Annotated in this window: 109 protein-coding genes, 5 tRNA genes and 4 pseudogenes (1 of these 118 running past the window's edge); 44 read left to right on the top strand and 74 right to left on the bottom strand. The window is 61.7% G+C overall.

What is annotated here, in order from left to right; translation table 11 throughout:
- Positions 1-43 precede the first annotated feature (43 nt).
- From B5E65_RS04720 to bilS, 11 genes are all read left to right on the top strand, one after another.
- Positions 44-119 (top strand) — tRNA-Gly (locus B5E65_RS04720).
- 127 nt (positions 120-246) lie between these two features.
- The gene (locus B5E65_RS04725; RefSeq protein ID WP_087170624.1) at positions 247-723 is read left to right on the top strand and encodes a DUF6548 family protein; all 477 of its coding nucleotides are present in this window, start codon (positions 247-249) and stop codon (positions 721-723) included.
- A gap of 11 nt (positions 724-734) precedes the next feature.
- Positions 735-818, top strand: a tRNA-Leu gene (locus tag B5E65_RS04730).
- Between the two features lie 190 nt (positions 819-1008).
- The gene (locus tag B5E65_RS04735) at positions 1009-2127 is read left to right on the top strand and encodes an ABC transporter ATP-binding protein (RefSeq protein ID WP_087170625.1); all 1119 of its coding nucleotides are present in this window, start codon (positions 1009-1011) and stop codon (positions 2125-2127) included.
- Positions 2124-3014 (top strand): carbohydrate ABC transporter permease, encoded by an 891-nt coding sequence (locus tag B5E65_RS04740; protein WP_087170626.1) that lies wholly within the window; start codon positions 2124-2126, stop codon positions 3012-3014. The genes B5E65_RS04735 and B5E65_RS04740 overlap by 4 nt, the downstream gene beginning before the upstream one ends.
- Positions 3015-3024: 10 nt before the next feature.
- On the top strand, positions 3025-3900 hold the full coding sequence (locus B5E65_RS04745) for a carbohydrate ABC transporter permease (protein WP_087170627.1): 876 nt from the start codon (positions 3025-3027) through the stop codon (positions 3898-3900).
- Positions 3897-5498, top strand: coding sequence for an ABC transporter substrate-binding protein (locus B5E65_RS04750; protein WP_087170628.1), 1602 nt, complete (start codon positions 3897-3899; stop codon positions 5496-5498). The genes B5E65_RS04745 and B5E65_RS04750 overlap by 4 nt, the downstream gene beginning before the upstream one ends.
- Before the next feature lie 102 nt (positions 5499-5600).
- Complete coding sequence (locus tag B5E65_RS04755) at positions 5601-6416, top strand: hypothetical protein (RefSeq protein WP_087170629.1); 816 nt, start codon at positions 5601-5603, stop codon at positions 6414-6416.
- 153 nt (positions 6417-6569) lie between these two features.
- Entirely contained in the window at positions 6570-7001 is a 432-nt protein-coding gene (gene bilQ / locus B5E65_RS04760) for a bilirubin utilization transcriptional regulator BilQ (protein ID WP_087170630.1), read from the top strand.
- Positions 6986-8092, top strand: coding sequence for a bilirubin reductase (bilR, locus tag B5E65_RS04765; RefSeq protein WP_087170631.1), 1107 nt, complete (start codon positions 6986-6988; stop codon positions 8090-8092). Before bilQ ends, bilR begins: the two co-directional genes overlap by 16 nt.
- A 2-nt stretch (positions 8093-8094) precedes the next feature.
- The gene (gene bilS / locus B5E65_RS04770) at positions 8095-8571 is read left to right on the top strand and encodes a flavodoxin family protein BilS (protein ID WP_087170632.1); all 477 of its coding nucleotides are present in this window, start codon (positions 8095-8097) and stop codon (positions 8569-8571) included.
- Positions 8572-8635: 64 nt separating this feature from the next.
- Here the strand turns inward: bilS and B5E65_RS04775 are convergent, their stop codons facing one another.
- The 20 genes from B5E65_RS04775 to ylxM form a co-directional block, all read right to left on the bottom strand.
- Positions 8636-9829, bottom strand: coding sequence for an MFS transporter (locus B5E65_RS04775; RefSeq protein WP_087170633.1), 1194 nt, complete (start codon positions 9827-9829; stop codon positions 8636-8638).
- Between the two features lie 58 nt (positions 9830-9887).
- Entirely contained in the window at positions 9888-11027 is a 1140-nt protein-coding gene (locus B5E65_RS04780) for a cell division protein FtsQ/DivIB (protein ID WP_087170634.1), read from the bottom strand.
- A gap of 63 nt (positions 11028-11090) precedes the next feature.
- A complete protein-coding gene (gene murG / locus B5E65_RS04785) occupies positions 11091-12218 on the bottom strand; it encodes an undecaprenyldiphospho-muramoylpentapeptide beta-N-acetylglucosaminyltransferase (protein WP_087170635.1) in 1128 nt (375 codons plus the stop codon).
- A 36-nt stretch (positions 12219-12254) separates the two neighbouring features.
- Complete coding sequence (locus B5E65_RS04790) at positions 12255-13532, bottom strand: FtsW/RodA/SpoVE family cell cycle protein (RefSeq protein WP_242957481.1); 1278 nt, start codon at positions 13530-13532, stop codon at positions 12255-12257.
- 38 nt (positions 13533-13570) lie between these two features.
- Positions 13571-14575 (bottom strand): phospho-N-acetylmuramoyl-pentapeptide-transferase, encoded by a 1005-nt coding sequence (mraY, locus tag B5E65_RS04795; RefSeq protein ID WP_087170636.1) that lies wholly within the window; start codon positions 14573-14575, stop codon positions 13571-13573.
- Between the two features lie 5 nt (positions 14576-14580).
- The gene (locus B5E65_RS04800) at positions 14581-15951 is read right to left on the bottom strand and encodes a UDP-N-acetylmuramoyl-tripeptide--D-alanyl-D-alanine ligase (protein ID WP_087170637.1); all 1371 of its coding nucleotides are present in this window, start codon (positions 15949-15951) and stop codon (positions 14581-14583) included.
- 63 nt (positions 15952-16014) lie between these two features.
- Entirely contained in the window at positions 16015-18270 is a 2256-nt protein-coding gene (locus B5E65_RS04805) for a penicillin-binding transpeptidase domain-containing protein (protein WP_158098521.1), read from the bottom strand.
- Positions 18271-18378: 108 nt separating this feature from the next.
- A complete protein-coding gene (locus B5E65_RS04810) occupies positions 18379-18849 on the bottom strand; it encodes a hypothetical protein (protein WP_087170639.1) in 471 nt (156 codons plus the stop codon).
- 35 nt (positions 18850-18884) lie between these two features.
- Complete coding sequence (gene rsmH / locus B5E65_RS04815; protein ID WP_087170640.1) at positions 18885-19808, bottom strand: 16S rRNA (cytosine(1402)-N(4))-methyltransferase RsmH; 924 nt, start codon at positions 19806-19808, stop codon at positions 18885-18887.
- Between the two features lie 30 nt (positions 19809-19838).
- Positions 19839-20264, bottom strand: coding sequence for a division/cell wall cluster transcriptional repressor MraZ (gene mraZ, locus B5E65_RS04820; RefSeq protein ID WP_087170641.1), 426 nt, complete (start codon positions 20262-20264; stop codon positions 19839-19841).
- A 315-nt stretch (positions 20265-20579) separates the two neighbouring features.
- The gene (locus B5E65_RS04825) at positions 20580-21038 is read right to left on the bottom strand and encodes an ATPase (protein ID WP_087170642.1); all 459 of its coding nucleotides are present in this window, start codon (positions 21036-21038) and stop codon (positions 20580-20582) included.
- Positions 21035-21586 carry a 16S rRNA (guanine(966)-N(2))-methyltransferase RsmD gene (gene rsmD, locus B5E65_RS04830; protein WP_087170643.1) on the bottom strand — a complete coding sequence of 184 codons (552 nt, stop codon included), beginning with the start codon at positions 21584-21586 and terminating at the stop codon, positions 21035-21037. Before rsmD ends, B5E65_RS04825 begins: the two co-directional genes overlap by 4 nt.
- 3 nt (positions 21587-21589) lie before the next feature.
- A complete protein-coding gene (uvrC, locus tag B5E65_RS04835; protein WP_087170644.1) occupies positions 21590-23488 on the bottom strand; it encodes an excinuclease ABC subunit UvrC in 1899 nt (632 codons plus the stop codon).
- Between the two features lie 84 nt (positions 23489-23572).
- On the bottom strand, positions 23573-23836 hold the full coding sequence (locus tag B5E65_RS04840; RefSeq protein WP_087170645.1) for an HPr family phosphocarrier protein: 264 nt from the start codon (positions 23834-23836) through the stop codon (positions 23573-23575).
- Between the two features lie 235 nt (positions 23837-24071).
- Positions 24072-24791, bottom strand: coding sequence for a tRNA (guanosine(37)-N1)-methyltransferase TrmD (trmD, locus tag B5E65_RS04845; protein WP_242957482.1), 720 nt, complete (start codon positions 24789-24791; stop codon positions 24072-24074).
- Positions 24788-25321, bottom strand: coding sequence for a ribosome maturation factor RimM (gene rimM, locus B5E65_RS04850; protein WP_087170646.1), 534 nt, complete (start codon positions 25319-25321; stop codon positions 24788-24790). The genes trmD and rimM overlap by 4 nt, the downstream gene beginning before the upstream one ends.
- A gap of 71 nt (positions 25322-25392) precedes the next feature.
- Positions 25393-25626: a KH domain-containing protein gene (locus B5E65_RS04855; protein ID WP_087170647.1), complete on the bottom strand. Its 234-nt coding sequence runs from the start codon at positions 25624-25626 to the stop codon at positions 25393-25395.
- A 22-nt stretch (positions 25627-25648) separates the two neighbouring features.
- Positions 25649-25891 (bottom strand): 30S ribosomal protein S16, encoded by a 243-nt coding sequence (gene rpsP / locus B5E65_RS04860; protein WP_087170648.1) that lies wholly within the window; start codon positions 25889-25891, stop codon positions 25649-25651.
- Between the two features lie 112 nt (positions 25892-26003).
- A complete protein-coding gene (ffh, locus tag B5E65_RS04865; RefSeq protein ID WP_087170649.1) occupies positions 26004-27341 on the bottom strand; it encodes a signal recognition particle protein in 1338 nt (445 codons plus the stop codon).
- 18 nt (positions 27342-27359) lie between these two features.
- Entirely contained in the window at positions 27360-27725 is a 366-nt protein-coding gene (ylxM, locus tag B5E65_RS04870; RefSeq protein ID WP_087170650.1) for a YlxM family DNA-binding protein, read from the bottom strand.
- A 214-nt stretch (positions 27726-27939) separates the two neighbouring features.
- On the opposite strand from ylxM, the gene B5E65_RS04875 reads away from it, so the two are divergent.
- Together B5E65_RS04875 and B5E65_RS04880 are read left to right on the top strand one after the other, a co-directional pair.
- A complete protein-coding gene (locus tag B5E65_RS04875; RefSeq protein WP_087170651.1) occupies positions 27940-28836 on the top strand; it encodes a PLP-dependent cysteine synthase family protein in 897 nt (298 codons plus the stop codon).
- 28 nt (positions 28837-28864) lie between these two features.
- Positions 28865-30049, top strand: a complete 1185-nt coding sequence (locus B5E65_RS04880) for a pyridoxal phosphate-dependent aminotransferase (protein ID WP_087170652.1) — start codon at positions 28865-28867, stop codon at positions 30047-30049.
- A 62-nt stretch (positions 30050-30111) separates the two neighbouring features.
- On the opposite strand, the gene B5E65_RS04885 is transcribed toward B5E65_RS04880, so the two are convergent.
- Positions 30112-31824, bottom strand: a complete 1713-nt coding sequence (locus tag B5E65_RS04885; RefSeq protein WP_087170653.1) for a phospho-sugar mutase — start codon at positions 31822-31824, stop codon at positions 30112-30114.
- A gap of 152 nt (positions 31825-31976) precedes the next feature.
- Between B5E65_RS04885 and B5E65_RS04890 the strand changes: the two genes are divergently transcribed.
- From B5E65_RS04890 to B5E65_RS04930, 9 genes are all read left to right on the top strand, one after another.
- On the top strand, positions 31977-33506 hold the full coding sequence (locus tag B5E65_RS04890) for a YifB family Mg chelatase-like AAA ATPase (protein WP_087170654.1): 1530 nt from the start codon (positions 31977-31979) through the stop codon (positions 33504-33506).
- 143 nt (positions 33507-33649) lie between these two features.
- A complete protein-coding gene (locus B5E65_RS04895) occupies positions 33650-34111 on the top strand; it encodes a DUF2975 domain-containing protein (protein WP_087170655.1) in 462 nt (153 codons plus the stop codon).
- 21 nt (positions 34112-34132) lie between these two features.
- Positions 34133-34354 (top strand): helix-turn-helix domain-containing protein, encoded by a 222-nt coding sequence (locus B5E65_RS04900; RefSeq protein WP_087170656.1) that lies wholly within the window; start codon positions 34133-34135, stop codon positions 34352-34354.
- The gene (locus B5E65_RS04905; protein WP_087170657.1) at positions 34351-34872 is read left to right on the top strand and encodes a hypothetical protein; all 522 of its coding nucleotides are present in this window, start codon (positions 34351-34353) and stop codon (positions 34870-34872) included. The genes B5E65_RS04900 and B5E65_RS04905 overlap by 4 nt, the downstream gene beginning before the upstream one ends.
- Before the next feature lie 14 nt (positions 34873-34886).
- On the top strand, positions 34887-36494 hold the full coding sequence (locus B5E65_RS04910; protein ID WP_087170658.1) for a DUF4153 domain-containing protein: 1608 nt from the start codon (positions 34887-34889) through the stop codon (positions 36492-36494).
- Positions 36495-36631: 137 nt separating this feature from the next.
- Positions 36632-37657, top strand: coding sequence for an ABC transporter ATP-binding protein (locus tag B5E65_RS04915; protein WP_242957486.1), 1026 nt, complete (start codon positions 36632-36634; stop codon positions 37655-37657).
- Entirely contained in the window at positions 37654-38517 is an 864-nt protein-coding gene (locus B5E65_RS04920; RefSeq protein WP_087170660.1) for an ABC transporter permease, read from the top strand. The genes B5E65_RS04915 and B5E65_RS04920 overlap by 4 nt, the downstream gene beginning before the upstream one ends.
- A gap of 14 nt (positions 38518-38531) precedes the next feature.
- Positions 38532-40049: a GldG family protein gene (locus tag B5E65_RS04925; protein ID WP_087170661.1), complete on the top strand. Its 1518-nt coding sequence runs from the start codon at positions 38532-38534 to the stop codon at positions 40047-40049.
- A complete protein-coding gene (locus B5E65_RS04930; RefSeq protein WP_087170662.1) occupies positions 40046-40663 on the top strand; it encodes a DUF4340 domain-containing protein in 618 nt (205 codons plus the stop codon). The genes B5E65_RS04925 and B5E65_RS04930 overlap by 4 nt, the downstream gene beginning before the upstream one ends.
- A 61-nt stretch (positions 40664-40724) precedes the next feature.
- Here the strand turns inward: B5E65_RS04930 and plsY are convergent, their stop codons facing one another.
- The 8 genes from plsY to B5E65_RS04970 all read right to left on the bottom strand — a co-directional run bounded on the left by plsY (position 40725) and on the right by B5E65_RS04970 (position 48201).
- A complete protein-coding gene (gene plsY, locus B5E65_RS04935; protein ID WP_087170663.1) occupies positions 40725-41456 on the bottom strand; it encodes a glycerol-3-phosphate 1-O-acyltransferase PlsY in 732 nt (243 codons plus the stop codon).
- 25 nt (positions 41457-41481) lie between these two features.
- A complete protein-coding gene (der, locus tag B5E65_RS04940; protein WP_087170664.1) occupies positions 41482-42813 on the bottom strand; it encodes a ribosome biogenesis GTPase Der in 1332 nt (443 codons plus the stop codon).
- A gap of 22 nt (positions 42814-42835) precedes the next feature.
- Positions 42836-44146: a DUF512 domain-containing protein gene (locus tag B5E65_RS04945; RefSeq protein WP_087170665.1), complete on the bottom strand. Its 1311-nt coding sequence runs from the start codon at positions 44144-44146 to the stop codon at positions 42836-42838.
- A gap of 75 nt (positions 44147-44221) precedes the next feature.
- Positions 44222-44404 (bottom strand): 50S ribosomal protein L32, encoded by a 183-nt coding sequence (gene rpmF, locus B5E65_RS04950; protein ID WP_087170666.1) that lies wholly within the window; start codon positions 44402-44404, stop codon positions 44222-44224.
- 28 nt (positions 44405-44432) lie between these two features.
- Positions 44433-44936 (bottom strand): YceD family protein, encoded by a 504-nt coding sequence (locus B5E65_RS04955; protein WP_087170667.1) that lies wholly within the window; start codon positions 44934-44936, stop codon positions 44433-44435.
- A gap of 180 nt (positions 44937-45116) precedes the next feature.
- Entirely contained in the window at positions 45117-45521 is a 405-nt protein-coding gene (locus B5E65_RS04960) for a hypothetical protein (RefSeq protein ID WP_087170668.1), read from the bottom strand.
- Between the two features lie 46 nt (positions 45522-45567).
- Positions 45568-46905 (bottom strand): glucose-6-phosphate isomerase, encoded by a 1338-nt coding sequence (locus B5E65_RS04965; protein WP_087170669.1) that lies wholly within the window; start codon positions 46903-46905, stop codon positions 45568-45570.
- Between the two features lie 117 nt (positions 46906-47022).
- Positions 47023-48201 (bottom strand): D-alanyl-D-alanine carboxypeptidase family protein, encoded by a 1179-nt coding sequence (locus B5E65_RS04970; RefSeq protein ID WP_087170670.1) that lies wholly within the window; start codon positions 48199-48201, stop codon positions 47023-47025.
- 163 nt (positions 48202-48364) lie between these two features.
- On the opposite strand from B5E65_RS04970, the gene mtaB reads away from it, so the two are divergent.
- Both mtaB and B5E65_RS04980 read left to right on the top strand, forming a co-directional pair.
- Entirely contained in the window at positions 48365-49660 is a 1296-nt protein-coding gene (gene mtaB / locus B5E65_RS04975) for a tRNA (N(6)-L-threonylcarbamoyladenosine(37)-C(2))-methylthiotransferase MtaB (RefSeq protein ID WP_087170671.1), read from the top strand.
- Between the two features lie 104 nt (positions 49661-49764).
- Positions 49765-51273: a 4Fe-4S dicluster domain-containing protein gene (locus tag B5E65_RS04980; RefSeq protein ID WP_087170672.1), complete on the top strand. Its 1509-nt coding sequence runs from the start codon at positions 49765-49767 to the stop codon at positions 51271-51273.
- 150 nt (positions 51274-51423) lie between these two features.
- On the opposite strand, the gene B5E65_RS04985 is transcribed toward B5E65_RS04980, so the two are convergent.
- The 7 genes from B5E65_RS04985 to B5E65_RS05015 form a co-directional block, all read right to left on the bottom strand.
- Positions 51424-53499, bottom strand: coding sequence for a glutamine synthetase III family protein (locus tag B5E65_RS04985; protein WP_087170673.1), 2076 nt, complete (start codon positions 53497-53499; stop codon positions 51424-51426).
- Positions 53500-53536: 37 nt separating this feature from the next.
- Positions 53537-54535, bottom strand: coding sequence for an aspartate--ammonia ligase (asnA, locus tag B5E65_RS04990; protein ID WP_087170674.1), 999 nt, complete (start codon positions 54533-54535; stop codon positions 53537-53539).
- 13 nt (positions 54536-54548) lie between these two features.
- On the bottom strand, positions 54549-55211 hold the full coding sequence (gene hisH / locus B5E65_RS04995) for an imidazole glycerol phosphate synthase subunit HisH (RefSeq protein ID WP_087170675.1): 663 nt from the start codon (positions 55209-55211) through the stop codon (positions 54549-54551).
- The gene (hisF, locus tag B5E65_RS05000; RefSeq protein WP_087170676.1) at positions 55196-55975 is read right to left on the bottom strand and encodes an imidazole glycerol phosphate synthase subunit HisF; all 780 of its coding nucleotides are present in this window, start codon (positions 55973-55975) and stop codon (positions 55196-55198) included. The genes hisH and hisF overlap by 16 nt, the downstream gene beginning before the upstream one ends.
- Positions 55972-57324, bottom strand: a complete 1353-nt coding sequence (locus tag B5E65_RS05005) for an N-acetyl sugar amidotransferase (protein WP_087170677.1) — start codon at positions 57322-57324, stop codon at positions 55972-55974. The genes hisF and B5E65_RS05005 overlap by 4 nt, the downstream gene beginning before the upstream one ends.
- Before the next feature lie 148 nt (positions 57325-57472).
- A complete protein-coding gene (locus B5E65_RS05010) occupies positions 57473-58042 on the bottom strand; it encodes an ANTAR domain-containing response regulator (RefSeq protein ID WP_087170678.1) in 570 nt (189 codons plus the stop codon).
- 38 nt (positions 58043-58080) lie between these two features.
- Positions 58081-59394 carry a glutamine synthetase family protein gene (locus B5E65_RS05015; protein WP_087170679.1) on the bottom strand — a complete coding sequence of 438 codons (1314 nt, stop codon included), beginning with the start codon at positions 59392-59394 and terminating at the stop codon, positions 58081-58083.
- A 349-nt stretch (positions 59395-59743) separates the two neighbouring features.
- Between B5E65_RS05015 and B5E65_RS05020 the strand changes: the two genes are divergently transcribed.
- Positions 59744-60925: an LL-diaminopimelate aminotransferase gene (locus B5E65_RS05020; protein WP_087170680.1), complete on the top strand. Its 1182-nt coding sequence runs from the start codon at positions 59744-59746 to the stop codon at positions 60923-60925.
- A gap of 51 nt (positions 60926-60976) precedes the next feature.
- Here B5E65_RS05020 and B5E65_RS05025 read toward each other — a convergent pair whose 3' ends face one another.
- The 5 genes from B5E65_RS05025 to B5E65_RS05045 form a co-directional block, all read right to left on the bottom strand.
- The gene (locus B5E65_RS05025; protein ID WP_087170681.1) at positions 60977-62581 is read right to left on the bottom strand and encodes a CTP synthase; all 1605 of its coding nucleotides are present in this window, start codon (positions 62579-62581) and stop codon (positions 60977-60979) included.
- 143 nt (positions 62582-62724) lie between these two features.
- Entirely contained in the window at positions 62725-63819 is a 1095-nt protein-coding gene (locus tag B5E65_RS05030; RefSeq protein WP_087170682.1) for an HAAS signaling domain-containing protein, read from the bottom strand.
- Positions 63816-64160, bottom strand: a complete 345-nt coding sequence (locus B5E65_RS05035; RefSeq protein ID WP_087170683.1) for a PadR family transcriptional regulator — start codon at positions 64158-64160, stop codon at positions 63816-63818. Before B5E65_RS05035 ends, B5E65_RS05030 begins: the two co-directional genes overlap by 4 nt.
- Before the next feature lie 114 nt (positions 64161-64274).
- Positions 64275-64358: transfer RNA gene (locus B5E65_RS05040), tRNA-Leu, on the bottom strand.
- Between the two features lie 58 nt (positions 64359-64416).
- Positions 64417-65709: a DNA recombination protein RmuC gene (locus tag B5E65_RS05045; RefSeq protein WP_087170684.1), complete on the bottom strand. Its 1293-nt coding sequence runs from the start codon at positions 65707-65709 to the stop codon at positions 64417-64419.
- A 99-nt stretch (positions 65710-65808) separates the two neighbouring features.
- Here B5E65_RS05045 and B5E65_RS05050 point away from each other — a divergent pair, with 99 nt between their 5' ends.
- From B5E65_RS05050 to B5E65_RS05075, 6 genes are all read left to right on the top strand, one after another.
- The gene (locus B5E65_RS05050) at positions 65809-66609 is read left to right on the top strand and encodes a polysaccharide deacetylase family protein (protein ID WP_087170685.1); all 801 of its coding nucleotides are present in this window, start codon (positions 65809-65811) and stop codon (positions 66607-66609) included.
- Between the two features lie 124 nt (positions 66610-66733).
- A complete protein-coding gene (locus tag B5E65_RS05055) occupies positions 66734-67642 on the top strand; it encodes a DUF5685 family protein (RefSeq protein ID WP_143402973.1) in 909 nt (302 codons plus the stop codon).
- A gap of 12 nt (positions 67643-67654) precedes the next feature.
- Positions 67655-68263 carry a J domain-containing protein gene (locus tag B5E65_RS05060; protein ID WP_087170687.1) on the top strand — a complete coding sequence of 203 codons (609 nt, stop codon included), beginning with the start codon at positions 67655-67657 and terminating at the stop codon, positions 68261-68263.
- Between the two features lies 1 nt (position 68264).
- Positions 68265-68810 carry a hypothetical protein gene (locus tag B5E65_RS05065; protein WP_143402974.1) on the top strand — a complete coding sequence of 182 codons (546 nt, stop codon included), beginning with the start codon at positions 68265-68267 and terminating at the stop codon, positions 68808-68810.
- A gap of 677 nt (positions 68811-69487) precedes the next feature.
- Complete coding sequence (gene glmS / locus B5E65_RS05070) at positions 69488-71308, top strand: glutamine--fructose-6-phosphate transaminase (isomerizing) (protein ID WP_087170689.1); 1821 nt, start codon at positions 69488-69490, stop codon at positions 71306-71308.
- A gap of 168 nt (positions 71309-71476) precedes the next feature.
- Complete coding sequence (locus tag B5E65_RS05075; RefSeq protein ID WP_087170690.1) at positions 71477-72661, top strand: AI-2E family transporter; 1185 nt, start codon at positions 71477-71479, stop codon at positions 72659-72661.
- A gap of 47 nt (positions 72662-72708) precedes the next feature.
- On the opposite strand, the gene B5E65_RS05080 is transcribed toward B5E65_RS05075, so the two are convergent.
- The 7 genes from B5E65_RS05080 to B5E65_RS05110 all read right to left on the bottom strand — a co-directional run bounded on the left by B5E65_RS05080 (position 72709) and on the right by B5E65_RS05110 (position 77896).
- The gene (locus B5E65_RS05080; RefSeq protein ID WP_143402975.1) at positions 72709-74064 is read right to left on the bottom strand and encodes a DUF6056 family protein; all 1356 of its coding nucleotides are present in this window, start codon (positions 74062-74064) and stop codon (positions 72709-72711) included.
- Positions 74061-74561, bottom strand: a complete 501-nt coding sequence (locus tag B5E65_RS05085) for a hypothetical protein (RefSeq protein WP_087170692.1) — start codon at positions 74559-74561, stop codon at positions 74061-74063. Before B5E65_RS05085 ends, B5E65_RS05080 begins: the two co-directional genes overlap by 4 nt.
- Positions 74562-74708: 147 nt before the next feature.
- A complete protein-coding gene (rpsR, locus tag B5E65_RS05090; protein ID WP_087170693.1) occupies positions 74709-74966 on the bottom strand; it encodes a 30S ribosomal protein S18 in 258 nt (85 codons plus the stop codon).
- Positions 74967-75025: 59 nt separating this feature from the next.
- On the bottom strand, positions 75026-75481 hold the full coding sequence (locus tag B5E65_RS05095) for a single-stranded DNA-binding protein (RefSeq protein WP_087170694.1): 456 nt from the start codon (positions 75479-75481) through the stop codon (positions 75026-75028).
- A gap of 11 nt (positions 75482-75492) precedes the next feature.
- A complete protein-coding gene (gene rpsF, locus B5E65_RS05100) occupies positions 75493-75777 on the bottom strand; it encodes a 30S ribosomal protein S6 (protein ID WP_087170695.1) in 285 nt (94 codons plus the stop codon).
- A 165-nt stretch (positions 75778-75942) separates the two neighbouring features.
- A complete protein-coding gene (gene galU / locus B5E65_RS05105) occupies positions 75943-76812 on the bottom strand; it encodes a UTP--glucose-1-phosphate uridylyltransferase GalU (protein WP_206406277.1) in 870 nt (289 codons plus the stop codon).
- A 61-nt stretch (positions 76813-76873) separates the two neighbouring features.
- The gene (locus B5E65_RS05110) at positions 76874-77896 is read right to left on the bottom strand and encodes an RING finger protein (RefSeq protein WP_087170697.1); all 1023 of its coding nucleotides are present in this window, start codon (positions 77894-77896) and stop codon (positions 76874-76876) included.
- A gap of 205 nt (positions 77897-78101) precedes the next feature.
- Here B5E65_RS05110 and prfB point away from each other — a divergent pair, with 205 nt between their 5' ends.
- A complete protein-coding gene (prfB, locus tag B5E65_RS05115; RefSeq protein ID WP_087170698.1) occupies positions 78102-79223 on the top strand; it encodes a peptide chain release factor 2 in 1122 nt (373 codons plus the stop codon).
- Positions 79224-79305: 82 nt separating this feature from the next.
- Here prfB and B5E65_RS05120 read toward each other — a convergent pair whose 3' ends face one another.
- The 3 genes from B5E65_RS05120 to B5E65_RS05130 are packed head-to-tail and all read right to left on the bottom strand — an operon-like array spanning position 79306 to position 82202.
- Complete coding sequence (locus tag B5E65_RS05120; RefSeq protein ID WP_087170699.1) at positions 79306-80298, bottom strand: aldo/keto reductase; 993 nt, start codon at positions 80296-80298, stop codon at positions 79306-79308.
- Positions 80299-80321: 23 nt separating this feature from the next.
- Positions 80322-81290 (bottom strand): ATP-binding protein, encoded by a 969-nt coding sequence (locus B5E65_RS05125; RefSeq protein ID WP_087170700.1) that lies wholly within the window; start codon positions 81288-81290, stop codon positions 80322-80324.
- 3 nt (positions 81291-81293) lie between these two features.
- The gene (locus tag B5E65_RS05130; RefSeq protein ID WP_087170701.1) at positions 81294-82202 is read right to left on the bottom strand and encodes a DnaD domain-containing protein; all 909 of its coding nucleotides are present in this window, start codon (positions 82200-82202) and stop codon (positions 81294-81296) included.
- Between the two features lie 160 nt (positions 82203-82362).
- On the opposite strand from B5E65_RS05130, the gene B5E65_RS05135 reads away from it, so the two are divergent.
- The 3 genes and pseudogenes from B5E65_RS05135 to B5E65_RS05145 all read left to right on the top strand — a co-directional run.
- Positions 82363-82436: transfer RNA gene (locus tag B5E65_RS05135), tRNA-Gly, on the top strand.
- 405 nt (positions 82437-82841) lie between these two features.
- Positions 82842-82985, top strand: a pseudogene (locus B5E65_RS05140) (helix-turn-helix domain-containing protein); the annotation flags it as partial.
- Positions 82986-83059: 74 nt separating this feature from the next.
- A pseudogene (locus B5E65_RS05145) lies at positions 83060-83302 on the top strand (DUF4316 domain-containing protein); the annotation flags it as partial.
- 380 nt (positions 83303-83682) lie between these two features.
- On the opposite strand, the gene B5E65_RS05150 reads toward B5E65_RS05145, so the two are convergent.
- Positions 83683-83913, bottom strand: a complete 231-nt coding sequence (locus B5E65_RS05150) for a helix-turn-helix domain-containing protein (protein ID WP_087170703.1) — start codon at positions 83911-83913, stop codon at positions 83683-83685.
- A gap of 205 nt (positions 83914-84118) precedes the next feature.
- Between B5E65_RS05150 and B5E65_RS05155 the strand changes: the two genes are divergently transcribed.
- Positions 84119-84985, top strand: a complete 867-nt coding sequence (locus tag B5E65_RS05155; RefSeq protein WP_006573027.1) for a CPBP family intramembrane glutamic endopeptidase — start codon at positions 84119-84121, stop codon at positions 84983-84985.
- Between the two features lie 350 nt (positions 84986-85335).
- On the opposite strand, the gene B5E65_RS05160 is transcribed toward B5E65_RS05155, so the two are convergent.
- From B5E65_RS05160 to B5E65_RS16790, 5 genes and pseudogenes are all read right to left on the bottom strand, one after another.
- Positions 85336-85719 carry a recombinase family protein gene (locus tag B5E65_RS05160; protein WP_006573030.1) on the bottom strand — a complete coding sequence of 128 codons (384 nt, stop codon included), beginning with the start codon at positions 85717-85719 and terminating at the stop codon, positions 85336-85338.
- A complete protein-coding gene (locus B5E65_RS05165; RefSeq protein WP_087170827.1) occupies positions 85709-86080 on the bottom strand; it encodes a DUF6050 family protein in 372 nt (123 codons plus the stop codon). Before B5E65_RS05165 ends, B5E65_RS05160 begins: the two co-directional genes overlap by 11 nt.
- 92 nt (positions 86081-86172) lie before the next feature.
- Entirely contained in the window at positions 86173-87528 is a 1356-nt protein-coding gene (locus tag B5E65_RS05170) for a relaxase/mobilization nuclease domain-containing protein (RefSeq protein ID WP_087170704.1), read from the bottom strand.
- Positions 87489-87818 (bottom strand): annotated as a pseudogene (locus tag B5E65_RS05175) (plasmid mobilization protein). The gene B5E65_RS05170 and the pseudogene B5E65_RS05175 overlap by 40 nt, the downstream one beginning before the upstream one ends.
- Before the next feature lie 226 nt (positions 87819-88044).
- On the bottom strand, positions 88045-88497 hold the full coding sequence (locus B5E65_RS16790) for a GNAT family N-acetyltransferase (protein ID WP_087170705.1): 453 nt from the start codon (positions 88495-88497) through the stop codon (positions 88045-88047).
- Between B5E65_RS16790 and B5E65_RS05185 the strand changes: the two genes are divergently transcribed.
- Positions 88420-89541 carry a DUF4368 domain-containing protein gene (locus B5E65_RS05185; protein ID WP_087170706.1) on the top strand — a complete coding sequence of 374 codons (1122 nt, stop codon included), beginning with the start codon at positions 88420-88422 and terminating at the stop codon, positions 89539-89541. The two genes, B5E65_RS16790 and B5E65_RS05185, sit on opposite strands and share 78 nt — an antisense overlap.
- 60 nt (positions 89542-89601) lie before the next feature.
- Here the strand turns inward: B5E65_RS05185 and B5E65_RS05190 are convergent.
- Both B5E65_RS05190 and B5E65_RS05195 read right to left on the bottom strand, forming a co-directional pair.
- Positions 89602-89688 (bottom strand) — tRNA-Leu (locus B5E65_RS05190).
- A 184-nt stretch (positions 89689-89872) separates the two neighbouring features.
- Positions 89873-90589: a Bax inhibitor-1/YccA family protein gene (locus B5E65_RS05195; RefSeq protein WP_343286389.1), complete on the bottom strand. Its 717-nt coding sequence runs from the start codon at positions 90587-90589 to the stop codon at positions 89873-89875.
- 175 nt (positions 90590-90764) lie between these two features.
- Here B5E65_RS05195 and hemW point away from each other — a divergent pair, with 175 nt between their 5' ends.
- The 4 genes and pseudogenes from hemW (at position 90765) to B5E65_RS16520 (ending at position 93836) form a co-directional block, all read left to right on the top strand.
- Positions 90765-91856 (top strand): radical SAM family heme chaperone HemW, encoded by a 1092-nt coding sequence (gene hemW, locus B5E65_RS05200; protein WP_087170707.1) that lies wholly within the window; start codon positions 90765-90767, stop codon positions 91854-91856.
- Between the two features lie 104 nt (positions 91857-91960).
- Complete coding sequence (locus tag B5E65_RS05205) at positions 91961-92713, top strand: GntR family transcriptional regulator (protein ID WP_087170708.1); 753 nt, start codon at positions 91961-91963, stop codon at positions 92711-92713.
- Positions 92714-92762: 49 nt separating this feature from the next.
- Positions 92763-93683: pseudogene (gene pyrB, locus B5E65_RS05210) on the top strand (aspartate carbamoyltransferase); the annotation flags it as partial.
- 39 nt (positions 93684-93722) lie between these two features.
- Positions 93723-93836, top strand: coding sequence for a hypothetical protein (locus tag B5E65_RS16520; RefSeq protein WP_242957489.1), 114 nt, complete (start codon positions 93723-93725; stop codon positions 93834-93836).
- A gap of 70 nt (positions 93837-93906) precedes the next feature.
- On the opposite strand, the gene B5E65_RS05215 is transcribed toward B5E65_RS16520, so the two are convergent.
- The 6 genes from B5E65_RS05215 to B5E65_RS05240 all read right to left on the bottom strand — a co-directional run bounded on the left by B5E65_RS05215 (position 93907) and on the right by B5E65_RS05240 (position 99225).
- Positions 93907-95853, bottom strand: coding sequence for a PTS fructose transporter subunit IIABC (locus B5E65_RS05215; RefSeq protein WP_087170710.1), 1947 nt, complete (start codon positions 95851-95853; stop codon positions 93907-93909).
- Between the two features lie 93 nt (positions 95854-95946).
- Positions 95947-96855 carry a 1-phosphofructokinase gene (gene pfkB / locus B5E65_RS05220; protein ID WP_087170711.1) on the bottom strand — a complete coding sequence of 303 codons (909 nt, stop codon included), beginning with the start codon at positions 96853-96855 and terminating at the stop codon, positions 95947-95949.
- Complete coding sequence (locus tag B5E65_RS05225) at positions 96852-97586, bottom strand: DUF3169 family protein (RefSeq protein WP_087170712.1); 735 nt, start codon at positions 97584-97586, stop codon at positions 96852-96854. The genes pfkB and B5E65_RS05225 overlap by 4 nt, the downstream gene beginning before the upstream one ends.
- Positions 97579-97794: a helix-turn-helix transcriptional regulator gene (locus B5E65_RS05230; RefSeq protein ID WP_087170713.1), complete on the bottom strand. Its 216-nt coding sequence runs from the start codon at positions 97792-97794 to the stop codon at positions 97579-97581. Before B5E65_RS05230 ends, B5E65_RS05225 begins: the two co-directional genes overlap by 8 nt.
- A gap of 224 nt (positions 97795-98018) precedes the next feature.
- The gene (locus B5E65_RS05235) at positions 98019-98558 is read right to left on the bottom strand and encodes an NADH peroxidase (protein ID WP_087170714.1); all 540 of its coding nucleotides are present in this window, start codon (positions 98556-98558) and stop codon (positions 98019-98021) included.
- A gap of 145 nt (positions 98559-98703) precedes the next feature.
- On the bottom strand, positions 98704-99225 hold the full coding sequence (locus B5E65_RS05240; protein ID WP_087170715.1) for a Gx transporter family protein: 522 nt from the start codon (positions 99223-99225) through the stop codon (positions 98704-98706).
- A gap of 279 nt (positions 99226-99504) precedes the next feature.
- Here B5E65_RS05240 and B5E65_RS05245 point away from each other — a divergent pair, with 279 nt between their 5' ends.
- The 3 genes from B5E65_RS05245 to B5E65_RS05255 all read left to right on the top strand — a co-directional run bounded on the left by B5E65_RS05245 (position 99505) and on the right by B5E65_RS05255 (position 102785).
- Positions 99505-100059 carry a DUF4358 domain-containing protein gene (locus B5E65_RS05245; protein WP_087170716.1) on the top strand — a complete coding sequence of 185 codons (555 nt, stop codon included), beginning with the start codon at positions 99505-99507 and terminating at the stop codon, positions 100057-100059.
- Positions 100060-100166: 107 nt separating this feature from the next.
- Positions 100167-101591, top strand: coding sequence for an MBOAT family O-acyltransferase (locus B5E65_RS05250; protein WP_087170717.1), 1425 nt, complete (start codon positions 100167-100169; stop codon positions 101589-101591).
- 15 nt (positions 101592-101606) lie between these two features.
- Positions 101607-102785, top strand: a complete 1179-nt coding sequence (locus B5E65_RS05255; protein ID WP_087170718.1) for a DHHW family protein — start codon at positions 101607-101609, stop codon at positions 102783-102785.
- Positions 102786-102852: 67 nt separating this feature from the next.
- Here B5E65_RS05255 and B5E65_RS05260 read toward each other — a convergent pair whose 3' ends face one another.
- From B5E65_RS05260 to B5E65_RS05300, 9 genes are all read right to left on the bottom strand, one after another.
- Positions 102853-104079, bottom strand: a complete 1227-nt coding sequence (locus B5E65_RS05260) for a peptidase U32 family protein (protein ID WP_087170719.1) — start codon at positions 104077-104079, stop codon at positions 102853-102855.
- A gap of 71 nt (positions 104080-104150) precedes the next feature.
- On the bottom strand, positions 104151-105287 hold the full coding sequence (mltG, locus tag B5E65_RS05265) for an endolytic transglycosylase MltG (protein WP_087170720.1): 1137 nt from the start codon (positions 105285-105287) through the stop codon (positions 104151-104153).
- Positions 105288-105321: 34 nt separating this feature from the next.
- Positions 105322-106161, bottom strand: coding sequence for a GNAT family N-acetyltransferase (locus B5E65_RS05270; RefSeq protein WP_087170721.1), 840 nt, complete (start codon positions 106159-106161; stop codon positions 105322-105324).
- Positions 106162-106243: 82 nt separating this feature from the next.
- Positions 106244-107143, bottom strand: a complete 900-nt coding sequence (locus B5E65_RS05275; RefSeq protein ID WP_087170722.1) for a DUF2156 domain-containing protein — start codon at positions 107141-107143, stop codon at positions 106244-106246.
- On the bottom strand, positions 107140-107805 hold the full coding sequence (locus B5E65_RS05280) for a dTMP kinase (protein WP_087170723.1): 666 nt from the start codon (positions 107803-107805) through the stop codon (positions 107140-107142). The genes B5E65_RS05275 and B5E65_RS05280 overlap by 4 nt, the downstream gene beginning before the upstream one ends.
- On the bottom strand, positions 107802-108593 hold the full coding sequence (gene thyX / locus B5E65_RS05285) for an FAD-dependent thymidylate synthase (RefSeq protein ID WP_087170724.1): 792 nt from the start codon (positions 108591-108593) through the stop codon (positions 107802-107804). The genes B5E65_RS05280 and thyX overlap by 4 nt, the downstream gene beginning before the upstream one ends.
- A gap of 24 nt (positions 108594-108617) precedes the next feature.
- On the bottom strand, positions 108618-111158 hold the full coding sequence (locus tag B5E65_RS05290; RefSeq protein ID WP_087170725.1) for an ATP-dependent helicase: 2541 nt from the start codon (positions 111156-111158) through the stop codon (positions 108618-108620).
- Positions 111159-111377: 219 nt separating this feature from the next.
- Entirely contained in the window at positions 111378-112571 is a 1194-nt protein-coding gene (locus tag B5E65_RS05295) for a sodium ion-translocating decarboxylase subunit beta (RefSeq protein ID WP_087170726.1), read from the bottom strand.
- A gap of 19 nt (positions 112572-112590) precedes the next feature.
- Positions 112591-112961, bottom strand: partial view of an OadG family transporter subunit gene (locus tag B5E65_RS05300; RefSeq protein WP_158098522.1) — the 3' portion only. Its footprint extends 55 nt past the window's final position; 371 of the gene's 426 nt are visible here — the last part of the coding sequence; the start codon falls outside the window, past its right edge; it ends in the stop codon at positions 112591-112593.

Consider the following 112961-nt stretch of genomic DNA (forward strand, 5'->3'; position numbering starts at 1 on the left):
ATCCCCGTGTCATTGGTTCGATTCCGATCGGAGGCACCATTTTGCGGCTTTAGCTCATCTGGTAGAGCGCCACCTTGCCAAGGTGGAGGTAGCGAGTTCGAGCCTCGTAAGCCGCTCCATAAAGCACCCGTCGTACATGCGTCGGGTGTTTTTCTTTATCTGTCAGCCGGCAGCCCTGTTCCGTTTTTTCAGGGCGATTAGTAAACGATACCCTTACAGGATCGTTGGCAGCAGGGGGATCCCGCTATGAGTTTTATGCAGTCCTACAAACGGCTGGATGTACTCTGCCGGGATATGAACGGAATCGGAATCAGCGGTTATATTGCCGACATGGAGCAGCTCACCAATGGCAGGCTCTTTGTGGCCGGTTGGGAGGAAGATTACCGGTTGCTAAAGCATTACCGGCATATTCGCAACCGTATCGCCCATGATGTAGATGCTACGGAAGACGCGCTGTGTACAGCAGAGGATGCCGCATGGATCGAAGAGTTTTATGGACATATCCTTAATCAAACCGATCCTCTGGCAGTCTATTGCAAAGCTTCCCTGCAGCAAAAGAGTGTACGCCGTACCGCGGAGAGTTTTTCCTCGGGCATATCCTGCGCTCCCCCTTCTCTTCCCCGCCCAAACTGCAAATTGAACGCGAATCTCCCGCTAATTGTAACATTGCTTGCAGGCGGTGCGGCGGTGTTCATTCTGTTAATCCTGTTGTTTCTTCAATAAAAACGCTGTATGCGGATATGGCGGAATTGGCAGACGCGCTGGTTTTAGGGTCCAGTGTCCATGACGTGCAGGTTCAAGTCCTGTTATCCGCACCAATATCGGCGGGCTTTGCCCCGCGTGAAAAGCCCCGGGCTGCTGGCCGGGGCTTTTCATTTTACATCCTGCCATTTTCAAAATAGCAGCCAAAACAACCTGAAAAAGCGCCGCTTTGGCGTGTGAAATCTTGTGATATACCCCAAAATCCGCTATAATCAGTACAAGCTTTGAACTGTAGGGGGAAACAGCATGGATATCAGATTGCAGGATATCACCAAGCGCTTTGCCGGAAGAGGCCGGCGAAGCCAGGGAGAAACGGTTGCCGTTCGGGAGCTGAGCTTCCAGGTACCAGACGGTTCTTTGGTTGGTTTGCTCGGGCCATCGGGCTGCGGCAAAACCACCACCCTGAACATGATCTGCGGCCTGGAAAAGCCCACCACCGGACGGATCTTTTTTGGTGACGAGGATGTGACCGATCTGCCGCCGGAGCTGCGCGGGGTGGGCATGGTATTTCAGAACTACGCCCTGTATCCGCATCTGACGGTATTGCAGAACATTCTGTTCCCGCTGGAGAACCTGAAAGGGGCGGCACGGCCCTCCCGGCAGGAGATGCGCCGCCGGGCCACCGAGGCCGCCGCCCTGGTACAGATTGAGGAACTGCTGGACCGCAAGCCCCGTGAACTGAGCGGCGGGCAGCAGCAGCGGGTGGCTATCGCCCGGGCACTTGTCAAGATGCCCCGGGTGCTGCTGCTGGACGAGCCGCTGTCCAACCTGGACGCTCGTCTGCGGCTGCAGACCCGGGAAGAAATCTGCAAGATTCAAAAAAAGACCGGTATCACCACCCTGTTTGTGACCCACGACCAGGAGGAAGCCATGAGCATCTCCGACCAGATCGTGGTAATGAAGGAGGGCGTACTCATGCAGGAGGGCAAGCCCCAGCAGGTGTACGACGATCCGGCCAACCTGTTTGTGGCGCGCTTTCTGGGCACGCCGCCCATCAACGTATTCAAAGCCCGGGTACAGGCCGGCCAGCTGTGGCTGGCCAGCCGGCCGGTGCTGGCGGTGCCGGGCGTGGCCGACCGGGAAGTCTGGGCCGGTGTGCGCCCGGAGGGCTTTATTCCGGACGAGGCCGGGCCGGTGGTCTGCACGCCGGAGCGGGCCGAGGTGTTGGGCCGTGATTTGAGCATGGTCTGCTCCCACCCGGATGCACGGGACGGCGCGCTGCGTGCCATTTTGGACCCGGCCTGCGGGCTGCGAGCCGACGCCGAGACCGTGCACTTCGCACTGCGGGCGGACAAGGTGCTGCTGTTTGACACCGAAACCGAGCAGCGTATCCCCGTTGCGGCGGATAAGGGGGCGGCACGATGAACAACGGCTCCAAAAAAGCGTGGCTGTACCTGCTGCCTGCCCTGATCCTGCTGGGCGCGTTCCTGGTATACCCGCTGATCGACGTGCTGATCTACTCCTTTGAAGAGGGGTACAATTTTGCCTCCCAGACCTACTGGGGTATCGGCGGCTACAACTATTCCTATGTGCTGCATGACCCCTATTTTCTGCAGGCACTGAAAAACACCCTGATCCTGGTGGCGATCACGGTGCCGCTTTCCACCGGGCTGGCCCTGCTCATCTCCACCGGGCTCAGTTCCATCCGGCCGCTGCGCCAGCTGTACCAGACCGTCTACTTTCTCCCCTACGTGACCAACACCCTGGCGGTGGGCCTGGTGTTCATGGTTCTGTTTCAGAAAACTGAATACACCGACGGTCTGGTAAACCTGATGCTGCAATGGTTCGGCGGCCCCACCATCGACTTTATCGACGGGCCGTACTGGGCCAAGATGTTTGTGCTTTGCTTTTACACCATCTGGGTGGTCATGCCCTTCAAGATCCTGGTGCTGACCAGCGCGCTGGCCTCGGTAAACCCGGACTACTACAAGGCCGCCCGGGTGGATGGCACCTCCCGCACACGGATCTTCTTCCGCATCACCCTGCCCATGATCTCCCCCATGCTGGTGTATCTGGTGATTACCGGCTTTATCGGCGCGTTCAAGGCCTACAGCGACGCGGTGGCCCTGTTCGGCACCGACCTGAACGCGGCCGGTATGAACACCATTGTGGGCTATGTGTACGACATGCTGTACGGCGACAGCGGCGGCTACCCGTCCTATGCGTCCGCCGCCGCCATCCTGCTGTTCGCCATCGTGCTGACCATCACCTGTATCAACCTGCTGGTCAGCCGCCGGCGGCCGGAAGACTGAGAGGTGCCCCATGAAACATACTTCCGATCTGGCGGCCAACGGCCGGGCCGCCCGGCGGCGCAGCGGTGCTGTGCAGGCCGTTACCTACCTGGGGCTGAGCATCTGGGCTGTGGTGGTGCTGTTCCCCTTTTACTGGATGGTGCTCACCTCCCTGAAAAGCTACGCCGCCTACAACGCCGAATACACCCCCAGCTTTTTCACCCTCTCCCCCACCCTGGAAAACTACGCGGAGGCCTTTACCGCCGTACCCCTGGGCCGGTACCTGCTGAACACCCTGATCTTTTCGGTACTGACCACCGCGGCCATGGTGGTGGTCAGCACGCTGGCCGCCTACGCCTTTGCCCGGCTTTCTTTCCGGGGCAAGGATCTGCTGTTCGGGCTGTTTCTGTCCATGATGATGATCCCCAGCGAGCTGGTGGTGATCACCAACTTTGTGACCATCACCAACCTGGATCTGCGCAACAGCTTCCCTGGCCTGATCCTGCCCTCCATCACCTCGGTATTCTATATCTATCTGCTGAAAGAAAGTTTCGAGCAGGTGCCGAATGAACTGTACAAAGCCGCCAAGGTGGACGGTACTTCCGACCTGAAGTATCTGTGGAAGGTCATGGTGCCCATCTGCCGGCCCACCCTGGTGACGATTACAATCCTGAAACTGATCGAATGCTGGAACTCCTACGTGTGGCCCCGCCTGATCACCGACGACGCAGCCTATTTCCTGGTATCCAACGGCATCCAGGAGATCCGGGAAAACGGCTTTGGCCGGGAAAACATCCCCGCCATGATGGCCGCGGTGGTAGTGATCTCGGTACCGCTGATCCTGCTGTTCCTGGCGTTCCGCAAGAAGATCATGGAGGGTGTTTCCAGAGGAGGGATGAAGGGATGAGAACCGGATTGCGCCGGTTGGCCGCCGGGGTACTGGCGGCGGCCTGCCTGTCCCTTTTGGCCGGCTGCCACGGCCGGCAGGAGCAGACAGCCTTCACCGTGCCGGAAACATTTGACGAAAGCCGCCAGTATGAGATTACCTTCTGGGCCAAGAACGACACCAACAAGCGCCAGACCGACATCTACAAGCAGGCCATCGAAGAGTTTGAGGCCCTGTACCCCAACATTACAGTGACCCTGCGGCTGTACACCAACTACGGGGATATCTACAACGATGTAATCACCAACATCACCACCCAGACCACCCCCAATGTCTGCATCACCTACCCGGACCACATTGCTACCTATCTGACCGGCGACAATGTGGTGGCGCCGCTGGACGAGCTGTTTGCCGACGAAAAATACGGGCTGGGCGGTAGCGAGGTGCGGTTCGACTCCCCCGCGCAGGAGCAGATCGTGCCCCAGTTCCTGGACGAGTGCCGTCTGGACGGCCATTACTATGCCATTCCCTACATGCGTTCCACCGAGGCCTGCTATATCAACAAGACCTATGTGGAGGCGCTGGGCTACACCCTGCCGGAGACCCTGACCTGGGATTTTCTCTGGGAAGTATCCCGGGCGGCAGCCGCCACCGAGGGCGCGGATGGGGTGTACAGCCTGAACGGTCAGCAGGTGCTGATTCCTTTCCTGTACAAATCCACCGACAACATGATGATCCAGATGCTGCAGCAGCTGGGGGCGGGCTATTCCACCTCCACCGGGGTGATTCAGCTGTTCAATGACACCACCACCGATCTGCTGTATCAGATTGCGGACGCCACCGCCGCGGGGGCGTTCTCCACCTTCAAGATCTCCGGATACCCGGCCAACTTTCTGAACGCGGGCCAGTGTGTGTTTGCCATCGACTCCACTGCCGGTTCCACCTGGATGGGCACCGATGCCCCGCTGCTGGACATTCCTGCCGACAAGGTGGTGGAATTTGAGACCGCTGTTATGCCGGTGCCCCAGTTTGATCCGGAGCATCCCCAGATGATTTCCCAGGGGCCCTCGGTCTGCATCTTTAATAAGGAAGATCCGCAGGAGGTGCTGGCCTCCTGGCTGTTTGCCCAGTATCTGCTGACCGATTCGGTACAGATTGCCTATTCCCAGACCGAGGGCTACGTGCCGGTGACCACCAAGGCGCTGGAGAGCCCGGAGTACCAGGACTATCTCAGCCGGGCCGGAGAGGACAACGACACCTATTACCAGGTGAAACTGGAAGCCACCCGGCTGCTGCTGGACCATCTGGACGATACCTTTACCACCCCGGTGTTTAACGGCTCGGCCTCGCTGCGGGACGCGGCCGGCCAGCTGATCGAGACGGTGACCAAATCGGTGCGGCGCGGCCAGACGGTGGACGATGCCTTTATCGAAGCTCTCTATGCGGACACCGTCTCCCTGTACCATCTGGATTCGGTTTCCGCCTCCGGCGGCAAGGTGGATCTGGGGCCGATGCCCGCCATGTCGGTAGGGCTGCTGGCGGCGCTGGCAGCTGCCTGGGTGCTGATCCTGGCCTATCTGGCCCTGCGTCATCACCGCAAAAAAAGCGCTGAACGTTGATTTTTGCGCCGTTTACGGTATAATGTTTAGGTGTTGCAGCCTGCTGCGAATTTCCGGTCCGAGGGGGCCGGGCGCAGCAGACCGATATAAGGAGGAGATACCATGAAAAAGATTCTGGTCTTGCTGACCGTGTTCTGCCTGGCACTTTCCCTGGCAGCCTGCGCGGGCGGTTCCGGCTCCAGCTCCAGCAGCGAAGCGGCGTCCGCTTCCCAGCCTGCCGAGAGCCAGCCGCAGGAGAGCTCCAGCGCCGCCGCTGACGGCGAGGAAGTGGCCGTCATGAGCTACGAGGAGTATATGGCCGCCGAACTGGACAGCCAGGTTACCATCGAAGCCTGCGTGCAGGCCAAGCAGTCCTGGTGGGAGGACAAAGCCACCGTATACGCCCAGGACGAGAACGGCGCTTACTTCCTGTACAACATGGCTTGCTCGGAAGAGGACTACGCCAAGCTGACCGAGGGCACCCGCATCCGCGTGACCGGCTACAAGGCCGAGTGGAGCGGTGAAGTGGAGATCATGGACGGCACCTTCACCTTTGTGGAGGGCGATTCCTACATTGCCGAGCCCATCGACGCCACCAGCCTGCTGGGCACCGAGGAACTGATCGACCATCAGAACCAGTTTGCCCAGTTCAAGGGCCTGACGGTGGAAGCCGCCGGCCAGGATGAAGCCGGCAACGACGTGGCGTTCCTGTACAACTGGGACGGCTCCGGCAGCCAGGGCGATGACCTGTACTTCAACGTTTCCTACAACGGCGAGACCTACACCTTTACCGTGGAGTCCTACCTGTGCGACAGCACCACCGAGGTGTACGCCGCCGTGGAGGCGCTGCAGGTGGGCCAGGTGATCGACGCCGAGGGCTTCCTGTACTGGTACGAGGGTCTGAACCCCCACATCACTTCGGTGACCGTGGTGGGCTGAGAATCCCCGCAGCAAATACGCATACAGCAGGGACAGGCATATAAGCCTGTCCCTGTTTTTTTGCCGGCTTGGTGTGTGCTCAAAATTTTCACTTGACTTTATCAAGCAATCGGCGTATACTGGGGCCAGCAAAACAAGCAGGGAGGGCGTTTTATGTTCCGGCAAACTGTGGCATACAGTACCACCGTTCTATTTCGCGATTTTTCCGAGTATACATCCCGTCAGCTTCAAAAGCTGGGGCTGAACCGGGGAATGCTGTTTCTGGTGATCTATGTGGGCAAACATCCCGGGTGCAGCCAGTCCGAACTTACCGAAGCGCTGGGGCTGGACTGGGGCTACGGCCAGCGCAGCATCCTGAAGCTGGTGGAGGATGGTTTTTTACTGCGGGAGAAGCGCGGCCGCGCCTACCATCTTGACCTGAGCGAAAAGGGCCAGGAGGCCTTTGCCATCGGCCATCAGGTATTTTTTGACTGGGACCAGGAAAACCTCAGCTGCCTGGATGAAACGGAACAAACGCAGCTGCTTGCGCTGCTGGAAAAAATCACACAGAAAGTTGCAGGCAAACGCAGATGTACGAAACCTTAAACAGCCCCGTCAATTACGGCGGGATTACTTTAAAGAACCGGGTGATCTTTGCGCCCACCTCCATGGGATTGGGTGCCGAAGCCTGGCGGGAAGCCCTGCGCCGCATTGCCGCGGGCAGATGCGCCATGATCATTGTGGGCGATGTGCCGGTAACGCGGCACGGCTTTGGCCCCTCGCTGTACACGGCCAAGGGGCGTGCCTTTTACCGCAGCGTGGCTGATGCCGTACACCAGGAAGGCTGCCTGCTGTGCGCCCAGCTGCACCAGACGGATTCCGACTGGAAAGCTATGCTCAAGTACGTTCCCGGAGTTCTCACCAGGCGGATCAGCCCGCAGCAGCTTCGCCCGCTTTTGAACGAACAGGTGGGCCCCTGCATCACCGGTCTGCCGCAAAAGAAGATTCGTGCGATCACCGAAGCATTTGGCGAAGCGGCGGTACTGGCCCGGCAGGCTGGCTTTGACATGGTGCAGGTACACGGGGACCGGATGTGCGGCAGTTTTTCCTCCGCACTGTATAACCACCGCACCGACGAATATGGCGGCAGCCCGGAAAACCGGGCACGGTTTGCGGTGGAAGCGGTACGTTCCATTCGCCGCCGGCTGCCCGACATGCCCATCGACTACAAACTGGCGGTGCGGCAGGAAGATCCTCATTACAGCAACGCCGGGGTCCTGGCACAAGAACTGCCTGTCTTTGTCCCGCTGCTGGAGCAGGCCGGCGTGACCAGTTTTCACGTAACGCTGGCCAACCATGGTTCCCTCAGCGACACGATCCCCCCGGCCAACCACCCGTATTTTGCCGGGCAGGGATGTTTTCTTCCCTTCTGCGACCAGGTGCGGAGATTGACCCGTCTGCCGGTCTGCGGTGTGGGCGGGCTGAACGACCCGGATTTCATTGAGCAGCAGCTGCGCGCCGGGCGCATCGACTGCGCCGCCATGAGCCGCCAGCTGATTGCCGACCCGGACTGGCCCAACAAGGTATTCAGCGGCAAAGCCGGAGAGATTCACCGCTGCGTGCGGTGCAACAAGAAGTGCCTGGGCGGCATGATGGCCCACCAGGGTGTACACTGTATCTACGAAAGGATGGATTGAGTATGGGTTACGCGATCGTTTTCAGCAGCCGCACCGGCAATACCCGCCAGTTGGCCGAGGCCATCCGGGACGCACTGCCGGCGGATGCGTGCGTGTATTTTGGCCAGCCGGGCCCGGATGTGCCGGCAGCCGACCACTATTATGTGGGCTTCTGGACCGACAAGGGCAGCTGCGACGAGGATGTGGCCGCATTTCTGGAAAGCATCGGGGATGCGCCGGTATTTTTGTTCGGCACCGCGGGCTTTGGCGGCGCGGCCGCCTATTTTGACAAGATTCTGGACTCGGTACAGGCGCATGTGCAGGGCCCGGTGACCGGCCGCTTCATGTGCCAGGGCCGGATGCCGGCGGCGGTGCGTGACCGGTATGAGGCCATGCCGGACAGCCCCCGGCGGCAGGCCATGCTGGACAACTTCGACGCCGCACTGGCACACCCGAACGAAGAGGATCTGGCCCGTCTGCGCTGCGCTATTGAGGGCTGAATCGTTTGATAAAGAAACTCCCCGGAGGGGCCGCTGCCGCGGTTCCTACGGGGATTTTTCGTTTTCAGTGCCGTTCCGGCAGAATGCGGCGCAGCCAGAAGCTGCCGGCCAGCAGCACCAGCGGGAACAGAATGGCCGCCAGCAGGCCGGCCTGCAAGACGCCGCCCGCCCGCTCGGACACAAAGCCCACCAGGGTGGGGCCGGAGGAACATCCCAGATCGCCCCCCAGTGCCAGCAGGGCAAACAGCGCGGTGCCGCCGGCAGGCATCCGGCCTGCTGCAATGCTGAACACCCCCGGCCAGAGGATTCCCACCGACAGGCCGCACAGCCCGCACCCCAGCAGTGCCAGCGCGGGATGCGGGGCAAACACGGCCAGCAGATAGGACGCGACGCAGAGTACACAGCTGCCCCGCATAAAGCCCAGCAGGCTGATCCGGTCGCTGAAAGCCGCGTACAGCACACGGGCCAGACCCATCAGCACCGCAAAAAAGCAGGGGCCCGCCAGGTCGCCCAGGGTCTTGCTGATGCCCAGCCCCTTTTCGGCAAAGGCCGAAGCCCACTGGCTCATGGAAAGCTCCGACGCGCCGGCACAGACCATCAGCAGCGCCAGCAGCCAGAAACCGCTGCTTCGCAGCAGTTCCCTCACCGACATGCCGCCGCCCTCCGGGGTCAGGCTGTTGACCGGCACCCGGCTGAACAGCATTGCATTGGCGGCGGGCACCAGCGCCCACAGCAGCGGCAGCATCCGCCAGCTATCGCTGCCCAGCAGGGCCAGAAACGCAGTGGACAGCGCGATCACCAGCACACAGCCCCAGCAGTAAAAGGAATGCAGCAGGCTCATGGCGGCATCTTTTTTCTCGGTGGGGCAGGCCTCCACAATCGGGCTGATCAACACCTCGATCAGCCCGCCGCCCACGGCATACAGGCAGACCGCTGCCAGCAGCCCCACATAAGGATGGGGCAGCAGCTCCGGCAGCACAGCCAGGCCGGCCAGCCCCAGTGCACAGCACACATGGGCGATCACCGCGCAGCGCCGGTATCCCAGCCGGTCCACAAACAGGGTACTGGCCAGATCCACCAGCAGCTGCACACCAAAATTGAAGGTCACCAGCAGGGTGATCTGCCCCAGCGAGATCCCATAGGTGCGCTGCAATGTCAGGAACAGCAGCGGCGCCAGGTTGTTCACGATGGCCTGGCAGACATAGCCCAGATAGCTGGCGTAGAGGGTACGGTTATAGTTCCATCGGGTTTCGGTCATACTAACTCCTCACAGAAAAGCGGCGCCGCAGCAGAGCGGCGCCGCGCGTATTGCACAATCAGTCCGGGCTGAACACCGGCCGGATGGTACCGTCTTCCCGGATGTTGCTCACGTCCAGGGTACCGGTATCGGTGGCGGACAGCCCATCCGGGCTGGTCAGAATCGCCTGGGTAAACTGAATCTTATAGGTCAGATTGTTGGAGGTACCCAGCAGCACCTTGATCCGGCCGTCATAGGTAACGCTTATCTGGCTCAGATCGGTCATGTCCAGCTGTGTAACCGAATCCAGCAGGCCTTCCTCCTCCAGCTGTTTCAGGATCTGCCGCAGCAGCAACAGATCGCCGGAACGGTCTTCCGGCTCGGCCGTGGGGGCGGGAGTGGCTTCTGCCGAAGAGGCGCTGCTGTCCGTCCCGGAAGAGGAATCCGTCTGCTCGGCCGGCTTCTCCGTGGGGTCGGGCAGGTCCAGCTGGAGAAAAGTTCCCGGCACCGGTGTCTGTACGTCCAGCCCCAGAATGCTCAGCAGCCCGGCGGGCTGGGTGTTGGACAGTTCCATGACCTTGAACTGCTCGCTCAGGGTAGCCCACCCGGCGGTGGTCTGCACACAGTAGGTGGCCACGGCCGGCTGCACCCGCACGATTACGGTGGAGGGGATATGCTGGTAGACCTCCACCGTTTCCAGAAGCGGAAACTCCAGCGACAGTTCCTGGGCTTTTTCCTGGGCGTTGAAGCTGTACAGCTGATCCCCCACAGCCACCCCCAGTGCGGCGGTGATGGCCTCCTCCGCATAGGGGCCGGTATCCGCCGGGGTGGAGCGATCCAGATTCTGCACCGTGATGGTCTCAATTTTGAACAGCACCGTAAAAGAGAGCACCACGCCGGTGATGATCAGCGCGCAGATCAGCAGGCCGGCCAGGATCCGCCGGTTGCGGCGGCGGCGGCGCATTTCCCCTTTGGTAATCCGGCGGCGAACCGCCCGGGCGCGGGAATTGCGGCTTTTTTTACCCCGAGGGGGCCGCTGTGCAGGCGCAGGGGCGCGGGCCGGCATTTCGCCCAGATTCAGTTCAATCTGCTGCATACCGCCGTTTCGCCCCGCGCGGCGGGGTGGCGGTACCGGCGCGTTGTTCTGGTCGAACAGAGGGGCCTGCCGCACAGGACGCGGCGCAGGCCGGCGGACGTTTTTCTTTTTTCGTTTTGCCATCCGGCCTCTCCCCTCCTTTTTTACAAAGCCGCCATCCCCGGAGGGCACGGCGGCGCAGGCAATTTACTTTCCTTCGTCCACCAGACGCAGCAGGCGGGCGGTGATCTTGTTCAGGCTTTCCGGCTCGGCCATGGCGCGGGCCATCTTGCCCATAACGCCCAGCTTGCCCGGTTCGGCCAGCAGGCCTTCCACTGCCTGGATCAGGCCCTCGCCGGTCAGATCCTTTTCCTCGATCACCAGGGCAGCCCCGGCTTTCTGCAGTTCCAGCGCGTTGTAGTACTGATGATTTTCCGCCACATTGGGGCTGGGAATCAGGATCGCAGCCCGCCCGGCAGCCTGCAGTTCCGCCAGGGTCAGCGCCCCGGCCCGGCTGATGACCAGATCGGCGGCGGCCAGCAGCTGGGGCATATTGCGGATGTACTCACTGACCACCAGGTCCTGGCCGGGTGCAAAGCCCTTTTCCTCGCCCAGGCGGTGGAACAGCTCCACGCCCCGGCTGCCGGTGGCATGCAGATGCAGGATGGTATGCGGCCGACTCTTTTGCTCCCAGGCAACCAGATCGGCCACCACTTCATTGATGCGGCGGGCCCCCAGGCTGCCGCCAAAGCTCAGGATCACGGTTTTGTCCCCGGCAGCCAGGCGGGCCCGTGCCTCCGCGCGGTCCTGGGCAAAGATCTCCGGCCGTACCGGGTTGCCCACCACCAGGGTCTTGTCCGGCGCGCCCAGCTTTTCCACCGCGGCAGGTACCGCGGCAAACACCACGTCCACGTCCCGGGCCAGCAGCTTGTTGGTCACGCCGGGAAAGGCATTCTGCTCATGGATGGCGGTATGGATGCCCATTTTGGCGGCGCAGCGCACCACCGGGCCGCTTACATAACCGCCGCAGCCGATCACCAGATCGGGCTGCACCTCCCGCAGGATGGCTTTGGCCCGCGGCCCGGACAGGGCCAGGTGCCACACGGCCTGCAGGTTGCGCACTACGTTTTTAGGGGTCAGGCGGCGCTGGATGCCGTTGACCTCGATATGATGAAAGGTATACCCCGCCTCGGTTACAAGGCCGAATTCCATGCCCTCCCGCCGGCCGGCAAAATGGATCTCGGTATCCGGCCGGGCGGCACGCAATGCACCGGCGATGGCCAGAGCCGGGTTGATATGACCGGCTGTTCCGCCGGCCGCAATGAGTACTCGCATGGGGTGCGCTCTCCTTTCCTTTTTGCTTTTTACCCGTCAGGAACCAAAGAAATCCCGGCGGCGGGCTTTTTGCTGCGCTTCCCGCTGGGCGCGTTCGGCGGCCTGCCGTTCCTTTTCCAGCTGGCGCTGCAATGCCTGATTGGCGTTGCCCGCCCGGCATATACTGAACAGCACCCCCATCTGGGCCAGCAGCATCGTCAGACTGGTACCGCCGGACGAGAAGAACGGCAAACTGATGCCGGTGTTGGGGATGGTGTTGGTAACCACCGCGATGTTCAAAAAGACCTGCCAGGCGATCTGGGCGGTAATGCCGATGCCCAGCAGCGCGCCATACCGATCGGGGGCGTGCATGGACACCCAGGCGCACTGGATGATGAACGCCACAAACAGGCCGATGCACAAACAGGCGCCCACAAAGCCCAGCTCTTCGCAGAGCACCGCAAAGATAAAGTCGTTCTGTGCCTCGGGCAGCCAGAGGTTTTTCTGCATGCTGTTGCCGATGCCCACACCGAACAGCCCGCCGGACGCAATGGTATACAGGCTTTGGGCGGTCTGCATGGTACTGTTCAGAATGTCGGAAAAAGGGTCCAGCCAGCCGGCCAGTCGTTCTTCCACGTAGCCTTTCTGCACCAGAAAGAAGACCACGCCAACTGCTCCCACGCCGCCGGCGCCCAGAAACAGCCAGCGCAGGCTGGCCCCGCCCACCGCGATCGTGGTCATCAGGATGCAGACCATCAGCACCATGGCAGAATAGTGGGGCTCAAATTTCAGCAGCACCAGGATGGGCAGCACAAAAATCAGCGGCAGGATGATGCCGTACCACAGGGTGTGCACGCGCCGGTGATGGGCGTCCAGCAGATGGGCGCCGTACAAAATGACCGCGAACTTGGCGATCTCGCTGGGCTGAATGTTGGGCAGGCCGGGCAGACGGATCCAGCGGTGGTAGCCGTTCAGGTCCGGCAGGATCAGCACCAGCACCAGCAATCCCAGCGTTACGCCATAAAATGCCCAGGTCCATTGGCGCAGCCAGTGATAATCCACCATGGAGACAAACCAGGCCACGCCCAGGCCCAGCAATGCATAGAGAAACTGCGGCCCGATGTAGTAGAAGCTGTTGCCGCCGTGTTTATAATACGCGGTGACATAGCTGGCGCTGAACAGCATGATCAGGCCAAACACCATAAGCACCAGCAGGGTGACCACCAGATAGGGAGATACCTGGCCGGGATGCCGGTAGAAGAACCGGGGCCGGCGCAGGTGCGCCCGTTTGCGGGGGGCGGGCCGTACCCCGCGGTTTTGTGCCGTCGATGCCACGGCCGCACCTCCTTTTCAGAAAATCGGGCTGCAGCCCGTCAGCTCAGATACAGGAACACCACGCCCAGCAGAATCGCGCTGGCGGCCACAAAGCTGAAGGTGGCCACAATGCGCACCTCGCTCCAGCCGGAGAGCTCAAAGGAATGGTGAATCGGGGTCATTTTGAAGATACGCTTGCCATGGGTCAGCTTGAAGCAGGTCACCTGAATGACCACGCTGCCCGCCTCGCAGATATAGACAAAGCCCATGAAAACCAGCAGTTCGGGCCGGCCCATGCAGAAGGCCATGGCGGTGACCGCACCGCCCAGGAACATGCTGCCGGTGTCCCCCATAAAGGTCTTGGCGGGGTAGAAGTTCCAGACCAGGAATCCGGCCAGAGCGCCGCCCAGCGCCGCCGCGTACAGGGACAGTTCAAACATGCCCAGCAGGCCGGTGATGAGCAGATAGCCCACCATGACCACAAAGGTCACGCTGCTGGCCAGGCCGTCGATGCCGTCGGTCAAATTGACCGCGTTGACCATGAAGATAATCCCCAGAAACGCGATCGGGTAGAACGCCAGCCCCAGATCCACCGTGCCGAACACAGGCAGGGCTACCAGAGTGGTCAGGTTGCCGCTGTGGGCCAGAGACGCCATAAACATAACGGTGATAACCGCCTGAATGGCCATTTTCTGCCAGGCACGCAGGCCCAGGTTGCGATGGTGCACCACCTTGGAGAAGTCGTCCGCAAAGCCGACCAGACCAAAAGCGAAGGCGCTGAACATCACCTGCAGCACCCCGGTCAGGCTGCTGGGGGTAAACAGGCTGGGCTCCCGCAAAAACAGGGTAAGCAGCGCAAAGCACAGCCCCAGCGTGCTGCCCAAAATAAAGCACAGCCCGCCCATGATGGGGGTACCCTGCTTTTTCTTATGCCAGGTAGGGCCGATCTCCTTGATGGTCTGGCCCAGATGCAGCTTGCGCAGCATGGGCACGATAAAGCATCCGGAAGTGGCCGAGATCAGCGCCGCGCTCACCACGGCCACGATCAGGGAAATGGTTGTCATGGAAATCATTCTCCTTTTTTCTGCATCTGGTAAACCCGCTGCAAGATTGTTTCCAGCGCCATGCCGCGGCTGGCCTTTGCCAGCAGCCCGTCACCGGGGCGCAGCCAGGCAGCCAGACGGGCAGCGGCTTCCTCCGGGTCGGTGCAGTGCACCGCCTTCACCCCGGCTTCGGCGGCGGCCCGGGCGGTCAAGGCACTCTGCGGCCCATAGGCTACCAGATAGTTTACCCCGTTTTCTGCGGCCCAACGGCCGGTCTGGGTATGGGCTTCCTCGCTCACCGCGCCCAGTTCCAGCATATCGCCCAGCAGCGCCGCCCGGCGGGCCAGGGGCATCTGGCCGAACATGGTCAGCGAGGCTTTCATGCTGTCCGGGCTGGCGTTGTAGCAGTCCTCTACCACCGTGACGCCGCCGCAGTGCACAATATGCTGCCGCATGCCGGTGGCCTGATAATCTGCCAGGGCAGCCGCGGCCCGGGCCGGATCCAGCCCCAGACGGGTGGCCGCGGTCCAGGCGGCCAGCGCGTCCGCCACGTTATGGCGCCCGATCACCGGGATGCGGGCCTCGAACCGGCCAAACCGGCGGTCTTCAATGGTAAAGGCCTGGCCGCCGTCCTCATCCCGCACATCCAGCGCCCGCACGTCTGCGGAAAGGTCTCCCGCTGCGCTGAACCAGACCGGATGCAGCCGGCCGGGCACCTGCGCGCCGGGCAGCAGATCGTCGTCCCGGTTGAGAACCAGCGGCGCACCGTCCGGCAGGCCGGCGCAGATCTCCATCTTCGCTTTCAGAATATTCTCCCGGCTGCCCAAACTCTCCAGATGGGACACGCCGATGCAGGTGATAATACCAGCGGACGGGCGGGCGGCGCGGGTCAGCCGTTCGATCTCGCCCAGGTTGCTCATGCCCATCTCCACCACGCCGTAGCGGATGGTATCGTCCAGACGGAACAGGGTGTTGGGCAGGCCGATCTCGTTGTTCTGGTTGCCCTCGGTTTTCAGTGCCGGGCCAAAGGCGGACAGCACCGCGTAGCAGAATTCCTTGGTGGTGGTTTTGCCCACGCTGCCGGTGACCCCGATCAGGGTGGGAGAAAACAGGGTGCGGTAGTTGGCCGCCATACGCACCATGGCGTGATGGCTGTTGGCGCAGAGGATCAGCCGCTGGGCCGGGACACCCGGTACCGGGTGGTTGGCCACCACCCAGGCCGCCCCGTCCCGGATGGCGGCGGCGGCGTAGTCATGCCCGTCCACCTTCTGGCCGGGGAAACACACAAACACACAACCGGGAACGACCTTGCGGCTGTCGGTGACCACCGCGGTGACCGGGCTCCCGTCGGCCAGGCCTACCCCCGCCAGCAGATGATTGGCTGCGATCGGTTGCATACGATTCCCTCCTTGTTCGGGACAAACCGTCCCGGTAGTATGTGTAGCGGACAACCGGCCGGATTATTCCTCACCCGCGCCGGAATCGGTGGTGGTGATGGTAATCACCGTGCCCAGGGGCTGCTGGCTGTCCTTTTCCACGCTCTGGGCGGTGACCAGCCCGTTCTCCGGGCCGGAAACCGACACGTTGAATCCGGCAGCTTTCAGCATCTGGGAGGCAAACTCGCCCTGACGGCCCACCACATCCGGCACCGCGGCGGTCTGGTCCTCGGTGCTCTGGGTGTACAGATACACGGTGGAGCCAAGCGGAACCTTGGTGCCGGCGGCGGGCGACTGGTGGATCACCTGGCCGATGCCGTCCACCAGCTCGTGATCCAGGCCCTTGCTGTTCAGGGTGGACTGGGCCAGGATCCACTCGCTGGAGGAGTTGCCCAGCACCAGATTCGGCACCGTGACGGTGGAGGACAGGTTCGAGGTATCCTTTTCAAAGCCCATGTAGGGGCCGATCTCGCTGAGCATGTTGCCCACCAGCGGGGCGCTGATGGTGCCGCTGGTCTCAAAGGTATCGCTGCGCACATCATCCAGCATGACCAGCACGGCGATCTGGGGATCATCCACCGGCATAACGCCCACAAAGCTGTAACTTACATTATAACTCCCATCCTCGTTTGCGTCCACATCCAGTTTCTCACTGGTACCAGACTTGCCGCCGATGCGGTAGCCTGCCACGTACGCGTTGCGGCCGCTGCCGCCATCCACAACGCCCTCCATCATGCTGACCACCTGGCTGCTGACCTCTTCGCTGACCACCTGGCGTTTGGGTTCGGGGTCGATCTCCTCCACCAGGTTGCCGTTGCTGTCCAGAATGCTGGACACAAGATGCGGCTGCACCAGATACCCGCCGTTGACCACCGCGCAAACCGCCGTGATCATCTGGATCGGGGTGACCTTGTGGGTCTGGCCGAAGCTGCTGCTGGCCAGCTGCACCGGGCCCAGACTGGACAGGGTATGGGAGATACCGCTCTCCTCGCCGGGCAGGTCGATGCCGGTCTTTTCCCGGAAGCCGAAACCGTTGTAATATTCGTAGAACGCTTCAGAGCCCAGCCGCTGGGCAATCTGAATAAAAGCAATGTTGCAGCTGTTGTTCACCGCCTGACCCACCGTCTGGATACCGTGGGCCTTGTGGTTGTAGCAGGTGTAGGTCCGGTCCGCCACAGCATAGCTGCCCGGGCAGTTGAAGCTGGAGTTGGGAACGATAACACCCGCATCCAGCGCAGCCGCCGCCGTGGCCAGCTTGAAGACGGAGCCGGGCTCGTACAGCTCGGTGATGGCCTTGTTTTTCCACTGCCGTTCCCGGGCGGCACCCTGGGCTGTGGTAAACTCATCGCCGGACAGGCCGTCCAGCGTGGCGGCCAGGTCCTCGTCGTAGATGGTATAAGGATCGTTGGGGTCAAAGTCCGGCTTGCTGGCCATGCCCAGCACCGCGCCGGTGTTCACATCTATGGCGATGGCCACACCGCGCTCCTGCACGTCGTAGGTGTCGATGGCTTCGCTCAGGTATCGCTCCAGAATGGACTGGATGTTGATGTCCACCGTGAGTACCAGGCTCTTGCCGTCCTCTGCCGGATAGGTGGTGGCCTGGTCGTTGTCCACCTCATAGCCCCATCGGTTGCGCACCGTAACGGTGCGGCCGTCCACCCCGGCCAGCGTCTCATCGTAGTATTTTTCCAGGCCGTAGAAGCCGTCGCCGTCCGCATTGCAGAAGCCCAGCACACTGGCCAGGAACGCACCGCAGGGGTACTGGCGCACACTGGTCTGGGTGGTGATCACCGCCAGGTCCTTGTCAAAATCATTGACAAAGGCTTTGACCGCATCGGCGGTGGGTTTGTCCACACTCTTGGCCAGAACCTTGTAGCGGGTGGAGGTATCCGACAGCTTTTCGTATACCTCGTCCGCATCCAGATTCAGGATCTCGGCCAGCCCTTCGCTGGCCTCTGCGATCCCCTCCGGGTCGCAGACGGTGGGGTCGGCGGTAATGTCCCATACAGTTACACTGCGGGCCAGCACATTGCCGGTGGCGTCGTAGATGTTGCCGCGCTGGGCCGGCAGAGTGGCATCCAGGGTCTGCTGGGCTGCCGCCTCGGCCTGGTATTCGTCTCCCATGGTGATCTGCAGCCAGTACAGCCGCCCGATCAGCAGCCCAAAGCCCAGAACAATAAACAGCCCCAGCAAAACAGCGGTGCGCCGCGACAGAAGGCGGGGCACACCGGGCTGGGGTTCGGGTGGTGTGGGAGGTGTGATTTTGCGGGGAGGTGCCATAGGTGAAAGTACCATCCTTTCCGGCCATAGGCCGAGTAGGAAACGCCGCGCCGGGCGGCGAAAAGGACAACAAGCGTGCCGAAGCACGCTTGTCCGGTCCTGGTTTTGTTACGGATTGAGATAGTTCAGGATGCTCAGAGCCATCTCGCCGATCTGACGGGCAATCTTGTTCAGACCGCTGTCCGGGCGGGTGATCTGGCTCTCCTGCTCTACGGTTATGTAGGTAACCTGGCTGGGATCGATCTTCATCAGGCCCAGTTTGGCCGCGATCTCATCCACGTTGCTCTGGTTGGTGATGGCGTCCATCTGGCTGGTGAGATAGCTGTATTCGCTCTGGGCGGCAGCCAGCTGGCTTTCATACTTCTGGATATCAGCGGCCAGGGCCGACACCTGTGCCTGACTGAACAGGTAACTGCACAGCAAAGCCAGAAGGATCCCCCCCACCGCTACCATGCGGACCTGCCGAAGCACAACCCAAACCATACCGGTGCGGTTGCCTTTGGCTACACGCAGCGGCTGCTGTTTTTTGGCCTGCGGACGGTTTTCAAACACCGACAGGTCATAGGCAGTCTGAGGCATGAGGATCTCCTCCTTTCCGGATTGCTGAACAGGGTTTACAGTTTTTCAATGACCCGCAGTTTGGCGCTGCGGCTGCGGCGGTTTTCTTCCAGTTCCTGCGCGGCCGCTTCGATGGGCTTGCGGTTGACCAGACGGCCTTTCGCCTTGCCGCCGCAGACGCAGACCGGCAGTTCCGGCGGGCAGGTACAGGCGGTAGCCCACTGGCGGAACCGGTTTTTGACCAGCCGGTCCTCCAGGGAATGGAAGGTAATAATGGCGAACCGTCCGCCGGGATTGAGGGCTTCAAAGATACCGTCCAGCCCTTCGCTCAAGGCATCCAGCTCACCGTTCACAGCGATGCGCAGCGCCTGGAAGGAGCGGCGGCTGGGATTTTTGTCCTTGCGGCGCACCGCGGGCGGCAGCGCCGACGCGATGGTATCGGCCAGCTGCAGGGTGGTCAGGATGGGCTGGCGTTCCCGCAGCCGCACGATATGCCCGGCAATCGCCCAGGCATAGGGTTCCTCACCGTACTCCCGCAGGATGCGGGCCAGTTCTTCCCGGCTGGCGGTGTTGACCAGATCCGCGGCGGTGGGGCCGCTCTGGCTCATCCGCATATCCAGCGGCGCGTCCATCCGGTAGGAGAACCCCCGTTCCCCATCGTCCAGCTGATGGCTGGACACGCCCAGATCCAGCAGCGCGCCATCCAGCCCGTCGATGCCCAGCTGCCGCAGCACGGCGGGGGCATTGCGGAAATTGGACTGCACCACGGTAGCGGGCAGACCGGCCAGCCGCTGGGTAGCCACCTCAATGGCGTCCGGATCCTGGTCCAGGCTGATAAGGCGGCCGGTGGTCAGACGGCGGGCAATCGCACCGGAATGCCCGGCCCCGCCGGCGGTGCCGTCCAGATAAATGCCGTCCGGTTTGATGGCAAGCCCGTCCAGACATTCCTGCAGCAGCACGGGCTGATGGCTGAATTCCACGATGGCTTGTCCCCTTTCGGCTCAGAATGATCAGATGTCCAGTTCCTCCATGGTGGCCGCCAGTTTCTGGGTGTCCATGGTGATCTGTTCGTTATAAGCACGCCAGGAGCGGGTGTCCCAGATCTCGGCGTGGTTGCGGTTGCCGATGATGGTGACCTCCTTTTCCAGCCCGGCGTGGCGGCGCAGCACCGGCGGCAGCAGGATACGCCCCTGCTTGTCCGGCGTGACCTCCTCGGCGGCGGAAAACAAGAACCGCTGAATGTCGCGGCTTTTGGTCATGCCCTTGGCGGCAAAGGTGGCGGCCAGCTGCTCAAACTCGCTTTGGGAAAAAGCCACAAGGCAGCCGTCCAGCCAGCGGGTGACCACGAACCGCTCCCCCATTTCCTCCCGGAAACGGGCGGGGAAATTCAGGCGGCCCTTTGCGTCGATGGCGTAGTTGTACTCGCCCACCAGCATCGCGGCCCGCCTCCTTCCTCTTTGCGGCTTGTGAAGGGTATTTCCTGGATTTTAACCCACTTCTACCCACTTTTACCCACTTATATGGTTTATTATACTGAACAGCCCCCTAAAAAGCAATAGGCCCGGCGCAAAAAAGGCCGGGCCCGGATTGTCTATTTATGGCAGAATCTCGCCATTTTTGGCGTATTTATTCTCCGGTGTGAAAGATCGGTTACAAAAGTGGGACAAAGTGGTGAAGCCATCCCGCCCGCCAGCCAAAAGCACAAAAACCGGGATACCAAAAGCGGTATCCCGGTTTGTTTGTATGTCCGATCAGCCGTTCTTGGCGGCCTGGCGCAGATTGGTGCGCACGTTTTTCACCTCGGCTGCGCTGCGGGCCAGCTGCTCTTCGCTGGCGCGCAGCATATTGTCGCAGTACTCGGTGACGGTCTGGCGCATCTCCCGGGCCTGGCTCTGGGCCGTGGAGATGATCTCCGCCGCCCGCTGCTGAGCCGCGCGCACAACCTCCTGCTCGCCCACCAGGATGCGGGCACGCTCTTCCGCCTTTTTGATGATGCCCTCGCTCTCCCGCTTGGCACTGGCAATGATCTCGCCCCGGTCCTGCACGATGGCCTTGGCCTGGCGGATCTCATTGGGCAGGTTCAGACGGACCTCGTCGATCAGGTCCCGCACCTTCTCCACATCCACAGCACGCTTGCCGCCGCTGAAAGGCAGGCCCGCCCCTTCTTCCAGGGTCTCCTCCATCATGTCCAGCAATTCGTCGATGTTCATAGGTCTGCACTCCTTTTCTGATAGCGGGTCACCAGCACGGTGCCGTATCGGTATTGTTTGATTTTTTCCAGCCCGGCGGCCTCATCCGGCAGATCGGCGGCCAGCTCACTCTCGCAGAGCACCGTGCCGCCCGGCTCCATATGCGCCGCCAGCAGCGGCAGGATCTCGGCCAAAGTGCCGTGCCGGTAGGGCGGATCCAACAGCGCCAGATGGAAGGTATCCTGGGTGCGGGCCAGGAACTTGTCCGCCTCGCCCCAGACCACCTGCGCCTGGTTCTCCACGCCGGCAGCCCGGCAATTGCGCTTGACCACCTCTACGGCAGGGCGGCTGCTGTCCACAAAGACGCAGCGGGCCGCGCCGCGGCTCAGCGCCTCGATGCCCAGCTGACCGCTGCCCGCAAACAGATCCAGTACCCGGGCCCCGGGCAGCAAAAACTGCAGGGCACTGAACATGCCTTCCTTGACCCGGTCAATGGTAGGCCGGGTCACATCCTCGCCGGGCAGGGTTTCGAGGCGGGTGCCCCGGGCGCTTCCGGAAATCACGCGCATGGTTCATACCTCCTTGGGCGCCCCGTCTTGGGGGCATGTTTCATTATGGGGGCTGTCGGACGGCTTGTCAAGAGCCGTTTGGGGATGAAAATGGGCAAATATCGCCTGGGCCGTTACCGGGCCCACCCCCGGCGTTTCACAAAGCTGCTCCACCGAAGCCTCCCGCACGGCGGCCACGGTACGGAATTTGACCAGCAGCGCCTTGGCGGCGGCAGGGCCTACCCCCGGCACCTCGGTCAGGCGGGAGGAATAGGACTTTTTCTTCTGGGCCTGCCGCTGATACGAAATGGCAAACCGGTGCACCTCGTCCTGGATCGAGGTAATAAAGGTGAAGATCCCCCGGTGCATGCTGATCGTGATTTCCTCCCCGCCCGGTGCCACGATGGCCCGGGTACGGTGGTGATCGTCCTTGACCATGCCGAACAGCGGCACATCCGCCAGCTTGGTACCGGCCAGCACCGCCTGCACCGCGCTCACCTGGCCCCGGCCGCCATCCAGCAGGATCAGGTCAGGCTTTTGAGCAAAGGAACCGGCGGCATCCGACTTTTCGTACTCGGCGGCACGGCGGCTCAGGGTCTCGGCCATGCTGGCATAGTCGTCGGTGCCCAACACGGTGCGCATCTTGAAGCGGCGGTAATCGCTCTTTTTGGGCTTTCCCTCTTCAAACACCACCATGCCGCAGACGCTGGTGCCCTCGCCCCAGTTGGAAATGTCGTAACTCTCGATCCGGTGGGGCGGCGCGGCCAGGCCCAGCACCTGAGCGGTCTCGTCCAGCAGGCGCTCCTGCTTGCCGTAACGGCCGCTCTCCCGGGCCAGCCGCTCCACCGCGTTGGTGTAGGCCATGGTGACCAGCTTGGCCACGTCCCCTTTCTGGGGTACATACAGATGCACCTTGGCGCCCCGGGTCTGCTCCAGCAGCTGAGCCAGGGCGTCGGCGTCCTCCGGCAGGGCATCCACCGCAATGGTGCGGGGGATCTCCTCCCCGTCCAGATAATAGCGGGAGAGGAACTCCTCCCGCACACCGTCCGCGTCGGCGGTGTCGTGGAACACAAATTCCCGCTTGTCCGCCAGGCGGCCCCGGCGGTACCGCAGCACCGCGGCGCAGACCGCCCGGGTGGTGGCGGCCAGGGCGATCACATCCATCTGGGTGCGCTCGTCCACCACCACCTTCTGCCCTTCGCTGACCTTGCGGATGGCGGCCAGCTGATCCCGGATCAGGGCAGCCTGTTCAAAGTCCAGCCTCTCGGCGGCGGCGTTCATCCGTTCCTCCAGGTTTTTGATGATCTCTTTTTTGCCGTAGCGGATCATATGCACCGCCCCGGCCACGGCCTCGTTGTAGGCTTCCCGGCTGATCTTGCCGCTGCACAGACCCATGCATTTGCCGATATGGGCATTCAGGCAGGGACGGCCCTTGCCGATGTCCTCCGGAAACCGGCGGTTGCACCGGGGCAGTTGAAAGCAGTCCTGGGCCGTTCCCACCATCTCCCGCACCGCGAAGCTGGAGGTAAAGGGGCCGATATACTCGGCGCCGTCCTCCTCTTTCTGCAGCACGGCGGACAGGCGGGGATAGGCTTCCCGGGTAACGCGCACATAGCTGTAGCCCTTGTCATCCTTGAGCAGGATGTTGTACTTGGGGGTATGGGCCTTGATCTGGCTGGCCTCCAGCACCAGCGCCTCGAACTCGCTCTGGCAGACGATCACGTCAAATTCAAAGGCGTTTTCGATCATGCGGGTGACCTTGGCGTCGTGGGGCACCCCCTCCCGGAAATACTGGCTGACCCGGGTGCGCAGGCGCTTGGCCTTGCCGATATAGATGATGACCCCCTCCGCGTCCCGGATGATATACACGCCGGGCAGCAGGGGCAGCATGCAGGCTTTCTGGTACAGCTGGGCTTTGGTCATGGGCAAAAGGCTCCTTTTGCTGAAAATTGGGGAAAGCAAAGAGCGGGCAGCCGCCGGGCCGCCCGCTCATGACATGGTATCGGATTATTCGGCAAAACCGCTGTTGACCAGCTTAACCAGACCTTCCACGGCAGCCTGCTCATCGGCGCCGTCGGCAATGATCCGGATCGAGGTGCCGCCCACGATGCCCAGGCTCAGAACGCCCAGCAGGCTCTTGGCGTTGACGCGGCGCTCTTCTTTTTCCACCCAAATGGAAGACTTGTACTCGTTGGCCTTCTGAATGAAGAAGGTAGCGGGACGAGCGTGCAGACCGACCTGATTTTCTACAGTGACTTCTTTAACAAACATGGTTCCTTCGCTCCTAATTCTCATCGTAGATTTGGGTTTGAGAGCCCCATTGCATGGTATAATTTTATAACATCGCCCCCGCCTTGTACAGGGGTTTTGGGCAATTTTGTCAGTTCTCCGAATCTTGGCTTTTTGAAAAACGCCGCATTTGTACAACTTCACCAGTTAGTTTTTCACAAGCTTGGCCAGATAGTCAAAGGTTTTCAACATCTTTCCACAATTGGCGAACACTGTATCAGGTTTTGTTGTTTTTCGCCTGCCAGGCGGCATACAGATCGGGGCGGCGGGCCCGGGTGCGTTCCAGGCTCTGCTGGGCACGCCATTTCTCGATATTGGCATGGTGCCCGGTAAGCAGAACCGGCGGCACGGCACGGCCCTGCCAGACCTCCGGCCGGGTGTACTGGGGATATTCCAGCAGGCCGTTCCAGTGGCTTTCCTCCTGGTATCCCTGGGGCTCAGCCAGCACGCCGGGCTGCAGCCGCAGCACGCTGTCCGCCACTACCAGCGCGGCCAGTTCCCCGCCGGTGAGCACGTAATCCCCGATGCTGATTTCCTCGTCGCCAATCTCCTGGATCACCCGCTCGTCCATGCCCTCGTAGTGGCCGCAGACCAGCAGCAGGTTGTCGTAGGTGGCCAGGCGGCGGGCATGGCCCTCGTCATAGCGAGCGCCGGCGGCGGTCATAAAGACGATATGAGGACGGGGGCGGCCATACAGCCAGTTCTGCCGGATGATGGCCCGGCAGCAGTCATAAATCGGCTGGGCGTTCATCACCATGCCGCAGCCGCCGCCGTAGGGGTAGTCGTCCACCTGCTTCTGTTTGTTCAGGGTATAGTCCCGGATCTGGTGGCAGTGGGTCTCGATCAGGCCCTTGCGGGCCGCCCGGCCCAGGATGCTCTCGTTCATATAGGCCTGGCACACGTCCGGGAACAGGGTGGCGATGTCAATGCGCATCATTCGGCTTCATCTCCGTTCTGGGCAGCGCCGAACATGCCGGGGATCGGCCGCACCCGGATATAGCCCTCCTCCGGGCATTTTTCCACCAGGAATTCCGCCACGCCGGGGAACCGGTACTCGGCGCCGTCCTCCGCCTTGACGGTATAGATGTCCTGGGCAGCGGGATGGCTGATGTCGCTTACCGTGCCGTAGCAGCGGCCGGTATCCGCGTCCAGCACCTGACAGCCCAGCAGGTCCTGAATAAAGCAGGCACCTTTGGGCAGGCGCAGATCCCCCCGGGCGGCCCAGAGCACACGGCCCACCAGGGCCCGGGCGGCGTCCATATCGGACACACCCTCCAGCCGGAGCAGGCCCATGTTCTTATGGGGACGCAGGCCGGTGACCTGCATCTCCCCTTCCCCCTGCCCGGAGCGGTATACCCGCTTCAGCCGGCCCAGAAAGGCCACACTGTCACACCAGAGTTCCAGTTTCATTTCGCCGGTGACCCCGTGGGGCGCCACGATCCGGCCGATCTCCAGATATTGCTGCATAACGGCTCCTTTGTTCACAAACAAAAAAGCCTTTTGCACGGGGCAAAAGGCTTTTGATCCTGCGGCCGGGATCAGTCGATCTCGACCATTACCTTGTCGCCCTGACGGACGGCAGCCGCCCGCATGACAATGCGGATGGCTTTTGCGATACGGCCCTGCTTGCCAATGACACGGCCCATGTCCCCTTCGGCCACATGCAGGTGATAGACGATGGTGCCGTCCTCTCGGGGGGCATCCACAGTGACCTGCACGGCGTCCGGCTCATCCACCAGCCCTCTGGCAACGGCCAGCAACAGCTCCTGCATGGATCGTACCTCCGTTTTTGGGTTACAGAATGTTGGACTTCTTCAGCAGCACGCGCACGGTGTCGGTGGGCTGAGCGCCGGTGGCGATCCACTTCTTGGCCTTCTCGGCGTCGATGTTCACAACAGCGGGCTCCTTGGTGGGATCGTAGTAGCCGATCTCCTCAATGAAGCGGCCATCGCGGGGGAAGCGGCTATCCGCCACAACCACACGATAGAAAGGAGCCTTCTTGGCGCCCATGCGGCGCAGTCTGATCTTAACAGCCATGATACGTTACCTCCTGTAAATGTGTCGGCCCGGTTCGGGCGCGGTAAAGAAAATGTATAACACCCGCACCGCCTGGCGGCCTGGGGCATACCGAATAAATTGTAAAGGGCTTTTAGCGCGGCATCATGCCGCCCATGCCCATCCGCCGGCCAAAGGCCTTGGGATTCTTCTTGAACTGCTTCATGAGCTTCTGCATCATCTCATACTGACGCAACAGCTTGTTGACCTGCTCCACCGTGGTGCCGCTGCCCGCGGCGATCCGGCGCTTGCGCTTGGGATTGATGATGGCGGGCTTTTCCCGCTCGGCGGGGGTCATGCTGTAGATGATGGCCTCGATCTGAACGAACGCCTTGTCGTCCACCTGGCTGGGGTCGATCTTGTTGCCGCCGGGCAGCATGCTCAGCAGGGCCGCGGCGCCGCCCATCTTCTTCATCTGGGCAAGCTGGGCCAGCATGTCGTTCATATCGAACTTGTTTTCCATCAGACGGCGGGCGGTTTCCTCCGCCTGCTTGTCGTCCTGGGCCTGCTGGGCTTTCTCGATCAGGGTGAGCACATCGCCCATGCCCAGGATTCGCCCGGCCATGCGGCCCGGATGGAAGACCTCCAGGTCGTCCAGCTTTTCGCCGGTGCCCTGGAACTTGATGGGTTTGCCGGTGACCGCCTTGACGCTGAGCGCCGCGCCGCCCCGGGTGTCGCCGTCGGTCTTGGTGAGGACGATGCCGTCCACCTCCACCGCCTCGTTGAAGGCCTTGGCCACGTTGACCGCGTCCTGGCCGGCCATGGCGTCCACCACCAGCAGAACCTCGTCCACTGTGACGGCTTCCTTGATGCGGCCCAGCTCGGCCATGAGGGCCTCGTCCACATGCAGACGGCCGGCGGTATCCAGAATCACGATGTCGTTGCCGTGATCCTTGGCATGAGCCACCGCCTTGGCGGCGATCTCCTCAGGCTTGGCCTGGCCCAGTTCAAACACCGGAACACCGGCCTGGGCGCCCACCACCTTCAACTGGTCGATAGCCGCAGGACGGTACACGTCGCAGGCTACCAGCAGCGGGCGGTGGCCCTGCTTCAGGAACCACTTGCCCAGCTTGGCGGCATGGGTGGTTTTACCGTTGCCCTGCAGGCCGCACATCATGATGACCGTGGGGGGCTTGGACTTGATGTGGATGCGGGCGGCTTCCTGACCGCCCATGAGCTCGGTAAGCTCTTCGTTGACGATCTTGACCACCTGCTGGGCGGGGGTCAGGCTTTCCATGACCTCCTGCCCCATGGCGCGCTCGGTAACCTCGTTGCAGAAGTCCTTGGCAACCTTGAAGTTGACGTCGGCTTCCAGCAGGGCCATGCGCACTTCCCGCATGGCAGCCTTGACGTCCGCCTCGGTCAGCTTGCCTTTGCCGCGCAGTTTTTTGAATACACCGGCCAGCCGGTCGGAAAGGGATTCAAATGCCATATCGTTTCCTCGCTGCCCTTACTCGCTGATATGCTCGATCAGTGCCAGCATCTCGCTGGTGGCCTTGTCGATCTCCTCGCTCATGGCGTAGGAGGTGGAGTTGTAGAAGCGGATGTCCCGCGTCAGCTTTTCCAGCTGGGCAACACCCTCCTGCACGGCCCGGTACCGGCGGGCAAATCCCACCTTTTCTTCCAGTTCCAGCAGAATGCCCTCGCCCCGCTTGATGGAGTCCCGCACACCCTGCCGGGTGATGCCGAAGTTATCCGCGATCTCCGCCAGGGACAGATCGTCGTTGTAATACTGCTCCATCACGTCGCGCTGCTTCTCGGTGAGGACTTCGCCGTAGAAATCCAGCAGGTACGAGATCTCCAGATTCTTGGCCACGGCCGCGCCCTCCTCCTCTGCATTTCTGTAAAGCGTTTCACTTTACAGTTGCAAATTATACCAGACGGGCACCGGCCTGTCAAGGGGAGAGGGGCAAATATTTTCGGTTTTTCGGGTTTTTGTGCTTGCTGGAGTGGGCCAGGCGCTTGACGGCGCAAAAACGATGGAATAAGATACTATAATAAAGGGGCAAATGCCGAAAGGAGGCGCCGCCATGGAGGTTCTGAACAGCTACTATCCGGTGCTTTACCGCTGCCCGGTGGTAAAGCTGGGGGGTTACGCCGCCCAAAACCGGCTGCGCGGCGAGATTCTGGCCTATCTGGATTTCGGCGGGGCCACCGGCAGCGCCAAGGACGGTCTGGCGGAGAGCATGCTGGCCCTGGCCACGGAACGGGGCGACCTGGCCCCGGGCCAGACGGTGGTGGAGGCCAGCAGCGGCACCTTTGGGGCGGCGCTGGCCCTGGCCTGCCGGGTAAGCGGCCATCCTATTACTTTAATAGTACCCCGCACCCTGGACGCGGAGCGGATGAGTTATCTGCGGGGTCTGGGGGCAAAGCTGCTGTACTCCTCCCCGCTGGACGGCCGCCGGGGTATGGAGCAGCTGGCACGCCAGACGGCCGAAAGCTGCGGCGGCTACTACATGGACTATTTTGCCAACGATGACAACCCGGAACACCACCGGCGGGTGACCGGCCCGGCGATTCTGAAAGCCACCGGCGGGCAGATCGACGCGGTGGTGGCCGGCGTGGGCAGCGGCGGCACTGTGACCGGCGTGGGCGAACACATCCGCGCCTGGCATGACCATATCAAGATCGTGGCGGTGGAACCCTATGAAAGCCAGGCCATCGGCGGCGGTTTTGTGGGCAAACACGGTATTCCCGGCCTGGGGGCCGGCTTTGTACCCGCCAACTACAATCCCTATGTGGTGGACCTGGTGATGGCGGTGACCAGCGGCGACGCCCAGCGCGCCGCCCGGGAGGTTCTGCTGACCGACGGCATCCCCGCCTGCCCCAGCGCAGGCGCCGTGCTGTTTGCGGCCCGGCAGCTGATTGAAAAAGGCAAGGCCCGCCGTCCGCTGTGCATCTTCAGCGGACGGGTGACCTATGACTGATTTTATTGAGGGAGAGGGAGTATATACCATGATACCGGAACACTACCGGAAGATGCTGGGGCAGAAATCGGCCATTCGGGAGATTTTTGCCTACGGCATGGAGCGGGCCAAGGTGATCGGCCCGGAAAACGTATTTGACTACAGCCTGGGCAATCCGTCGGTTGCGCCGCCGGAACAGTTCACCCAGGCCATGCTGGATCTGCTGCAGACCAGCGATCCCCTGACCCTGCACGGCTACAGCCCCAGCCTGGGCATCGAGAGCGTGCGGCAGGCCATCGCGGATTCACTGCGGCGGCGGTTCGGGATCGCCTACGAAGCCCGGCACATCTTTCCCACCACCGGCGCGGCGGGGGCGGTGGCCCACGCGCTGCGGGCGGTGGGCCGTCCCGGCGACCGGGTGCTGACCTTTGCGCCGTTCTTCCCGGAGTACCGACCCTATGTGGAGGGCGCAGGGCTGCGGCTTGAGGTGGTACCCGCCCATGTGGAGGACTTCCAGATCCAGTTTGACGAGTTGGAAAAGCGGCTGGCCCCCGATGTGGCGGCGGTGCTGATCAACACCCCCAACAACCCCAGCGGCGTGGTGTACACCGAGGCGACTCTGCGCCGCCTGGCCGCCCTGTTGAAAGAAAAGCAGCGGGAATGGGGCCAGCCCATCTACCTGATCAGCGACGAACCCTACCGGGAGATCGTGTTCAGCGACGAGCCCGCCCCCTACCCGGCCGCGCTTTATCCCAACACCCTGACCTGCTACTCCTTCAGCAAATCGCTGAGCCTGCCGGGGGAACGGATCGGGTATGTGGCCGCCGGGCCGGACTGCGCCGAGGCGGAAACCATCATCGAGATCTGCGGGCAGATTTCCCGGGGCACCGGCCACAACTGCCCGCCTTCCATCATTCAGCTGGCGGTGGCCCGCTGCCTGGACGTGACCAGCGATCTGCGTGTCTACCGCACCAACCGGGATATCCTGTACAAGGAGCTGACCGATCTGGGCTTCACCTGTGTGGAGCCGGGCGGCACCTTCTATATCTTCCCGAAAGCGCTGGAGGCGGACGCGGGGGCTTTCTGCAAAAAGGCCCTGCAGTACGACCTGCTGCTGGTTCCGGGGGACAGCTTCGGCTGCCCGGGGTATTTCCGGATGGCCTACTGCATCGACACCGACAAGGTGCTGCGCAGCCTGCCGGCCCTGCGCAAACTGGCGGCGGAGTACCGCTAAAGACACAAACGAACAGGCGCGCTGCCTTGAGCAGCGCGCCTGTTTTTTATTCTGTGTGCGAATCAGCTGAGCAGGGGCTTGAGGGCCGCCGCCAGGGCGTCCTTCTGGGCCTCAGCCTCGGCCAGATCCTTACCCAGGGTGGTGAAGTAGGTCTTGATCTTGGGCTCGGTGCCGCTGGGACGGACCACCACCGAAGCGCCGCCCTCCAGGGCATAGATCAGCACGTTGGCGGCGGGCAGGTCGATGGGCTCCACCGCACCGGTGGCCAGATCGGTCTTGGTGCGGGCCTGGTAGTCGGCCACCGACACCACCTTGTAGCCGGCAAACTCGGCGGGCGGGTTCTGGCGCAGGTTCTGCATGATACCGGCCATCTTGTCCATGCCGGACAGGCCCGGGAATTCAAAGCTGTCCACCTTGTTCAGGTAGCGGCCGTACTGGGCATAGATGCGCTCCAGCTCTTCCTTGATGGAAGAACCAATGCTGCGGTAGTAGGCAGCCATCTCGCAGATCAGCATGCTGCCGATCACGGCGTCCTTATCCCGCACGTAGCTGCCCGCCAGATAGCCGTAGCTCTCCTCGAAGCCGAAGATGAACCGCTCCACCTGACCGGCGGCCTCCAGACGGGCGATCTGGTCGCCGATCCACTTGAAGCCGGTGAGCACGTTGCGGCACTCGACCCCGTAATGGGCGGCCACCACGTCCGCCAGCGGGGTGGACACGATGCTCTTGACCATGACCGGATCCTTGGGCATGGTGCCGTTCTCGATGCGGGCGGCGCAGATGTAGTCCAGCAGCAGCACGCCTACCTCGTTGCCGCTGAGCAGCTCATAGCTGCCGTCCTTGCAGCGCACGGCGATACCCACACGGTCGGCGTCCGGGTCGGTGGCCAGCATCAGATCGGCGCCGCTCTTTTCAGCCAGTTCCAGGCCCAGGCGCAGCGCCTCGAAGATCTCCGGATTGGGATAGGGGCAGGTGGGGAAGTTGCCGTCCGGATCTTTCTGCTCGGGCACGATGGTGATATCGGTGATGCCGATGTCGTGCAGCACCCGGGTGACCGGCACCAGGCCGCTGCCGTTCAGCGGGCTGTACACCAGCTTGAGCCCGGCGGTGGCGCACAGGCCCGGGCGCACGCTGCGGGCTTTGATGGCGTCGTACAGGGCCTCGTAGCAGGCGTCCTCCACATACTGGATCAGGCCGGCGGCCATCCCCTCCTCAAAGGGCATGGTCTTGGCGCCGGTGAGCACGTCGGTCTTCTGGATTTCGGCATAGACGATGTCGGCGGCCTCGTCGGTCATCTGGCAGCCGTCCGGGCCATAGGCCTTGTAGCCGTTGTACTTGGCCGGGTTGTGGCTGGCGGTAACCATGATGCCCGCGTTGCACTGATAGTACCGGGTGGCAAAGCTCAAAGCGGGCACCGGCATCAGCGCCTTGTAGATGCGAACCTTGACCCCGTTGGCGGCCAGCACTTCGGCGGCAGCCTTGGCGAACACATCGCTCTTGATGCGGCTGTCATAGCTGATGGCGACGGTCTGGGTGCCGCCCTGGGTCTTGACCCAGTTGGCCAGGCCCTGGGTGGCCTGCCGCACCACATATACGTTCATCCGGTTGGTACCCGCGCCGATAACCCCTCGCAGACCGGCGGTACCGAACTTGAGCGCCACGGCAAACCGGTCCTGGATCGCCTCGTCATCCCCGCGCACGGATTCCAGCTCGGGTTTCAGGTCGGCGTCGTCCAGATCGGCGGCAAGCCAGCGTTCATACTCTTCCTGATACATGGCAATTACCCTCTTTCTGTGGATTCTGAGCATTGCAGATAGGTTTTCTATCTACTATTTTATAGACAGCCGGGGGGATTGTCAATTCGCACTTGTGGATTTTGGCAGGGCGCTCTATACTTATTTTAACAGAATGTGCGGGAGGGTCTGCCATGTTTGCCAGGGTGAACAGCTTCGGGATACACGGGCTGGAGGGATTTCTTGTAACGGCCGAAGCCGACCTGAGCGGCGGGCTGCCCCAGTTTGCCATTGTGGGCCTGCCGGACAGCGCCGTCAAGGAGGCGGCCGACCGGGTGCGCAGCGCCAGCAAGAACCTGGGATTCGGCTGGCCGGCCGGGCGGATCACGGTGAACCTGGCCCCGGCCCACCGGAAAAAAGCCGGGCCGGTATACGATCTGCCCATCCTGCTGGGCATCCTTTGCGCGGCCGGACAGCTGCCGCCCCCGCCGCCGGACTGCGCCTTTGTGGGCGAACTGGCCCTGGACGGGGCGGTGCGGCCGGTAAACGGGGTACTGCCCATGGCGCTGCATGCGGCCGCCTGCGGCGTCCGGCAGCTGTTTGTGCCCGAGGCCAACGCCCGGGAAGCCGCCGTGGCAGAGGGGCTGACCGTTTACGGGGTAACCAGCGCCCGACAGGTGGCGGATCATCTGCGGGGTGAGGCGCCGCTGACCCCGGTGGAACCTCTTGCCTACGCAAGCGCCCCTGCCGGGGATCTGCCGGATTTTGCCGACGTGCACGGCCAGGCGGAAGCCCGCCGGGCTATGGAGGTGGCCGCGGCAGGCGGGCACAACATCCTGCTGATCGGCCCGCCGGGCACCGGCAAAAGCATGCTGGCCAAGCGTCTGCCCGGCATCCTGCCACCCCTGACGCGGGAAGAAGCGGTGGAGGTGACCCAGATCTATTCGGTAGCCGGGCTGCTGCCCGCAGGCAGCGGGCTCATGACCCGGCGGCCGTTCCGCAGCCCCCATCACAGTGTGAGCGCCACTGCACTGGCAGGCGGCGGCTCCAGCCCCCGGCCCGGCGAGGTGAGCCTGGCCCATGACGGGGTGCTGTTTCTGGACGAACTGCCGGAATTCAGCCGGGACGCGCTGGAGATTCTGCGCCAGCCTGTGGAGGACGGCCAGGTAACGGTGAGCCGGGTGGCGGGCAGCGCCACCTATCCCAGCCGGTTTTTGCTGGCCGCCGCCATGAACCCCTGCCGGTGCGGGTATTTCGGCCATCCCACCCGGGCCTGCACCTGCCCGCCCAGCGCCATTGACCGGTACCGGCAGAAGATCAGCGGCCCGCTGCTGGACCGGATCGACCTGCATGTGGAGGTGGCCCCGGTGGAGTACGAGGATCTGGCCGATACCGCCGGAGGCGAGAGCAGCGCCGCCATTCTGGCCCGGGTGCTGGCCGCCCGTGAAATCCAGGCTGCCCGGTACGCCGGCACCGGTGTGCGCTGCAACGCCCAGCTGCCCCCTGCCCTGCTGCGCCGGTACTGCACAACCACCCCGGCCGCCGCTTCCCTGCTGCGGGAGGCGTTCCGGGCCATGGGGCTCAGCGCCCGGGCCTACGACCGCATTTTAAAGGTGGCCCGCACCATTGCCGATCTGGCGGGCGCGGACCGCATCGGTGAGGAGCATCTGGCCGAAGCGCTGCAGTACCGCAGCCTGGATCGGAAATACTGGTACACCGAATAATCGCTTCCCCGGCGGAACTGTCCGCCGGGATTTTTTGTTTATCGGAATAATTTTATTGTTTTTCGATAAAAATATATTGATTTTCAATTTTTGCTGTGGTATAGTATCGCCAGAGGATATCCCCACTCAAGGAGGAATCGACTATGAAAATCACAAGTAAACAGAGCATCCGGCTGTCCCAGGTGTGCGTGCTGGTGTTTGCCGTGCTGCTGGCGGCTTTGGATCTGGGCTGTTACTGGGCGGTGGACTGGTTCATCGGCACCCGGCCGGTACTGCTGGGGTTCGGTGTGCGGGAAGGGATTCTGATGATGGCCACCATCTACCTGGGCAGCATCCCCGCCTGGATTTTGCTGGTCAATCTGCACCGGCTGCTGGGGGCACTGGCCGCCGGGCAGGTATTCATATCGGCCAACGTGGCAAGGCTGCGCCGGGTAAGCTGGTGCTGCATGGCGGCCTGTCTTTTGTGCCTGGTAAGCGCCTGGTACTACCTGCCCTGGCTGCTGGTAGCGGTAGCGGCGGGTTTTATGGCCCTGATTGTGCGGATTGTAAAGAACTGTTTTGCCCAGGCCGCCGCCATGAAGGACGAACTGGACTTTACCATTTGACGCCGGGGAGGGAATGTGCTTATGTCCATCCGAATCAACCTGGATGTCATGATGGCCCGCCGTCACATCGCCGCCGGCGATCTGGCGGATCGGATCGGGATTACCCCGGCCAATCTGTCCATCCTGAAAAACAACAAAGCCAAAGCGGTACGGTTTTCCACCCTGGAAGCCCTGTGCCGGGAGCTGGACTGCCAGCCCGGCGACATTCTGGAATACCTGCCGGATGAGGAGGAAACACCATGAAACACTATCGATGGCTTCTGATCGTACTTTGCCTTCTTCTGGCACTGACCGGCTGCGGGGCCCGTTCCCTGCAGGGCGAAGCTTCCCGCGCACTGGAACTGGATCTGAGCGCCGGAACAGCTGTATCCGAACGTGATACCCACGGCGGCTTTCACGGGGACGGCATGTCCTTCCTGAAGCTGTCGTTTCCGGACGATGCGCTGGCCGATGTCATCGCGGCCGATACGGCCTGGAATCCGCTGCCTCTGTCCAATGTGACCACCGCGCTGGTATATGGGCTCAGAAGCGAAGAGGACGGCTCCGACCTGGGCTGGGGCCCTTACCTGACCGATGAGCAGGGCGAACCGCTGGTAAGCCCGGCGGTGGAAAACGGCTGGTACCGGTTTATCGACCGGCATTCCCAAAGCTATGATTCCACCGATGAAAGCGAAGTGCTGGAACGCGGTTCCTTTAACTTTACCCTGGCGCTCTACGACGCCGACCGGAATGAACTGTATTATCTGACCCTGGACACCTGATAAGGAGAATCCCTATGGAAAACCGCATGCAAGAGGGCGCGGGGCGTCCCCTCTATTCAAGTGCGCCTCAAACCGATCCCTCGCCGCGTCCGGCCGCACCGGCTGTACCGGTTCGCTCTCCGTTTACCGCCGCACCCGCCGAGCTGTGGGCCGCACTGGGCAGCTATCTAGTTGGCTTTTTGTACATTCAGCTGTTCAATATTGGCGACAACCGTATTGCCCTGTTTGCCGTAATTTTCTGCGCCGGGGTAGAGCTTTTCTGCCGTGCCATGGGCCACACAAAAGTTCCCGCTGAGAGCTGGTTCTGGCTGGTCTGCCTGGGGCTGGTCGCCCTAAGCATTGGCTTGTGGGGCAACAACGGCCGCACGGTAGGCGGTTGGGATCTGCTGGCCCTGCACGGGTTGGCTGTCTACTGGACTTTGAGCCGCACCGGCGCGCTGGCCGAGGGCAGCACCGGCCCGATGATCTGGCTGGATCTGCTGCGTGGGTTCTTTGCTTATCCGTTCGGCGGCTTTTTCCTGCGTATCCGCACCCTATTCCACCGCATCCGACGCACCAAACCTGGAAAAGGGTTGCCCGGAGTTCTGATTGGCCTGGCAGCCGCGGTACCTCTGCTGCTGGTGGCGTATGAACTTCTGGCCGCAGTAGACGGGCACTTCGCCGCGCTGATGCAGCTGACCCTGGATTGGAGCTGGCTAAACACGGAGCTGCTGGTTCGGCTGTTGCTCAGCCTGCCGGTAGGTGCCTGGCTGTACGGTCTGGCGGCATCCTGCCTGCGGAACAAGCAAGATCCCGCCATCTGCACCGAATTGCGCGGCGCTGCCGAGGAGCTGCGCACCCTCCCAAACAGTACAATTTGTATATTGCTTACAGCATTAAACGGATTGTATCTGATTTTCTTTGTTTTGCAGGGCAGTTATCTGCTGGGCGGGTTCTTCGGCCATCTCCCGGACGGCTTCACCGCGGCCGAGTACGCGGTCAGCGGGTTTGAGGAAGTCTGCCGCCTGATGCTGCTGAACATGGCGGTGCTGGGCGGCTGCGCCAAGCTCAGCCGGGTACCCCTGCGCCGCAGCCGGGCGCTGCAGGCACTGGGCGGCGCCCTGTGCGGATTCAGCCTGTTGTTTGTGGCGGTGGCCGGGGCCAAGCTGGCGCTGTACATCGGCCGGTTCGGCCTGACGCCCCGCCGGGTGCTGGCTGCCTGGTTTATCCTGGTACTGGGGGCCTGGGCCCTGATCGCCCTGCTTACCCTGCTGCGCCCGATCCGTGCCATCCGGCTGGCCGTGTGGGTAACGGCGGCAGCCTTTGCCCTGCTCTGCCTGTCCCATCCGGACGGCTGGATCGTGCGGGGCAACATCTCCCTTTATGCCCACGGTGTGGTGGACACCCTGGACGCGGACGTGATCGGGCAGTGCCAGGGCTGGGATAACCGGACGGAACTTGCCCAGCCTCTGCTGGACTGCGGCTGGATGCTGGGCCGCACCGAAGAGGAACTGGTGGATATGCTGGGCTATCAGGGTTATTCCGGCGGCAATACGCTGTACTGGCAGCTGGATGGCGGCCAGCGATTGACCGTAACCCTCGACCCCTCCACCGGTCTTTCAGATCGGGCCGAGATCCGCTGAATAGTTTTTTCATCCTTTTCTCACCGGCTGTTTGCAGAATCCACACATCGGCGGCGTATACTGCCTGCAGACCGGATAAGGTCATCCCGGAAGGGATGGCCTTTTCTTTTGCAAAGGAGCGTGGCACATTGATCCAAGTGGAGCATCTGACCCGCCGCTACGGGTCGCAAGTTGCGGTAAAGGATTTGTCCTTTACGGTTCCCACCGGGCAGATCTGCGGTCTGCTGGGGCCCAACGGCGCCGGCAAAACCACCACCATGAACGTGCTGACCGGGTATCTCTCCGCCAGCGAGGGCCGTGTGATCATCAGCGGGCATGATATTCTGGAAGAGCCCATGGAAGCACGGCGTCAGCTGGGATACCTGCCCGAGCAGCCGCCCCTCTATCCGGAAATGACGGTGGAGGAATACCTGCGCTTTGTGGCCGAATTGCGCCGGGTGCCCCGCACCCAGCGGGCCGAACAGGTGCGCAAAGCCATGAACCGGGTGGCAGCCGCCGATATGGCCCATCGCCTGATCCGCAACCTGTCCAAAGGGTACCGGCAGCGGGTAGGCCTGGCCGCCGCGCTGCTGGGCGACCCGGAAGTGCTGATTCTGGACGAGCCCACCGTGGGGCTGGATCCGGCGCAGATGATTGAGTTTCGCGCCCTGATCCGCCAGCTGGGCCGCAAGCATACCGTAATTCTGTCCAGCCACATTCTGAGCGAGGTAAGCGCCGTGTGCGACCAGGTGCTGATTCTGTCCCACGGGCAGCTTACGGCGCAGGGAACCCCGGATCAGCTGGCCGAACAACTGGCCGACCGCACCCGTCTGCAGGTACTGGTACTGGGAAATGCCGAAATCGCCGCCCGGGCGGTGCATGGTCTGGACGGCGTACAGGAGGTGCATGCTGAAGAGGAAAACGGCAAAACGCGGCTGGAAATCACCCTGAACGCCGGTGCGGACCAGAAACAGCAGGCCGCCGTCAGCCTGGCTCTGGCAGCCGCCGGCTGCGCGGTGCTGCATATGGAGACCGAGGCTCTGAGCCTGGAGGATGTGTTCCTGCAGCTGACCGAATTTGATCCCCAGGAAGAGGATCCCCCGGAACCGCCTGAAGCAGACGAGGACGGCTATGAGGATGACGTGGTTGAGCCGGATGAGGAGGAAGGAGGTCCGCAGCCGTGATTGCCATATTCAAGCGGGAGTGGAAAAGCATCTTCAGCGGTATGCTGGGGTATTCCCTCTGTGCGGCCTATGTACTGGTAGGCGTGCTGTATTTCTGGGTATACAACCTGCTGAACCTGTACCCGGACTTCGGTTATACCCTGTACAGCACCACCTTTGCCATGCTGGTGTTTATCCCTATCCTGACCGTGCGCAGCCTGGCGGAAGAACGCCGCGCCCGCACCGATCAGCTGCTGCTCACCGCGCCGGTAGGGGTGCCCTCCATCATACTGGGCAAATACCTGGCCATGGTGGCCGTATTCACCGTGCCGGTGGCGGTGCTGGGGCTGTGCCCGCTGGTGATGCGGATGTACGGCATCGTCAGCCTGGCCAAGGCCTACGGGGCACTGTTCGGCTACTGGCTGCTGGGCTGCGCCGGTATCGCCATCGGGCTGTTTTTAAGCGGTCTGACCGAAAACACCATTCTGGCGGCCCTGTCCACCTTCGGGGTGCTGCTGCTGAGCTATCTGATGCCCGGCATCCAGACCCTATTTACGGTGGGAAGCCTGCTGGCACTGGGCGTGTTCGGTCTGCTGGCAGCCCTGGCCGGCCTGCTGGCCGGCATCCGAAGCCGCAGCCTGACCTTCGGCATGCTGGTTTTTCTGGGGCTCTGCCTGGCGCTGGGGCTGCTGTACGGCCTGCAAAGTGCCGCGCTGACCAGCGCGTTTTCGGCCCTGCTGGGGGCACTGGGGCTGTTTACCCCCTTTGAGAGTTTCATCTACGGTATCTTCAGCATCCCGGCTGTTCTCTATTATGTAAGCATCGCGGCGCTGTTTCTGTTCCTGGCGGGCCAGGGGCTGGAAAAACGCCGCTGGAACTGAAAGGAGGCCCTCCCATGCGCAAACGCAAGGACAGGCCAAAGCGCCGGTTCCGCTTTTCTCTGCCCGCCAGGCCCACGGCACAGGTGTTCCGCAACGGTTCAGCCGCCACGGTACTGACCGTGCTGGCAGTGGCGGCAGTGGTACTGGTAAATCTGATCGGCAATGCCCTGCCCGCCTCGGTAAGCCAGTTTGACCTGAGCGAGACCAAGCTGTATACCCTGGGAGACGTATCCCTGGGCATTCTGGACGAACTGGAGCAGGATGTGACCATCTATTATCTGGCCCAGACCGGCAGCGTGGACAGCAATGTAACGGCTCTGCTGGATCAGTACGCCGGGCACAGCAGCCACATCCAGTGGCAGCAGAAGGACCCGGCCCTTTACCCGGGTTTTGCTTGCCAGATGGGGGTGGAGGACGCCACCGACGGCAGTCTGATCGTGGTGAGCGGTGACCGCACCAGGCTGGTGGACAGCAGCGTACTCTATTCCAGCGAATTTGACTACGACACCTATTCCTACACCACCAGCTTTGACGCGGAAAATCAGATCACCAGTGCGGTGCAGTACGTGACCGGCGGAGAACTCCCGGTGGTATATCAGCTTACCGGCCATGGCGAAGCCACCCTGTCGGACGGCGTGCAGCAGGCACTGGGGCTGCAGAATATGGAATTGCAGGAGCTGAACCTGCTGACCAGCGATATCCCCGAGGACGCGGACGTACTGGTGATCTATGCGCCCAGTTCGGATTTTGCCGCGGAAGACGTGGAAGCCCTGCGCAGCTGGCTGCTGGACGGCGGGCGGATGCTGGTCTGCACCGATCCCGGGGTGGATACGCCCAACCTGGACAGCCTGATGGAGGACTGGGGCCTGAGCCTGATCGATGGTCTGGTGATTGAAGGCAGCAGCAACTACCATCTGCAGGGCGCGTCCTACTACCTGCTGCCGGATCAGGGCAGCCATGCCATCAACGACGCTGTGGATGACGGCCTGTATGTATTGGCACCGGAGGCACAGGCCATCCGGGTGGCGGACGAACTGCCCGAGGGGGTCACGGTAAGCGAACTTCTGACCACCAGCGACAGCGCCTACATCAAATCCGAGGGGTATGATATGACCACGCTGAACAAAGAAGACGGGGACGAGACCGGCAGCTTTGTGCTGGCGGCAGCGGCCAGCCGCACGGTGACCGACGCTTCGGACGGTGAGGAAACGGACGACACCGAGGAAACCGCAGCAGACACCAGTGAAGCGGAAAGCCGCCTGGTCTGGCTGAGCTGCCCGATGCTGCTGATGACCGATGATCTGGATCAGATCACCATGGGCGGAAACGGCCAGTTTGCGCTGGGCTGTCTGACCTGGCTGGCAGATCAGGACACCACCGCCCTGATTGCCGCCAAGAGCCTGATGCTGAAAGGCCTGAGCCTGAGTTCCGGCCAGGTGACCTTCTGGGCCGGGGTGTTTATGGTGGCCGTGCCGCTGGTGCTGCTGATTCTGGGCATCACGGTAACCCTGAAACGGAGGAGACGCCGATGAAACAGAAACGGCTGCTGCTGTTTGTGCTGGTCGGGCTGGTGGTGGTGCTGGATGCCGGGCTGGCACTGGTTACCCATCTGGCCGCCGAGCCCGAGGAGACGGAAGACGACCCTTCCATCGCTTTGACCGACTATGCCGCAGCGGATATTACCGCCATTCAATACACCCGCGGAGACGAAACGGTCAATCTGGAGCGGATAACCGAAACGGTGGAGACCACCGATGAAGAGACCGGCGAGGTGACCACCGAGGAGGAAAGCCGCTGGACTCTGACCGACCGGCCGGACGAGACGGTGGAACAGACCCTGATCAACAGCATGACCACCGCGCTGGGAACCCTGACCGCCACCCGGGATCTGGGCGAAAACGAAAGCCTGGCCCAGTTCGGGCTGGATGAACCGGTGCTGACGGTTTGCGCCACGGCAAACGGCGAAGAGCACATCTACTACTACGGCGACACCAACGAGGTGACCGGCGAGGTATACCTGATGGTGGAGGGCGAGACCAGCCTGTACACCGTGAGTTACACCAGTTTGAATGTCTTCCAGTACACTGCCGACGAGCTGATCCAGGTGATCACCGCCGAGGTGGAACCGGAGGAAACCTCCGAATAAACAAACAGCAGGGCCCGGAAACTTTGTTTCCGGGCCCTGCTGTTTTTGCGCGGGATCGCGCTTATTTTTTCTTTTCGCCGAACTTGTATTCGGTACCATTGCGCAGGCGCTGGATATTGGCGCGGTGCATCCAGACCACCAGCGCGCCCATAATGGCGGCGCAGAGGGTGGGGAACCAGATCACATCGCCCTGGTACCAGCACCAGAGGGCGGTAAACACCGGATACAGCACCGCCACCGTGATGCTGGACAGGCTGACAATCCGGGTGGTGAACGCCAGGGTAAAGAAAACCACCGCCAGGGCGGCTACCACCACCGGCTGGCTGGCCAGGATCGCACCCGCGGCCACAGCCACCCCTTTGCCGCCCTTGAAGCCGAACCATACCGGCCACAGATGGCCGCAGGTGGCGGCAATAGCGGCCAGATGCGCCCCATACAGGGCAGCGTCCGGCACAGGCAGCAGGCCAAACAGCAGCCGGCCGATCAGCACGGCAAGCACACCCTTGCCCATGTCTCCCATCAGGGTCAGGGCGGCGGCCTTTTTGCCGTAGGTGCGCAGGATGTTGGTGGTGCCCGCGTTGCCGCTGCCCTTGCTGCGCACATCCTCTTTGAAGATGAGACGGCTGACCACTACGCCGAAATCGATGCTGCCCAGCAGGTAGGCCTGTGCCAGGCAGAGCACTGTGATCAGGATAATCCAGCCCACCGGCGAGCCGGTGACATAGATTGCGGTGGGGCCGTCCGCCCCGCCGATCGTCCCGATCGAACCAAGCGCCAGGATATTCAGATTCATACCGCCGATTCCTCCTTACAGGTACTTAGCGGGTCTTGCCGTCGCCCCGTTCCCGCACAAGCAGGCGCACCGGGGTGCCTTCCAGCCCGAAGGTCTCCCGGATCTGGTTCTCGATATACCGCTGGTAGGAGAAGTGGAACAGTTCCGCCCGGTTGATAAAGCAGACAAACGTGGGCGGCCGGGTGGAGGCCTGGGTCATATAGAAGATCTTGAGCCGCTTGCCCTTGTCGCTGGGAGGCTGCACACGGGCGGTAGCCCGGGCCAGCAGTTCGTTCAGCACACCGGTGGTCACACGCAGGGCGTTCTGACCGTCCACATAACGGATCAGCTCCATAAGCCGGTCCACCCGCTGGCCGGTGCGGGCGCTGATAAAGATGATGGGCGCGTAGGACATGAAGCTGAAATCATCCATGAGCTTTTTGCGCATGGCGTCCATGGTCTTGTCGTCCTTCTCCACCGCGTCCCACTTGTTGACCGCGATGATGCAGGCCTTTCCCTGCTCATGGGCATAGCCCGCCACCTTGCTGTCCTGCTCGGTAAAGCCCTCGGTGGCGTCGATCAGGATCACGCAGACCCGGCTGCGCTCCACCGCCGCCAGGCTGCGCAGTACGCTGTACCGCTCCACGCCGTCCTCCACCTTGGACCGCTTGCGCAGGCCCGCGGTATCGGTGAAGATAAAGCTGCCGTACTGGTTCTCCACCGGGCTGTCGATGGCATCCCGGGTGGTGCCGGCCTCGTTGGCCACGATCATCCGGTTTTCGCCCAGGATGTAGTTCACCAGGCTGGATTTGCCCACGTTGGGCCGCCCGATCACCGCCACGGGGATCCGGTCATCCTCTTCCCCGTTCTCTTCGGTCTTGGGCAGGTAGGCGCACACCGCGTCCAGCAGATCGCCGGTGCCGTGGCCGTGCACGGCGGAGACCGGGATCACCTCGCCCAGGCCCAGGGAGTAGAAATCGTACAGCTCCATGGGGGGCTCGCCCACCTTGTCGCACTTGTTTACCGCCAGCACCACCGGCTTACCGCTGCGCATCAGCAGGTTGGCCACGTCCTGGTCCAGGGCCGTGACACCGGCCCGCAGGTCGGTGACCATGATGATGCAGTCGGCCGAATCAATGGCCAGCTGGGCCTGCTGCCGCATGTGCAGCAGCATCCCGTCGTCCACATTGGGTTCCAGGCCGCCGGTATCCACCAGCAGGAACTTCTGGTTCTGCCACTCGCAGTCCCCGAAGATCCGGTCCCGGGTAACGCCCGGGGTATCCTCCACGATGGCCAGGCGCTGGCCGATCAGTTTATTGAACAGGGTGGACTTGCCCACGTTGGGCCGCCCCACCACTGCCACGATAGGTTTCGGCATGGTTGTCGCCTCCTCCTTTATTTCAGTTGGTTTTCTCCCCCAGCACGGCGCGCAGGGTGCCGGCACCGTCGGCGGGAAGAATCTTGACCTTTACCCCCAGCTGTTTTTCCAGCTGGGCCAGGGTCACGCTGTCCAGGAACATATCCTTTTCATCCCGCAGCATGACCTCGGGTACGCCCAGCACCCGGCTGGACAGCTTGCCCTTGCACTGGGCCTGGATATCGGCGGCGGTCACAAGGCCCGCCACGCTCACATTGCCGCCAAAGAAATCGTTCTGGATGGCGTGCACCGTCACCTTGACCGCAGGGAACCGGCGGTGCACCTCTTCCATCAGACGGCGGATCAGCGGTGCCGCCAGGGTACCGGTTACAATGTCCATCCGGCGGGGCAGCCAGACACGGCGGGGCTGGAACAGTTCATCCAGGAACTCATCGTGAAATTTGCGCCACATGCCCACGCCGTTTTCCAACTGGGGATACTCTTCGTAGAATTCTGCCGGCGGGATGGGCCGGCCGGCCATCAGATACCACTCGTCCCCCGGGTACACCAGGCGGGTGCCCAGTTCCTCACGGCACTGATTGCCGAATTCTTCCAGGATGTCCAGCACCGCGGCGGCACTGGCCGAATCGTAGGGGATCAGTTTATACAACCTGTCCCGGTAGCGGGTCAGGCCGCTGGGCACCGCCGCGATGCTTTTCACATGCGGGGCCAGGGCCTTCAGGTCGGCCAGGGTACGGCGCAGTTCGTCCCCGTCGTTCACACCCCGGCACAGCACCAGCTGGCAGTTCATCTCGATACCTGCCTGCGCGAACTGGGGCAGGTACTCCAGCACCTCCCCCGCCCGCTTGTTGGCCATCATCCGCACACGAAGCTGCGGGTTGGTGGTGTGCACCGAGATGTTGATGGGGCTGATGTGCATGGTTTTGATGCGCTCCACCTCGTGGGCGCTCAGGTTGGTCAGGGTGACGTAGTTGCCGAACAGAAAACTCAGCCGCTCGTCGTCATCCTTGAAGTACAGGGTGTCCCGCATACCGGGAGGAAGCTGGTCGATGAAGCAGAACATGCAGTGGTTGGCGCAGGTATGCTTCTGGTCGATCAGATAGGTCTCAAATCCGCATCCCAGCGGCTCGTATTCGGTTTTGCTCACCTGCAGATAATCCAGGTGCCCTTCCGTGGACACGGCCAGCTGAAAGGACGCGCCGGAGGTATAGAACTGATAGTCCAGCATATCATTGAGCTCGTTGCCGTCTGCCGAGAGCAGCACCGAACCGGGCCGGATGCCCAGACGCTCGGCCGCCGAGCCCTTTTCTACCTGCTGTACACGCACCGCCATAATCGGGTAACCTCCTGTGGGATAACAAAGCAAAAAGGGGAAGGCAAGCCCTCCCCTTTGCACTGGAAACCTGGATCAGGCTTCCTTCTTGACGATTTCCTTGCCCTTGTAGTAGCCGCAGTTGCCGCATACCTGGTGGGGGAGTTTGTACTCACCGCACTGTTCGCACTTGACCAGAGCGGGGGCCTCCAGCTTCCACACAGAGGAGCGACGCTTGTCACGCCGTGCCTTGGAAACCTTTCTCTTGGGTACTGCCATCTTTAAGCACCTCCTCGATGGAATTCTGTCATTGAAGCAGTTGTTTCAATATACTTAGCCTTGCGTCTGCGGGGGCATCATCGCCGGCCTGCCGCTGACAGGCACAGCCTGCCGCTTTTGGTTGTCCGCATACGGGGCAAAGTCCCTGACAATCCGGGCTGCACAGCAGCACGGGCTCGACCTCCAGCACCAGTTCCTGATATGCCAGTTCGTCCAGATCCAGCGCGCCGTTCTCCGCCAGGGGAAGCTCGAACTCCTCGCTGTCAGGATCGGACGGACGGATCAGCCACCGGCGTTCAAAACACACCGGCTGACGCACGGGCGCCAGGCATCGGGCACAGGATGCGCAGACCTGCGACTCTACCTTGAGCACAAGTTCCACATCCGCTTCGCCGGGATAGGCCGCGAACTCCACCGAGACCGGCTCGTCCACCGAATATCCGGGAAAATCAGCGCCGGTAAAATCCAACGTAAAGGACTGGCGCCAGGGCTCTCGCCCGTTGTGCAGGAACTGTTTCAGATCAAATTGCATAGTCTACCTCAAAGGCCGCTTATCAATTATACCCACTGTACATTGGTTTGTCAACTACAAAATACAGCGGAAATCAACTTTTTTGGTGTTTTCACCCGATGCACCGCTCGGTGCACCTATATATGGATGCGGCGGGGGCCGTTGCCGGCCCCCGCCGCCCATTCACCGCCGAAAGGCGGATCACAGATACTTGGAAACGCTCTCCGGCAGCGCGGCGCGGTCGGCAGAAACGGTAACAACCAGCTTCAGGTTCTCGCCCGCGATGGCGCTCAGCTGATCCAGAACCTTGCCCAGGGTGTCCAGGTCATGATCCAGAACCTTCAGCACGCCGTCGATATACAGCTCGGTAATGTCGTAGTTACCGGCCAGAACGCCGGCCACGAAGCCATAGAACATATCAGCGCCGGCCACATGGTACTCGTCCATATCCACCAGGCGGGCCTTGTAGTCGATGTCATAGGTGAGCTGCATGCCCTTTTCGATAACCACCACGTTGCCGGAAGTGGTGCGGGTGCCGGCGTTGATCATGTCAACCAGGGTCTTGGTCTTGCCGGAGCCTTTGGTGCCGACGATAAGTTGAATCATAGGGGTATACCTCCTTGTATTTTCACACTGTACTCAGTGCGGGGGATCAGTCTGCCAGTTTGGCTTCCAGTTCCGCCTTGCGGTCCTCGTAGCCGGGCTTGCCCAGCAGGGCGAACATATTCTTCTTGTAGCTTTCCACACCGGGCTGGTCGAAGGGGTTCACGCCCAGCAGATAACCGCTGACCGCGCAGGCCCGCTCAAAGAAGTAGATCAGGCCGCCCAGGTCGTACTCGGACAGGCTGTCCAGCTCCAGCAGGATGTTGGGCACGCCGCCGTCGGTATGGGCCAGCACGGTGCCTTCCAGCGCCTTGTGGTTGACCACGCTCATGTTCTGGTCAGCCAGGAAGTCCAGGCCGTCAAAGTTGTCGGCGCTGCGCTCGATGAACAGGTCACGGGTGGGCTTCTTGATGTCCACAACCGTCTCAAACATGATCCGGGCGCCGTCCTGAACGAACTGGCCCATGGAATGCAGGTCGGTGGAGAAGACCACGCTGGTGGGCATCAGGCCCTTCTGGTCCTTGCCCTCGCTCTCGCCGTACAGCTGCTTGTACCACTCGTTCATCATGGTGAAGTTGGGCTCATAGCAGGCCATCAGCTCCACAGCCTTGCCCTTGCGGTACAGGATGTTGCGGGCCGCGGCGTAGCGGTAGCAGGCATTGTCCGGGCTGAGCACCGAATACTCGGCCATGGCATCGGCCGCGCCCTTCATCAGCGCGTCGATGTCGCAGCCGGCGCAGGCGATGGGCAGCAGGCCCACGGCGGTGAGCACCGAATACCGGCCGCCCACGTCGTCGGGCACCACGAAAGTCTCCCACCCTTCGGCGTCGGCCAGCTGCTTCAGAGTGCCGCGGGCACGGTCGGTGGTGGCGTAGATCCGGCGGCGGGCCTCTTCAACGCCCACGGTGTCTTCCAGATATTTCTTGAAGACACGGAACGCCAGGGCCGGCTCAGTGGTGGTGCCGGACTTGGAGATGATGTTCACGCTGACACGCTTGCCGCGGCAGCAGTCCAGGATATCCTGCAGATAGGCCGGGCTGATGGAGTTGCCGGCAAAGAAGATCTGGGGGCCGTCCTGCACGGTGCAGTTGTACATCGCGCCCTTGACAGCCTCGATCACGGCGCGGGCACCCAGATAGGAGCCGCCGATGCCGATCACCACCAGCACGTCGCTGTCGCTGCGGATGCGGGCCGCTGCGGCCTTGATCCGGGCGAACTCTTCTTTATCATAGGCCACCGGAAGATCGGTCCAACCCAGGAAATCATTGCCCGGGCCGGTCTTGCTCTCCAGCATCTGGTGGGCCAGTTCCACCTGCGGATAAATCGCGGCGAATTCCTCGTCCCGCACAAACCCGTTCAGGTGTTTTGCATTGAATTTTATGCTCATGCGTCTGCCTCCCTTTAGCAGTGGATGTCTTGTAATAACTATACAGTTTTGCCCGGGTACTGTCAAGGCAGGCGGCACAAGTTTGACAGAAAAAACGGAGTTTCCCGCCCCCGCTGTTTACAGGCGGCACAGCTCCCGCAGCAGGGCGGAAAAGGCGGTGGAAAGGGTACGGCGGGCCACCGGGCCGGCGGTGACCACCGGGTATTCGCCCAGCAGCTGTTCGCCCGCATACAGCTGCACCACCCCTACCTGTGCGCCCTGCTCCACCGGGGCTTCCAGCTGCCCGGGCAGGGTCAGTTCCGCATGCAGGGAAGCCGCGCCGCCCTTGGGCACCAGCAGCGCGCCGGGCAGCCGGTAGGCCAGCGTCACCCGGGCGTCGTCCCCCAGGGTCACGGGCAGGGTCAGCGGGGCGTTTTCCGGCAGCGGCGCGGCGGCGTTTTCAAAATTGGCAAAGCCGTAGTCCAGCAGGGTGGTGGCCGCGTCAAAACGGTCGGCACTGCTGCCCGCCCCCAGCACCACCGCGATCAGGGACAGGCCGTTCCGGGTGGCGCTGGCGGTGATGCAGATTCCCGCGCCGCTGGTGGTGCCGGTCTTGAGGCCGGTGATCCCCTCATACCGGCGCAGCAGTTTGTTGGTGTTGACCAGCTGAGTCTCGCCGCCCCGCAGACTGTCTGTCCAGATGGTTGTGTACTCGGTGATCTGCGGGTGTTTGGTAAGCGTCTCCCGGCTGAGCATCGCCACATCCCGGGCACAGGACAGATGGCCGCTGGCATCCAGGCCGCTGGCATTGGCAAAATGGGTGCCGGTCAGCCCCAGCTCCTGGGCTTTGGCGTTCATCATCTCCACAAAGGCCGCCTCGCTGCCGCCCACGTACTCCGCCACCGCCACCGCCGCGTCGTTGGCGCTGGCCACGCAGATGGCCTTGAGCATCTCTCGCAGGGTCAGCTGCTCGCCGGGTTCCAGCCAGATCTGGCTGCCGCCCATATCGTAGGCATGCTCGCTGACCGGCACGATGTCGTCCAGACTGATGCGGCCCGCCTCCAGCGCCTCAAAGGTGAGCAGCAGGGTCATCACCTTGGTGATGGAGGCGATGGGCAGACGCTCGTCCGGCAGCTTCTCGTACAGAATGGCACCAGTGGCCTGGTCCATAAGCACGGCAGCCCGGCAGGGTACGTCAAAGTCCGGCTGCGCAAAGGTAAAGGGCTGCACGTCCTGTGCCGTTTGCGCTTCAGCGGCGGACACCGGCATACCGACCAGCAGGAGCAGCGCCAGCAGCGCCGCAATACATTGTTTCATGATGCGTTCCTCACTTCCCCATTGATCTTTACCGTATGTATATGGGACAGGGTTGCAAATTAGTCGTGCGGGGCGGTTGTGCCGGGGCGCAGATTCCGTTATAATAAGGTGTGATACGGGGCCGCACATGCCCTGTAAGAAACACATATTGCGAGGAAACACTATGCGCGTTAGTTTTTATACGCTGGGCTGCAAGGTAAACCAGAACGAGACCGGGGCGCTGCAGCAGCTGTTCTGCCAGAACGGCTACACCCTGGCCGGGAAGGATGAACCGGCAGACGTTTATATTGTGAACAGCTGTACCGTGACCGCGGGCGGCGACAAGAAAAGCCGCCAGTGGCTGCGGCGGGCCAAGCGGGAAAATCCCGGCGCGGTGACCGTGCTGACCGGCTGCTATCCCCAGGCATTCCCGGAGGAGGCTGCCGCCATGGAGGAAGCCGATCTGGTAACCGGCAGCACCGACCGGCGCGGCCTGCTGGAGCGGGTGCAGCGGGTGCTGGACAGCGGCGAACGGCTGGTGGAGATTGCCCCCCACGAGCGGGGCGAAGCCTTTGAAGAACTGCCCATGGAGCGGTTCGAGGGCCATACCCGGGCGTTCATCAAGGTAGAGGACGGCTGCGACCGGCAGTGCGCCTACTGCGTGATTCCCCGGGCCCGGGGCCGGGTGCGCAGCCGCAGCCAGGAAAGCGTGCTGGCGGAACTGCGCACCCTGGCGGACGCGGGCTACCGGGAAGTGGTGCTGGCGGGCATCAACCTGTCCAGTTACGGCAAGGATACCGGCAGCACCCTGGCCCGCCTGACCGCCGCCTGCGGGCAGGTGGAGGGCATCGACCGCATCCGGCTGGGCAGCCTGGAGCCGGATCTGATGACCGACAGTGAGATTGAAATCCTGGCCGGGGTGGACAGCCTGTGCCCCCAGTTTCATCTCTCTTTGCAGAGCGGCTGTGACGCCACCCTGCGGCGGATGCGCCGGATCTACGACACGGCCCAGTATGTGGCTGTGGCGGACAAGCTGCGGGCGGCTTTCGGCGGAAATGTAAGCTTTACCACCGACGTGATTGCAGGTTTTCCCGGCGAGACCGAGGAGGAGTTCCGCCAGAGCCTGGCGTTTGTGGAGTCCTTCGGATTTCTGAAGGTGCATGTATTCCCCTACTCGGCCCGGCCGGGCACCCCAGCGGCGGATTTCCCGGATCAGATCCCGGAGGCGGAAAAGGCTGCCCGGGTGCACCGGATGCAGAAAGCCGCGGACGCGGCCCGGGCGCGGCTGGCGGCGGAGATGGAGGGCCGCCGGGAGGAAGTGCTGCTGGAAAAGCCGCTTTCGGCCACCCTGTTCACCGGCTATACCCGGCTGTACCTGCCGGTGGTGGTAAGCGCCCCCGGCCATACCGGCGGCGACGTGGTACCGGTGGAGCTGGGCCCCTGGGAGGGTGAGCACAGCCGTGCCCGGCTGGCGGAGTAAAAAAAGCGCAAAACTGCCAAAGAAAAATCCATTTTGCCCCTTGGCGGCGCGGCGGTTTTATGTTATTCTTTTGACGAGACCCGAAGTGTGAAAGGAGTACCACCATGCGAGGAATCTACACCCCCGTAATCGACATCCGCCGCAAAGTCTTTACCGAAGTGGCCCGGATGTCCTACGAAGGCGGAAATTATGCGGAAAAGATGACTACCCTGCCCTTTAAGATCGTGCCCGGCGAAATCGGCAAGCTGCGGCACAACATCTTCCTGGAGCGGGCCATCGTAAGCGAGCGTATCCGGCTGGCCATGGGCCTGCCCCTGCGTCCGGTGGACACCCAGATACCCGCCAGCGCCGGCGTGGAGCACAGCGCCATTGCGGAAAAGTACTACGATCCGCCGCTGATCAACGTGATTAAGTTTGCCTGCAACAGCTGCCCGGAGAAGCTGGTCAAGGTAACCAGCATGTGTCAGGGCTGTCTGGCCCATCCCTGCCAGGAAGTCTGCCCCAAAAAGGCGATTTCTTTCCGCAACGGGCTGAGCCACATTGACCAGGATCTGTGCATCAAGTGCGGCAAGTGCGTGGACGCCTGCCCCTACCATGCCATCGTGAAGATGGAGCGGCCCTGCGCCCAGGCCTGCGGCATGAACGCCATCAAGTCGGACGAGTTCGGCCGTGCCGAAATTGATTACGACAAGTGCGTATCCTGCGGCATGTGCCTGGTGAACTGCCCCTTCGGCGCCATTTCCGACAAGGGCCAGATCTTCCAGCTGATCCAGTCCATCCAGCAGGGCGACCGGGTGTTTGCCATCGTGGCCCCGGCGTTCATCAACCAGTTCCCCGGCCTGACCCCGGAGAAGTTCAAGGCTGCCATGAAGCAGCTGGGCTTTGACGACGTGGTGGAGGTGGCCATCGGCGCCGACCTGTGCACCGTGGAGGAAGCCAAGGACTTCATGCGTGAGGTGCCGGAGCATCAGCCGTTCATGGCGACCAGCTGCTGCCCGTCCTGGAGCGTGATGGCCAAGAAGCTGTTCCCGGAACTGGCCCCCTACATCAGCATGACCATGACCCCCATGGTGCTGACTGCCCGCCTGCTGAAGAAGCAGCACAAGAACATCAAGGTGGCCTTTATCGGGCCCTGCTCCGCCAAGAAGCTGGAGGCCAGTCGCCGCACCGTGCGCAGCGATGTGGACTTTGTGCTGACCTTTGAGGAACTGATGGGCATGTTTGAGGCCCGTGAAGTGGACTTCGACATTCTGGAGGACGAGGGCGGTCTGGACCGTGCCACCGCCGCAGGCCGCGGCTTTGCCGTCAGCGGCGGCGTGGCGCAGGCTGTGGCCGACGCCATCCATCGTCTGGACCCGGAGCGCGAGGTCAAGATCGCCAGCGCCCAGGGCCTGGCGGAGTGCAAGAAGCTGCTGATGATGGCCAAGGCCGGCAAGTACAACGGCTATCTGCTGGAGGGCATGGGTTGCCCCGGCGGCTGTATCGCCGGTGCGGGCACCCTGGCCGACCCGGCCAAGACCGCGGCCATCCTGGCCAAGTACAAGAAGGAAGCCAATCTCCAGGACGCGCTGGACAGCCCCTACGAGATTACCCTGAACTTCCTGCACGACTGATACAGAACATTATAACCGAGAAACCCCGGTGCGCTGTGCGCACCGGGGCTTCTCGGTTTGAAAGGAAAAACGAGCATTGAGAACCGTTCGCCGCACCCGGCCGCCCGGCCGGGGGAACACCGTCGGAACAACCCGGGCCGGCGCCCGCTCTCATACGTAGAAAAGCATATCGCTGTAGGTGGGCAGCGGCCACAGGGTACGGTCCACCGTCTGCTCCAGCTTATCGGCCGGGGTACGGACCGCCGCCATGGCGGGCAGCACCTTGTCGGCGCAGTAGCGGGCCAGCTCGGTCACATCCTGCGGCATGGCCGCCACGCAGGCATCCAGGCTGTCGGCAGCCGCCAGCATCTCGCCGGTGAGGGCACTCACCTTGCCGGTAAGCGCGGCCTCGGCAGGGGCCTCGATGCCCAGCGCCTTCTTGGCGCTTACGCCGGCGGCCAGGCCGTTGGCGTACTTGATGCAGGCGGGGGCAATCTGCTGGCGCACCAGATCCAGCAGTGTCAGGGCCTCAATGCGGATGGCCTTGCCGTACTCGTCCAGCAGGATCTCTTGCCGGGAGGCGATTTCTTCCCGGGTATAGATGCCGTGCCGGGCAAACAGCGCCACATTCTTTTCGTCGGTGTAGTGAACCAGCGCCTCGGGGGTGGTGCGGAAGTTGCACAGGCCCCGGCGCGCGGCCTCCACCGGCCACTCCTCGCCGTAGCCGTTGCCGTTGAACAGGATGCGCTGATGGGCCGCCAGTTCCCGGCGGATCAGGGTCAGCAGATCCTTCTGGAAATCGGCGCTGCCCTCCAGCTCATCCGCATACTGGGCCAGCGCGTCCGCCACAGCGGTGTTGAGCATCACGTTGGTGCAGGCAATATTGAAGGACGAACCGGGCATCCGGAACTCAAACTTGTTGCCGGTAAAGGCAAAGGGGCTGGTGCGGTTCCGGTCGGAGGTATCCCGGGGCAGGTTGGGCAGCACCACGGCGCCGGTATCCAGCACGGTGGGGGCATTGGGGCGGCAGGGGGTGCCCTCGATCAGGCAGTCAATGACCGCCTGCAGTTCATCCCCCACATACACCGACACAATGGCCGGGGGCGCTTCGTTGGCGCCCAGCCGGTGGTCGTTTCCGGCGCTGGCCACGCTGATGCGCAGCAGATCCTGGAAATCATCCACCGCCTTGATCACCGCGGTGAGGAACAGCAGGAACTGGGTGTTCTCGGCCGGGGTGGAGCCCGGATCCAGCAGGTTCTCTCCCTTTTCGGTGCTCATGCTCCAGTTGTTGTGCTTGCCGCTGCCGTTGACACCCTCAAAGGGCTTTTCGTGCAGCAGGCAGGCAAACCCGTGCCGGTCGGCCACCTTCTTCATGACCTCCATGGTCAGCTGGTTGGCGTCGGTGGCAATGTTGGCGGTGGCAAAGATGGGGGCCATCTCGTGCTGGCAGGGGGCCACCTCGTTATGTTCGGTCTTGGCCAGGATGCCCAGCTTCCAGAGCTCCTCATCCAGATCGGCCATAAACACCTTGACCCGGGGCCGCAGGGAGCCAAAATAGTGATCCTCCATCTCCTGGCCCTTGGGGGCGGGCGCACCCACCAGGGTACGGCCGGTCAGGATCAGGTCCGGGCGGCAGGCATAGTCCTGCTTGTTGATGAGGAAATATTCCTGCTCCGGCCCGATGGTGGCGGTGACCCGGCAGGCCTTTTTGCCGAACAGCGCCAGCACCCGCACCGCCTGGCGGCTCAGTGCCTCCATGCTGCGCAGCAGCGGGGTTTTCTTGTCCAGCACCTGGCCTGTATAGCTGCAAAAGGCGGTGGGGATACAGAGGGTATCGTCCTTGATAAAGGCGTAGCTGGTGGGGTCCCAGGCGGTGTAGCCGCGGGCCTCAAAGGTGGCGCGCAGGCCGCCGGAGGGGAAGCTGGAGGCGTCCGGCTCGCCCTTGACCAGTTCCTTGCCGGAGAAGTCCATAATCACGCCGCCATCGCCGCAGGGGCTGATGAAGCTGTCGTGCTTCTCGGCGGTAACACCGGTCATGGGCTGAAACCAGTGGGTAAAATGGGTGGCGCCCTTGCTTACCGCCCAGTCCTTCATACAGGTGGCCACCACGTTGGCCACATCCAGATCCAGCGGCGCGCCCCGCTGGATGGTATTTTTCAGAGAACGGTACACATCCCGGGGGAGGTGCGCCTTCATCACCTTGTCATTAAAAACCATACTGCCGAACAGTTCCGGTACGTTCTGCATACTAAACTCTCCTTCCCTCAAACACGCTGTTTTTCGTTTACAGCAGCGGAATACCCGCTTGTTCGCAATCCTTTACCATCTCCTGCGGCCACAGGCTGACCTGCACCTCACCAATGTGGGCCTTGCCCAGCAGCAGCATGCACAGACGGCTCTGGCCGATGCCGCCGCCCATGGTCAGGGGCAGGGTGCCGTCCAGCACCGCCTTGTGGAACGGCAGCTCCAGCCGCTGGGGGCAGCCGGCCAGTTCGCACTGGCGGCGCATGCTCTCCGCATCCACCCGGATGCCCATGCTGGACACCTCAAAAGCGTGGCCCAGCACACTGTTCCAGAACAGGATATCCCCGTTCAGCGCCCAGTCGTCATAGTCGGGGGCGCGGCCGTCGTGCTTCTGGCCGCTCTTCAAAGCCCCGCCGATCTGCATGACAAAGGCGGTGGGATGGTCTTGCAGCCAGGCGTCCTCCCGCTCTTTCGGGGTCTTGTCAGGCCACCGGTCTTCCAGTTCCTGGGTAGTCACAAAGCTGACCTCACGGGACAGCTCCACCGGCAGGGCGGGATATTCCTTTTTCACCGCGTCCAGGGTATCGCAGACCGCCGCCACGATCTGACGGACCGTTTCTTTCAGCTGTTCCACCGTGCGGGTTTCCCGGGTGATCACCTTTTCCCAGTCCCACTGATCCACGTAGACCGAGTGGAGAGCATCCAGTTCCTCGTCCCGGCGGATAGCGTTCATGTCGGTATACAGGCCGGTACCGGCGGCAAATCCGTAGCGGCCCAGCGCCATGCGCTTCCACTTGGCCAGGCTGTGTACCACCTGGGCGGCGGGCAGGGTGGGAATGGCCGGAATATCAAAGGATACCGGGCGTTCCACACCGTTCAGGTCGTCGTTCAGGCCGGTGGCCGGATCCACGAACAGCGGCGCGGTCACACGGGAGAGGCTCAGCCGCCGGGCCAGCTCCTGCTGGAAGGTCTGCTTGATAAAACCAATGGCTTTCTGGGTGTCATACAGGCCCAAAACGGGGGTATACGCTTTTTTCATAGGTCATTCCTCCTTATTCCAAGGCCGGGGCGCCAGCCAGGCGAACAAACGCCTGCAGGATACCCAGGCCTGTCTTGGCACTTTTTTCCGGATGAAACTGCACGCCGGTTACATTGGCCCGCTGCACCGCCGCGCATACGGTGTGGCCGCCATACAGGGTATAGGCCAGGCGGTCAGCCTCCCGGGAGGGATGGGCGGCAAAGCTGTGCACGAAGTACACCTCTTCGCCCGGCTGCACATCCGCCAGCGGCAAGGCGGCAAATCCCGCCGTGCGGGACGGGTACAGCCCGCTCCATCCCACGTGGGGAACCCGCAGCGGCGCGCCGTCGGTATCCAGCCGGGGCAGCGGCTCCACCGTGCCGGGGATCAGCCCCAGACCGGCGGTTTCGCCGTCCTCATAGCCGGTATCAAACAGCATCTGCATACCCAGGCAGATCCCCAGCAGCGGCACTCCTTCGGACGCCTTCTGCCGGATGGCCTCGTCCAGGCCGCTCTCCCGCAGACGGGCCATGCCGTCGGCAAAGGAGCCTACGCCCGGCAGCACCAGCGCCGCCGTTTTCTGCAGATCCCGGGGGCTGTGAGCGAACAGGGTTTGTGCGCCGCAGTGTTCCAGCGCCCGCCGCACACTGAGCAGGTTGCCCCGGCCATAGTCAATGATGGTTACGACCGGCCGCATACTCTCACCTCCACGCCCTGTCGGGCCAGTTGTTCCTTGAGGGTGGGGATGTCGGCATCGCCGTAGTGCAGGATGCTGCCTACGGCCACCGCTGCCGCGCCGCCCTGTACAGCCCGGGCCAGATCCCCGGCCCCGGACGCGCCGCCGGCAGCAATCACCGGCACAGGCACCGCGGCACAGACAGCGGCGATCAGCTCCTGATCCATGCCTTTGCGGAATCCCTCTTTATCTACGCCGGTAAGCAGGATCTCCCCTGCCCCCCGGGCCACCCCCTCTTTGACCCACTCCAGCACATCCCGGCCGGAGTGTTCCCGGCCATTGTCGTAGTAGGCTTCCCAGCCGGCGGACGGATCGGCGGGGTTCCGCCGCTTGGCCTGCACGCTGAGCACCATGCACTGGCTGCCGAACGCCCGGGCGACTTCCCCGATCAGTTCCGGCCGGCGCAGGGCCGCGGTGTTGATGGCGGCCTTGTCCGCCCCTGCCCGCAGGATGGCGGCCACGTCCTCCACGCTGCGCAGCCCGCCGCCCGCGGTGATGGGGATAAACACATCGGCGGTAGCCTGGCGAAGAATGTCCCCCAGATTGTTGCGCTCATACAGGCTGGCAACCGTGTCCAGGTAGAGCAGCTCATCCACGCCCTGCCGGTAATACCGCACCGCGAACTCGTGCGGATCGCCCAGTTTTCGCAGCCCCTCGTACTGGATGCCCTTGACCAGGTTCTCGTCCTTTACATCCAGCCGGGCGATCAGGCGTACCCGGCTCATCGCGCCGCCCCCCAGCCGCAGAGGCTGTCGCCCTCATAGGGGGTATGCCGCAGCGACCAGACGCCGTCCTTGTAATTCCACAGGTGGGGCGAACGGAACCGGTCGGCCAGGTGCATGAAGTAATCCAGATCCATTTCCGGCTGCTCAAAGCAGTCGGCGGCTTTGCCGAAATGCTTTTTGTCGATGGAGATATACCGGAAGAATTCATCGGCAAACCGGGCGGGGAATTCCCCGTCAAACTTGCGGCAGAGGGCCACGCCCTCCGGGCGGGTGATCTCGTGGTTGCGGATCTCCTGGGCCGCGTCGTAGGTGCAGCGGCCGATGCCGTACTTGATGTAGGTGGTGTAATAGAAGAAGTCGTCCACCTTGTCGTCGATGGAATTGTACTTGGAATAGGTACCGGCGGTGCGCTCCGGGCTGGGGACAAACCCGCCGTGCTCCACGCTGTAATAGTAGGCGCCCTGGGGATGCCACTTTTCGTAGTAGCCCATGTAATGGACCTGGATGTGGTTTTTCTCCACGTCGCTGGTCTCGCAGGGCAGGTAGATGGCCAGGTCGGCCGCGTCCACCCCGAAATCCTCCTTCAGCTGCCGCAGCGACACGCCGCCCAGATAGATATGGTCGAAGTCGTTGGTGGCAAAGAACCGTTCGTCCCGCAGGGCGGTGTCATTGTCCGCGATGGGATTGCCGAACTCGGCTTCGTTCTCCCCGTAGAATACCAGCGGAATACCGAATTTGGCGGCCATCTTGGGGGCCAGCTGCTTCTGGCCCAGGATAAACGGCTGGAACGGATGGAACAGGTTTTCGGTGGCCAGCCGGGTCAGCAGCCGGTGGGTCAGGCCGTTGGGGGTACACAGGTAGTTGTCAAATCCCGCGTGGATCCAGGCCTCAAAGTTCTGCCAGCCCCAGCTGGTGTAGATGTGCGGGGCCCAGGTAACGGTAAGCGGATGCATCCCGTACTTGTATTTCAGCAGATGGGCGGCATAGAAGCTGTCCTTGCCGCCGGAACCGGGCACCAGGCAGTCGTAGCTGCCGTCGGTTTTGCGATACCGGTCACACAGTTCCCGCAGCTGCCGCTCCCGGTCGGCCCAGTCGATGCGGCCCTCCTTGTTGTGGCAGGCGTGGCAGGCATCGCAGACGCCGTCCTCCTGAATCACCATGGTGGCCTTTTTCGAGCGGATGGTGTGCTCGAACTCCTGGCAGCTGTTGGGCTTCTGGTTGCTCATCACACATTCGCGGCAGAACTGCACCTTGCGGGGCAGGCCGAAATACGCTTCCCGCTCCTCGTCCGGGATGGACGGATCATATTTCGCATAGTCGATGGGCAGGTATCGGGGCAATTTTTCCATAGGTTGTACGCCTCACTTTTCCTTCAAAGATTCCTTTCAAACCGGCGCGGCCCTGCCGCGCCGTATATATAAAGGAAAGGCGCCTGCCGGCAGGGGGAGTTTTCCCTCTGCGCGGCAGGCGCCTTTGCCTGTCGATAGGATGGCGGGCTCACAGGGCCCGGTCTTCGTAGTTCTGCAAAATTTCCAGCGCGGCTTCCCGGCTGGTAATGCGGGCATCCATTGCCCGTTTTTCAATCAGCCGGTGCGCCTCCTCTTCGGAGAGGTCCGCATACCGGGCCAGCACGCATTTGGCGCGGCTGATCACCCGGGCTTCGTCCAGCCGTTTGGCCAGACGCTGGTTCTGGGCCATCAGCGCCCGCACCCGCTGCTGGCTGGTGCGGATGAGCCGCAGCGCAAACGCCGCCTGCTGGCGGGAAAGCGGCCGTCCCAGCACGAACACCCCGTACTTTTCCAGCCCGGCGGCCAGCCGGTCCGCCTGCGGCCCGGGGCAGAGCAGGATGACCCCCGCCCCGCTGTCCGCCGCCTGCACGGCCAGATCCCGGCCGAATTCGTCCGGCAGCGGCGCGTTGACCACCAGCAGTTCACAGCCGTTCTGGCCCATGGCGCGGCGGGCTTCCCCCGCGCTGGTACAGCAGACCGCCCCCTGGCCGGGCCCCGCAAACAGGGTGCGCAGGGTGTCGTGGTACTGACGGTCGCTTGCGATCAGGACACCGGCCATTGGGCTCACCTCACTTTTACGCCGCGTAGGGCGGTATTTCAGATACGGTCAAAATACTGTTCCATCTCGTAAAGGACCGGGTCCGGCTCAGCGGCGTAGGCCTCGGCCTCCTTTTGTTTATAGGCAAGATAGTCGTTCAGCAAACGGGCGGGCAGCACCCGGGGCAGAAAATCGCTCTTGCGGGCGGCCGCTACCGCCTCGGCCAGATCGGCGGGCAGCGGGGTCAGATTCGGCGCTTCGGAGGGCCGGTAAACCGCAAAGTTGGTGGAGGGCGGCAGGGTCAGTTTATCCCGGATGCCCTCAAAGCCCGCCTCCAGCAGCAGGGTTGTGACCACATAGGGGTTGCAGGAGGGGTCGGGGCTGCGCAGTTCCATGCGGCAGTCGTCCCCTTTGGCGGCAGGCACCCGCACCAGAGAGGAGCGGTTCTGGCAGCTCCAGCTGACCACGCCCGGCGCCTCGTGGCAGCCCAGCCGGTTGTAGGAGCCGGGCAGCGGGTCGGCAAACACGGTGATCTCCGGCACCCGCCGCAGGATGCCCGCCAGGAAAGCGGCCGCCTCCGGATCCGGGTTTTCGGCAAAGCCGCGGAACAGGTTTTCCCCGTTCCGGAACAGGGACAGATTCATGTGCAGGCCGCTGCCGCTGGCCCCGGGCAGGGGTTTGGGCAGGAAGGAGGCAAACAGCCCGTTCTGGGCGGCGATGGCCTTGACCGCCGTGCGCATGGTCATCAGGTCATCGGCCGCGTGCAGCGGCGAAGCGCACCGGAAATCAATCTCGTTCTGGCCAGGGCCCTGCTCGTGGTGACTGCGCTCCGGCTGGATGCCCATTTCCTCCAGCGTCAGGCAGATCTCCCGGCGCACGTTTTCACCCCGGTCCATGGGGGCAATGTCAAAGTACCCGGCCCGGTCAAAGGGGCGGTTGGTGGGCAGGCCCCGTTCGTCGGTCTCGAACAGATAGAACTCACATTCCGGGCCCGCCAGCAGGCGGTAGCCGGCCTGCTCGGCCTGGCGCTCCACCCGCTGCAGCAGGTGCCGGCCATCCCCCTCAAAGGGGCGGCCGTCCGGATAGCGGATGTTGCACATCACCCGGGCCACGCAGCTTTCGCTGGGGCGCCAGGGCAGCAGGCAGAAGGTATCCAGATCCGGCACCAGGAACAGATCCGATTCCGCCACATTGGCAAATCCCGCGATGGCCGACGCATCAAAGGAGACGCCCGCCTCCACCGCATGGGGCAGCTGGCTGGCCATAATGGCGATGTTTTTCTGCACGCCGAAGATGTCGCAGAATGCCAGACGGATGAATTTGATGTCGTTTTCTTCAATAAACGAGAGCAGCTGGGAAAGAGAGTGGCTCATGGGGATGCCTCCTTGCCGTGCGGATATGAATATGGGAAAAGGCGCTGCCTTCCCCTTGGCGGGGCCGCAGCGCCTTTGCTGGTTCCAATAGCTGCATTATAGCCCCGGCCGGGCGCTTCGTCAAGCAAAATCGGGCCGCCGCGGCCGGATTTTGTCAGTTGCACAAACTTTTTCCATTTAAAGCCCTGTGCCTTGGCAAGTATAGCGCATAGGCGGCGGCGCGCCTTGACAATTCCCGGGGGCGATGCTATTTTATATCCTATGGACAAAGGCGTCCGCGCTGGTACCGCTGCCGGTACCGGCGCGGACGTTTTGCTTTTTCGGGTTTCGGGAAAGGAGCGTATACAATATGATCAACCACCATTTTGACGATGTGCCCCGCAGCTACCTGTTCAGCGAGGTGGCTCGCCGGGTGCAGACCTACCGGCAGGCCCATCCGGACAAATCCCTGATCCATATGGGGATCGGGGACGTGACCCGGCCGCTCTGCCCGCCGGTGGTGCAGGCCATGCAGGCGGCCAGCGCCGAACAGGGCCAGGCGGACAGCTTCCGCGGGTATGGCCCGGAGCAGGGGTATCCGTTCCTGCGGCAGGCCATCAGCGGGTACTACGAAAGCATGGGGGTGCAGGTAGACCCGGCGGATATCTTTGTAAGCGACGGCGCCAAGAGCGATCTGGGGAACCTGCCGGATCTGTTCACCACCGACTGCCGGGTGCTGATCCCCGACCCGGTGTACCCGGTTTACCGGGACACCAACCTGATGGCCGGGCGGCCGGTGGCCTATCTGGACGCCACCCGGGAAAACGGCTTCCTGCCTCTGCCCGATGACAGCCTGGACGCCCAGCTGATCTATCTGTGCTCTCCCGGCAACCCCACCGGCGCCGCCTACGACAAGGCCGGGCTGACCCGCTGGGTGGAATACGCCCGGGAACATGACGCCGTGATTCTGTACGACGCGGCCTACGAGTCCTTTATCCGCAGCGGCGTGCCCCGCACCATCTACGAAATCCCCGGCGCGGAGGAATGCGCCATCGAGGTGTGCAGCCTGAGCAAGACCGCCGGATTCACCGGCACCCGCTGCGGCTACACGGTGGTGCCCCGTACCCTGGTGCGGGAGGGCATGAACCTGCACGATATGTGGCTGCGCCGCCAGAGCACCAAGATGAACGGGGTGGCCTATCCGGTGCAGCGGGCCGCCGAGGCGGTGTTCACCCCCGCCGGTCTGGCCGGCTGCCGGGAGAGCATCGACGCCTATCTGCGCAGCGCCGCTGTGGTGGCCCGGGTGCTGGATGATCTGGGGATCTGGTACTGCGGCGGCAAGGATTCCCCCTATCTGTGGATGGAATGCCCCCGCGGCATGGATTCCTGGGCTTTCTTCGACGCACTGCTGGAGAACGCCGGGGTGGTGGGCACGCCGGGCAGCGGCTTCGGCCGCAATGGCGAGGGATATTTCCGCCTGTCCGCCTTTGCGGGGGAACAGCAGGCCGCCGAGGCCATGGCCCGCATGGCCGACTGGCTGCGCCGGGGCTGAGTGAAGATACACAAAAAATCCCGGGGCCGACGGCCCCGGGATTTTTTGTGTTTACTGTTCCTGCAGGCAGGCGCGCACCAGTTCCCGGAACAGGGGATGGGCCCGGTTGGGCCGGCTTTTGAACTCGGGGTGATACTGCACCGCCAGGTAATAGGGATGGCCGGGCAGTTCCATGGCCTCCACCAGATGGCCGTCCGGCGAAGTGCCGCTGAACACCAGCCCCGCCTGCTCCAGCCGGGCGCGGAACACGTTGCTGACCTCGTACCGGTGGCGGTGCCGCTCCTGAATTTCCGGCGCGCCGCCGTACACGGCCCGCATCCGGCTGCCCTCGGCCAGACGGCAGGGATAGGCGCCCAGCCGCATGGTGCCGCCCTTGGGCAGATTGCCCTGCTGATCCGGCATCAGGTCGATCACGCACTCGCTGCCCTCCGGATCGAACTCCCGGCTGTTGGCGGCGGACAGGCCCGCCAGGCTGCGGGCCGCTTCGATCACCGCCACCTGCATACCCAGGCAGATGCCCAGATAGGGCACCCGGTTCTCCCGGGCCCAGCGGGCGGCCAGGATCATGCCCTCCACGCCCCGGCTGCCGAAACCGCCCGGCACCAGAACGCCGTCCACACCGGCCAGGCGCTCGGCCACATTCTCCTCCGTAAGCTGGTCCGCATCCACCCAGCGGATAGATACCGCCGCCCGGTTTTCAAAACCGCCGTGGTGCAGCGCCTCCACCACCGACAGGTAGGCGTCGTGCAGCTCCACATATTTGCCCACCATGGCGATGGTCACAGTGCGCTCCAGCTGGCCTGTGCGGCGGCAGAGTTCTTTCCACTCGGTCAGATCCGGTTCCGGGGTGTCAAAGCCAAACCGGCGGCAGACCAGCCCGTCCAGATCCGCGTCATGCAGCATCAGCGGCACGTCGTACAGGCTGTCCAGGGTCTGGTTTTCGATGACGCATTCCGGCTCCACGTTGCAGAACGCCGCCAGCTTCTGCCGGATGCCGTCCTCCAGCGGTTCGTCGCAGCGGGCAATGATCACGTCCGGCATAATGCCCATGCTCTGCAGCTCATGCACCGAGTGCTGGGCGGGTTTGGTCTTGTGCTCGCCGGAGCATTTCAGCCAGGGTACCAGCACCACATGCAGGAACATGCAGTTTTCCCGGCCCACCTCCCGGCTGATCTGCCGGATGGCCTCCAGGAACGGCTGGCTCTCAATATCGCCGATGGTACCGCCGATCTCGGTAATGACCACGTCCGCCTGGGTATACTCCGCCAGCCCGTAGACAAACCGCTTGATCTCCCCGGTCACATGGGGAATGATCTGGACGGTATGGCCCAGGTATTCCCCTGCCCGCTCCTTGTGCAGCACGTTCCAGTAAACCCGGCCGCTGGTCAGGTTGGACAGCTTGTTCAGGTCCTCGTCAATAAACCGTTCGTAGTGTCCCAGATCCAGGTCGGTCTCCACACCGTCCTCGGTGACGAATACCTCCCCGTGCTGATACGGGCTCATGGTGCCCGGGTCCACGTTCACGTACGGGTCCAGTTTCTGGGCCGCCACCCGCAGCCCCCGCTGTTTCAGCAGCCGCCCCAGGCTGGCCGCGCTGATGCCCTTGCCCAGACCGGAAACCACGCCGCCGGTCACGAATATATGTTTGCTTGCCATCTGCCGTTCCCCCTGTTCCTGTTTTTGCGCAAAAACGAGAAAGGACGCCCATCCCCCGGCGCGAAGCCCGCGTCGGGAAATGGACGTCCTTGTCCTAACAGCTTGCTATTATACCCCGCCCACAGGCGGCTTGTCAAGACAAATCAGCCGAGCCGGACGGCTGCGCCGTAACGCAGCGTTTTGTATATGGTGGTGCCCATCTCCGCCAGGGTAATCAGGATCATCACCGCCAGCACCACCGTGGACACCGTATCCGCGTTCCAATAGGCCAGATACTCCCCGGCTTTGCTGGTACTGGTTGCCAGCGCCGCCTGCGCCTCGGCCGAAAAGTTCGGGTTCCAGAAGGGCAGAACCTTCATCAGCAGGGCGCACAGCAGAATCTGGATGACGCCGCACAGAATATTGCTGATCATGACCAGCTTGCAGTAGCAGCCCATCACCATCTGCAAAATCTCGTCCGCCAGGGCGATAACCAGGCTGAGCACAAACACCGGCAGGATGGTCGGCCACTGCTCCAGATTGAACAGCGGCACAAAGATGACCGCGCCCTCCTGCGGAAAAACGGCCGAAAAGAGCCAGGGCGCCGCAATCAGCAGTACGCAGAATACTACCATGAACACGATGCCAACCGCGCTTTCTCCCCGGTTAATAATCGCCCGCTGATCCGGCACAGGTTCCAGAAAACGGGGCGTCCAGCGGGGTCGGGAGGGCTTCTGCCCGTCCGCCAGCTTTTCCACCGACCAGCTCTCCGCCTTTCTGGTCTCGATCTTCACCTTCTGCCATTCCATTACAATGAAAAGCAGGGTAACCGCGCCGAACGCGGAGACGCAGCCGGCCAATGCGTTCACGATCCCGTTCCGCAACCCCGCAGCCACTGCCCGCAGAATCAGCAGGGCGGCATCCTGCCCCGCCGCGGCGGGCAGGCCGGTCAGGGCGCTTACCAGTGACAGAACCAGAACCGGCACCGCCACACAGAGCAGCACCACCCGGACAAACCACAGATAGCTTTCCAGGTATTCCGGCCCGATCAGGTACTGGCGGCCGCTGCGGTATTGCTCCGCAAACCGGGCCGGGTCCCCCAGTTGGGTCAGCACCGCTTCCATGGAGCCCTTGTCCGCGTACATATCCCCGATCAGTTCTTCCAGTTCCATGCGCACCTCTTCCCGCTGCGCTTTGGGCAGGCAGCGGGTTACCTGGTACACATACCGGTTCTGCAGATCCTTCTCCTCCGTCGTCATGCGTCTTCCTCCCTCAACATACGCTCCATAGCGGCCGACAGGCTCTCCCACTGGGTTTTCAGCTGTTCATACACCTGGGTGCCATACTCGGTGCGCCGGTAATATTTGCGCGGTTTTGCGCCGCCGGTCTCCCACTGGCTTTCCAGAAGTCCCTGCCCCTCCAGCCGGCGCAGCAGCGGGTACAGGGTGTTGGGATCCATGGCGATCCCCTTTTCTTCCAGGCTCTGCACCAGCGCGTAACCGTATTTCGGTTCCTTCATCTGGCTGAGCACACTGATGGTCAACGTGCCCCGCCGCAGTTCCAGCAGCAGGGCAGACAACAGATCTTTTTCCTCCCCCATCGGCGTCACCTCCTGTTTGCATTATACTGTGTGCTGCACAGTATTGTCAATACAAAAATATTTGTTTTTGGTTTTAGCGCAAAAAAATCCCGGACGCCTAAGCATCCGGGATTCTGGTGCGGAAGATGGGACTTGAACCCACACGTCATGGACACACGCACCTCAAACGTGCCTGTCTGCCGATTCCAGCACTTCCGCATATAGGCAGCAGGCAAGCTGCTGCAAGGGATATTTTAGCACAAAACGCCCGCCCGCGTCAAGTGTTTTGTTGGCCGGGAACGCCGCCCGGCAGCAGGGTCACCGGTTCGTCACCGGTGTCCAGCTTGTCCAGCGCCTCCAGACGGCGCTGCATCTGACGGGTGCGCACCCCCACCAGGTTTTCCAGTTCCCGGCTGGCCTGGTCCAGGCGGACCTGGGTCTGGGCCAGGGCCTGCCCGAAGCGTGCGAACTCTCCTTTTACGCCGCCCAGCACCTGCCAGACCTCCCCCGAGCGCTTCTGGATCGCCAGGGTGCGGAAGCCCATCTGCAGACTGTTCAGCAGCGCCGCCATGGTGGTGGGGCCGGCGGCCACCACCTTGTATTCCCGCTGCAGCCGCTCGGTAATGCCCCGGCGCACCGCCTCAGCGTACAGCCCTTCCACCGGCAGGAACATCACTCCAAAATCGGTGGTGTGGGGCGGGGCCAGGTACTTGTCGTGGATGTCCTTGGCAAAGGCGCGCAGCCGCTTGTCCAGCTCCTTGGCAGCGCTCTCCACGGCGACCGGATCGGCGGCGTCGTAGGCCGCCAGCAGGGCGTTGTAGGCGTCCAGCGGGAATTTCGCGTCAATGGGCATCCAGACGGTGTTTTCCCCGTCCCCGGGCAGGCGCAGGGCGTACTCCACCCGCTCGCTGCTGCCGGGTACAGTGGCCACGTTGGCCTCGTACTGGGCCGGGGCCAGCAGCTGCTCCAGAATCGCGCCCAGCTGCACCTCGCCCAGAATGCCCCGGGTCTTCACGTTGCTCAGCACCTTTTTCAGATCGCCCACGCCGGCGGCCAGGGTCTGCATCTCACCCAGCCCCTTGTACACCGCTTCCAGACGGCTGCTTACCAGCTCAAAGCTCTGGCGCAGCTTGTCGTCCAGGGTCTTTTGCAGTTTCTCATCCACCGTCTGGCGCATCTGGGCCAGCTGCTGGTTGTTGTCCGCCTGCAGGCTGGCCAGCCGCTGCTCCACCGTCTGGCGGATATTCTCCAGCTTCTGCTCGCTCTGCAGGCCGGTGCCTTTCAGCTGCTCGTTCACCAGCAGCAGCTGGTCGGTCACGGTGCGCTGCAGGGTATTCTGCTGCTGGGCCAGATGCTGCAGCCCTTCCCGCAGGTGGCTGTCCTGGGTCTGGGCGGCCCGGCTCTGGGCTTCGGCCAGTTCCCGGCGGGTCTGGCGCAGCTCCGCCAGCAGATCCTGCCGCACCTTTTCCAGATCCTCCCCCTGCAATCCGCCGCTGCTGCGGCTGCGCAGCAGCGCCGCCAGCGAAAACGCACAGGCCAGCAGGGCGGCCACCATCGTCACAATTTCCATCTTTTTCTCCTTATTCCACCGGGATAACCCGGACACTTGCGTCATAGCTATAAGTATAAAAGCTTTGGCAAGCCAAATCAAGAAAAAGAGGCGAGAGAGATGCAGCTGACCTTACGCACCCGCCGGCTGCTGGCGGGCGGACTTCTGGCACTGGCCTGCGCCGCCGCTGCCCTGCGGCTGACAGGTCCGGGCGCGGTCTGCCGGGCGGGCGATCTGACCGACATACCGGATGATACGGGCTTTCTGCCCCGGGCCCAGGCCGCGGAAGCGGATGGGCAGAAATGGGTGGCGCTGACCTTCGACGACGGTCCCAGCCGCAATACAGAGCCCATTCTGGACATACTGGCTGAACAGCAGGTGCCCGCCACCTTTTTTGTGGTAACCGCCGAAAACAACGAAAAGTGGCTGCCCATGCTGGAACGCATCCAGGCGGACGGGCATCAGATCGGGCTGCACAGCTGTACCCACGAATACAGCAAGGTATACAGCAGCACCACCGATTTCTGGGCGGACATCAAGGCGCTGAAAGAAAAGCTGGCCCCCTATGTACCCGATCCGGAGGCATTGACCTGGCTGCGGTTTATCGGCGGCAGCACCAACACGGTCAGCCACCGGTACGGCGGCAGCCAGATCATGACCCGCCTCAAGGAGCAGGCGGAAGAGCGGGGGTACCATTCCATCGACTGGAATGTAAGCGCCGAGGATGCGGCCGGCGGGCACCCGGATGCCCAGACCATCCTGCGCAACATTGTAAAGGATGCCAAAGACCGGAACGTGTGCGTAGTGCTCATGCACGACACCAAAGCTACCGATACCACCGTAGAGGCCCTGCCGGACATTATCAGCTGGTTCAAGGAAAACGGGTACCAGTTCTGCACGGTGGCGGATCTGCCGCAATAATATACCGCCGCTTCGCGCCGCCGGAGCGGCTTTTTTGTGCGGTTCGGCGGATTTTCGGGGGAATATTTGTAAACTTTTCCGGAACAACCGCCCCGGCGAATTGTAAAATCCACAGGAATGGTGTATGATACAAGCATGCGAACGCCGGAAAGGGGGAAACTATGGGATGTTTGGCTATGTGACCCCCTGCAAACCGGAGCTTCGCATCCGGGAGTGGGAAAGCTACCGGGCCACCTACTGCGGCCTGTGCGGGCAGCTGGGCCGGGAGTACGGTTTTGTTTCCCGGATGTTCCTCAACTACGACCTGGTGCTGGTAGCCCTGATGGCGGACAGCCTGGCCGGTGAGATGGGCGGTGTATGTCGCTGCCGGTGCATTGCCAGCCCGGTACGCCGGCACTGCATTCTGCAGACCACCGGCGGGCTTCGGCTGGCGGCGGCCGCGATGGTGCTGCTGTGCTGGTACAAGCTGGAGGACGACCGCACCGATGAGCGCGGTCCCCGGGCGCTGGCCGCTAGCGGGCTTCGCCTGCTGCTGCGGGGTGCCTGGCGCAAAGCCGCCGCCGCGTACCCGGATCTGGACGCGGAACTGGCCGCCCAGACCCGGGCCCAGCAGGAGCTGGAAGCCGCCCGGGCCAAAAGCCCCGATCAGGCCGCCGAGCCCACCGGCCGGATGTGCGCCGCGATCCTGGGCCGCTGTGCCCCCTCCCCCGCCGACCGGCCTGCGCTGGAACGGTTGGGGCTGTTTCTGGGCAAGATCCTGTACTGGCTGGACGCCGCCGAAGACCTGGAAGCCGACCGGCAGCGGGGCCGCTACAACGTGTTTTTGCTGCAGGGCATGAGCCGGGAACAGGCCATCGCCCGGGCACAGGAACTCTGCCGGATGGCGGCGGGTGAGATCGCTTTGTGCTACAACCTGCTGCCCTGGCAGCACAGCAAGACCATACTGGACAATATTATCTTCCTGGGGCTGGCCCAGAGCATCAGCCGGGCGGGCAAACCGTCCGGCGCCCGCAGCCGGCACCCTGAACCATAAGGAGGCGTTTCAATGGACCCGTATCAGATCCTGGGGATCGCGCCCGGCGCGTCCGAAGAAGAGGTGCGGGCCGCTTACCGGCGGCTGGCACAGACCTACAACCCCGATAACTACGAGGCTGGCCCTCTGCAGGACCAGGCCCGGGAAAAGATGCAGCAGATCGATGCAGCGTTTGACGCTATCATGGGTCAGCTGCGCACCGGCCGTGCCGCCGGCAGCGAACCGGGCGGCACCACAAGCGGCCCCACCGGATATCCCCAGATCCGGGCGATGATCAGTGAAGGCCGGGCGGATGACGCGCTGACCGCGCTGCAGCAGATTCCCAACGGGCAGGCCAGCGCCGAGTGGAATTTCCTGATGGGCAGCGCCTACTATTATAAGGGATGGCTGGGTGAGGCACAGGCCTATTTTGAGCAGGCCTGCCGCATGGCGCCCTCCAACCGGGAATACGCCGCCGCTTACCGCAATCTGAAAAACAGCGCGGGCGGCCAGATGCATGGCAATCCCTACAACGCCCCCTATGGGATGCCCCAGGGTGGGGCTGTCGGGTGCAGCTGCTGCGATATGTGCATGGCCATGATGTGCATGGATATGTGCTGCGGCTGCGGGCGGGGCTGCTGAGATGCGCCGTCAAACAGGAAGCTGGCGGGTAGCATTCTGCGGCATCATGGCCGGGCTTTGCGTGGCGGTGATGCTTTGCGGCAGTGTGCTGCCGCTGGCTACCTTTTGTGCGCCGGCGCTGGGCGGTATTCTGCTGGTGCCGGTTCTGATCGAGTGCGGCGCCAAGGCCGCCTGGCTGACCTGGCTGGCTGTGTCGCTGATCTGCGCTTTGACGGTGCCGGATCTGGAGCTGGCGTTTGCCTTTATTTTTTTGCTTGGCTATTATCCCCTTTTGAAGGTGCGGCTGGATCGTATCCGGCCCGCCGCCCTTCGCTGGGGGGTAAAGCTGACGGTATGGAACGGGGCGATTGCCGCCATGTACGGCACGCTCACGCTCGTATTCCGTCTGGAATATATTATAGAAGAACTGCGCACGTACCAGTCCTGGATGCTGCCTTTGCTGCTGGTGCTTGGAAATCTGACTCTTTGGATCTATGACCGGGCACTGATCAACATAACGCGGGTCTATCTGGTGCGCATCCGTCCCCTGCTGCCCAAGCGGCGGTAAGGCGGGCGCGCGGGTATTACGCGAAAGGAGGCGGGGCCGATCCGCAGATATAGGAAAGCGCCGGGCCATGCGGCAGACAGGCCGTAAGGGTGACGAGGTGAGGGTTTATCGAAAGATTCGGCGGGTGACCCTCTGGCTGTGGACCGCACAGTCATCAGCAGCGGAGCAAAACCCGGCAGTAATGCCGGAACAGAGAACGCTGCCAACAAGTTGTATCGCAGAGTATCAGCCGGGCCAAATCGGCCCGCTGGCAGGCAAACAGCGCAATCTGCGCCCCGGGCACCAAGCGGCCCGGTGTGCCCCTGCAATGCGGCAAACGGTTCTGCTTATATAAAATAGTTTGGCCGGTTGCTTATGCCGGCCGGGCCGCCGCGGCGAACTGCGCGGCAGCCCTGGTTTGCTGTGTGCGTATCAGCGGCAAACCGTATATACGAACGGCGCATCCCCGCAGATAGAGGGCGGGATGCCGCCGTAATACCGTATGGCCGGAAACCGGTGAAAGCATTGCCTTTCCACGGACCGGAGGACCGGAGCGCGGGGCAAGGGAGCCCATTCCGCACGCGGTGCGGCGCGCCCCCTGGTTTTTGTGCGCTAAAATCAACCTTGGGCGGATAAAACGCCCCGGGCTTGGTTTTGTGCGGCCGTTTTCGGCCCCAGCCAAGGGAGAACAAGAGAATATGTGTGGAATTGTTGGATATACCGGCTACCGCAATGCGGTGGAAGTTCTGATGGAAGGCCTGAGCAAGCTGGAGTACCGGGGATATGACTCGGCCGGTGTGGCGGTCAACGACGGTGGAAGCATCCAGGTGGAAAAGGCCATGGGCCGGCTGGAGGCGCTGCGGCAGAAGCTGGCGGCCCATCCCCTGCCGGAATGCGGCTGCGGCATCGGCCATACCCGCTGGGCCACCCACGGCGCCCCCAGCGACATCAACAGCCATCCCCACAGCGGCGGCCGGGTATGCATCGTGCACAACGGCATTATTGAAAACTATGCCCACCTGAAAGAGAACCTGCTGCGCAAAGGATACACCTTTGAAAGCGACACCGACACCGAGGTGCTGGCCAAGCTGCTGGACAGCTGCTACCAGGGCGACCCGCTGGCGGCCCTACAGAAGATGGCCAGCCGGGTGCGGGGCAGTTACGCGCTGGCCGTGCTGTTCCGGGATGTGCCGGACACCCTGTTTGCCGTGCGCCGGGAAAGCCCGCTGATCGTGGGGTACGGCCAGGGCGAGAATTTTGTGGCCTCGGATATCCCGGCGCTGCTGCGCTACACCCGCCAGTACAGCGTGCTGGACGAGGGCGAGGTGGCGGTGCTGCAGCCCGGCGGGGTCTGCGTGTACAACGAGTTCGGGCATGTGATCCAGAAAGAGCGCCTGACGGTGGACTGGGATCTGGAAGCCGCGGAAAAGGGCGGCTATCCCCACTTCATGCTCAAAGAGATCCACGAACAGCCCCGGGCCATTGCCGCCACGGTAAATCCCCGGGTACAGGACGGACTGCCCTGTCTGGGCCTGGAAACCATCACAGATGATTACCTGCGCAAAATCCGCTCGGTGCAGTTTGTGGCCTGCGGAACCGCCATGCATGCCGGTATGGTGGGCCGCGCGCTGGTGGAACAGCTGGCCCGGGTGCCCGCCGCGGTGGACATTGCCAGCGAGTTCCGGTACCGGGACCCGCTGGTGGGGCCGGAGGACCTGGTGGTGATCATCAGCCAGAGCGGCGAGACCAGCGATACCCTGGCGGCGCTGCGGCTGGCACGCAAAAAAGGCGCCAAGGTACTGGCCGTGGTAAACGTGGTGGGCTCTTCCATCGCCCGTGAGGCGGATGAGGTACTGTACACCCATGCCGGGCCGGAAATCGCGGTGGCCTCCACCAAGGCCTACAGCGTGCAGCTGTGCGCTATGTACCTGCTGGCGCTGCAGATGTCGCTGGCACGGGGCGTCCGGTCGGAGATGGAGGTGCGTATGCTGACCGCCGAGCTGCAAAAAGCCGGCGACCGCCAGCAGGCGCTTCTGGACAGCTGCGACCAGGTGCAGTACCTGGCCAGTCAGTTCATGAACAGCGAAGATCTGTTCTTTATGGGGCGCGGGCTGGACTACGCCCTGAGCCTGGAGGCCTCGCTGAAACTCAAGGAAATCAGTTACATCCATTCGGAGGCTTATGCGGCCGGTGAGCTGAAGCACGGCACCATTTCGCTGGTGGTGCCCGGTACGCCGGTGGTGGCGCTGGCCACCCAGCAGGCGGTCAGCGAAAAGACGCTGTCCAATGTGCGGGAGGCACGCAGCCGGGGCGCGCGGGTGATCCTGGTATGCCGGGAAAACACCCTGGTGCCGGAGGATGCGGCGGACTATCTGCTGCGTCTGCCGGACTGCCCGGATCTGTTGATGCCGCTGCAGATGATCGTGCCGCTGCAGCTGTTTGCCTATTACATGAGCGTGCTGCGGGGCTGCGATGTGGATAAACCCCGCAATCTGGCCAAGAGCGTTACGGTGGAGTAAACTCTGCTGATTTTCGCCCCGCGGCGTTTTGTCGCGGGGCGTGTTTTTGCCCGCCGGCTTTCTTGCAACGGACGGCAGCAGCCTCTGGAATTTTGGCCGCGGCCACGCTATAATAAGAACAGAAAAGAAAAGAAGCGCCGCCTGACTGTGCGGCGGGGAGCGTGAAGGATGAAGAACAACAAATGGCAGGTCACGCAGAATGTGGCCTCCCACCTGATCGTGGTATTTTCCGGCATTCTGTTTTACCTGGGCCTATCCAACTTTGCACAGGTCAAAGCCGTGGCCGGGCAGGTTTTCTCCCTTTTGTCGCCGTTTTTCATCGGCATTGCCATCGCCTATCTGCTGGATGGCCCCGCCCGCTATTTTCAGAAAAAGCTGTTTCGCGGCAAGCGCGGCCCCGCTGTGGCGCTTTCCTTTGTCTGTGCGCTGGTTCTGGTGGGCGTGCTGCTGGGGCTGGTCATTCCCCAGGTGGTGCAGAGCCTTACCACCCTGGCTGCCGGTGTACCCGGCTATCTGACCCAGCTGCGGGTCTGGATCCAGGATATCTCGGTTGAATTCGGGCTGGACAGCGCGGAACTGGACAAGGTTCTTTCTTCTTACGGGGAGATGATCAGCCAGGCCAGCAGCCTGATTACCACCCTGGTACTGCCCAAACTGCTGGGCTACGGTGTGGCCATCGGCAACGGGCTGGTTACCGCTGTTACCGCCATCATCTCGGCGCTGTACATGCTGCTGGAAAAAGACAAGCTGATCCACCAGATGCACAAGGTGGTTTACGCTGCGCTGCCGCCCCGCCGGGGCCGCAAGGTACTGGAAACCTGCAGCCATGCCAACGAGGTATTCAGCGGGTTTATCAACGGCAAACTGCTGGACAGCCTGATCATCGGCATTATCTGCTTTATTGGTATGTCCCTGTTCCGGATGCCCCTTGCCGTGCTGATCAGCACGGTGATCGGCGTGACCAACGTGATCCCCTTCTTCGGACCATTTATCGGTGCGATCCCCAGCATCATGATCCTGCTGATCTTCGACCCCATCAAGGCGCTGGAATTTGCCATCTTTGTGCTGGTGCTGCAGCAGTTTGACGGCAACATCCTGGGGCCCAAGATTCTGGGCGATTCCACCGGCCTTTCCGCCCTGTGGGTGCTGGTTACCATCATTGTGGGCGGCGGATTGTTCGGGTTCCCCGGTATGGTGCTGGGTGTGCCCACCTTTGCGGTGCTGTACTCGCTGGTCAGCGACTGGCTGGCTCTGGCGCTCAAACGCCGTGGGGTGGACGAATACGGCCATCCCCTGCCGCCGGAGGAATGTCTGCCGCCGGAGGCCGAAGAAACGGCCCCGTCAACCGAATAACGCAAAAAGGACGCTCCCTGTCGGGAGCGTCCTTTTTTGCGTATTATTTACAGCAGGGCGCCCACGCCCTGCCAGGCCATACGCGCCATCATTACCAGAGACAGAGCATAAAACGCGCCGAAGCCCAGCTGGTCCATCCGGCCCCGGGGCGGGCAGCGCCGCACCAGCAGCAGGCACAGGGCCATGATGGCAAGCATAAAGAAGAGCTCGGTACGGGTGCCGGAGATCCAGATGGTGGGCGAAAAGCCCAGCATTCCCTGGGTGCACAGCCCGGCGGCCATCACCCACAGGCCAACCCAGCCCCGGATGCCCGGGCCCAGCGCCGCCAGCAGCGCCACGCAGCAGAGTAAAAACAGCACGCAGCAAACGACAAGCGGCAGGTAGGCCGCCCAGCTGCCGCTGGTTTGCAGGGTCACGCTGCCCTCCTCGTAATCCGAGGGGCGCAGAATTTCCAGCGCAGGCAGCAGGCGGAAGATCCACTCCCCGGCCCAGCCAAAGAGCAGAACCGCCGCCAGCGGAACGCCCGCGCAGAACAGAGGCAGCGGACGTCGGGCACAGCGCCAGACAGCCCGCGCCAGCAATACGCAGAAGATCAGGAATACCCAGTTCCGCTCAAAGAACAGCGGTTCCAGGCTGAATACCAGCCCCAGTTCCAGCCGCTGGGCCAGCCCCCGCATGGGCATGTCCACCCAGTAGGAGGCCGTCTCCCCGGCTGTGCGGTTGGCGACGCCGGGCGAAAGGGCGGCAAACGCCAGCATCAGCACCGCAATCAGGGTCATCCCCGCCAGAAGCACGCTTACCGGGCGGCGATGCGCCAGACGCCAGATACAGAACGGAACCAGGCAGAGGGTGCAGAACAGGGCCACCGGTTCCATATTGCAGGCAAATGCCATCCCTGCCAGCGCCAGGGCGGTTTGCCAGGGCCGCACCGGCTTGCCGTGGATACTGCGTATCAGCAGGCCCATGGCAGCCAGAGCCGCCGCCCCGGTCCAGAGATAAAACACGGTGGTGACCATCCAGCCCGCGCCGGAAATATGGTGCCAGGGATAGAACGCCAGCACACCGCAGGCGGTCATGGCCGCCCAGGGACGACTCTCCAGCCGGGCGGCCCGGCAGAGCAGCCAGGGCAGGCTGGCCAGGATCAGGCTGTCGAAAATCTTCCACACCCAGTACGGCAGCCGGGCAAACCAGGCCATGAATCCGTCGATGATCAGCCGGGCCGACCAGACCTGATAATGCCGCAGCAGGAACTGGGGCCAGGTCTCCACGTTCAGCACCGAACCGTAGTACAGATCATCGTTGCTGGCCGTCAGCGGCAGATGGTACAGGGCCACCGCCAGAAAAAACACACCGAAAATCACAGCCAGCCATATCCGGCGGCGCTTTGCTGTTTCTCCTCTCATGCCAACACCTCGCTGAGCATCACACCGGTATGTACCAGATTGTTTCGCTGGTTGGACCGGTCCAGGATGCAGAGTTCGCAGCTGTCGGCCGCGGCGGCCAGCTTGTCCGGGACCAGGGCATAAAAGCCGCCGAACAGGGCGTTCTGCGGATCGTCCAGCGTCTCCATCGGCTCCTCGTTCTCCTCCATCACAGTGGGCAGGCGGGTATACCGGCCGGTGCGGCTGTCGTATACGGCCACCCATTGGCGCACCTGCTCATACCGCTCCCCCTCCGGCACGGCCCAGCCGGTCAGGGCAATATCCCCGTTCCGGGTATCTTCCGCCGGATAAAAGGCGCAGGCATAGCTGCCGGCCGGAAGAATCTCCAGCCCTTCGGTTGAAATGGTACGGGGAAGACGCAGTTCTGCCCGCAGCATCAGGCAGAACAACCCGATGGCCGCCAGACCCGCCGCCAGCACCAGGGCGGGGGCACGATCCCGTTTTGTATGTTTTGCCACCTGCGGCAGCCTCCTTTGCGCCGCACCGGGCGCGAATTTTGTATTCATACGGTATCCAGTATAGCACATCTGTCCGACAGAAAAAAGCCGGACGAAAAAACGGCCGAAGGCGCTGCCTTCGGCCGTTTTCAGTTGCTGGATACGCGATCAGTCGCTCACGTAGGGCATCAGGGCCACGTGACGGGCACGCTTGATGGCGACGGTCAGCTCACGCTGATGGAACGCGCAGGTGCCGGTTACACGGCGGGGGATGATCTTGGCACGCTCGCTCACGTACTTGCGCAGACGGGCCACATCCTTGTAATCGATGTGCTCCACGCGATCCACGCAGAAGCTGCATACCTTCTTGCGGCCGCGCCGCACGGGACGAGCGGGACGGGCGCCTTCGGTCTTTTCAAAAGCCATGGCTTGTTACCTCCTGTCAGAATACTGTCGAACTCTGTGTTCGGGCCGGAAACCGGCCTTTAGAACGGAAGATCCTCGCTGTCGGCATCGATCACCGAGAAATCTTCATTGCTGCCCACGGAATAGCTGGGGGCCGCTTCCACGGCGGCCGGCCGGGCATACTCCTGCGGCGCGGGGCTGCCGCTGTTGCCGGACCCCTTGCTGCCCACGAAGTTGGCGTTGTTGGCCACAATCTCGATGGCAGTGCGGTTATTGCCGTTCTTGTCCTGGTAGCTGCGGGACTGCAGACGGCCATCCACGGCGATCATCTCGCCCTTGTGGAAGTACCGGCAGATGAACTCTGCGGTACGGTCCCAGGCGGTCACGTCGAAGAAGTCGGCCTGCATCTGACCGTTGGCATCGCGCCGGCCCCGGTCGCAAGCAATGCGAAGGGACGCCACGCTCTTGCCGGTGTTGGTCTGGCGCAGCTGCGGGTCGGACACCAGCCGGCCCATGATCGCAACAACATTCAGCATGGTTTGCCTCCTTACGCCTCGACAGCGGTGGTCAAGAAGCGCAGAACACCGTCGGTGATCTTGTAAACACGCTCCAGCTCAGCGGGGAAGCTGGGCTCGCTGGTGAACTGGATCACAGTGTAAACGCCCTCGACCTCGTCGTTGATGGGATACGCCAGACGGCGCTTGCCCCACTCGTCGACAGAATCGATGGTGCCGTTCGCCTCGATGAGGGACTTGAACTTGCCCACCAGAGCGGTGGAAGCCTCCTCATCCAGAGCGGCGCTGGTAACCAGCATGGTTTCGTACTTAGCCATTCTCTGTACACCTCCTTTTGGACGTATGGCCCCTTTCGGGGCAAGGATGCGGCGCAAAACAGCGCGCCGCCGCTGCCCTGTTCACAAGGCAGCAACTTATTATATCAAACCACCCCGCGGCTGTCAAGCGGCCGCGGGGTGGTTTTTTGCGAAAAATCCGCGTGTTTACAGGGTTTTGCTCACCTCACGCAGATACTCCCGGAACGCCGGGCCGATCTCCGGATGGCGCAGGGCGGTTTCCACCTGGGCCTGCATCACACCCAGCTTGTTGCCCATGTCGTACCGCTTGCCGGTAAAGTCCACACCGGTCACGCCCTTTTCCCGGGCCAGCACCGCCATGGCGTCGGTGAGCTGGATCTCCCCGCCCGCACCGGGAGCGGTATGCTCCAGGATGGTGTAGATCTCCGGGGTCAGCAGGCAGCGGCCCAGGATGGAGAAGTTGGAGAATTCCTGCCCGGGGGCGGGCTTCTCGATCATATCGTCAATGAAATAGTGGTTGCCCTGAATAGGCTCGGCCTTCATGGAGCAATACTTCTGCAGATCGGCCTTGGGCACCTCCTTGATGCCCACCGCAGCCCGGCCGTAGGCCTCGTAGGCCCGGATCAGCTGGCCGGCCACCGGGTCTTCGCCCATGATCACGTCGTCGCCGTACATGACCACAAAGGGCTCATCGCCGGTAAAGGGCTTGGCCATCAGCACCGCATGCCCCAGGCCCAGGGTCTGCTTCTGGCGCACAAAGAAGATGTTGGCCATGCCGGCAATGCCCAGGCATTCCTCCAGGGCCTTCTCCTTGCCGGGGCGGCCCAGCGCGGTCTCCAGTTCGGGGGCACGGTCGAAGTGGTCCTCAATAATGTCCTTATTGCGGCCGGTGATGATCAGGATGTCCTGAATACCGGCGGCCACCGCCTCTTCCACGATATACTGGATGGCAGGCTTGTCCACGATGGGCAGCATTTCCTTGGGCATGGCCTTGGTGGCGGGCAAAACCCGGGTACCCAGCCCGGCGGCCGGGATGATGGCTTTGGTCACTCGCATAATGCTATACCGTCCTTTTTTCTTTTCTATCCGTTTTATCTCTACCGGCAGAAAGCCGGCCTTACAACATGGTACCGGAGATGCCCAGCCAGCTCAGCAGGGTGCCCACCGAGGGCGAGGACATCAGCATAAAGAACTCCAGCATGGCCAGCGCCACCACAGCGCCCAGCGCCAGGATCAGCGCCACCAGGCTGGGACCGCCCGCCGCGGCCAGCGTCTGTTCCCGCACCTCAGTCTGGGGCGGGCAGCCGTCCAGCAGGCGGCGGATACGCCGCCCGGCCTCCCGGCGGTAGAAATAGGTACCGAACAGCCCGCAGGACAGCATCATGGCGGCCCGCAGACCCGCGGCCACGTTGGACAGGATCTGCAGCACGTTCGGATCCATCCAGGCAAAAAGCGGATGCCCGGCAATCTGCAGCATCAGCAGCACCGAGGGCGCCGAGAGCAGCAGGCTCAGCGCGCCGAAGGCCACTGCCGCCCCCCATACCCGGCGATAGAAGAAGTACAGCGGCCCGAACAGCAGCGCGCTGATGCTCATGCCGGTTTTCTGGCCGCTGACCTCCATCCGTTTGAAGTTCAGCAGATAGATGGGCGCATTGTTGCCCACATAGGCCGCCCAGTAGCGGGCCTCGATGCCGTCCAGCTTTTCGTCCGGCTGCACCGGAAACTCCATCTGCACATAGGTCTGTTCCTGCTGTGCCTCCGTCTGCTGGGGACGGGCAGGGCCCGCCGCCTGATACCGGGGACCGGCAGCGCTGTGCTGGCCGGACTGTTCCGGTTCGGTCTCATGCATGGGCGCACCGCAGCTGCGGCAGAACAGCGCCTCGGCGGGGTTCTGGGCCCCGCATGCCGGGCAGACGCCGGTGGGCTCCCGACGGGGCCGGTGGAAATGCTGTTCCTCCGGCGGCGGGGCGGGCTTCCATTCAAAGTCCGGGGCATGCCGGTCCTCAAACAGGCAATGGCCGGCTTTTTCGTAGCAATCACGGTGATAAGGCGCACCGCACTCCGGGCAGACAACGATGTCGTCCCCCTGTTCAAAAGCCTTCTGGCATACGGCACATTTCTGGCCGGTATAATCGTACATACAAATTCCCTCCGCAGCGGGTAAAACGCTTGTTTTGTGTTATTATACCGCAAAGGGGGACAAAAAGCAAAACGAATCCCCCGTTCCGGCGGGCCAAATCATGAAAAATCCGTCTTTACTTTGTAAACTTTTTTCGATATACTAAATCTGATTGACAAAATGAATCTCGAACGGGCCCGCGGGCCCGCGGAAAGGACAGGTGCCCATGATCACCATAGACGAACTGAAAATGCAGCTGGGCGGCTACGAGACCGCCGTGGCCGACCTGGGGGAGGCGCTTGCCATCTCCGCCAGCGAAAAGCGTGTGGCCGAGCTGGAGAACAAGATGACCATGCCCGGGTTCTACGACGATACCGAGGCCAGCCAGAAGGTATTTGCCGAGATGAGCAGCCTGAAAGGCAAGCTGGAGCGGTACGCCAAGCTGAAGAGCCTGTATGAGGACGCACAGACCATGCTGTTGCTGTGCGAGGAAGAGAACGACCCGGAACTGATCCCGGAAGCGGAGCAGGCGGTGCAGGGGGTGGCCCACGCCATCGACGAGCTGCAGATGATCACCCTGCTTTCCGGTGAATATGACAAGAACAACGCCATCCTGACCTTCCACGCCGGTACCGGCGGCACCGAGGCCCAGGACTGGGCGGACATGCTGTTCCGCATGTACAACCGCTGGGGTACTGCCCACGGCTTCAAGGTAAGCACCCTGGACTATCAGGACGGCGACGAAGCCGGTCTGAAGAGCGCTTCCATCCTAATCGAGGGCCCCAACGCCTACGGCCTGCTGAAGGGTGAGAACGGCGTGCACCGGCTGGTGCGCGTGTCCCCCTTTGACGCCCAGAGCCGCCGCCAGACCAGCTTTGCTTCTCTGGAGGTCATGCCCGAAATGGACGACAGCATCCAGGTGGAGATCCGCCCGGAGGACATTGAAATGCAGGTGTACCGTTCCAGCGGCGCGGGCGGCCAGCACATCAACAAGACCTCCAGCGCGGTGCGTCTGATCCACAAGCCCACCGGCATCGTGGTAAGCTGCCAGACCGAGCGCAGCCAGTTCCAGAACCGAGACACCGCCATGAAGATGCTGGCTTCCAAGCTGTATCAGATCAAGGAGCAGGAGCATCTGGACAAGATCAGCGACATCAAGGGCGTGCAGAAAGAGATTGCCTGGGGTCACCAGATCCGCAGCTACGTGTTCATGCCCTACACCCTGGTGAAGGACCACCGCACCGGTTACGAAAGCGGCAACGTGCAGGCGGTCATGGACGGCGACCTGGACGGCTTTATCAACGCCTACCTGAAAGCCGCCAGCCGCGGCGAACTGCAGGCCACCTGATCGGCTGCAATACCAAAACAAAAAGGCCCTGGGCCGCGTTTCAAAGACGCAGCCCGGGGCTGTTTCTATCTGTGAAAATGCCTTACAGGCCGACCGCCCGGTCGATGGCGGCCAGTTCGTCGGCGGTAAAGGCGGGCGCATCGGCGGCTTTCAGGTTTTCCAGCAGCTGCTGCGGGCGGGAAGCCCCCACCAGCACACTGGTGACCCCCTCTTTCTGCAGCAGCCAGGCCAGCGCCATCCCGGCCAGGGACTGCCCCCGCGCCGCGGCAATTTCATTCAGCGCCCGGATCTGCGCCAGCTTTTCCTCGGTGATGTTGCCCTCTTTCAGGAAGCGGCCGTCGGTGCGCACCCGGCTGTCCTCCGGGATGCCGTGCAGATACCGGTCGGTGAGCAGGCCCTGGGCCAGCGGGCTGAAGGTGATCAGGCCCTTTTGCAGACGGCGGGCGGTTTCCAGCAGGCCGTTCTGCTCCACTGTGCGGTCAAAGATCGAGTAGCGGTTCTGGTTGATCACAAAGGGGCAGCCCATCTCATCCAGCAGGGCCGCCGCTTTCTCCAGGGTGGGGCCGTTGTAGTTGGACAGGCCCGCGTACAGCGCCTTGCCGCTGCGCACCGCCTGGGCCAGCGCTCCCATGGTCTCCTCCAGCGGAGTTTCCGGGTCCATCCGGTGGTGGTAGAAGATGTCCACATACTCCAGCCCCATCCGGCGCAGGCTCTGATCCAGGCTGGCCAGCATGTATTTGCGGCTGCCGCCGTCCCCGTAAGGGCCGTCCCACATAAGGTACCCCGCCTTGGTGCTGATGATCAGTTCATCCCGCCAGGGGGCCAGCTCCCGCCGCAGGATCAGGCCGAAGTTGCGTTCGGCGCTGCCGGGTTCCGGGCCGTAATTGTTGGCCAGGTCAAAGTGGGTCACCCCATGGTCAAAGGCGGTCAGGCAGATATCCCGCATGGTCTCATACCGGGCGGTGTCACCGAAGTTGTGCCACAGCCCCAGCGAAACCACGGGCAGTTTCAGCCCGCTGGCGCCGCAGCGGCGGTAGGGCAGGCGGTTATAGCGGTCGGCGGATGGCTGGTACATAATAAACCTCCTTGGCCGGGCACTCAGGCCCGCAGCTGGCGGATGTCCTCCCCTACAAAGAGGAAATCCTCACACTCGCCGCCCAGACGGCTGGCGATCTTTTCGGTGTAACGGGCTTCAAAGGCGGTGCCGTCCACAATGTTGGTGGTGTAGATGGTGGGCCGGCGGTTGCCGATACGGGTATTCAGGATCGTGTAGAAGCAGCTGAGCATATAGGGGGACACATACTCGGTGCCCAGGTCGTCCAGGATCAGCAGATCCGCTTCCAGAACGCCCTCCATCAGGCTGTTGTCCTCTTCAAAGCGGGTCTTTTCCAGGCGGCCGAACAGCTCCTGTGCGCTGATATAGACCACGTCATAGCCTTTTTCCAGCACAATCCCGGCGATGGCCAGCGCCGCGTGGGTCTTGCCCAGACCGGCGTTGCCCCGCAGCACCAGGCTGACGCTGCGCTCGTCAAAGGTGTTGGCGTATTCTTCCAGCTGATCCAGCAACTCGGTCATGTAATGGCGCTGGGTATCCCCCAGCGCCGGGTCGAACACATCCGGGTACAGGGTGCGGTCCAGCGCGTCGAACCGGCTCACCGACAGGGCGGTGGACGCCGCGATCTCCTCCCGGCGCAGCCGTCGGGCCATCCGGATCAGGCATTCACAGGTATTGCCGTTCACGCGGCCGGTATCCCGGCAGGCCGGGCACTGATACACCGGTTCCAGCCCGGCGGGGTCAATCCCCGCACCGCGCAGCAGCTCATCCCGGCGGGCACGGATCTCGTCTCCTTTGGCCAGCATGGTCTGCACCTTGTCCTTTTCCGCGCCGGTGGCGGCCAGACGGGCCGCTTCAAACCCGCAGCGCCGGGCTTCGTCCTCCAGCCCGGCCAGCTCCGGCAGCTTTTCCTGGGCCTGCTGCCGGTTGTACAGCGCCCGGCTCAGCGCCCGCTGGTGCTGCTCGGCCAGGCGGTCCTTGGCCGCACGGAACAGTTCCTGTTTGGTACGCATGGCTTATTCCTCCCGTTTCAGGCGGCGCACCCGGCCGGGCGCCCGCTGAAAGATATCCCGGCCGCTGGGGGCGGGCCGGTCTGCCCGTACATTGCTGCCGGTAAGCGCGCCGCTGCCCCGCACATCCTGCACCGTACGCCAGCCCTTGGCGTGCCAGGCTTTCAGGATACCGTGCAGATACCGCACCTCCCGCTTCTCGCCCGCATGGAGAAGCGCCTCCCGCACCATGTCCTCCCCGTAGCCGAATTCCTCGCTCCACTGGGCAATGCGGGTGCGCTCGGTAAGGGTGAGATGCTCGGGCGAAAGGCCCAGCATCTCGGCCACGGTCTTCTGGCTCTGCTGGCGGCGGGCCAGACGTTCCAGATAGGCCTCCGCCTGTTCGCCGGTCTCCACCCCGTCGGCACGCCAACGGCGCAGTTCCTGCCGCAGCGCCGCCACCGAATGGCGGCCGCAGCCCGCCACATGGGCTGCACAGGGCAGGATCACATCGATGGGATAATCCTCATTCAGATACAGCGCTACCAACTGCTGCAGGGCGCTGTGCCCCAGCGAGACGCCCAGCGCGGCCTGGGTCTCGGTGGTGAGCACCGCGATCATCGGGTCCCGCACCGAAGCCTCGTTGATCTGGGCAATGGTGGGCAGGGGCTTTTCCACCGGCGCGGCAGCGGGCTCGTCCTCCGGGTGCACCACCTCCAGCAAACCGGCGCCCGCCCACCAGAGCAGGGCGCTTTCCGCCGCCCGGGGGCTTTTCAGATGCAGCGCATGGGCGATGTCCCGGGGATCGGTGCTGCCGGTGGCCAGCACATACAGCGCCACCCGCACGCTGGCTTCGTCGGCATTGGGCAGCTGATGAAACACCAGCTGCGGCACCGCAATGGAATCACCGTTCTGGCGTACAATACGATAGGTCATACCTGTTTTCCTCTCTGTTCCGCCCCGTCGGGCGGGGTCATCTGTATTGTAGCACACCCCGCACCGGTTGACCAGCGCCGCACCGGATTTTCTTGCCCGGTACAAGAAACCATTTGACTTTTGCCATAGAATGCGGTATACTATGTAAGCACTTCAAAATGCGGATGTAGTTTAGTGGTAGAACTCCAGCTTCCCAAGCTGGCCGTGTGGGTTCGATTCCCATCATCCGCTCCAAAAATCCCGGATGCTTTGGCATCCGGGATTTTTCTTTATCCGCCAGCCCGCACAGCTTTGCAACAACAGAAAAACTCCCGGACACTTTCGTGTCCGGGAGCCTGGTACGAGTGGCGATACAGAACTTTTTGAAAAAACCAGTAATATCAATGGTGTTCGGGCATCCGAACAGAAAAATATCTTGTATATCCCCCCACATTAGGGCGACTGTTTTAAGGCAGCCGCCCTTTTTTACGCCTAAAATTTAGTGTGCCAATTAGGGGCGAAAATCCCTCTATTTTCTTCCTGTGCTGCCTGTTAGAAAGCAGGCGCAGGTGATTTGTCCTTCGGGTATCCGTTGGATACAGAGGTCATCTTTTCCCCGAAAACAAACACTTTTCCAGACCGCCGGAGGGAGGTGAGATTATGGCGGTATTTCGCATTGAGAAAACCCGCGACTACACGGTGATGGCAAACCATCATCTGCGAAACACGGCGCTGTCGCTGAAAGCGAAGGGGTTGCTGTCCCTCATGCTGTCCTTGCCGGAGGATTGGGACTACACCACCAAAAGTACATGGAGCACTTCAAGCAGCCGGAGCAGTTCATCAACCTGAACGGCCAGATCGTCGCCTTGCCGGTGGAGCCGGAGAACCCTCTCCGTACCGCTGAAATGACCCTGGAGGACGACTATGGGATGATTGACGGGATCATCAACAACGGCCGCCGTGGGGAGGAACTGGAGAAAGCCCAGGATGAGGCGCGCAGGACCACACCGGAGAAAAAGCCCTCTATCCGGGAACGGCTGGAGGACGCAAAACGGGAGTGCGGCGAGCGCAAGCCCCCGGACAAGGCTCATCAGAAAAAGCCCCCGGAGCATGACTTATAAGCCGAAGCAAAAAATGGCGTCTGGAATGGGCGTTCTTCCTGGGCGAGAACGGCAGACGCAAGTATAACAAGCTCTGCAAGGGCTGCGTCCATCCCTGCAAGCAGAGTTTCCGGGCGGTGGTGGTGTCCTGCCCGCACTATCTTTCCCTCCGTTCCAAAAAGTGCGGGAATTAGGGTTCAAAATAGGCGAAGAAACCGCCTGTAGTAGCTTTTCCGTGTAAGGGCAGTATGATTTCCTATGTGGAGCGGCTGGGCGTTTCTGCATAGGAAAAACGCCGGATTTTCACCTTTTATCAAGCAAAATGGGAGCGTCAACATCGGATGCAGTTATCCGATGTTGGCGCTCCCATTCTTTTTTTGTTCTGGCTGCGTCGCAGTCGATTAGTCATCCTCTAACAGCTTGGAGGGCGAGATTTTCAGCACTTGGGCGATCTTGAACAGTGTTTCAAGAGATACGCCACGGATCGTACCCGTCCCTTCTACCTGACCAACGAAGTCGACACTTTTCCCGATCCTCTCCGCAAGGACCTCCTGTGTCAGCCCCGCCTTTTTCCTGTAATATGCGATCTTTAAGCCCAGAGTGATATAGCGTTCTGGAAACTCCGTCTGCATAATATCACCTCCTGATATTATGCTACCAACAAAGCAGGTAAATTATAATTGAAACAAATTAGAGGATTATTTACTTTAAGTCAATATATGCATATATGGAGCTATTTTAAAAAAAGCTTAAAATTTGTTAAAGCTGCCCGCAAATCGACGGGAATATGCTATAATTAGGCCAAATTTTGCGGCCAAGGCCGCATGGGAGGTTGTTATGAACAAAAAGATTCCCCCGCTACACAGCTTGACATGGCTGTGGTGCAGCTTATTCGCATACAGCGTGCTGTTTGGGTTACTGCAAAAACTTTTGTCTTCTGTTCCCGGCTTGCCGGAGGGTATCGTGCTGCTCCTTAGCTGCGCGGTGGCATCGGCGATCCCCCTGCTCTGGTCCTCACTAGTGAGCGGCGAAGCCCCTCACTTCTCTTCCCAGAAGGCCTCTTTGGGCACGCTGGTTTTTCTCATAAGTGTGGCGCTGAGTGGAAATCTTGCCGTCATGGTACTTACTCCGGTTCTAGAGCGGGTGTGGAACCTGGTTGGCTTCACCGCCCAAGCGGCGGCAGTGGGAGAAGAAATCGCCACACCGCTGCTGGCAATATATATTTGTATAGTCGGTCCTGTCCTTGAGGAACTGATCTACCGAGGAGTGGTGCTGCGCCGCTTGCTGCCAGGGGGTGCGCGGCAGGCCATTTTACTGTCGGCCCTGTGCTTCGGGCTGATGCACCACGATCTCTATCAGGGGTTGTCCGCCTTCTGGTGCGGATTGATTTTCGGCTATGCGGCCCTGCACTACGGATTGGGGACGTCCATCGGACTGCACATCGCCGGAAACAGCATTGCTGAGGCGCTGCCGCTACTGCGCCAGGCGGGCACTCCTGGTGCCCTGGCTATCCTGGCTCTGGTGTTTGTCTCGGTGGTGATCGCAGTGACAGGAGGGATCCGCCTGCTGCTGAAAAGACGGGGACGGAAGCGCGAGAGAAGTCAGGCCGGCGGGAGTAGCGGCGTGTGGAGCAATCCCGCCCTGTGGATGCTGCTGGCCTTTGACACGGTTTATCTCGTTGTGGCCTCATTTACTCACCGCTGAAGTAGTATTTGGATAAAAGCCTTGCTTACAAGCCGTTGATATTACTGGATTTTCACAGATTCTTGAATGCCACTTGGACCATGCGCTATGCGCAGAAAGAAAAAAAGAATATACTTAATCTTGCTGAAGAAGGATACGGAGATAAAGAATGAGCGCCATCATCATTTCGGTGATGGCGCTCATTTTCAGCAGCAGTAGTAGGCGCTGTGGGAATGTGTGTAAACGGTCAAGGGGCGGAGCTGTGGGAAACGGTGTTTGCGGTCTGTGGGAAAGCTGGCAGCTTTTCCATCGGGACGTAAATATTTGTTTTCCATCGGTGGAGCGGCCGTTTTCCACATTTCCATAGTGGATCATTCGCAAATGGATTTTATAAAATTGTCCATCTCTTCAAAATCCCTCTCGGTGATTTCGGTGTTGTCATTTGCGGAAATTATTCTGATTCCCATACGCAGGAGCTTTTTTGTATATTCCATAGCGGACCATAAATCCCGCCCCAAACGGTCAAGAGCGGATACGACCAAAATATCATAAGCATGTTCCTCTGCCTTTTGAATGAGCTCCTGAAGGCTGGGGCGGTTTATGGTTGTTCCGCTTTCAAAAACTTTGCTTTCACCAACAGAAACAAGCCCATGTTTGGAGATATACTGATTGATCCAAAGTTCCTGTGTCCGTATTCCGCAGTCATCTCCATCATATCCTGCCTGGCGACAGTATTTCCACGCTCTATTCTTCATAGTACACGCTCCTTTGCATGGGGACTTTCTTTGCACAGTCCCATAGGCGATAGATGGTCAAGGGAATATACCAGGCAGCCACCAGCAGTCGCCAGACCAGGACGAAACCGCCGATCACTCCGCCAATAATAAAGTTCAGCAGAAACAACGGAAGGGCGGTTCCCAAAGAGCCGCCCGGCACGATCCAGGCAAACATCCGTGGGATGCCAAAAGGCAGGCCGCAAAGGATGAACAGCCATACATAGTCGGTGACTCCATCTTTTGTGCAGGCGGATTTGAAAATACAGTACAGCAAAACCGCCACCGCCACGGGCAACACGCTTTTCTTGAAAAACTCTTTGATTACTTCGGATTTCGTCACAGTCAGCACCTCCATTCCTGGTTCCATTATATCAGCCGGATAACCATGCGCCCAGGGGTTTTGCAAAGACTGTAAAAAGCGCCCAATCCCCGTTACTCCAAGTCGTTGCTCCGCTGCCGCTGCTGTTCCTGTTCCTGTTCCTTCGGCCTTTCCAGCAGGGCGTCCACATTCTGGCGGAGGGTGTCATACTCCTTTTCCTCCCGCCGTATCTTCCGAAGGTCCGTTTGCAGGGCGGTCTTGCGGGCGGAGAGTCCGTCCAATTCTGCTTTCAGCTTTTCGGAGGAAGGAAGTTTGGCGAGCCCGGCCTTTTTGATTTCCCTGGCTGCCGCCTCGAATAAGATAATCTCGCTCTCAAAGCCGCGCAGGAATTTTACCTTGTCTTTTGATGCCTTGTATCGGTCATAGACAGGTTTCAGCTTGCGATAAGTGTTAAGCTGCTTTCCCAGGAGGGCAAGGTCGGCGATCCGCTGTTCCGTATCCCGCAGGCTTTCCCTGGTACGGATGGAGGCGGCGGCAACGGCGTCGCACCGTTCTACCAATTCCTCATAGCTGCCGATGCCGTGTTCGGTGAGAAAGTTCATAGTGGCGGCCGCCCGTTTCAGATTCTCGATGGTCGCCCACCGCTGGTATCCGGCGCTCTGCTGGGCCTTGATATTGTTCTGAATGTCAATGAGCAGGCTGACCTTCCCGCTGCGCTGCTGGGGCTGTCTGGAGGGGCGGAGGCCTCCGGCAATGCGGGAGACAACGGCTTCTTCCGTGTAATCGGCGCCCAGGGTTTTGAGCCGGGTGAACCTCTCCTGGTCCGGCGCCCTGGCGGAGATATACTTTCCTCGCTTGATCTCGTACCCTTTCCGCTGTAACCGGGCAAGCAAATCTTCCAGGCTGGAGGATACGGGGATCAGCCGGTCGATGGCGGCTTTCAGCTTTGCCTTGTAGCTGGTGCCGTTCTGTGCAACCTGATGCTCAATGTAGCTCTTACCCTTATCCCGGCCAGGGACGATGACGGACAAGCCGTGTTCTTTGCACAGCCGGTCGCTGGCCCGGCGTATCTCGTGATAGCTGCGCTTGTTGGAATGGTAGTGCTTGTGGTCGGTGAAGCTGACCGCATTGAAAATCAGGTGATTATGGACGTGATCCTTGTCAATGTGAGTGGTGAGGACAAATTCATATTTGCCGCCCAGGACCTCCCGTGCCAGTTCCATGCCGATCCGGTGGGCTTCCTCTGGCGTGACCTCCCCAGGCTCAAAGGCTTGGATCAGGTGGCGGCCCAAGTGCGTGCCCTTGTCAATAGCATGGCGGCGTGTCCATTCAAATTCAATGTCGGCGGTCTCGGCGGCGCAGCCGAAGGAGGACACCAGCAGTTTCCCATCCGTCTTGTCGGGGTTGCAGATATAGTCAATCGCCGCTTTCAGCGTTGACTTAATAGGATGCGTCTTTGTAACTGCCATATCTGATCCAGCCTTTCCCGGATTTCCTCCATGTCGGCCTGATAGGTGGGACCTCCGGCGTTGACCCGCTTGGCGATCTGATTGATGTTCCGGCCAATGGCGGACAGGAGCTTGTTCATCTCCTTGATGTCCCTGGTGTCCACCTAGATGATATATCCGTCAATCGCCATCTTCCGCAGGTAGGCGCCGATCCGCTTTGTCTGGAGCTGGGCCATCTTCTGTTCCATCAGTTCCTTTTCCTCGGCGGTCACATAGAACTTCACCTGGATATTTCGTTTTCGGTTTGCCATCGTGGTATCTCGCCTCTTTTCGTATCAGGGTTTGGGATGTTCCCAACAAGCATTTTTCGGGTTTAGGGGGAGGGTTCCCTAAAGCCAAAAATCGCAAGCGGGTACTCGCTTGCTGTGCTTGCTATCGTCTCTCCCCAACCCTTTTCCCCTCTACTAATACTACAATCAAAAAGTGGGATACCAAGCTGGATGTAGTCTAATGTCTAATTTTTAACGATAACCGTTTCTATTTCAAATCATAAACATACATCCTCGACAAATCTACCTCACCATCGCCCTGCGCCATACATAGGAACTTCCATCCGTAGCGCTCATAGAAGCCTGTGTGGTCTGTAATGAGATATAAGGTTTCCAGGCCAAATGAACGCATATCCTCACAAACATATTCCAGCAGCTTTCCTGCAATTCCCTGACAACGGTAGTTTTCCTCAACATATACCGCGCAGACATTAGCAAGAAGCGGCGTATCAGCAACAAGATCAAGGGAAATGCAGGCGAGCCGATGGGCCAGCCTCCCTACGGGTACATCAAAGACCCCAACAACCCAAAACGATGGATCGTAGATGACGAAGCCGCCCAGGTAGTTCGACGGATTTACAGTATGACCCTGGAGGGTTATGGAACGGAGCAGATTGCCACTCAGCTTGAGCGGGATGAAATCCTTACCCCGCGTGCCTATTGGCTAAAGAAAGGCATCAAGCGCCCCGGAAAGGGCAAGCAGCAGCCCGCTACCAAGGGGAACAGTTCCACCGTGACCAAAATCCTGTCTTTGCAGGAGTATTGCGGTGACATTCTCAACTTCAAGACCTACTCCAAATCCTACAAGAACAAAAAGAGGTTGGAGAATGACCGTGAGAATTGGGTCATCTTCAAGGACGTCCACGAGCCGATCATCGAACGGTCCGTATTTGAGCAGGTGCAGCAGAAGCGGGGAAAAATCCGCAAGCGCCGCACCAACGAAGGCGAGCACAACATGTTCTCCGGCCTTCTGGTCTGTGCTGACTGCGGATGCAATCTTCACTTCCATTTCAATCAGGGAAACCCGGAGATCAAGTATTTCAACTGCTCCAACTATAAGGGCAACCGTGGGAGCTGTACTTCCACCCACTATGTCCGAGTAGATTTTCTGGAACAGGTGGTGCTTGGTGAAATCCGTCGCCTGACGAAGTTCGCCAGCCTCTATGAGGACGAATTTCTGAAAGCGGTGATCGGGCACTCCCAGCAAGCGGCGGAAACCGACCGTAAGCTAAAGGAGAAGGAATTGAAGGCCCTGCTTGCCCGTGATGAGGAACTGGACGGGCTGTTTGAACGCATCTATGAGGACAATGTTTCCGGCAAGCTCTCCGATGACCGTTTTGCGAAAATGTCCGGACGGTATGAGGACGAGCAAAAGGAACTGGCGGAGAAAATCAAAAAGCTCCGTTCCGAAATCGAGAAGCAGAGCAGCCAGGCCATGACCACGGATATGTTCATCTCTTTGGTGCGAAAGTACACCCGCACACGCAAGCTCACGCCTCGGATGCTCAACGAATTGGTTGAGAAGATCGAGGTTTATAATGCGGAGAAAATTGATGGTGTGTGGGAGCAGCGGCTTCGCATCCACTATAACTGCGTTGGAGAAATCATAATCCCTAAAATGCTGCCCCTGCCCATCCCTGATGTGACCGTCAATACCCGGAAGGGTGTGTTCGTCAACTACATCCCAGCCGAAATCGCCGGATGAAAACAACAAAAAAAGACGAGTGTTCTTACAGCTTTTCAAATGCTATAAGAACACTCGCCATGGTGCGGATGAAGGGACTTGAACCCATATGGAGTTGCCCCCACTAGAACCTGAATCTAGCGCGTCTGCCAATTCCGCCACATCCGCATATATGTAAACGCGGCGAACCGCGATTACGCTTTTTTGTTTACCCCGTCCTGCGGGGCGATTTATACTATACCACGGGTTTTGAGAAAATGCAAGCCTTTTTTTAAATTTTTTTAAAAAAATTTTTGCGGTGCAAAAAGGGGCCGTCCGGCAGTTGCCGGACGGCCCCTTTTTATCCTTGTAATCAGTCCCGGTTGCGGCCCACCAAGCGCAGCACAAACAGGAAGATGTTGATGAAATCCAGGTACAGGTTCAGCGCACCGAAGATGGAAGCCTTGGCCGCCATCTCGCTGTTGCCGCCGAACGCGAAGTAGTAATCCTTGAGTTTCTGGGTATCGTAGGCGGTCAGGCCCAGGAAGAGCGCAATGCCCAGCGCGCTGTACAGCACACCGGAGAAGCCAAAGCCAAACAGCATGCTGAACATGCCCACGACCAGCAGGGCAATCAGGCCCATGGAGAGCATCCGGCCCCAGCTGGTAAGATCCCGCTTGGTGAAGTGGCCATATACCGCCATCAGCCCGAAGTAGGCTGCGGCAGCCACAAAGGCCAGCGCCATGCTGCTGAGCTCAAACAGGAAGAAATACATGCTGAACACCAGGCCGTTCAGCGCCGAGTACACAAAGAACAGCGCCCGGGCGGTGCCCACCTGCATGGCATGGATCCGGGCGGACAGATACATGACCACGCCCAGCTCGGCAAAGGTGATAAGCAGCAGGAACATGGTGCCGCCGCTCAGCAGCAGGTTCCAGGTCAGGCCGCTGGCGTAACCCAGAAAGGCCACAGCCGCGGTGAGCGCCAGACCGCCGAACATCCAGCCGAAGGTCTTGCTCACATAATTATTCAGGGTTTCAACGCCGCCGTACGCGTACTGGCGCTGTTCCTGTTCATACATTTCATTCATGATTCTCGCACCTCTCTTGCTCTCGCGCCCCGCGCAGGGACGCGGGCTTGTATGGATTGGTTGGATCTGACCCGATTTTTTGGATCATTGTCATTATTATATCCTGTTTGACGGAAAAAGCAAAAGGTTTATAATAAACAAAGCATGAATTTTTTATGAAGGAGGGCCCATCCGGATGAGCCTTGGCCTGTATCTGCATATTCCCTACTGCCTGGCCCGCTGCCGGTACTGCGATTTTTACAGCCGGGGCGGTCAGAAAGAAGTTCCTGATGCCTATGTAGCGGCCCTGCTGCGGGAGATGGAGCGCATCTGCAACTGCGACTGCACCGCTCTGCGGCCGGATACCCTGTATTTTGGCGGCGGCACCCCCAGCCTGCTGCGGCCGGACCAGGCAGCCGCGCTGATCCGGGCTGCCGCGCCGGTTCCGGAGGGGGAAGTCACCCTGGAAGCCAATCCTGAAACGGTGGATCCGGCCAAACTGGAGGGATTCCGCCAGGCGGGGGTCAACCGGCTGAGCCTGGGGGTACAGACCGCCGACGACGAGAGCCTGGCCCGGCTGGGACGCCCCCACACGGCGGCCCAGAGCCGGCAGGCACTGGCCTGGGCCCGGCAGGCGGGTTTTGCCAACATCAGCGGGGATATCATGCTGGCGCTGCCCCGCTACACCCGGGAGGAATTTGACCGGACGCTGGACCTGCTGGCAGAGGGCGGCTGCACCCATATCTCGGCCTATCTGCTCAAAATTGAACCGGGCACCGCTTTTGCCCGGCACACGCCCGAGGGCCTGCCCGACCCGGATGAAGCCGCGGATTTCTATTTGTACGCGGTGGAACAACTGGCGGCGGCCGGTTACCGGCAATACGAGATCAGCAACTTTGCCAGACCGGGCTATGAAGGGCAGCACAATCTGCTGTACTGGGACTGTCAGGATTATCTGGGCCTGGGCCCTGCCGCCCACAGCTGCCTGAACCGGAAGCGCTTCTATTGGCCGGGCGACACCCGGGCCTTTATCGAGGGCACGGCACGGCCGGTGGAGGACGGCGGCTGCGACGGCGAGGACTACATCATGCTGCGTCTGCGGCTGACCCAGGGGCTGGACGAGGAGGAACTGGCCCGGCGGTTCAGTGTGCGGCTGAACGAACGGCAGAGAGCCTTCTGGCGGCGGTGCCAGCAGGCAGGCTATGCCCAGCCGGGCGAAGGTCCGCTGCGGCTGACACCCGCCGGGCTGATTATCCAGAACAGCATTCTGACCGAACTGCTGGCATAAGGCAGAAGAAAAATTTCAGATTTTTCTCCCACAAAGAGACAAAATGTGCTATACTGGGAAGAACGTGCGGCCGGGGGCCGCAGAGTGAAAGCGGAGGCGGATCTATGCAGGAAGAAAAGAATAGCGGCGTGCCGCTGGGAGGTGCCGTACTTTCCAGCCAGCTGGCCCAGACCCTGGCGGAGGAGATGCGCACCGGCTGCTTTGCCCATGCGGCCCGTCTGCCGGCCGAAGTGGAGCTGGCCGCCCGGATGGGGGTCAGCCGCACGGTGGTGCGGGACGCGCTGGGCGAACTGGAGCGGGCTGGTTTTGTGGAACGGGTCCGGGGCATCGGCACGGTGATCCACCGGAATGTGGTGCATCTGCCCAACCGGCTGGACCAGAAGGTGGAGTTTCTCTCCATGATTGCGGCGGCGGGGCATACCCCCCACACCGATCACGTGCGGGTGGACATTCTGCCTGCGGATGAGCCGCTGGCCCGCCTGCTGGAGATCGAGCCCGGCGCCCAGACTGTGCGGGTGCACAAGCGGGTGCTGGCAGACGAAAAGCCGGTGATCTTCTGCATTGACTACTTCCCGCTTTCCATCTTCCGGGGCACCAGTCCTCTGCAGCTGGACATGACCGAGCCGGTGTTCGACATGCTCAAGCGGGAATGCGGCCAGGTTGTGACCAGCACCACCACCCGGGTGCAGGCCGCCTACGGTGAGCCGGGTATGCGCCGGCTGATGGAGCTTTCCTCCGGCGAGGCGCTGCTGCTGCTGGATGAGGTCAGCTACACCCGCCTGTGCCTGCCGGTTATGCGCAGTCTGGGCTACTATACCAACTTCTTTGATTTTTCGATCCTTCGAAAAAAATTCTGAGGGCGGCCTTTTGCGCCGTGCCAAACCAACAACGGGAGGAACTGTTAGTATGCGTCATCTCATCAATCCGCTGGACTTCTCTCTGGACGAGCTGCACGATCTGCTGGATCTGGCCGACGACATTGCCGCCGCGCCGGAAAAATACCAGGATGTGTGTGCGCACAAGAAGCTGGCTACCCTGTTCTATGAGCCCAGCACCCGCACCCGGCTGAGTTTTGAGGCCGCCATGCTGAACCTGGGCGGCAGCGTACTGGGCTTTTCCAGCGCGGATTCCTCCAGCGCCTCCAAGGGCGAGAGCGTAGCCGACACCATCCGGGTGGTCAGCGGGTATGCGGACATTGCTGCCATGCGTCATCCCCGGGAAGGCGCGCCGCTGCGGGCTTCCATGTACTCCCGGATTCCGGTGATCAATGCCGGTGACGGCGGGCACGAGCATCCTACCCAGACCCTGACCGACCTGATGACCATCCGCCGCCGCTGCGGCAAGCTGGACGGGCTGACCATCGGCCTGTGCGGCGATCTGAAGTTCGGGCGCACGGTGCACAGCCTGATCACCACCATGGTGCGGTATCCCAACACCAAATTCGTGCTCATCAGCCCCAAGGAGCTGCGTGTGCCGGATTATATCTACAACGACGTGCTCAAGCCCAGCGGCTGCCGCTACGTAAAGACCACCAGCCTGGAAGAAGCCATGCCCCAGCTGGATGTGCTGTACATGACCCGTATTCAGCGGGAGCGGTTTGCCGATCCCAACGAGTACCGCCGCCTGAAGGACAGCTATATCCTGACCCCGGACAAGATGGCGCTGGGCAAACCGGATCTGGCGGTGCTGCATCCCCTGCCCCGGGTAAACGAGATCACCCTGGAGGTGGACGAAGATCCCCGGGCCGCCTATTTTGAGCAGGCGCAGAACGGTGTGTATGTGCGCATGGCCCTGATCATGACCCTGCTGGGCCTGACCGATAAGCCCCTGGCGGACAAGCCCGCCTGCAACGAGGAACTGGTGGAAATGCACTGCCCGAACCCCCGCTGCATCACCGGCGTGGAGGAGGGGGTAAAGCACCTGTTCCACCGCGCACCGGACGGCGTTCTGCGCTGCATCTACTGCGAGCAGGAAGCCTGATACAGAAATAGAAAACGCCCCGCGTTTGCCGCCGGAAACGGCGCGAACGCGGGGCGTTTTTCTGTTTTGGTCATCGATGGGCTTTGGCCGTGCCGCGATGGTGGCGCAGCAGCGCCAGAACCAGCGCCGCCGCCACGGTACCCAGCAGAAGCGCCAGCATATACCATCTGGGGTTGCCCGCCAGCGGGAAGACTAACACCCCGCCGTGCGGCGCGGGCAGCGTGCAGCCCCAGAACATGGACAGCGCACCGGACAGCGCGCCGCCCAGCACGCAGGCGGGAATGACCCGTAGCGGGTCGGCCGCCGCGAAGGGTACCGCACCCTCGGTAACAAAGCACAGCCCCAGCAGATAGTTGACCGGGGCAATGCGCCGTTCCTGCTGGGTGAACAGCCGGGGGAAGCAGGTGGCGCAGAGGGCCAGCGCCAGCGGCGGCACCATACCGCCCGCCATAACCGCCGCCATCATCCGGTAAGCCGCGCTGGTCAGCGGCAGGCCGGAGGCCACGGCCGTGGCCATAGCGCCGGTGGCGGCCACATAGGCAGCCTTGTTGACCGGGCCGCCCATATCCACCGCCATCATGCCGCCCAGAATTGCGCCCAGCGCCAGGCGGCTGGCACCGCTCATGTTGTTCAGCATCTCACTGAGCCGGGCGCTGAATCCGCCCACAAAGGGATCCACCAGGCACATAAACACGCCGATAAAAAGCACGCCGGTGATCGGGTAGATCAGGGTAGGCTTGATGCCTGCCATCCGGTCGGGCAGGTGATCGCACAGACGGCGTATTGCCCGCATAAACAACCCGGCGGCAAAACCCGCCAGCACCGCCCCCACAAACCCGGAGGGCACTGCCGCGGTGCCGTTGAAAATTGTATCAAAGGTTATGCCGCTGGTGGAAAGCGCCCCGCCCACAAGCCCCGGCATCAGGCCGGGCCGGTCGGCCAGGCTGCGGGCAATGTACCCGGCCAGCACCGGCAGCATCAGGTTCATGGAGGTGCGGCCCAGCATGGTCAGGAAAGCGGCAATGGGGGTGTTCTGGCCAAAGGTGACCGCGCCCAGGGCCGGATCGTCAAACAGATATCCCAGCGCCACCAGGATACCGCCGCCGATAACAAAGGGCAGCATGTGGGACACACCCTCCATCAGATGCCGGTAGATGGCCCGGGGCAGGCCCGCCGGCTGGATCAGTTCATCCAGCGGGGCCCGTTTCGCTCCGGCAGGCATGACCGGCGCGCGCCCGTCCAGTACCGTCTGGATCAGTTCTGCCGGGCGGTGCACACCGTCCGCCACCGGTACCTTGAGCACCGGTTTGCCGGCAAAACGGTCCTCATCCACCGTCCGGTCCACCGCCAGAATAATGCCGTCGGCCGTCTCGATGTCCTCCGCGGTCAGACGGTTCTGTACCCCGGCGCTGCCCCGGGTCTCCACCTTGATGGTGACCCCCAGGTGGGACGCCGCCTGTTCCAGGGCTTCCGCCGCCATGTAGGTATGGGCGATCCCGGTGGGGCAGGCCGTGACCGCCAGGATGCGGGGCGCGTCTTCCTTGGGCTTTTCCTCACCAAAACGGGCCTGTTCCGCCTTGTCCACCGCGTCCAGAAATTCCTGCGGGGTGGCAGCGGCACGCAGCTGCTTTTGGAACTCCCGGTCCATAAGCAGGCTCATCAGCCGGGACAGGATCTCCATATAGCTGGTGCCGTCCTCGGTGGCGGCGATCAGGAACAGCAGATCGGAGGGCTGCCCGTCCATGGCGCCCCATTCCACGCCCCGGTTCAGGGTCATGACCGCCAGGCCGGTACGGCGTACCGAGGCGCCCCGCCCATGGGGGACGGCAATGCCTTCCTGGATGGCGGTGCTCACCTGCTCCTCCCGCTCCAGCACCGCCCGGCGAAAAGCGTCGGAATCGGTCAGCAGGCCGTCCTGCCGTGTGAGCGCGATCAGCTGATCCAGCGCGTCCTGTTTATCCGCCACAGCCACATGCAGCCGCATCCGGCTGGCGCTGAGTAGGTCGGTTATCTGCATAGATACCCCCTGTTTTCATCATCGGGCCGCAGCCCGGTAAGCAATATAAAAAGCAGCCGGTGCCCGGGTCAGGGATCGGCTGCTTTTATTGTATCATATTAGAACACTGTCGTACAATGCCCAAACTTGTTCCCGGCGGGCGATCCAGGGAGAAAATGCGGAGGCACTGCCTGCTGCCACCCCCATGCGCAGGGCTTCCGCCCACCGGCCGGTGGTCAGCCAGCCGGACAAAAAGCCCGCCACCATCGAATCTCCGGCCCCCACGGTATCCACTGCCTTGCCCTGGGGCGCGGGGCAGAACAGCCTTTCGCCCGAAGAGGTAAGCAGGGCGGCCCCTTCACCGCCCAGAGAGAGCAGCACGTTGGCCGCCCCTTTTTCCTGCAGGGTGCGGGCAGCGTCGAAGAGTTCCTCCCGGGTGGAGAGTGCCCGGCCTGCCAGAGCCTCCAGTTCCGGGCGGTTGGGCTTGATCAGAAACGGATGGGCCGTCAGCGCAGCGCTGAGCACCGCGCCCTCTGCGTCCACCACAGCCCGCACCCCCCGGGCCGTCAGCGGCATCAGCAGGCGGGCGTAGGTGTCATCCGGCAGACCGGCCGGCAGACTGCCGGCCAGTACCACCCAGTCGCCCTCCTCCAGCACCGCCAGGCGGGAAGCCAGTTCTTCCAGATGGGAGGGGCCCAGCACCGGCCCGCGCCCGTTGATCTCGGTCTCCTCGCCGGCCTTGACCTTCACGTTGATGCGGGTCATGCCCTCCCGGGCCCAGAGCAGCTCCGCGGGCAGGCCCGCGTCGGCCAGCTGCCCGGCCAGCATGTGGCCGGTATACCCGGCCGCAAAGGCCAGCGCCCGCACCGGCTGCCCCAGGCGGTTCAGCATCAGGGCCACATTCAGTCCTTTACCGCCGGGACGCACGCTCTCCGTCCGGGTGCGGTTCAGGCCGCCGGGCTGCAGCTGCTCCAGTTCCACGGTATAATCCAGCGAGGGGTTCAGGGTCACCGTACAGATCAAAGCGCCTCTCCCCCTTTCTTTTCGGCGCGGCTGCAGCCTGCCCAAAAGCTGATCTTGAGTGTGAGGATCGCAGCCAGCAGGCACCAGGCGGCCAGGTTATCCCCCGGCACCAGCAGGCGCACGATCACAACAACCACCAGCAGCGCCACCAGCACCATCTGGGTGGCCAGCACCGTACGGTACGAGGCCCGGCCGATCTTCTGGCGCTCGGCCTCGTCGCAGCTGTTGTACCACTCCTTGTTGAACTTCAGATCCCGCACATCCCCCCGTTTTTCCGGGTTGATACGGCGGATAAAGTCCACGATGCGGCCCTGGCCCAGAATCACCAGCGGCATGCTGACCACCACCAGCACGCTGCTTGCCAGCAGGGAAAGGCCCACCTGGGTCAAAGAAAGCGGCAGCAGGAACATCACCAGTATCTGCTGCATCTCCAGCAGGTTGATCGCCATATCGGCGGCCCGCAAAGCCGGTTCGGCCTGGTCTTCGTCGCCGGTATCCAGTGCGGCGGCAAACCGGCGCGCCCGTTTCATGTACGAAGCCGCTGTCAGGCTGCATACCAGGATGGCCAGCGCCTGCACCACCGGTACGCCCAGCGCCAGGCTGTTTTCCAGTTTTTCCACCATGTCCGCCGTCAGGCCGTCCATGCCGAACCAGATCACGCCAAAACCCAGCACACCGCCCACCACCATGGACGCCAGTATCATCAGCACAAATTTTACCGTTTTATTCATGGGTATCCTCCCCTTCCAAAGCAAAAATCTCCTCTACCGGGACGCCGAATTCCCGGGCCATCCGCAGCGCCAGGGTAATGGAGGGGTTATAATCCCCCCGCTCGATCAGGCTTACCGTCTGGCGGGAAGCCCCGATCCGCTGCCCCAGCTCCTGCTGGTTGATGCCCAGGCGGGCCCTGTGTTCCTTCACGCGGTTTGCAAGCGGCAAATCCACCACTCCTTTCCAGCTATGCCGGCCGGCATTTTGACAACTTTTCTTGTCATCATCAGTATAGCAATGACAACTATCCTTGTCAACAGGTTTGACAAAAAAAGTTGTCATTTTCAAACAGCAAAAAGCAGGGCCCGCACCACAAAGGGTGCGGGCCCTGCTTTTGTCTTATCTGGTGTTCGGTTTACAGCTGCGCGCGGCTTGCGGGGCGCGAAGCAGGATTAGCCGAAGTAACGCTCCAGCAGACCAGCCATGCCGCGGCCGTGACGGGCCTCGTCCTTGGCCATCTCGTGCACGGTGTCATGGATGGCATCCAGGCCCAGCTCCTTGGCCTTCTTGGCCAGATCCATCTTGCCGGAGCAGGCGCCGCACTCGGCGTCAACACGCATCTGCAGGTTCTTCTTGGTGCTGTCGGTCAGAACCTCGCCCAGCAGCTCGGCGAACTTGGCAGCATGCTCAGCCTCCTCAAAGGCGTAGCGCTTCCAGGCCTCGGCGATCTCGGGGTAGCCCTCACGGTCAGCCACACGGCTCATGGCCAGGTACATACCAACCTCGCTGCACTCGCCGTTGAAGTTCATGCGCAGGCCTTCCACGATATCCTCGGGAACGCCCTCCTTGGCGATGCCCACCACGTGCTCGGTCACGTAGGTGTTCTCCTTCTGCTCCACGAACTTGTCCTTGGGAGCCTTGCAGACGGGGCAGAACTCGGGCGCAGCGCCCTCGGCGATATAACCACAAACGGTGCAAACAAACTTAGCCATTGTTATTTCCTCCTGATTGTTGGATTCATTTTGTGCATTCGGTTCCGCTAAATAGGAACCGTTCCTTTTATGTGCTTATAATAGCATGGAAAAAGGGCATTGTCAATAGGAATCTTTATTATTTTTCAAGTTTTTCTCGGATCTTTTACCTTGGATCCGTCTTGAATCCCAGGCGGCTGAGGGCGGGCAGCAAAGCGGACAGGCTGCCGGAGGTAGCAGCGCCCATAAGCAGGCCGGAAATGATCAGAACCGGTGCATAGGCCAGGGCCAGATTGCTGGACAGGATCACGCTGGCCCCCAGCAGCTGGCCGATGTTATGGGCCAGCGAGCCGCTTACCGACAGGATGAACCAGGTAGGGCGGCGGGGCAGCCGGTAGAGGATCGCCATAACAGCCAGCGACAGCAGACCGCCGCACAGCGACAGCATGCCGGCCACTGCGCCCCGGGTAAGCAGCACAAAAAAAGCCTTGAGCACGGCCAGGGTAAGCGCCGGGCCAAATCCCATAAAGAACAGCGCGTACATGACCACGATGTTGGACAGGCCGATCTTGATGCCGGGCATCAGGCCCAGCAGCGGGGTGATGGTGGATTCCACAAAGGAAAGCGCCATGGCCAGCGCGAACAGCAGGCCGGAAAGCGCCACCTGGCGGGTCTTTTGATTGCGCATGAAATGCCTCACTTTGTCGAATTGCTATTATAAATAGGAAGAACCGGCAAAAATCCGGTTTTCTGCCCTTTCATCTTACGGCAGCAGACGCTGTGTGTCAAGGGCGCGGAGGGGCCGGTGTGCAATATTTGCGGCGGGCCGTTCGTATTGTGAATACAGGGCTGCCGGTATAGACGGCGAAATTTTCGCAAATACTTCCGGTAAGTCCTTGCATTGTCTGCTGGAATAGTGTACCATATGTTCCATAGCGTTTATTTCGGTAAAGGAGTAATTGCCATTATGAAAAAACTGATTTGTCTGTCCCTGGCTGCGGCTCTGCTGGCCGTTTCTCTGGCCGCCTGCGGCAGCGATTCTTCCTCTTCCGCCCCGGCGCAGGATTCCTCCGCGCCGGCATCCCAGTCCGCCGCGTCCGACTCTGCCGCCGCGTCCGGCACCTCCGCCTACAATCTGGATGACATCGTGACCGCCATCGAGGCCGCCAACCCGGTAACCAACCCCCGGGAGCTGGACGACTTTGCGCTGGAAAACCAGGTCATGCTGAACATGGACAATGTGGCGGACTTTTCCGGCAAGGTGAGCAACGACAACGCCAACAGCGCGCTGATCCTGGCCATCCAGGCTCAGCCCGGCAAGGCCGAGGACGTGAAAGCCGACCTGGAAAACTATAAGAGCGGCCTGACCACCGGCATGTATGCGGAATTTGCCGAGAAGGAAGCCCAGGCCAAGGATTCCCGCATCGTGGTCAAGGGCGACTATGTGGTGATGGTAATCGCCAACACCGAGGGCGCCAGCTATTCCGACATCGACACCGCGGTGGACAGCGCCCTGAACTGACGGCCCGATCCGCCGCCTGAATCCCTAAGGCTTGACCGGCGCCAATCCCCGCAGATTGGCGCCGGTATTTTGTAGTAAAACGCTTTTGATCCTGTGAGGTGAATCCATTGGTTTTCAGCACCGTTTTGTTCCTGTTCCGGTTTTTGCCCATTGCGCTGCTGCTGTACTATCTGGCGCCCCCCAAGCTGAAAAACACCGTGCTGTTTGTGTGCAGCCTGGTATTCTATTCCTGGGGCGAGGTCAAGTTCTTCCCCATCATGGTGGTGCTCATCCTGATCAACTACATCGCCGGTTTGGGGATGGAGCGCTTTGACAAAAGCACCGCCGCTCGCCGGGGCTTTTTGCTGTTTGCCATCATCGGCAGCCTGTCCATGCTGGTGTTCTTCAAGTACACCAACTTTATCATCACCAGCATCAACGCCCTGGCCGGTCTGACCATCCCCACCATTGAGGGGGTGTCGGTGCTGCCGCTGGGTATCAGCTTCTACACCTTCCAGACCATGAGCTACTCCATCGACGTATACCGCCGTGGGGTGCCGTCGGAGCATAACTTCATCGACTTCGGCGCCTACGTGGTCATGTTCCCCCAGCTGATCGCCGGCCCCATCGTGAAATACCGGGACGTGGCCGAGCGGCTGCACATCTACAAGGGCCGCGTGACCATGGACCGGATCGAGGAGGGCGTGGCCCTGTTCATCTTCGGCCTAGCCAAAAAGGTTCTGCTGGCGGACACCATCAGCGCGCTGTGGCACGATGTGATCGGCACCTACAGCGGTACGGTGGAAACCGCTGCCGGCATCGGCATCCTGAACGCCTCCACCCCGCTGGTCTGGCTGGGATTGATCGCCTACTCGTTCCAGCTGTATTTTGACTTTTCCGGCTACTCGATGATGGGCATCGGCATGGGCAAGATGCTGGGCTTTGACTTCCCGGACAACTTCAACCTGCCCTATATCTCCCGCAGCATCACCGAGTTCTGGCGGCGCTGGCACATTACCCTGTCCAGCTGGTTCAAGGAGTACGTTTACATTCCCCTGGGCGGCAACCGGAAAGGCCTGGCCCGCCAGATCTTCAACATCTTTGTGGTCTGGCTGCTCACCGGCATCTGGCACGGCGCCAACTGGAACTTCATCCTGTGGGGTCTGTACTACTTTGTGCTGCTGATAATTGAAAAGACCTTCCTGCTCAAGTACCTGAAAAAAGGCCGGATCTGGCCCCATGTCTACACCCTGTTCTTTGTGGTGGTAGGCTGGGCGCTGTTTGTGGGCAACGAGCCGGGCGTGGGCCTTGTGCCGCTGTTCACCAAGCTGTTTATCCCCTCCGGCGGGGTAAGCTGTTTGTATTTCCTGCGCAACTACGCGGTGCTGCTGGTTATCAGCGCGGTGTGCTGCACCCCGCTGCCGCTGAAGATCTGGAACAAGATCCAGCCCATCAAGTGGGTGCGCCTGACGGTGCTGGGCGTGCTGTTTGTGCTGAGCGTAGCCTATATCGTGGGTTCCACCAGCAGCCCGTTCCTGTATTTCAACTTCTAAGGGGGTGAGTCAGACATGAAAGAACGCCTGAAACAACTGGGCAGCCTGCTGCGCGCCTATCCTGCGGCGATCTGCTTCCTGGTATTCATCACCGGGTTTATGGTGCTGGACATGTGCTGGCCCACCCGGGAATTTTCCGAGCTGGAAAACACCATGCTGGACCAGAAGCCGGCTTTCAGCTTCCAGGCTCTGTTCAGCAACGAATGGACCGCCGACTACGGCGAATACGTAAAGGACCAGATTGCCCTGCGGGACAGCTGGATCGACCTGCAGAGCCGCAGCGAAAGCCTGCTGCTGCAGAAAGCCGAGATCGGCGGCATCCTGATCGGCAAGGACCGGCAGCTGTTTACCGAGATGTTCACCCTGACCCGCACCGAACAGCGCACCCTGCCCAACAACATCAAGGCGGTAGAACAGTTCGCCCAGCGTCACGGGGATAAGGTAACGGTGCTGATTGCCCCGTCGGCCAGCGCGATCTATCCGGAAAAGCTGCCCTTTGCGGCCCCGATGCTGGATGAAGACAGCTGGCTGGACCAGACCTTTGCGGCGGTGGAAGCCGCGGGCGGCAACGTGCTGGACCTGCGCAGTACCTTTACCGAGCACAAGGACGAGTATATCTACTACCGCACCGACCATCATTGGACCACCTACGGGGCGCAGCTGGCCTATGAGGAATTCTGTGCCCAGCAGGGGCTGACCCCCTTTGACACGGAAAGCCATACCCGTGTGGACGTGCCGGAGTTCCTGGGCACCAGCTATTCCAAGAGCCGGTACTGGCATACCAAGGCAGATGCGCTGACCTACTACCCGCTGGACAACGAGATGACCATTTTTGACGTAACGGTTCCCGGCCAGCGCACCCCCAAGAGCACCAGCGGCCTGTACGACACCGCCAAGCTGGAAGTGGTGGACAAGTACGCCACGTTCCTGTACGGGAACAACGGTTACAGCGAGATCCAGGGCGATGGCGAGGGCAGCATCCTGCTGGTAAAGGACAGCTACGGCAACTGCTTTGCCCCGTTCCTGACCGCCAACTACAGCAAGATCGGCGTGGTGGACCTGCGCAACTATCCCTACGGCATCGACGAACTGATCGAGAGCGAGGGATATGAGCATGTGCTGATCCTCTACAATTTCCAGAGCTTCAAGTCGGACAGCTACCTGTACAACATCAACCGGGATCCCATCGAGTAACCCGGCTTGCACAAAAGAACGGCCCGCTGCGGAGAAGGTTTCCGCAGCGGGCCGTTTTCTGTTTGGTTCAGGCTTTCTCCCCGGTGGAACGGCGGATCAGCGAGTGGGCGGGCACCGGCTCCTCCACCGGCATGGTGTACCGCATCATGGCGTGCGGGGTGGCGGCGATGCTCTCCCCCTCCTCGTTTTTCAGCCATTCGGGGGCCAGGCGCAGCACCTGGCCGGTGGGGGTGAGGATCTCCAGCGGCTTACCCGCCTCGATCCGGCCCCGCTGGGTGCACTGGGCCACCCCGTCCTGCCAGGATTCCACCACACCCACAAACTCCCAGTCCCGGATATAGCCGCCCTGCCGGGTGTTCTGGCGGGCGTTCTGCCTGCCGAAGAAAAATCCGGGCGAATACCGCCGGTGGCTGATACGGGTCAGTTCGTCCAGCACCGCGTCCGGGCACTGAAAGTTGTCCGGCGCGGCCAGGAACGCATCCAGCGCCTGCCGGTAGGCACTGGTCACGCTGGCCACATAGTACATCGTTTTGGCGCGGCCCTCGATCTTCAGGCTGTCGGCTCCGGCCTGGCAGACCAGGTCAATAAAGGGCGCCATACACAGATCGTCGGCGTTCAGGATGTAGCTGCCGCTCTCATCCTCCCCGATCTCCATAAACTGGCCGGGGCGGGTCTCCTCCACCAGATGATATTTCCAGCGGCAGGGCTGGGCGCACTGGCCCCGATTGGCATCCCGTTCGGTCAGATACTGGCTGAGCAGGCACCGGCCGGACACGCTCATGCACATGGCTCCGTGCACAAACACCTCCAGTTCCAGTTCCCGCGGGGTTTTGGCCCGGATGGTGGCGATGTCCTCCAGGGACAGTTCCCGGGCCAGCACCACCCGCTTGGCACCCAGCTCAAAGGCGGCGGTGGCGGCGGCATGGTTGGTAATGCCCATCTGGGTGGAAAAATGGATCTCCACATCCGGGGCCAGCTTCTGCACCATCCGCAGCACGCCCAGATCGGCCACGATAAAGCCGTCCACGCCCGCCGCCCGGGCATCGGCGATGGCCTGGGGCAGCCGGTCCAGTTCGGCATTGGTGGGCAGGGTGTTGAGGGTCAGGTAAACCCGCTTGCCCCGGGCGTGGGCAAAGATGCAGCCCTCCTCCAGCTGGGCGGGGGTAAAGTTATCCGGCGCGGCCCGCATCCCGAATTCGGTCAGGGCGGCGTACACCGCGTCCGCCCCGTAGCGGATGGCATATTGCAGCCGTTCCAGGTCCCCGGCGGGGGACAGCAGTTCCGGTCTGGTCATAGAAACGCTCCTCTCGGTTGATTTTGTAGGCAAAAAACGGGCAGGGCCTGCGCCCCGCCCGTTTCAGGGTCTTACTGTACAGAAAACGCCGTTTTTACATTGGCCTGATGCTCGGCCGGGGTCTTGCCGTAGTAGTATTTGCCGTTCTTGTCGGTAACAAAGAAGTAGTAGCCGTCGGCAATATACTGCTCATCCGGGTACAGGGCCGCCTTGATGGCCTCAATGCCGGGGTTGGACACCGGCCCGGGGGTCAGGCCCTCGTGCTCATAGGTGTTGTAGGCCGCGTAGATTTCAGCGGGAATGTTGTCCCAGCCGCCGTAATAGGGGGCGACCCAGTTGTACAGGTAGTTGTTGTCGTCCTCCCGCTGGACATAGCTGCTCACGTTGCTCTCCAGCCGGGGATAGGGCGAGCCCTCCGCCAGGCGGTTGTGGAATACCGCGGACACCTTGGCGTTCTGGTCGTTGCCCGCTTCTTCCTGCACAAAGGACGCCAGGGTAATGGCCTCGTGCAGGGTCATGCCCTCTTCCTCGGCCCGGGCGCGCAGATCCGCGGTGACCTGCCTGTCGAACTCGGCGTAGAAGGTGTTGACGTAGTTGTACACCTCGTCATCCGCGTAGAACTCGTAGGTGTTGGGGAAGAGATACCCCTCGCACTTCATGAAGATGGTATCGTCCTCCGGGATCTGGTTCCAGAAATCATACTGGCTGAAATCACCGTTGTTGGCTACGTCCAGGAACTCCTCGGCGGTGCACAGGCCGTTTTCCTCCATCAGCTGGGCAAACCGCAGAGCGGTGATGCCCTCCGGGAAGGTGATGGTCACGGTGTCCCGCTTGACCGTCACGCTCAGCGCCTCGATGATCTCATCGTAGCTCATGCCCGCACAGAGGGTGAAGTCCCCGTACTGCAGCTGGCCGGCGCTTTCAGTATAGCGCACATACAGCTGGAACAGCTTGGGGGTCTGGATCACGCCTGCTTCCTGCAGTGCGCGGCCGATGGTCAGCGGGCCGCTGCCCTGGTCGATATGCACCGTTACCTCGGAACCTTTTGTATCGCTGCCGTAAACTTCATTCATAAACCGGGCGCCAAGCAGCCCGGCGGCAATCAGAAGCACGGCAAACAGCACAATCACAATCAGGCAGCCAAAGCGGCCTTTTTTCTTTTTTCTGGCATGGGGCTGGTACTGCTCCTGCTCAAATTCCTGCGGCATAGGATGACCTCCTGTGTATGGGGTTGTATTTTATTCAAGCCTGGCCGGTCTCATCCAGCATCAGGCCCATATAACTTTCGCTCACATCAAAGCGTTCGTCCAGAAAACGGATCATGCCGTACTCAGCCGGGCGGCCCTCCGCCGGGAAGATGCTCTGGGCCGCGCTCAGGGTGATCTGCGCCTGGGTGGCGCCGGTCTTTTCCCGGGCGGCCTGCACCAGCAGTTCCGCGGCCCGGTCCCCCACGGCAAACAGTTCGATAAACCGCAGGGTATCCCAATGGCGGAAATACAGGCCGTAGCCATCCGGGCTGGAGACCACCGTGATCCCCAGGCTGTACAGATCCCGCAGCACCTCGGTAAAGGAGGGCAGGGTCAGCAGCACCGAATCGGGGGCAAACTTTTCCCGCAGCTGCAGCAGCGAACGGGCGGTGACCGCGTCAAACTCGGCGTTGGCCCACAGATTGGGCCGGATCGTGCGGGTAAAGGTGCGCCGGGCAAACGCCCGCTCGAATCCCCGCTTTTCGTAAAAGGCAAACAGGCCCGCTTCGGCCGGGATCGTCACGATAAAACGCGCCCCGGCAGCACGCAGCGCGTCGGCCACGTAGTCCATCAGGCCGGTCATGAGACCTTTGCCCCGGGCTTCGGGCGCGGTGCAGAGGGCGTAAAAGTAAGCGCCCGGCTTGCCGCGCAGGGTAACCGGCACCGCGCAGAGCATGGCTTCTACAGCGCCATCCTCCCGCTGGGCCACATAGACATTTTTCCATCCGGCAAACCGGACGGCCATCATCTCGGTAAACTCCGCCTCGTCGCCGAACGCGGTCTTCATCAGGCCGCACAAAGCCGGCAGATCGCCGGGCTGGGCAATTCGGAACATAAACTCTCCCCTCCCTGTTACTACACGCGCAATCCGCAGAGCGTTCTCCGCCGGGGCGCGCGCTGCCCCGTTTCCCCTCTTATCAGGCCTCGTCCGTCCGCAGGGCCAGCCATTTGGGTTCCAGCCGGACCGGATTGTAGGACAGCTTGGCCTTGCGCAGGCCCTCTTCCCCCACGTCGTCCTCCCGGTTGATCCACTGGCAGCCGCCGCAGAAAGCGCGGGCCATCTCCCGGTTGATGATGTTGTAGGCGCCGGTCACATCGTACAGCGCCTTTTCCACATGGGTATCAAAGATGCGGGGATTCAGCGCACTGCCAAAGGAAAAGGCCACGATCCGCCCGCCGGCGGTGATATAGCCGCCCTTGAGCCCCAGCTGACCGTAATGCTGAAACACCAGTTCGATGGCCCGGTGCTCATCGGCAATACCCGCATCATCCCGGTTGTCATACAGCTGGCACCACTCGTTGTTGAACCGGCGCACCGCGGGCAGCGCGTCCGGTGTAAGGGGGTGGAACTGCCAGTCCGGGTTGTCCCGCTCAAACCGGGAACAAAGGTTGCGTTTTTTCTGGAACTTGCGGCCGGGCAGTTCGGCCAGTTCCCTGGCGTCGTACAGATAGTCGGCATCGTCCCGCACGTCCTCAAAGCGGAACAGGCCGGGGAACCAGCCTTCCATCCGCCCGGCGGCATCGGGTGTTACCGAAAAGATCACCAGCTTGCGGCCGGCCGACCGTGCGTCCTGCACGATCGCTTCCAGCGCAGCCCGCTCGTCCCCGCTGCCGGCGGGATACAGATAGTGGTAGGCGTCCTCGCTTTCGCTGCGGGCAATCACCCGGTTTTCAAAGCGGGCAATCTGGGTGTGGTAGACATGGCTCCACATAAAGATGTTGACAAAGGAAAATTCGCAGCTGGCATAGCCGCTTTGCCACAGCAGCGGCTGGGCCCACTGGCCATCCTCTGCGGTGACGGGATGAAACTCAATCATAAAAATGCCTCGACGGCGTTGCGCACGTCCTGTTGAATGGCCGGGATGGGGCGCATCTCCTGCCCCTGGCAGCAGGGCACGGTATGCCAGCCCAGGCGGGCGGCACAGTACTCGGCGGCCCGGCGGCTGCGCGCCAGGTATTCCCGGTCTTTTTCGTGGATATCTTTCTTGCTCTCATCCCCCTGGTAGCGCCCGGTCATGAGCCGCTGGCTCACCGCCGGGTCCACCTGCAGATAGACCACTCTATCCGGCGCGGGGATACCCATATACTGGTACTCAAAGGTGAACAGCCAATCCAGATAGGCGGGCCATTCTTCTTCGGGCAGCTTGGAGCACTGGTGCACGGCGTTGGACGTGGTGTACCGGTCGGCCACCACCACCCCGCCGTTTTGATAAAAGCTGCCCCAATTGGTCTTGAAGCTGGCAAACCGGTCCACCGCATAAAACGCGGACGCCGCGTAGGCGTTTACATCGTCCGGATGGGTGCCGAATTTGCCCGCCAGATACATCTTGACCAGGGCGGAGGAATCACTGGCGTAGTCCGGAAATGTGATCTTTTTCACCGGCACGCCCTGCTGGGTCAGGTATTCCGTCAGCAGCGCGGCCTGGGTGGCCTTGCCGCTGCCGTCCAGCCCTTCCAGCACGATCAGTTTCCCGTTCATTGGGCATTCTCTCCGTTCAATTCGGCTTTGATCTGTTCGTACTTGGCCCGCATTTCGGCGGCGCGGCCGCAGGTCATCTTGCCCTCCGGGCAGGGACCGTAGGCACAGGCGGGGCCGCAGGCCTCAAACAACGCCGGAGCCACGGCATAGACCAGACGGAACATCTGTTCGGCCAGATCCCGGATCTCCCACTGGGCCCGGTTGCAGCACCGGTGCCGGAAGAAGTTTTTCAGGCTGCGGGCGTTCATGGTAACGATCATCTTGGTGGTGCAGGCATTGGGCAGCACGAACCGTGCGTCCTCAATGGCCATCTTCTCCGCCTTTTTGGTGGCTTCGGCCTCGCTCATCCCCTGCTGCATCAGGCGGCGGATATGGCCGTCTTTCAGCAGGGCGGCAATGCGGTGATACTCGGCGGCCTGGCTGTCCATCGCCTGGCGGAAGGCGGCCAGCGCCTCTTCGTCCCCGGCCACCTCCGGCGGGGTCACATAGTCAAAGGCATCCAGCCGCACATACCGCTGGCTCTGCACGCTGAAACTGGCGATGCGGTGCCGGGTGATCTGGGCCAGCAGGCTGCGGGATACGCCCTCAATAGCAAAGGTGAAGTTCACATGCTCGGTGGGGCTTTCATGGCCCATGCTGGCCAGCATCCGCACAAAGTCCCGGCTTTTTTCCGGGGTGAGACCCGCCATCAGGGTGTCGATTTCGGCGTTGGAATAGCACAGCTTGGCAGCGGCAGCCACCACGCGCTCCGGGTCGGGGGTATGGGCAATCAACGAAACTTTCAGCATTCCGGATCCTCTTTTCTCTGTCGGTCAATCCACCCGCTGCATGGGGGCGTAGTTGGCCATGGTCTTTTTTAAGCCCGCTTTTTCAAACTGGATTTCCACCAGGCTGTCGCCGGACATGGGGGTCACCTTGACCACCCGGCCCCGGCCGAACACCTTGTGCTCCACCAGATCGCCGGGCTTGTAGGCGGTGCCGCGGGCGGCCGGTTCGGGCGCGGAAGCGGTAGCGGTCCAGCCGCCGCGAGGGGCGGGGCGGGCGGGCTCTGCCGCCGCCGGGCGGGCAGACGGCGTCCACCCGGTGCGGGAGACCGGGGCGCTCTGCCCGCGGGAGGCGGAGGGTGTCCAGCCGGTACGGGAGGCCGGCGCGGCGGACGCGGCCACCTGGGATTTCCATCCGGCGCCGTAACCGCCCAGATCACTGCGGCCGGAATAGCCGCTCACGCTGCCCTGCGGGCGGCGGGGCGCATAGGGAGACTGCTCCCATTCCAGCAACTCTTCCGAGATTTCCCGCAAAAAGCGGCTGGGCGGGTTGCGTCGGGTCATGCCGAAGATCATGCGGGTCTGGCTGCAGGACAGGTACAGCTCCTTGCGGGCGCGGGTAATGCCCACATAGCACAGGCGGCGTTCCTCTTCCAGGTCCTCATCGGAGAAGCGGCTCATTTCGCCGGGGAAGACGCTCTCCTCCATGCCCACCAGGAACACCACATCAAATTCCAGGCCCTTGGCGGAGTGGAGGGTCATGAGCACCACCGTGTCGTTCTCCTCGTCGTAGCTGTCCAGATCGCTGATCAGGGCCACCTCTTCCAGGTACCCCGCCAGGCTGGCCTCGGGACCTTTCTGGTCGGCGTAGGTGCGCACGCTGGATACCAGCTGACCCAGGTTTTCCAGGCGGGTCTGGCCCTCCTCCCCCTGGGCTTTCAGCATGGTCTTGTAACCGGTAAGTTCAATCACCTGGTTGGCAAACTGATCCAGCGGCAACGCATCGGCCTCTTCGGCCAGCTTGTCGTACAGTTCGCAGAATCCCCGCAGCGCACCGGCGGCCCGGCTCAGCGCCGGATAATCGGCGGCATGGCGGCAGACTTCCAGCACACTGCAGCCCAGACCGGAGGCGATCTCGGTGAGCTTGTCCACCGTGGTGCCGCCGATCTTACGGGCAGGTTCGTTGATGATCCGCTTCAGGCGCAGATCGTCCCGGGGATTGGCCAGGATGGTCATATAGGACAAAATGTCCTTGACCTCCTTGCGGTCAAAGAACCGCTGGCCGCCCACAATCTTATAGGGAATGCCCGCCCGGGCAAAATAGGTTTCAACGGGGCCGGACTGGGCGTTCATCCGGTAGAGCACGGCACAATCCCGCAGGCGGCCGCCCTGCTCCAGGTGTTTGGCGATGACGCGGGAAATGTGGGCCGCTTCGTCCTGCTCGTTCTCCGCCTGGTAGGCTCGGATGGGCGCACCTTCCCCGTTCTCGGTCCAGAGGGTCTTGCCCTTGCGGCCCATGTTGTGGTCAATGACCTCATTGGCCGCCTGCAGAATCCGGGTAGTGGAACGGTAGTTCTGTTCCAGCCGGATCACCTTTGCGCCGGGGAAGTGCTGTTCAAAGTTCAGGATGTTCTCAATGGTGGCCCCGCGGAACCGGTAGATGCTCTGGTCGTCGTCGCCCACCACGCAGATGTTGCCGCTGCCGCCGGCCAGCAGCCGAACCAGATGGAACTGGGCCACGCTGGTATCCTGGTACTCATCGACGAGTACGTAACGGAACCGGTCCTGGTAGTAGCGCAGCACTTCCGGCTCGTTCTGCAGCAGGCGCACCGTGTGATAAATCAGGTCGTCAAAGTCCATGGCTCCGGCATTTTGCAGCCGTTTGGCATAGGCGGCATACAGCTTGGCCACCAGCCCGGCCTTGGTGTCGGCGGGAGCCTCCAGTGCCTCCTCCGGGGTAATCAGCTGGTCCTTCATACGGCCGATCTGGGAGAGAGTTTGCTTTACTGGCAGGAATTTATCATCTACCATCAACTCTTTGTAAAGTTCTTTCATGGCCCGTTCCTGATCGGAAGAGTCATAGATGGTAAAGCTTTGGGGAAATCCCAGCCGACCGGCCTCCCGACGCAGGATGCGCACACAGGCCGAGTGGAAGGTAGAAGCGTTCACGTCCCCGCCCTCGGTGTCACCCAGCATGGCGGCCAGACGGGCTTTCAGTTCCCCGGCTGCTTTATTTGTAAAGGTAATGGCCAGTACATGCCAGGGTCGGCAGGGTTCCTGGGCCAGCAGCGGGTACAGTTCGGCGGGGGCGTCGGTCTGCATGACCACCGCGGTGCGCAGGGCGGTAAGTTCCGGTTCGGTAACCGGACGAGGCAGCCAGTCAGAACCGTGGGCTTTGCCAAACCGGATAATATTGGCAATCCGGTTGACCAGCACCGTGGTTTTTCCGCTGCCTGCACCCGCCAGGATCAGCAAAGGGCCCTGGGTGGTAAACACCGCCTGCTTCTGCACCGGGTTCAGCTTGCCAAATCGCTGTTCAATATATTGATCCCGCAGGGCGAGGAATTCTGTATCAAGGGATGACTGCATAAACAAAAAAGCCTTTCTGTCTGAATCGTTCGCGTTTTGTTGAAACTTCAGATATTATATAACCAGGATATATAACTTACAATTTTACAATCAGCAATGGACATATGCAAAATAAAAGCCATACTGCGGCTATTATACCACAAGCGCACAGGGTAAAAAAGGGGCGCAGGCAAAAAAGCCCGCCGTTCCGAAGAACGACGGGCTTTGCATGTACAAAGATTAGCCGAAGATGTTGATCAGGATACCGGCCGCCACAGCGCTGCCGATAACGCCGGCCACGTTGGGGCCCATGGCGTGCATCAGCAGGAAGTTCTGGGGGTTCTCGGCCTGGCCGACCTTCTGGGACACACGGGCCGCCATAGGCACCGCAGACACGCCCGCAGAACCGATCAGCGGGTTCACCTTGCCGTGGGTGGCCCAGCACATCAGCTTGCCGAACAGCACGCCGCCGGCGGTGCCGAAGCCGAACGCGATCAGGCCCAGCACGATGATCTCCACAGTCTCCAGGGTCAGGAAGGTGTTGGCACTGGTGGTGCAGCCGACCGACACGCCCAGGAAGATGGTGATGATGTTCATCAGCTCATTGCCGGCGGTCTTCTGGATACGATCCACCACGCCGCTTTCCTTCATCAGGTTACCCAGCATCAGCATACCGACCAGAACCGCAGAATCCGGCAGGATCAGGCTGACGATGATGGTGCAGAGGATGGGGAAGATAACCTTCTCGGTCTTGGAAACGGTGCGCAGCTGGCTCATCACGATGCAGCGCTCTTTCTTGGTGGTGAGCGCTTTCATGATGGGCGGCTGGATAACCGGCACCAGAGCCATGTAGCTGTAGGCCGCCACGGCGATGCTGCCCAGCAGATGGGGCGCCAGCCGGGAGGTAACGAAGATGGCGGTGGGGCCATCCGCGCCGCCGATGATGCCGATGGAAGAAGCCTCCTGACCGGTAAAGCCCAGCCACTTGGCGCCCAGGAAGGTGGTGAAGATACCCAGCTGCGCGGCAGCGCCCAGCAGCAGGCTCTTGGGGTTGGAAATCAGGGGACCGAAGTCGGTCATGGTACCAATGCCCAGGAAGATCAGCGGCGGATAGATGCCCAGCTTAACGCCCATGTAGAGCATATCGCCCAGGCCGCCGTTGTTCAGGATGTCAATCCAGGAGGGGTGCAGCAGAACTTCGTCGCCCACACCAATAAAGTATTGCATGTGGATGATGTTGCTGCCGGGCAGGTTGGCCAGGATCATACCAAACGCGATGGGCAGCAGCAGCAGCGGCTCAAAGCCGCGGACGATGGCCAGGTACAGCAGGAGGCAGCCCACCACCAGCATAACGATGTACAGGGGCTCTTGCGCCAGGCCGGTAAAGCCGGAGTTCTGGATAATGCTAAGAAGGGTTTGCCAAATTGCGCTCATTCCTCACACAGCTCCTTTCTCAAAACGGGGCGGTGTTGGACTGAACACCGGCTTGGCCCCAGGCTTTGCGGCCGCTTGCCTGCGCAGCGCGGGACACGGGTTTGATGGAGCGGATGGTGAAAGCGCCCTGCTCCATGCTGGCCACCGCAGCGGCGATCACCGCCACGATCTCGGGAGTAACCGCACCGGGAGCGGGCAGAACCGCAGCAGCCGACACATTGCCGCCGTTGACCGGCTTGGCAGGCGCAGGCGCGGAGGGAGCCGGAGCCGACTTGGTCTGCTTCTTTTTGGCCTCCAGAGAGTCAAAGAACTTGCCCTGCAGGGTGATGATCAGGGTGAGCAGAATCAGAATCAGGAAGACCAGCAGCAGACCAGTAATAACCACCGTCA

This window comes from Gemmiger sp. An120 (assembly GCF_002160955.1).
In the GTDB taxonomy this organism is placed as follows: Bacteria; Bacillota; Clostridia; order Oscillospirales; family Ruminococcaceae; genus Gemmiger_A; species Gemmiger_A avium.

Excerpts from the sequence above, each read along its gene's own strand:
- B5E65_RS04725 (WP_087170624.1), top strand. The coding sequence starts at position 247 with ATGAGTTTTATGCAGTCCTACAAACGGCTGGATGTACTCTGCCGGGAT.
- B5E65_RS04735 (WP_087170625.1), top strand. The coding sequence starts at position 1,009 with ATGGATATCAGATTGCAGGATATCACCAAGCGCTTTGCCGGAAGAGGC.
- B5E65_RS04740 (WP_087170626.1), top strand. The coding sequence starts at position 2,124 with ATGAACAACGGCTCCAAAAAAGCGTGGCTGTACCTGCTGCCTGCCCTG.
- B5E65_RS04745 (WP_087170627.1), top strand. The coding sequence starts at position 3,025 with ATGAAACATACTTCCGATCTGGCGGCCAACGGCCGGGCCGCCCGGCGG.
- B5E65_RS04750 (WP_087170628.1), top strand. The coding sequence starts at position 3,897 with ATGAGAACCGGATTGCGCCGGTTGGCCGCCGGGGTACTGGCGGCGGCC.
- B5E65_RS04755 (WP_087170629.1), top strand. The coding sequence starts at position 5,601 with ATGAAAAAGATTCTGGTCTTGCTGACCGTGTTCTGCCTGGCACTTTCC.
- bilQ (WP_087170630.1), top strand. The coding sequence starts at position 6,570 with ATGTTCCGGCAAACTGTGGCATACAGTACCACCGTTCTATTTCGCGAT.
- bilR (WP_087170631.1), top strand. The coding sequence starts at position 6,986 with ATGTACGAAACCTTAAACAGCCCCGTCAATTACGGCGGGATTACTTTA.
- bilS (WP_087170632.1), top strand. The coding sequence starts at position 8,095 with ATGGGTTACGCGATCGTTTTCAGCAGCCGCACCGGCAATACCCGCCAG.
- B5E65_RS04775 (WP_087170633.1), bottom strand. The coding sequence starts at position 9,829 with ATGACCGAAACCCGATGGAACTATAACCGTACCCTCTACGCCAGCTAT.
- B5E65_RS04780 (WP_087170634.1), bottom strand. The coding sequence starts at position 11,027 with ATGGCAAAACGAAAAAAGAAAAACGTCCGCCGGCCTGCGCCGCGTCCT.
- murG (WP_087170635.1), bottom strand. The coding sequence starts at position 12,218 with ATGCGAGTACTCATTGCGGCCGGCGGAACAGCCGGTCATATCAACCCG.
- mraY (WP_087170636.1), bottom strand. The coding sequence starts at position 14,575 with ATGACAACCATTTCCCTGATCGTGGCCGTGGTGAGCGCGGCGCTGATC.
- B5E65_RS04800 (WP_087170637.1), bottom strand. The coding sequence starts at position 15,951 with ATGCAACCGATCGCAGCCAATCATCTGCTGGCGGGGGTAGGCCTGGCC.
- B5E65_RS04805 (WP_158098521.1), bottom strand. The coding sequence starts at position 18,270 with ATGGCACCTCCCCGCAAAATCACACCTCCCACACCACCCGAACCCCAG.
- B5E65_RS04810 (WP_087170639.1), bottom strand. The coding sequence starts at position 18,849 with ATGCCTCAGACTGCCTATGACCTGTCGGTGTTTGAAAACCGTCCGCAG.
- mraZ (WP_087170641.1), bottom strand. The coding sequence starts at position 20,264 with ATGCTGGTGGGCGAGTACAACTACGCCATCGACGCAAAGGGCCGCCTG.
- B5E65_RS04825 (WP_087170642.1), bottom strand. The coding sequence starts at position 21,038 with ATGAACATCGACGAATTGCTGGACATGATGGAGGAGACCCTGGAAGAA.
- rsmD (WP_087170643.1), bottom strand. The coding sequence starts at position 21,586 with ATGCGCGTGATTTCCGGAAGCGCCCGGGGCACCCGCCTCGAAACCCTG.
- uvrC (WP_087170644.1), bottom strand. The coding sequence starts at position 23,488 with ATGACCAAAGCCCAGCTGTACCAGAAAGCCTGCATGCTGCCCCTGCTG.
- B5E65_RS04840 (WP_087170645.1), bottom strand. The coding sequence starts at position 23,836 with ATGTTTGTTAAAGAAGTCACTGTAGAAAATCAGGTCGGTCTGCACGCT.
- trmD (WP_242957482.1), bottom strand. The coding sequence starts at position 24,791 with ATGATGCGCATTGACATCGCCACCCTGTTCCCGGACGTGTGCCAGGCC.
- rimM (WP_087170646.1), bottom strand. The coding sequence starts at position 25,321 with ATGCAGCAATATCTGGAGATCGGCCGGATCGTGGCGCCCCACGGGGTC.
- B5E65_RS04855 (WP_087170647.1), bottom strand. The coding sequence starts at position 25,626 with ATGCAGGAGCTGTTGCTGGCCGTTGCCAGAGGGCTGGTGGATGAGCCG.
- rpsP (WP_087170648.1), bottom strand. The coding sequence starts at position 25,891 with ATGGCTGTTAAGATCAGACTGCGCCGCATGGGCGCCAAGAAGGCTCCT.
- ffh (WP_087170649.1), bottom strand. The coding sequence starts at position 27,341 with ATGGCATTTGAATCCCTTTCCGACCGGCTGGCCGGTGTATTCAAAAAA.
- B5E65_RS04875 (WP_087170651.1), top strand. The coding sequence starts at position 27,940 with ATGGAGGTTCTGAACAGCTACTATCCGGTGCTTTACCGCTGCCCGGTG.
- B5E65_RS04880 (WP_087170652.1), top strand. The coding sequence starts at position 28,865 with ATGATACCGGAACACTACCGGAAGATGCTGGGGCAGAAATCGGCCATT.
- B5E65_RS04885 (WP_087170653.1), bottom strand. The coding sequence starts at position 31,824 with ATGTATCAGGAAGAGTATGAACGCTGGCTTGCCGCCGATCTGGACGAC.
- B5E65_RS04890 (WP_087170654.1), top strand. The coding sequence starts at position 31,977 with ATGTTTGCCAGGGTGAACAGCTTCGGGATACACGGGCTGGAGGGATTT.
- B5E65_RS04895 (WP_087170655.1), top strand. The coding sequence starts at position 33,650 with ATGAAAATCACAAGTAAACAGAGCATCCGGCTGTCCCAGGTGTGCGTG.
- B5E65_RS04900 (WP_087170656.1), top strand. The coding sequence starts at position 34,133 with ATGTCCATCCGAATCAACCTGGATGTCATGATGGCCCGCCGTCACATC.
- B5E65_RS04905 (WP_087170657.1), top strand. The coding sequence starts at position 34,351 with ATGAAACACTATCGATGGCTTCTGATCGTACTTTGCCTTCTTCTGGCA.
- B5E65_RS04910 (WP_087170658.1), top strand. The coding sequence starts at position 34,887 with ATGGAAAACCGCATGCAAGAGGGCGCGGGGCGTCCCCTCTATTCAAGT.
- B5E65_RS04925 (WP_087170661.1), top strand. The coding sequence starts at position 38,532 with ATGCGCAAACGCAAGGACAGGCCAAAGCGCCGGTTCCGCTTTTCTCTG.
- B5E65_RS04930 (WP_087170662.1), top strand. The coding sequence starts at position 40,046 with ATGAAACAGAAACGGCTGCTGCTGTTTGTGCTGGTCGGGCTGGTGGTG.
- plsY (WP_087170663.1), bottom strand. The coding sequence starts at position 41,456 with ATGAATCTGAATATCCTGGCGCTTGGTTCGATCGGGACGATCGGCGGG.
- der (WP_087170664.1), bottom strand. The coding sequence starts at position 42,813 with ATGCCGAAACCTATCGTGGCAGTGGTGGGGCGGCCCAACGTGGGCAAG.
- B5E65_RS04945 (WP_087170665.1), bottom strand. The coding sequence starts at position 44,146 with ATGGCGGTGCGTGTACAGCAGGTAGAAAAGGGCTCGGCGGCCGAGCGT.
- rpmF (WP_087170666.1), bottom strand. The coding sequence starts at position 44,404 with ATGGCAGTACCCAAGAGAAAGGTTTCCAAGGCACGGCGTGACAAGCGT.
- B5E65_RS04955 (WP_087170667.1), bottom strand. The coding sequence starts at position 44,936 with ATGCAATTTGATCTGAAACAGTTCCTGCACAACGGGCGAGAGCCCTGG.
- B5E65_RS04960 (WP_087170668.1), bottom strand. The coding sequence starts at position 45,521 with ATGATTCAACTTATCGTCGGCACCAAAGGCTCCGGCAAGACCAAGACC.
- B5E65_RS04965 (WP_087170669.1), bottom strand. The coding sequence starts at position 46,905 with ATGAGCATAAAATTCAATGCAAAACACCTGAACGGGTTTGTGCGGGAC.
- B5E65_RS04970 (WP_087170670.1), bottom strand. The coding sequence starts at position 48,201 with ATGAAACAATGTATTGCGGCGCTGCTGGCGCTGCTCCTGCTGGTCGGT.
- mtaB (WP_087170671.1), top strand. The coding sequence starts at position 48,365 with ATGCGCGTTAGTTTTTATACGCTGGGCTGCAAGGTAAACCAGAACGAG.
- B5E65_RS04980 (WP_087170672.1), top strand. The coding sequence starts at position 49,765 with ATGCGAGGAATCTACACCCCCGTAATCGACATCCGCCGCAAAGTCTTT.
- B5E65_RS04985 (WP_087170673.1), bottom strand. The coding sequence starts at position 53,499 with ATGCAGAACGTACCGGAACTGTTCGGCAGTATGGTTTTTAATGACAAG.
- asnA (WP_087170674.1), bottom strand. The coding sequence starts at position 54,535 with ATGAAAAAAGCGTATACCCCCGTTTTGGGCCTGTATGACACCCAGAAA.
- hisH (WP_087170675.1), bottom strand. The coding sequence starts at position 55,211 with ATGCGGCCGGTCGTAACCATCATTGACTATGGCCGGGGCAACCTGCTC.
- hisF (WP_087170676.1), bottom strand. The coding sequence starts at position 55,975 with ATGAGCCGGGTACGCCTGATCGCCCGGCTGGATGTAAAGGACGAGAAC.
- B5E65_RS05005 (WP_087170677.1), bottom strand. The coding sequence starts at position 57,324 with ATGGAAAAATTGCCCCGATACCTGCCCATCGACTATGCGAAATATGAT.
- B5E65_RS05010 (WP_087170678.1), bottom strand. The coding sequence starts at position 58,042 with ATGGCCGGTGTCCTGATCGCAAGCGACCGTCAGTACCACGACACCCTG.
- B5E65_RS05015 (WP_087170679.1), bottom strand. The coding sequence starts at position 59,394 with ATGAGCCACTCTCTTTCCCAGCTGCTCTCGTTTATTGAAGAAAACGAC.
- B5E65_RS05020 (WP_087170680.1), top strand. The coding sequence starts at position 59,744 with ATGATCAACCACCATTTTGACGATGTGCCCCGCAGCTACCTGTTCAGC.
- B5E65_RS05025 (WP_087170681.1), bottom strand. The coding sequence starts at position 62,581 with ATGGCAAGCAAACATATATTCGTGACCGGCGGCGTGGTTTCCGGTCTG.
- B5E65_RS05030 (WP_087170682.1), bottom strand. The coding sequence starts at position 63,819 with ATGACGACGGAGGAGAAGGATCTGCAGAACCGGTATGTGTACCAGGTA.
- B5E65_RS05035 (WP_087170683.1), bottom strand. The coding sequence starts at position 64,160 with ATGGGGGAGGAAAAAGATCTGTTGTCTGCCCTGCTGCTGGAACTGCGG.
- B5E65_RS05045 (WP_087170684.1), bottom strand. The coding sequence starts at position 65,709 with ATGGAAATTGTGACGATGGTGGCCGCCCTGCTGGCCTGTGCGTTTTCG.
- B5E65_RS05050 (WP_087170685.1), top strand. The coding sequence starts at position 65,809 with ATGCAGCTGACCTTACGCACCCGCCGGCTGCTGGCGGGCGGACTTCTG.
- B5E65_RS05055 (WP_143402973.1), top strand. The coding sequence starts at position 66,734 with ATGATACAAGCATGCGAACGCCGGAAAGGGGGAAACTATGGGATGTTT.
- B5E65_RS05060 (WP_087170687.1), top strand. The coding sequence starts at position 67,655 with ATGGACCCGTATCAGATCCTGGGGATCGCGCCCGGCGCGTCCGAAGAA.
- B5E65_RS05065 (WP_143402974.1), top strand. The coding sequence starts at position 68,265 with ATGCGCCGTCAAACAGGAAGCTGGCGGGTAGCATTCTGCGGCATCATG.
- glmS (WP_087170689.1), top strand. The coding sequence starts at position 69,488 with ATGTGTGGAATTGTTGGATATACCGGCTACCGCAATGCGGTGGAAGTT.
- B5E65_RS05075 (WP_087170690.1), top strand. The coding sequence starts at position 71,477 with ATGAAGAACAACAAATGGCAGGTCACGCAGAATGTGGCCTCCCACCTG.
- B5E65_RS05080 (WP_143402975.1), bottom strand. The coding sequence starts at position 74,064 with ATGAGAGGAGAAACAGCAAAGCGCCGCCGGATATGGCTGGCTGTGATT.
- rpsR (WP_087170693.1), bottom strand. The coding sequence starts at position 74,966 with ATGGCTTTTGAAAAGACCGAAGGCGCCCGTCCCGCTCGTCCCGTGCGG.
- B5E65_RS05095 (WP_087170694.1), bottom strand. The coding sequence starts at position 75,481 with ATGCTGAATGTTGTTGCGATCATGGGCCGGCTGGTGTCCGACCCGCAG.
- rpsF (WP_087170695.1), bottom strand. The coding sequence starts at position 75,777 with ATGGCTAAGTACGAAACCATGCTGGTTACCAGCGCCGCTCTGGATGAG.
- galU (WP_206406277.1), bottom strand. The coding sequence starts at position 76,812 with ATGCGAGTGACCAAAGCCATCATCCCGGCCGCCGGGCTGGGTACCCGG.
- B5E65_RS05110 (WP_087170697.1), bottom strand. The coding sequence starts at position 77,896 with ATGTACGATTATACCGGCCAGAAATGTGCCGTATGCCAGAAGGCTTTT.
- prfB (WP_087170698.1), top strand. The coding sequence starts at position 78,102 with ATGATCACCATAGACGAACTGAAAATGCAGCTGGGCGGCTACGAGACC.
- B5E65_RS05120 (WP_087170699.1), bottom strand. The coding sequence starts at position 80,298 with ATGTACCAGCCATCCGCCGACCGCTATAACCGCCTGCCCTACCGCCGC.
- B5E65_RS05125 (WP_087170700.1), bottom strand. The coding sequence starts at position 81,290 with ATGCGTACCAAACAGGAACTGTTCCGTGCGGCCAAGGACCGCCTGGCC.
- B5E65_RS05130 (WP_087170701.1), bottom strand. The coding sequence starts at position 82,202 with ATGACCTATCGTATTGTACGCCAGAACGGTGATTCCATTGCGGTGCCG.
- B5E65_RS05150 (WP_087170703.1), bottom strand. The coding sequence starts at position 83,913 with ATGCAGACGGAGTTTCCAGAACGCTATATCACTCTGGGCTTAAAGATC.
- B5E65_RS05155 (WP_006573027.1), top strand. The coding sequence starts at position 84,119 with ATGAACAAAAAGATTCCCCCGCTACACAGCTTGACATGGCTGTGGTGC.
- B5E65_RS05160 (WP_006573030.1), bottom strand. The coding sequence starts at position 85,719 with ATGAAGAATAGAGCGTGGAAATACTGTCGCCAGGCAGGATATGATGGA.
- B5E65_RS05170 (WP_087170704.1), bottom strand. The coding sequence starts at position 87,528 with ATGGCAGTTACAAAGACGCATCCTATTAAGTCAACGCTGAAAGCGGCG.
- B5E65_RS05185 (WP_087170706.1), top strand. The coding sequence starts at position 88,420 with ATGACCCTGGAGGGTTATGGAACGGAGCAGATTGCCACTCAGCTTGAG.
- B5E65_RS05195 (WP_343286389.1), bottom strand. The coding sequence starts at position 90,589 with ATGAATGAAATGTATGAACAGGAACAGCGCCAGTACGCGTACGGCGGC.
- hemW (WP_087170707.1), top strand. The coding sequence starts at position 90,765 with ATGAGCCTTGGCCTGTATCTGCATATTCCCTACTGCCTGGCCCGCTGC.
- B5E65_RS05205 (WP_087170708.1), top strand. The coding sequence starts at position 91,961 with ATGCAGGAAGAAAAGAATAGCGGCGTGCCGCTGGGAGGTGCCGTACTT.
- B5E65_RS16520 (WP_242957489.1), top strand. The coding sequence starts at position 93,723 with ATGCACTGCCCGAACCCCCGCTGCATCACCGGCGTGGAGGAGGGGGTA.
- B5E65_RS05215 (WP_087170710.1), bottom strand. The coding sequence starts at position 95,853 with ATGCAGATAACCGACCTACTCAGCGCCAGCCGGATGCGGCTGCATGTG.
- B5E65_RS05225 (WP_087170712.1), bottom strand. The coding sequence starts at position 97,586 with ATGAATAAAACGGTAAAATTTGTGCTGATGATACTGGCGTCCATGGTG.
- B5E65_RS05235 (WP_087170714.1), bottom strand. The coding sequence starts at position 98,558 with ATGGCTAAGTTTGTTTGCACCGTTTGTGGTTATATCGCCGAGGGCGCT.
- B5E65_RS05240 (WP_087170715.1), bottom strand. The coding sequence starts at position 99,225 with ATGCGCAATCAAAAGACCCGCCAGGTGGCGCTTTCCGGCCTGCTGTTC.
- B5E65_RS05245 (WP_087170716.1), top strand. The coding sequence starts at position 99,505 with ATGAAAAAACTGATTTGTCTGTCCCTGGCTGCGGCTCTGCTGGCCGTT.
- B5E65_RS05255 (WP_087170718.1), top strand. The coding sequence starts at position 101,607 with ATGAAAGAACGCCTGAAACAACTGGGCAGCCTGCTGCGCGCCTATCCT.
- B5E65_RS05260 (WP_087170719.1), bottom strand. The coding sequence starts at position 104,079 with ATGACCAGACCGGAACTGCTGTCCCCCGCCGGGGACCTGGAACGGCTG.
- mltG (WP_087170720.1), bottom strand. The coding sequence starts at position 105,287 with ATGCCGCAGGAATTTGAGCAGGAGCAGTACCAGCCCCATGCCAGAAAA.
- B5E65_RS05270 (WP_087170721.1), bottom strand. The coding sequence starts at position 106,161 with ATGTTCCGAATTGCCCAGCCCGGCGATCTGCCGGCTTTGTGCGGCCTG.
- B5E65_RS05275 (WP_087170722.1), bottom strand. The coding sequence starts at position 107,143 with ATGATTGAGTTTCATCCCGTCACCGCAGAGGATGGCCAGTGGGCCCAG.
- B5E65_RS05280 (WP_087170723.1), bottom strand. The coding sequence starts at position 107,805 with ATGAACGGGAAACTGATCGTGCTGGAAGGGCTGGACGGCAGCGGCAAG.
- thyX (WP_087170724.1), bottom strand. The coding sequence starts at position 108,593 with ATGCTGAAAGTTTCGTTGATTGCCCATACCCCCGACCCGGAGCGCGTG.
- B5E65_RS05290 (WP_087170725.1), bottom strand. The coding sequence starts at position 111,158 with ATGCAGTCATCCCTTGATACAGAATTCCTCGCCCTGCGGGATCAATAT.
- B5E65_RS05295 (WP_087170726.1), bottom strand. The coding sequence starts at position 112,571 with ATGAGCGCAATTTGGCAAACCCTTCTTAGCATTATCCAGAACTCCGGC.